This is a genomic window from Acinetobacter sp. XH1741, assembly GCF_041021895.1.
Taxonomy (GTDB): Bacteria; Pseudomonadota; Gammaproteobacteria; order Pseudomonadales; family Moraxellaceae; genus Acinetobacter.
Map to the genome: position 1 here is coordinate 2,132,083 of NZ_CP157428.1, position 115,343 is coordinate 2,247,425.

The following is a 115,343-nucleotide window of genomic DNA, read 5'->3' on the forward strand; positions in this document are numbered from 1 at the left end:
AATTGGTTTACCAGGTAGTGATGTTGATTATCAGAAATTAACATACGACACTCAAGCATTCTTACCAATTGGTAAATCGGGCTTTGTACTGCGTGGTTATGGTAAGCTTGGTTATGGTAATGATTTACCATTCTATAAAAACTTCTATGCAGGTGGTTATGGTTCTGTTCGAGGGTATGACAATAGTACTTTGGGACCTAAATATGCCAGCGTAAACTTGCAAGAAAGTAAACAGAATGATCCTTCACCTGAAAATGTGGGTGGTAATGCTCTGGTCCAATTTGGTACTGAGTTGGCATTACCTATGCCTTTTAAAGGTGATTGGGCTCGTCAGGTACGTCCTGTATTGTTTGCTGAAGGTGGTCAGGTCTTTGATACCAAGTGTAATATTGATAACACTGTTTATGGTAAGAAGGGCATGATTATTAATGGCCAATCAATCTCAGATGTTAAGAAATATTGTGAAGATAACTATGGCTTCGACTTAGGAAACTTACGTTACAGTGTAGGTGTAGGTGTAACCTGGATTACTATGATTGGACCATTGTCACTTAGCTATGCATTCCCGTTAAATGATAAACCGGGTGATGAAACTAAAGAAATCCAGTTTGAAATCGGTCGTACTTTCTAAGTACGGCCTTATTGAATAATGAATAAAGGAAAGAGATTTACATGAAAAAATTAAATACATTAATGTTAGGGTTAAGCTTAACGGTGGCTTCTGTAGCAGCTAATGCTGCTGGTTATGGTGTGATTGATTTAGCTAAAGTTGTTGAAAACAGTACTTATTTGAAGCAACAAAATGCGAGCTTAAATCAGTCAGTGAAACCGACAACTGCTAAACTTGAGCAATTGGGTAAAGAGTTAGAAGGTCTTCAACGTCAAGCACAAACTCAAGGCCAAAAAATGAAGGAAGATGAGATTAAAAAGCTTCAATCTCAATATCAATCAAAATTAAATGAATTTAATTCAACGCAGCAAGGCCTACAGTCACGAGTTCAAACAAGCTTGCAAAGTATGAATACGACTTTTGAGAGTAGAGTTAAGCAATCTGCTGAGCAGTTACGAAAAGAAAATAATCTTGACTTTATTTTGAATAAAAATTCAACTGTTGCCTATGACGCTAAATATGATTTAACTGATAAAATGATACAAAAGGTTAATTCAATGAAATAAATTAATGAAAGTGCAACAATATCGTTTAGATGAATTAGCTCGCCTAGTACAAGGCGAGCTAATTGGTGAAGGTAATCTTCAATTTTCAAATTTAGCAAGTTTAGAAAATGCTAATTCAAACCATATTACTTTCGTAAATGGTGAGAAATACCTGGAACAAGCCAAAGCTAGTCAAGCTGGTGCTTTTATTGTTACCGCTGTCTTAAAAGAACATCTTCCTGAAAAAGATAATTTCGTTATTGTTGATAACCCTTATCTAGCATTTGCAATCCTTACTCATGTTTTCGATAAAAAGGTTACTTCAACAGGTATAGAAAGTACTGCCCAAATTCATCCTTCTGCTATAGTTTCTGAAACTGCATATATTGGACACTATGTTGTTATTGGTCAGAACTGCGTAGTGGGTGATCATACGGTTATTCAATCGCATACAAAGCTTGATGATTACGTAGAAGTTGGAAAAAACTGTTTTATTGACTCTCATGTCACTATTACTGGTGGTTCTAAATTGCAAGATCGTGTGCGTGTTCATTCTAGCACTGTAATTGGCGGTGAAGGTTTTGGCTTTGCTCCATATCAAGGTAAATGGCACCGTATTGCTCAATTAGGTTCAGTTTTAATCGGAAATGATGTCCGAATTGGATCGAATTGTAGTATTGATAGAGGTGCACTTGATAATACAGTTCTGGAAGATGGAGTAATTATTGATAACCTTGTGCAAATTGCACATAACGTTCATATTGGTTCAAATACTGCTATTGCAGCTAAGTGTGGTATTGCTGGAAGTACAAAAATTGGCAAAAACTGTGTTCTAGGTGGCGCCTGTGGCGTATCAGGACACCTTTCAATTACCGATAATGTTACTTTAACTGCAATGTCAATGGTCACAAAAAATATTTCTGTACCGGGGACATATTCTTCTGGAATTGGATTATTTGAAAATAGTCATTGGAAAAAGACAGTTGTACGCTTGCGACAATTAGCAGATGTGCCATTGACCCAAATCACCAAACGACTTGATCATATACAAGCTCAAATAGAGTCTCTTGAATCAACTTTTAATTTGCGTAAATAGAATATTATGACCGAGTCAACTACACCTAAATTTGCCATCCCTGAATTACCAATGCAGATTCAAACGATTCGTCAATATTTGCCGCATCGTTATCCATTCTTATTGGTTGATCGTGTGACTGAAGTTACTGACAATAGTATTGTTGGTTATAAAAATGTCTCTATCAATGAAGAGTTCCTGCAAGGACACTTCCCAGAATATCCAATTATGCCTGGAGTTCTAATTGTGGAAGCACTAGCTCAAGTTTCAGGCGTTCTTGGTTTTATTATGAACAATGAAACACCAAAACCAGGATCTTTGTTCCTGTTTGCTGGTGCAGAAAGGGTTAGATTTAAAAAACAAGTAGTTGCAGGTGATCAACTTGTATTAAAATCCGAGTTGGTAATGCAAAAGCGCGGTATTTACAAATATAATTGTACAGCTAGCGTTGATGGCATTGTAGCAGCAACCGCTGAGATTATGATTTCACACCAAAAAACAGAGCAGGCATGAGCAATCACGATTTAATCCATTCTACCGCCATTATTGATCCATCTGCAGTGATTGCTGCGGATGTTCAAATAGGACCTTACTGTGTCATTGGTCCTCAAGTGACTATAGGTGCTGGTACTAAATTACATTCTCATGTGGTAGTAGGTGGTTTTACCAGAATTGGCCAAAATAATGAGATCTTTCAATTTGCAAGTGTTGGTGAGATATGCCAAGACTTGAAATACAAAGGTGAAGAAACTTGGCTTGAGATTGGTAACAATAATTTAATTCGCGAACATTGCAGCTTACATAGAGGTACAGTGCAAGATAATGCATTAACTAAAATAGGTAGTCATAACCTATTGATGGTCAATACGCATATTGCACATGACTGTATTGTAGGTGATCACAATATCTTTGCTAATAATGTGGGTGTCGCTGGACATGTACATATTGGTGATCATGTGATTGTAGGTGGAAATTCTGGAATCCATCAATTCTGTAAGATTGATTCTTACAGTATGATTGGTGGAGCATCACTGATTCTTAAAGATGTTCCAGCTTATGTTATGGCTTCGGGCAATCCTGCACATGCTTTTGGTATAAATATTGAAGGTATGCGAAGAAAAGGTTGGTCTAAAAATACGATTCAAGGCCTAAGAGAAGCCTATAAATTGATTTTTAAATCTGGTTTAACCTCTGTTCAAGCTGTTGAGCAAATTAAAAGTGAAATTTTACCATCTGTTCCAGAAGCTCAATTATTAATTGACTCTCTTGAGCAATCAGATCGTGGAATTGTACGATAATTAATAAAATATAAAAAAGACACTGTTTTGGCAGTGTCTTTTTTTATGCTTAATTTATTTTTTAAAGAATTTAGCTTCTTCTGATTTAGGATATTGAGTAAGTAATTTACTCTTATATTGGTTCGCTGAAACGGTATTCTTGTCTACATCTTTTGCAATACTGTAGAGTTGGTACAAAGCTCGTGGTGCCTTACTTGAGTTTGAGTATTGATTGGCAACAATATTATAATTTTTCTTCGCCTCGTTATAGTTTACTGGGTCTGTAGCCAAATGAAACTCTGCTAGCCAAAAATAAGCATTACCTGTGTAAATACTATTAGGATGGTTCTTAATAAAGTTTTGCATTGGCGCAATTGCTTTTTTCGCACCACCTTGTTTGTAGGCATCTAAAGCTACTGTGTAAGCAGCTTTTTCTAACTCAAGAGGATTTGACTGGTTTTGTGCCGCGGCGACTGGCTGAGCATTAGTTGCTGGCGTGGCAGGCTGCTGTGTAGAGGTTGGAGTTGTTGGAGATGCTTTATTGCTATCTGTTGGTTGAGCTGCAGCAGATGGGCTAGGAGTGTTGGTATTATCTGTACTTGTATTTGATGTGTCTTCTTGTGATGCACTGTCAGGATCAACTTTTTGATGTAATAACTCTAAACGCTGATCTAAATCTGTATAACGATTTGCTAAATCTTTCTTTAGTTGTTCAATATCGTTAGATTGTTCTTCTAGCTGACCTCTTAGGGTGCGGACATCATTTTCTAATTGTTGATTTTTTTGCATCAATTCCCAGTTTAAATTTGTAGGAACAGAAACATTATTTGAAGAAGAATTAGATGCACTGCCATCATTTTGACTTAAACCACGAGACTCAATAGGAATATTTGCGTACAGAGAAGTGGTGCTCATTAAGGCAATAAATAATAAAGAATGCTTCTTCATTTGCATGTGTATAAATCCATAATTTTATATAAAAACCACCTTGATACAGGAATATAAAAAACAATTCTCTAAATATCTAAGGTTTTTCATTGATCAATGCAATTAAAGCAGCTAACAATTTAAATGCAAGGATAGTTTACAATCTTCAAGCATATTTTATGCAAAATGAGAAAAGAGCATAAGCTCATAAAATTACATTTTTAAAGTTTTAAACGTTTTTTGCTGATGAATTAATCAATCGAAACAAAAACTTGCTGAAAACAGCAGAGAAGGGTTGCAACTCTTTTAAAAATCTCTATACTTTGTTTTGCAATGGTAGCCCCGCTGGTGGCTTCGCAATTGTACTCTGTGAACCCCGCCAGGACCGGAAGGTAGCAACGGTAGCAGATCTATGATGTGCCGAAGTTTTGCTAGTGGGGTTGCCACCATTCTTTTTAATCCATTCTTCTTTGGATTGCTTTCATAATTACATCTAAATCGAATCCTCTATATTGTAAAAATCGGATCTGTTTTGCTTTAAGCTTTGGATCTTTTTCTACATCCTCACCAAATTTCTTGACTTTAAGTTGATAAGCTTGTTCTGCCCAATCAATTTCATGAAGTTCTTCTGCAATTAAATCACTTTCAAGTTGTTTAGTTTTTAAAGCTTGTTTAATACGTTTGGGCCCTTTACCTTTACGAATCTGGCTTGCGAGCATTTGTTCAGCAACACGTTGGTCACTTTGGTAATTTTGTTCAGATAACTCTTCAACTAGCTGGTTAACTTCTTGTAAATTTTGTGCATAACGAGCTAATTTCTCGATGAGTTCTGCTTTAGAGTAATCTCGTCGGGTGAGTAAAGCAAAAGCATATGAGCGTAAACGCTGGCCCGTGAGAGGTGGAAGTTGTTGAGATTGCTCATTATTTTTTTTGAACATATAAATTTCCTTGTAAAAAACGCCCCGAAGGGCGTTTTATGACTTATGTGTAATTAAGATTCTAATAAAAGATCTGGTTCTTCTTCATCTTCAATTTGAACTGCACCATTAGTGCCGGTTGTTAGCAGTTGTTCACGGATAACTTTTTCAATCTCTCCTGCCATTTGAGGATTTTCTTCAAAGTGGCGGATAACATTATTTTTACCTTGACCAATTTTATTGCCTTGATACGAATACCAAGCACCTGCTTTTTGCACGATATCTTGTTGTACAGCCAAATCTACAAGTTCACCTAGCTGGTTTGTACCTTTACCATATAGGATTTGGAAAATAGCTTCTTTGAAAGGAGGAGCCATTTTGTTTTTCACTACTTTAACTCGAGTTTCAGAACCAACAATCTCGTCGCCTTCTTTTACTTGGCCAATACGACGAATATCTAAACGTACCGAAGCGTAGAACTTCAATGCATTACCACCAGTCGTAGTTTCAGGGCTACCAAACATAACACCAATCTTCATACGGATCTGGTTAATGAAGATAACCATACAGTTTGAGCGTTTAGCGTTACCTGTAATTTTACGTAGGGCCTGACTCATAAGACGTGCTTGTAGACCCATGTGAGAGTCGCCCATTTCGCCTTCAATTTCTGCCTTAGGTGTAAGTGCAGCTACAGAGTCGACAACGATTAAGTCAATTGCACCAGAGCGAACTAGCATGTCCGCAATTTCGAGTGCTTGTTCTCCATTGTCAGGCTGCGATACAAGTAAGTTATCAATGTCTACACCAAGCTTACGTGCATATTGAGGGTCTAATGCGTGCTCAGCATCGATAAATGCACAAGTACCACCAGCTTTTTGACATTGCGCAATTGCTTGTAATGTCATTGTAGTTTTACCAGAAGATTCAGGGCCATAAATCTCAACAATACGACCTTTTGGTAAACCACCAATCCCCAATGCGATATCTAAAGTTAAAGAACCTGTAGATACGGCTTCAACTGCTTGAACAGTGTTATCGCCGAGACGCATAACCGTATTTTTGCCAAATTGTTTTTCAATTTGACTCAAAGCGGCTTGTAATGCTTTGCTTTTATTCTCATCCATCTCAAAAACCTCAATACTCTATGTTCATCACGTTTAACCCAAGTGGATGCATTGAATCTCAACTTGTTTCACAGGGCTAATAGTGACAGATTTTTTCTTTAGCTTCTATATCTTGTATACGTGAGTGCGACACAACTCGACGTTTTTTATTCATCATCATAAGACCAATGGTCTTCATAATGTTGATCGTTATCCTGTTTAAACCGATTGATTTGTCGCCGATCTTTCTTGCTTGGTCTATGGTCAGGTCGAGCTAGATTATGCAATTTTCGTTGGGATGCAATCAACTCCCGTCTTGCAATACTTACTTCGGTTTCTTCATAAAGTTGTTGGGCAACAGGAGCAGGTCCTCGGGTGTTGGAAAGAGCTTTGACAACAACCGTTTTTTTGTTGAAACCTTGTTGAATAATGAGTTCCATTCCAACACGAATTTCTTTAGAAACTTTTACACGTTCATTATTGTGATGTACTTTTCCCCCTTCGATTGCAGCTTTAGCAATAGAACGGGTTTTAAAAAAACGTGCTGCCCATAGCCATTTGTCAACGCGCATGGTTTCTACAGCATCGTCTTCACGCAATTTTGACATCATTATCCTTTCTATCAATTTGGTTCAAAAGAGACAGTAGCTCGGTAAGCTGATCTAGGGCTTCATACTCTAGTTCTTGTGGCTGTCTTATACCCATTAGAGTTGAGGGCTGTAAGATAGTAAACAAGTGTCTTATACCAAATTTTTCTGCAGTTCTTAAAACGGGAAGTGTGTCATCTAAAAAAATGGTCTCATCTGGAACAAAGTGGTGTAATTGTTGTAACGTTTGCCAAAATTGAATGTCTTCTTTTGCATGACCAATTTGTTCGCTAGAGACAATCACATCAAAAAAATCTTTAATAGGAATGTTATCGAGCTTTAATTGTAAACTTGCACAATCGGCGTTGGTGACTAACCAGCATTGATAATCTTGTTTTTTTAGAGCAGTGAGAAGTTCGATACAACCTGATCGTGCTTTAATTTTATGTTGGAACTCCTGCTGAAGCTTTAAAACGTCTACTCCAGTAGTTTTTGTCCAATGCTTTGATGAGTACCAGGCAAGGGTATGTTTGTAGCTGTGATAAAACTGATTTAATATTTTTTTGCTTTCGATCAAAGATAGTTGATGGGTTTGAGAATGTCGTTCAGGTAAACACTCATTCCAGATAAAATCATCAAAAGCCAAATCTAGCAGAGTTCCATCCATGTCAAATAGTACAGTTTTACTCATATGTTGGAAGCTCCAGTTTTATGATACATGGAAAAGTAGCCTAGGATTATAAGCATTAAACTCTATAAAAATGATCAATATCTTGTTATCTCATTATTTAATTTTCTAAAAATATTTCAATTTAATAATTTATAGTAATTAGTGTATTAAAAAATTCTAACTTGTTAGTTGATTTTATAGGCCGTGCATTAGGTTTGGCTTAGTAAAGCTAGACCGGAAGTTCTTGCCCTAAAGCAGTTTTTGTTTATGATAAATATATTTGTGATGCTTCTAAAGTGCTCACTATTGACTTGGGGGCAGAAGCGAAGAGAACTATGCCATAGCATGAGTTATGAGTCTGTTTTTACTTTTTTTAATAAACTATTTTATGATAAAACTACCAAATTATTGTTATTTGAATCAAGTTTTTTGAAAACGGTTATAGAGTGGGAGAGATGGAACGTAACTTAAAATGTTTTTTAAAATAAATACTTATATATACTGAAGGCTAAATTTTTTATGGGATTTTTGCTTTTATAGTGTTTATATGGAATTATCATTATTTAAATATTATTAAAAGTTGGAATAAGTGTGGGATTGTATACAATTAGATACGGGTATCGTAACAACAGTTTTTTTATAGCTTCAAACGCAGCTGGGCAATTTATTGTAATTGATGCATTAGGGGCGGAATTTCAGATTGGGCATCAAATTTCTTATGAGAATTCTAGAATAATTAATGAAACTTTAAATGATGAAACGGATGCAATCGTTCATTTGGAGAGTAGTGAAAAAGAAGCATATGAATATTTACGGGCTATGAAATAAAAAAACTCGTTATTTTGATTTACATAGAATACGTAATGGCAAACATTTTATAAATTGAACCTTACCTGTTTAAAGTTATATTAAAAATTGTCCGAATAACAATTTAGAGCAGGCAATGAAAATTGGATTTATTGGAGGAGCCAACGATGGCATAGTAATTAATGCTGCCAATGGGCTTGATACTTACAAACTAGAATGGCATTACAAGGCAGAAAAGCACTGTGAAGAGCAGCCATCTTTAGGTCTGAATGGTCCTGAATATGATTATTACAATTTATTGATTTTGAGAAAAAATAAAGAAGCTAAGCTTTTCTATGTCTTAACCACTATGGATAAAGAAGCTATTGCAGATAAAATTAATGAATATTGGGAGCATTCCACTTCTGTAGGTTATGACTTCGATGAATAAGTCTTATTTTTAATTGATAGGAATGCTTGAAATATATCAATATTTTCTATAATCCTAACTTAAATTTCGGATTATAAATTTCATAAAGAACATGTTTTTGTAGGGCATGTCCATCGGGAAGCTTGGGGTGATTGAAGTTTTTAACTTTTTGCATTCCAAGTCTTTTCATCACAGCTTGAGATGGCTTATTCACCGTTGCTGTAAATGAAACCACTTTATCTTTATTTAGAGTATTAAAGGCATAGTCCAATGCTGCTTTTGCTCCTTCAGTGGCATAACCTTGTTTCCAAAATTTTGTAGCAATCCTCCAGCCAATTTCAATGCAGGGAGAAAAATCAAATTGTTCGGGTTGATTATGTAGTCCAATAAAACCGATAAACTCATGAGTTTCTTTTAATTCTACAGCCCAAAATCCCCAGCCATTTTCATTAATGAGAGATGAAATTCTTTGAATTAAATTTGTACTTTCAGTCGCAGATAAAATATTTGGAAAAAAATGCATAACCTCTTTATCTAAGCCCATTTTGATAAAAGGATCAGCATCGAGTTCTTTCCATTGTCTTAAGATTAAACGTTCAGTTTCGATCATAGTAAAAGCTCTTTAACTAGAAATCTTTAATTTAACCACATGCTCTACAGTGGCTTTTGTATAATTTTCTGTAAGATAATCTTAGAATTAATGCTTATCACTCCTTTAATTTTATTGAGTGTATTAATAACAAAATGAGAAAAAGAATTTAGATCTTTAGTGGCCACATGCAGTACATAGTTACATTCGCCTGTAATGATATAGGCATTAATCACCTCATCAAAATTCTTGATTTGGCTTAAGAAAAAGTTGTGGTCATTTTCGGTGAGTTGGGCAAGTTTTATTTCAACTATTGCCTCAATTTTTATGCCTAATTTTTCATAATTAACTTTCGCTTGATATTTTTCAATGATTCCATTGGTCTCTAAAATTTTGACGCGTCTATGACAAGCCGATGCTGAAAGATTAACAAGATCAGCAAGTTCTTGATTACTTAAGCGGGCGTTATCTTGTAAATACTTTAAAATTTTTAAATCAATTGCATCTACATTCATTTTCGAATTTCATCCAGTTTTTTGGGTTTTAATTAAAATTATATACGAAAATAGGAGTTTTTAATCAAATATTATCGAATAAATAGAAAGAATTGGCGTGATAAAATTCAAAAACCAAGGAAATGTTTAAAATAGGTGAAATAACAAATGATTACTCAGGAACAATGTCTCTATTGGGATCAGGAAGATGAACTTAAAAAATTTAAAGACGAATTTGCATTGCCAGAAGATGTCATTTATTTAGACGGTAACTCTTTAGGTGCTAGACCAAAGAAATCTTTGTCTGTTGCTCAGCATATTATTTCTCAAGAGTGGGGAGAAGATTTGATCAATAGCTGGAATAAGGCTGATTGGTGGGGTTTACCAATAAGACTGGGTGACAAAGTAGCCAAACTGATCGGTGCCGATCAAGGTGAAGTTGTTATTTCAGATTCAACTACGCTGAACTTATTTAAAGTTTTATCGGCTGCAGTAAAAATTCAAGCTGACAAATTTCCTGAACGTAAAATCATTGTTGCGGAAAAAGATGCTTTTCCAACAGACATTTATATTATTGAAGGTTTTATTGATTTAATTCAAGAAGGCTATCAAGTTGAATTAATTGATGGTGTAGAAGACTTAGCTCGGGTTTTAGAGAAAGATGTTGCTGTAGTCGTTCTTTCTCACGTGAATTACCGTACTGGGTATTTCTACGATATGGCATCTATTAATGAGCAGATTCACTCTAAAGATGCTTTGGTCATTTGGGATTTATGCCACTCTGTTGGTGCTGTACCAATGGATTTGAATCAAAGTGGTAGTGATTTCGCGATTGGTTGTACCTATAAATATTTAAACGGGGGACCTGGCTCACCAGCATTGTTATGGGTGAATAAAAAGCATCGTGATCAGTTCTGGCAGCCTTTATCAGGATGGTGGAGTCACAAAAAACCGTTTGATATGGCACAGCATTATGAGCCAGCGAATAGTATTCGCCGCTATTTATGTGGGACTCAGCCTATTATTTCTATGAGTCTTATTGAATGTGGTGTCGATATTTTCTTACATGCTGATATGAAAAAAATTCGTGAGAAATCTCTGAAATTAACTGATTTATTTATTCAACTCGTACAGCAAGAATGCTCTCAATTTGGTTTTGAGTTGATTACACCATTAGATCATAAACATCGTGGTAGTCATGTTAGTTATCGCCATGAGTTTGGCTATGAAATTATTCAGGCACTCATTGCACGTGGAGTCATTGGTGACTATCGGGAACCTGCCGTCTTAAGATTTGGAATTACTCCGTTATATCTGGGTTTTGAAGACATTTGGAACGCAGTGCAGCATTTAAAAGAAACCATGCTGAATAATGAGTGGGCCAATAAACGCTATTTGGTTCGGGGTGAAGTGACCTGATCTTTAGGATCAAAATAAAAAATGGCTAGGAGGGCCTATGAGTAGTTTTGATGAAATACAAAATAGAGAAGCTGGACTGCATAAAAAGTTATCTGCAAAACAGATGGGGATGATTGCTATTGGCGGAGCTATCGGAACTGGATTGTTTATGGGGAGCAAATTTGCGATTAGTTTTGCGGGACCTGCGGTCATAGTCAGTTATGCCATTGGTGGTTTAATCGCATTTGCGCTTATGGCTTGTTTAGCTGAAATGACAGTTCAGCATCCGACCTCAGGTTCATTTGGTGCATATGCAGAACATTATATGAGTCCATTGGCTGGCTTTTTGGTCCGTTACTGTTATTGGGCGTGTATCGTGTTGGCTGTGGGCACCGAGATTACCGCTGTAGCTGACTATATGAAGCTTTGGTTTCCACATGTAGGCTCTTGGGTCTGGATTGGATTTTTTTCATTAACTTTGCTTATTGTAAATGCTTATAGTGTCAAAGCTTTTGGATTAGTGGAATATTGGTTTTCTACTATAAAAGTCTTTGCCATTATCGTATTTATTCTTTTATCTATTGGTATCTTGACCCAAAGTAAAGGGGGTGCAAATCAAGTTGTTACTCATTTGGTAGGGCATGGAGGCTTTTTCCCAAATGGTTTTAGTGGGGTGTGGATTGGGGTCATTATTTCAATATTCAGTTACTTGAGTATAGAAATGATTGCTGTTGCGGCTGGTGAAGCTAAAGACCCTGAACAAGCAGTTAAAAAAGCATTCAAAAGTACCGCACTCAGGCTGATTTTGTTTTATTTATTATCATTATTTCTCATCGTCGCTTTAGTGCCATGGACTGTCTTAATTGGAGCTGATGCAACAAGCCCTTTTGTTATGGTGATGAAGATAGTAGGCATTCCATATGCGGACAGTATTTTAAACTTTATCGTGATTGTTGCTGCCTTATCTGCGATGAATAGCATGCTTTATATTTCAACTCGTATGTTGTTTAGCTTGTCGCGGGCGGGTGATGCACCAAAAATTTTCGGTCGAATTAGTCGTAATGGTGTGCCAGTAAATGCATTGTTATTATCTGCAGTTGGAATTGGTATTGCGAGCATTGTTTACACGATTAATCCCACTTCTGCGTTTCCAATCATGATTGCACTATCAATGTTTGGTGCGTTGTTCACTTGGGGGAGTATCTTTGTAACACATATGTTTTTTAGAAAGCATATGGCTCAACAAAAGATACAGCTAAAATTCAAAGTTCCGGCTAGTCGATTCATTTCACTATTCGGTTTTATTGCAATTTTGAGTATTACTGTAACAACTTGGTTTACGAGTGAGTTTAAGTCTACCTTGCAATTTGGCGTACCTTTAGTACTTGTTTTGATATTTTGCTTTTACTTAAAACGTTCAACTTTAAAAGTAAATCTCAACTCTAGTGAAGAGACATTGAAGTAATCGCTATATGAGACAATATGACAATGCTACAACGGTAGCAAATGAAGGTGAAATATTAGCAAGCTTTCAATATAGAAGCTTGCTGAGCTATCAAACCTACCATCATATAAAAGATATACCATATAGTTTGCAGCTCCGATCAACAATTGACTTTTATCCTTTAGAGCACGCCAATAAAACCGTGATTTTTATACATGGTGGATATTGGCAGTGGTGTGATAAATCGGACTTTGCCTTTATAGCGCCGTATATACTGGCAAAAGGCGCACAATGTGTACTTGTAGAATATGACTTGGCTCCTCAAAGTCATATTTCAGAAATAGTGGCTCAAACGCAAAAAGCTCTCGATTTTATTGCACAACAGAATTGGATAACGGATGAAGTTTTATTAGTGGGCCATTCAGCAGGTGCGCATCTTGGAGCATTATGTTTAAGCCATCCTTTATTATCTGAAGCAGTTTTATTAAGTGGTATTTATGATTTAGCACCTATACAAGAAACTCATCTAAATCATGCATTAAATTTGTCACAGTCAGATGTTATGAAATATAGCCCTATTTATAGGCAAGAAACTGTTGATACTCCTTGTACTATTTTGTGTGGAAGTCTTGAATTAGATGAGTTGAAATGGCAAAGTGAAACTTATTTTAAATATAGGCGTAGTCAAGGGCAGGGATTGGCCTCATTTGATATTTTGCCTGAGATTAATCATTACTCTATTCTAGATTACTATTTTAAATCTATATTTAAGTAGGGTGAGAAATCATGATTGTTATAAGAGGATGGGTCGAGCTAAGGTTGAGCAATATCATGTATAGCAAAATAGTACTCATAACAGAAGGTTTTAAACAATAGATTGAATAATATGTTTTTTATTTAAATATAATTTGTTAAATTAACAATATCTGAGTGTGAATGTAAGTTACATCACATTTATTTGGTTTTTTATTACGTTTTAATAATTGGAGTTGACCGCAGTCAATATCTCAACTAGATTAAAAAGATAGTGTTTTCTCTCTAATCGACAAACTGTTTAGCTGTTGCTTAGATGAGTTTTATAGTCCGTAGCTTCCCAAGAGACGGACTTTTTTATTTTTATATCCAATTATTAACTGAGTTTTGCATATTAAATCGGCATTTAATGACTCACATATGCTTAATTTAACTGAAAAAATTAAAGAGGTATTGTAAATATATCTTTAAAGGTATATATTTAGTACTGCATATACTGCGTCTGTAAAGTTGTTTATTTTTAATACCCTCATGTTTTTTTAACTATGAGGGTATTTTTTATTAAAAAATAAAGTCTTAAGTTAGTTATAAATTCGAAAGAATTAAAATTTTTAAAAAGAAAAAATAATAGTAAATTTAATATACAAAAGTATGGACTTCTAAATTTCTGTATATCACTGAAAAAACTAAAAGTATTGTTACTTGAAGTGGTTTTTTAATGTTTTATGACTATTTACGTACTAGTTTTCTTACTAGTTACTAGATTAACTCATAACTAAGATAAGCTGGAATCGCTAAATCTTATATGAAGAAAGTAAACTTTTTGATATGAGTAGTTAAGAGATTTTAGGATTACTGAGCGGTAAAATAAGTTGTCTATAAGAAAAATTTAAAATTAATTTCATCATTAATATATTTATACATTTATTGTACGAATAAAGGATAGTTAAAAAAAATGTAAATTTCTTTTGATTGATAGATTTATAAAATTTTTCAATAATTTGTAGAGGTCGGTTTTTTTATATAATTTTATGGATATTTTAAAGTTTTTAAAAAGTTTTAATACAATTGGCACTTATCTAGCAATCATGCTTATATTCTTAATCGTCATGGTTTTATATTTCTATGTGATTGAACCACAATAAAAAATTGTATTAAAAAAGGTCCCGAAGGACCTTGGTTAGATTTTGGCATGTGTACCATACTTATCAATCATGATTGAACTGGCTTCATTTAAACCACGTACAGTAACTTTTACACCATTCTTTTGAAATTTTTCTATTGCTGAATCCAGCATGGCCACTGAAGTGACATCCCAAATATGTGAGTGTGTGAGATCAATAATAACTTCTTTTAAATCTTCCTTAAAATTAAAACCTTGCATAAATTTTTCAGAAGAACTAAAAAACATTTGTCCTTTTAAATCATACAAACGCGCATTTCCTTCCAATGAAGAGATGATATGAATATCATTTTCTAGCTTGTTCGCTAGAAAGAGTGCGGAAAGTAATACACCCGTCAAGACACCTAATGCCAGATTATGAGTCGCTACGACGACGATAACAGTTGCTAGCATAACAATATTGCTGCTTCTGGGATTAGTTTTAAAGCGGGTAAGTGAACTCCACTCAAAAGTGCTGATGGATACCATAATCATGACAGCAACAAGCGCTGCCATAGGAATAACCTTTAACCAATCACTTAAAAACACAACTAAAATGAGTAAGAATATACCTGCGCAAAAGGTAGATAAACGTGTCCGGCCACCTGATTTAACATTAATCATTGATTGTCCAATCATGGCACATCCAGCCATTCCGCCCATAAAACCTGAGGCAATATTGGCAAAACCTTGGCCTTTACATTCCTGAAATTTATTGCTTGGAGTATCCGTCATTTCATCAACTATGGTTGCTGTCATCATCGACTCAAGTAAGCCAACTGCAGCAAGAGCCAATGAATAAGGAAGAATAATAAAAAGGGTATCTAAATTAAGAGGGATATCAGGAATTAAAAATATAGGTAAAGTATTTGGTAGAGCTCCCATATCACCTACTGTTCGAACGTTAAAACCTAAAAAAATAGTAAATAATGTGACGGCAACAATACAAATGAGGGGAGATGGGAAAATTTTTCCAAGCTTGGGTATGTAGGGAAATAGATAAATAATAGCTAACCCAACTGCTACCAAGATATATACATGCCAAGTTACATTAATCAACTCTGGTAGCTGGGCCATAAAAATGAGTATGGCGAGAGCATTCACGAAGCCAATTACCACAGATTTAGAAACAAAACGCATGAGTTTAGCAAGTTTAAGGTAACCCGCCAGAATTTGTATAACCCCTGTCAAAATTGTGGCTGCAAATAGATATTGAAGACCATGTTCCTTTACAAGTGTTGTCATGACTAAAGCCATAGCACCTGTTGCTGCCGAGATCATGGCAGGGCGACCACCGACAAAAGAAATAATGACTGCTATACAAAAAGATGCATATAAACCAATTTGGGGATCTACACCGGCAATAATTGAAAAAGCAATAGCTTCTGGTATTAATGCAAGACCAACAACAAGACCAGAAAGAATATCTGCACGGATATTAGAGAACCATTGTTCTTGGACATTCGTTAACATGGAAATAGCCTATGATTATAAATTTTAAAAAGGCTAGTGATGTGGTATACCAACACACAAGCGACTACACCACATCACTAGACAGTGATGAGTTATTTACGATTAAGAAGGGTAAATAAACTTAAGGTGGCGTAAGTGTCATGAATATAAAGAAGTGGGGCTTTAAAAGAGCAGTAAGAATAGCATAAGTTTTAAGAGGGAGTCATTTAGGCTTGGCAAATCTCTAGTATAAAGTGCTTAACCATTATTTTTTCATATCTGCTTTAGGCATATCCATAAACTCATTTGATGGCATATCCAAGAAAAAATCACGGGCTTCACTATGTTTGCAGTTTAACCAATCATTTCTAAGATCATCAGGTATCACAATAATTGAACGTTTTTCATCATTTGGTTTATGAAATTGTTTCATAAAAGGATGATTGTCGGCATTGATTGTTAATAGTGACATTGTCTTAACTTTCTGCTCATCAATTACGCTTTCTTCGTAGATTGCCGCAAGCGTAAAAGGTTTACCATCTTGACGGAATATGCCATACCAATGTGCTTTTCCATTGATATATTTAGGCTCATAAATAGCTTCAACTGGTATAAGCCCAAATTGATCATTTGACCATGCATGCTTAAAAGAACGTTTTTGTGCAACTGTTTCAGTTCTTGCATTATAGGTTGCATATTTAAAAGAGATTTCTTTTGCATAGGGAGGCAACATTCCAAATATAACTTTTCGCCATTCTTGTTCATTTTGATGAGATAAAATAAGTGGACAGTTATCACTGGGGTAGACGTCAGATTTATAATCGAAAGTTGGTTCAAATAGGTTTAATTGATGAGCATGCTCTCTTTTAAGAGGCTTAAAATTTGCACACATGATAGACCCTTACTTATAACGTTAACCTGAAACTATAGGGTGAATGTTTTAGCTTTTTATTTTGTATGGTTTTATCGTTTGAATTGTCTGTTTGAGTATTAATCTTTACTGATCATTTACTTTATAAAAATTTGTTTTTTGATATAAAAACTAGAGATGATATCAGTTAGTTATTAGATCTTTTGGAGCAAACAATTGTTTGAATAGCTACTTTTATGCAACAGAGCCTTTCAGTAATTTGGATTCTAATAAAACGGTTATTCATCATAATACAAAAATATCGAGAACGTATATAAACCAATAGTTCTTGCGGTTTACATCAGTCTTTAAAAATTTATAAGGTGGAATTATGAATAAACATTTATTAGCAAAAATCACTTTGTTAGGTGTTGCACAACTATTTACTCTTAACACTGCATTTGCGGATGTTCCTCTTACGCCGGCCCAATTTGCGAAAGCGAAAACAGAAAATTTTGATAAAAAAGTTATTCTGTCTAACTTAAATAAACCACACGCTTTGTTATGGGGACCAGATAATCAGATTTGGTTAACTGAACGCGCAACTGGTAAAATTTTAAGAGTAAATCCTGAATCTGTTAGTGTAAAAACAGTTTTTCAGGTTCCTGAAATTGTAAATGATGCTGATGGACAAAATGGTTTGTTAGGTTTTGCTTTTCATCCTGACTTTAAACATAACCCTTATATCTATATTTCAGGTACTTTTAAAAATCCAAAATCTACAGATAAAGAACTACCTAACCAAACAATTATTCGTCGGTATACCTATAACAAAACGACAGATACATTTGAAAAACCTGTCGATTTGATTGCAGGTTTACCTTCATCGAAAGATCATCAGTCCGGTCGCCTTGTTATTGGGCCAGACCAAAAAATTTACTATACGATTGGTGACCAAGGTCGTAACCAGTTGGCTTATTTATTTTTACCAAATCAGGCGCAGCACACCCCAACTCAACAAGAGCTGAATAGCAAAGATTATCATACATATATGGGCAAGGTATTACGCTTAAATCTTGATGGAAGTATTCCTAAAGACAACCCAAGCTTTAACGGTGTGGTTAGTCATATTTACACATTAGGACACCGTAATCCACAAGGTCTGGCCTTTGCTCCTAATGGAAAGCTTTTGCAGTCTGAGCAAGGTCCAAATTCTGATGATGAAATTAATCTCATTTTAAAAGGTGGGAACTATGGTTGGCCAAATGTAGCCGGATATAAAGATGAGAGTGGCTATGCCTATGCCAATTATTCGGCTGCAACCAACAAATCACAAATTAAAGATTTAGGCCAAAATGGTGTAAAAGTAGCGGCTGGTGTACCTGTTACTAAAGAGTCTGAATGGACAGGCAAAAACTTTGTACCACCTTTAAAAACGCTATATACCGTGCAAGATACATATAACTATAACGATCCAACGTGTGGTGATATGACTTATGTTTGTTGGCCAACAGTTGCACCATCATCGGCATATGTATACACGGGTGGTAAAAAAGCGATTCAAGGATGGGAAAATACATTATTGGTACCATCTTTAAAACGCGGTGTTATTTTCCGTATTAAGCTAGATCCAACGTATAGTACAACCTTAGATGATGCGATCCCAATGTTTAAAAGCAATAATCGCTACCGTGACGTCATTGCAAGTCCAGAGGGTAATGTCTTATATGTATTGACTGATACGTCTGGGAATGTACAAAAAGATGACGGCACTGTAACTAACACTTTAGAAAATCTGGGTTCTTTAATTAAATTTACCTATAAAGCCAAGTAATTTATTTGAAAAACCCAGCTATATGAGCTGGGTTTTTATTCAATTTAAGATTTACTCATTAACGACTAATACAGGAATATGGATTTCTCCTAACAGCGCTTGAGTCACACTTCCCAAGAAGAACTTTTTAAAGCCTTTTCGCCCATGAGAACCAATCACTAATAAATCAGCTTTTAGTTCAGTTGCTGCTTTGATGATTTCTGTATGAATTGTTTGACCTTCAACAATTTTTGTTTCGACAGAAATTCCGTGTTGGCTAAATTGTTCTTTGGCTTGGTCTAAAATGCCCTGAATCGAAGCTCTCGCTTTATTAAAGTAATCTTGTGCAATTTCTGTACTATCAATAATTTCAACCGATATAAAAGGATCAATAGTGAGCGCATAAACTAAAGTGACTTTACTATTAAAAGCTTTAGCAAGGCTTGCAGCATGATTAACAGCAATAAGTGAAGTAGGAGAACCATCGACTGGAACTAAAATATGGTGGTAACTCATATATTGCTCCTTATTGTCTTTTGACAATATTTATAGGTAAAAAGCTAAGTTTGTTATCGTTATGATTATATTATCGCCAATTTTAATAATTTATATTGTGCTTTTAGTGTGAAAAATTGAACAGCTATTTGAGTTAAATATTCTGATTAACTCATAGAATAATGACTTTCGAAATAGGCTTGGCCTTGTTTAAGAATAGACATCACCTGATTTGCATCAATAGCTGGTTCAAACAAAAAGCCTTGTCCTACATTATATCCAAATTGGAGTAGTAACTCTTCTTGTTCTGGCGTTTCAATACCTTCTGCGATAAGTCCTAGCGATAAATTTGGAGCAAGTAAACCAATGGCCTGAACAATTGCATAAATTGATGGGTCATGTTGCATTTTTTGTATAAAGCTACAATCGACTTTTAAGCAATCAATAGGATAATCACGTATATGCGTTAAAGAAGAGAATCCTGTTCCAAAATCATCTAAAGCAATCCGTACACCATGTTGCTTGAGTTTAGTCAGTGCACGTATAACATATTCGGAACCACGGTCTCCAAGCATATGCTCAGTGACTTCTATTTCAATTAAATGTGTAGGAATTTCAAGTTGATTGATCTTTTTTAATAGACGTTCAGCATAGTTATCTCTTAAAAACTCAACAGGCGCAGCATTTAAAGAAACAGGAAGTGGGTTAAAGCCTAACTTTATCCACTTAGCAATATCATGCAACACTTGCTGCTGCATAATTTCACCAATTTTACTTGCTAAATCATAATCTTTAAAAGCCTCAGCAATTTGAGAGGGTAATCCTCTTTGGGCTGAAGTTGTGTGCCAACGAAGTAATGCTTCGAAGCCCACTACTGCATGAGTTTTTAAATCAACTTTAGGCTGATAGTAGGGTTGAATGGTGTGGTGGCGAATAAGTTGACGAGCAATATTAAGTTGAGAGGCAATTGCTTCCGTTAACTGCATCATACTTGGGTTATACATACGTATACCGCCACGTCCTCGAGCTTTTAAGTCATGTAGAGCCATATCCGCACAGCTTAATAAGCTGGATTGATCAACTGCATCTTGAGGGTAAATGGCAGACCCAATGCTCATGCCGCCATTTAACACATTTCCTGCATATGTAATCGGCTGATTGAGCTGTTGAAGTAATACTTCTGCAAGACCTTGAACATCACTTTCATTTTTTAAATGGCTAACAATAACTGCAAATTCATCGCCACCTAGTCTAGCAACAGAGCATCGTTCATGGTCTACGCACTGATTAAAACGTTTAGACAGGATTTTTAATAAGTGGTCACCAGCGCTATGGCCTATGGTGTCATTAATATGCTTAAAATGATCTAAATCAATTAAAAGTAAGCCAACACTTGTTTGAGTTTCTCTGGAGTAGGCTAGGGTACGTTTTAGTTGAAGCTTAAATGAGCGTCTATTAAATAATCCGGTAAGTTCATCTCTTTCACTAATATCTCTTAGTCGGTTTTCAGTGAGATATTGTTGAGTGACATTTCGAGAAACACACAATATTTGAATAATTTCGCCGTTTGTGTGTTGAATTGGGGTCAGCATATTATCCCAATATTCAGGATCTTGGTTTGGTAAACAACTCATGCCAGCGAATCGGGCTACTTTGCCTTGTAAGGCTTTTTTTAAGGCAATTCTTCCACGTTTACGTATATGAGCTGGTAAAAGATCTAACCATCTCATGCCGAAATTTTTTTCATTTACAGGGACACCTAAAGCAAGACATCCGGATTTATTCATATGTGATACTGTGCCATCTGTATTTAATACCTTAATACAGTCGACACTAATATCGAGCATTTGATTCTGTATATCGATATCTTTGCGTAAACTTTGTTGTTCTTGAATATCTTGGTCAATATCTAAAAAGCTAATGAACCATTCATTTTCTTGGGAAGATTCATGATATTTCGATAGTTGAATAGAAAGTTTGCACCATCGATAGTATAGGCCTTTATGTAAAAGACGGCATTTAATTTCAACTCTTGATTGAATACGTATTGCATCTAACCATTTATTTTTGACTTCTTCTAAATCAGCAGGGTGCACGAAATCTAACCATTGTTGAAACAATGGAGGGGATGTATCGCGCCAGTATTTTGTACACTCCATATTGCAATATAAAATTAAGCCTTTTTCGTCACTGACCCACGTCGGTAGAGGAATCTGCTCAACAATAAAGTGCTTTTGGGTAGTGTTCGACATTGAAGTCATAACATGCCTAAAAATTGCTGAAGAGTTAAACTATTTATAATCTGTATTGTAATAGTTGTGTAGTAAGTGCAAAAGCTATAAAAATTTAATATTTGATTATTTTTTAGACTCAAATAAAGGAATTACGAAAATAAAATTTCTATTACTCATCTATGCATATGTTATTTATTAACTTTTAATTTAATGAAGATTAAAAAAAATAGAGTTTTAACTTAAAAAAATTATGCTTATTTTTGTAAAAAACTTGTTAAAACAGTTGTTTATAATTTGAAAATAGAAGGATTAAGCGCAAATAAAATATTTTAACAGGTCAAAAATAAATTGTTTTAAATATTTTTCTTAGAAAAATTTATATAAAGAATCAATTTAAATTATTAAGTGTTAATACAATAACTACTATTAACTTTACAAAAGTAATATAAAATAAGGGCTTAGGTTGTCGTAAAATTATTTTCGTCAAAAAGGATATATATTTCCTTTTTGTGCATTTTATAGCCTACATTTTCCCCAAGATGTAGGTTTTTTTTATGGCAAAATTTTATTATTTTAATTTTAAGTAATTTATTGAATTATAAATAAAAAAAGCCGTGAAGGCTTTTTATGTGGTTTCCGGTTTTTTTAACTGCTGCTGAATATAGAGATTCATATAGTATTGCTCTATATAATCATCTGCATAATTATTAGCTAAGGTTTTTGTAGCGACCTGTTCATGTTTAGAATAGCGATGAGTTTCTAAATCTTTTTCAAGTACCCACCATTGGCGGTTAATACGACGTACCTGAAACTTATCACTTTTATATTTTCTTTTAGCCATTTTTTCCTAAAATTACAATGTAGACATGAAAAGAAAGTTTCTACTGGAGTTGGGAGGACAAGTCAACAAGCTTAGTGTTCAATTGACTACTTTCTGAGGACTATATTTTTACTTATGCGTAGTAAATAAAAAAGCTCTCATAGAGAGCTTGAGATTTAAACATATTTGAAAAAAGATACGATAGTTACCGAGATAGATTTTTTAAAAGCATTTTTAAGCTTTCCATCATTTTTTCTAGTTGTAGAGGAGTGATCCCCTCAAATGATTGCTCAAGTACGACACTTGTTAAGTCGTTAATTTTAGCAATCATTTCTGTACCACGCTCAGTAAGATATACACGTGTAATCCGGCCATCGCTTTGACAAGAGTATGTTTCTACTAGGCCTTCATCTTTTAAACGGTAAACAATCTTAGTTGTAGTCGACATCTTTGAAATAATCATGTCGGATAATTCAGATACACTAGCATGGGGTTTACTGCTTAGCGCAAGCATAATGCGTCGACGAGAATTATCTAAGCCATATTTTTTAAGAGCATTATCAATATTTTGAACATATTGAGCATGGACTTGGGTAATCCAATAATAAGGAAAATCTTCAAGAGTGAAAGATTCTGTTGTTGGTAAAAAACGCGCATACTTCTTTGTCATTGACTTTTCCCCATACCTTGGTGGATCGCATTTTATGAAACTCATTTTAATAGTTGAAAAATATAGTTTCACTAAGCAAGTTATATCAGGACTTTAAGTCATGAGCAAAATTTATATCGTTTGATTTAATAAGAACAAACTATAAATTTTACTATTCTGATAAAACTTATTTCTTACCGTTTATTTGAACTTGGCTGCTCGCTTGTTCGTAAAATGAACGATACCTCTTTGCATGAGAATCCTAGAAAAAAAAACATGTTTTGAATGTGACATTTCTATAAAAATTTTTTGTCTACAAAGTCATAACTATAAAAAATAAATCCATTTTATGTGAAAATATTTATTTTAATCAATATTTTACGCTATTTTTGAAAAGTGGAAATTTACCATACATTTAACATGATTGATGAACTATTTATCAAATTAAATGAATTAACTTTCTTAAGGTATTGATTTTTATATATTAATATATGTTATAATAAGTGAGTTATTTTCAAATTATATTTGAAAAACCTAAATATAGTTTAAGTGAATGTATTACCAAACCAACTTTTACTTTGCAATTAGCTTAGAACAAGTTATAGCGCGTGCGATTCAAATTAATAAATAATCTAAGAAATAAAAAAGGGAGAATATTAATTCTCCCTTTTATAAGCTATGTATTCGGTAATAACTTTTCTTCTTGGTTCTTCTTAATGATGGCATAACTTACACCAGTTACTATGCTGCCTGCAGCAATAGCTGCAAGATACAACCATGCATGATTGATTGCATTCGGAATCAGAAGTACGAATACACCGCCGTGTGGTGTAACAAGTTCACAGTGAAATAAAGCCACCAATGCACCAGTAACTGCACCACCTAAAATACAAGTTGGAATAACACGCATAGGATCTTTTGCTGCAAATGGAATTGCACCTTCTGAGATAAAGCATAAACCGAGCACAAAAGCTGCTTTACCTGCATCTTTCTCACCTGTGCTAAATTTATTTCTAGCAAGGAAGGTCGCAATCGCCATACCAATAGCAGGGACCATACCACCCGCCATGGTGGCTGCCATTGGCATGTAAGTATTGGTTGTAAGTAAACCGACTGTAAAAGCATAAGCGGCTTTATTAATTGGACCACCTAAATCAATACACATCATACTTGCTAAAATAATTCCCATTAATACGGCGTTTGTAGTGCCCATGTTGTTGAGGAAATCTTTCATTAACTCAAAGATATGTGCTACTGGTTGTCCAACTATGTAGAACATAATGAGACCAACAGATAATGTTCCGAGTAATGGAATAATCAAAATAGGTTTAAGTGCCTCTAAGCTGGTTGGTAATTTAACTTTTTTGGCAATAAATAACGCGATATAACCAGCAAGAAAGCCAGAAACAATGCCTCCTAAAAATCCTGCCTGTAGTTGTGCTGCCAATAACCCACCAATTAAACCAGGTGCAAGGCCAGGGCGATCTGCAATGGAATATGCAATGTAACCTGATAGCATTGGTACCATTAGTGTAAATGCTGCTGCACCAATCTGTTTTAATATGGCTGGCAAGCTACCAGCTTGTTCGGCTGCATTCAGACCAAAACATAAAGAAAGAGCAATTAACAAACCACCGGCAACAACCATAGGCAGCATATAAGAAACACCGGTTAATAAGTGTTTATACACACCAACTTTTTCAGTTTTATCTTTATTTTCCGTAGTAGCTTGCTGTTTACCTTGTTCTAAAACTTGAGCATTCGCAATTGCCTCTGCAAATGCCTTGTCGGTTTGTTTTAAGGCAAAGCCAGTACTGCATCGATAAACACGTTTGCCTACAAAACGGTCTGTGTTCACTTCAATGTCAGTAGCTAAAATAACAATATCGGCATCAGCAATGGCTTGAGCTGATAAAATATTTTTTGCACCCACAGAACCTTGAGTTTCTACATCAATTTGATAGCCAAGTTTTTCTGCACCTTGCTGTAACGCTTCAGCTGCCATAAAAGTATGAGCAACCCCAGTTGGACAAGCAGTAATTGCAACAAAGTGAGTCGCTGTATTAGATGTTTGTTTAGGTTTTTGATCCCATTCATTTGCAGGTTTCGAATGTTCAAGCGCTGTTAAAAGTGCATGATCTGCATCATGTTTAATATCTTCAATAGATACTAAAGATAAAGCGCTTTGCCCAAAAATATTTAGGTTTTTAGGCTGTTGTCCAATAATAACAACATGATCAAAGTTATCACTTGATTCAAATTCATCGAGTGAAATAACGCTATTTTTATATCCACGCTGTGTTGCGACTAAAGCAAGTTTACGAGCTAAAATCAAAGCATTGATTTGCTGTTGCGGACTATTAGTGACAAATAATAAATGTTTAGCGGTTTGCATCAGATTCACTCAATGAATTGATAGTAGTTTGTGCTTTTAATTGGTCTAGAACCTCGGGAGTAGGGATTCGAAAACCAATTTGCGTTACAGCATGGCTTGCAATTGCTGTTGCAGTTTTTAAAGTTTCTTCAGGAGAAAGTTGGCTTATAAGTCCGTGGATCATGCCTGCTAAGAGGGAGTCACCAGCACCGACTGTACTTTTTACAATAACTTTTGGTGCCTGAGCATGTAAGGGGTGAGCATCATGCAGCCAATTTACGCCATCTTCACCCATTGAAATCACTACATGCTCAATGTCGGCTAAGCTGTCAAAAAGTTTTCTTTGTTCGGCATAGCTTGTTGCAGAACACTGATAACTTTCTACTAGCTCATCAGTATTAGGTTTAATCATCCAAGGTTGACTTGCAATTGCAGCAACCAATGCTTTACCACTTGTATCTAGTGCAACTTTTTTATTTTGCTTTTTTATAATTTGAATAAGCTGTTGTAGCTCATCAATACTAAAACCCTGAGGTAGGCTACCAGCTATTGCAACCACCTCAACTTGTGGTAAAAGAGCTTCGATCTTATTAAAAAGACTTTGTTTGTCTACTTCAGAAACAAAGAAACCCTTACCGTTTAAATCGGTCATCCGCCCAGAGTGCTCAGCAATCTTTATATTTTGGCGTGTTTCGCCATCAATATAAATGAACTCGGGTTGAAATTGAGCTTGGGTAAAGTGTGTATCGAAAATTTGTCGATTATGCTCACCTAAAAAACCAGTTACGATTACATCATGTCCTAGGTCTTTTAATACCTGAGCAACATTAAGACCTTTCCCCGCTGCATGAATTTCTACCCATTCTTGCCGATTTACTTCACCTACCTGTAACTCATTTAGTTGTATCGTTACATCAATTGCAGGGTTTAAAGTAACTGTTAAAATTTTAGCCATCACTATTCCCAATTTATAAGTCTTGTTCAGATAGTTGACGTACAGCAGGAGCGCTATCACACGCTAAAGCTTGTTGCGCAAGTTTTTGAGCATGGCTGTAGTTTAGTGTACGAATTTGAGCTTTTACCAATGGAATGCTATTTGGTGACATGCTGAGCTCATCTACGCCTAATCCCATGAGAATAGGTACGGCTTTTGGATCTGCTGCAAGCTCACCACAGATTCCTACCCATTTACCGTGTTTGTGTGCAGCCTTCACAGTTTGATCAATCAAATTGAGGATACTTGGGTGCAATCCGTCTGCTTCAGCTGAGAGGATTGGGTGACCTCGGTCAATTGCTAAAGTATATTGGGTCAGATCATTTGTACCGATACTGAAAAAGTCGACTTCTTGTGCAAGAATTGGTGCAAGTAAAGCAGCAGAAGGAACTTCAATCATAATGCCGACTTGTAAATTGTCACATGGATGTTGAGCTTTTACTTCATCAAGAATTGCTTTTGCAGCACGCCATTCTTCAACACGTCCAATCATAGGAAACATGATTCGTAATGGACGATTATCAGATGCTTTTAATAAAGCAGTTAATTGCTGTTTTAAAAGCTCAGGACGTCTTAAGGTTAAACGAATTCCCCTTAATCCTAAGAATGGGTTTTCTTCTTCAGCAATTGGTAGATAAGGCAAAGGTTTATCACCACCTACGTCTAATGTGCGTACCACAAGTGGACGGCCTGCAAGTGCATCTAGTACCACTCGGTAGTCAGCTTCTTGAACAGTCTCATTTGGTGCACTGCTATGAGACATAAATACAAGTTCAGTTCGTAATAACCCAATCGCTTCTGCACCATATTCTACTGCTTGTGCTGTTGCTTGAACTTTACCTAAATTTGCAGCAATTTCGATCTGATGTTGATCTAACGTAATGGCAGGCTCTTGGCTATGACGTTCAGCTTCTTCACGAATTTGACGTTGTTGTTCACACTCTTGCTTTGCTTGTTCGATTTGCGCCGTATCTGGATTTAAAACAAAAGTCCCCGTGTCACCATTAATGAGTAGGGTGCTTTTATGATCAATTTCCAAGACTTGTTCACCAGCACCAACAATAGCTGGAATTCCTAAAGCACGTGCCACAATCGCACTATGTGCACTTGCCCCGCCTATAGCAGTCAAAATGCCCGCAACACGGTCTTTGTTGAGACGAGCGACATCGCTTGGCCCAACATCATGCATGATTAAAATATAAGGCTCTTTAGGCTCTTCAATAACTACTTCACCACATAGTTGTGTTAAGACTCGGTCACCAATATCACGTAAGTCTGTTGCACGTTCAGCGAGTAAGCGGTCTGGTAGAGCTTCTTGTGCTTTAGCAGCAGCTTCAATATGCTCATGCCAAGCGGCTGGTGCTGATAAATTCTGATTAATTTTTAGATATACACCGTTAATCAAATCAGGGTCATCGAGCATCTCTAAGTGGGCTTGAAAGATTTGTTTAATTTCAGAAGCTTCAGCTTTAGCAATAACTTGGTGAATATTGTTTTTTACAGCATGTAATGCAATATCTAAATTTTCTTTCTCAGCTTTTACACTTAAACCCATACGTTCATATTGATAAACCTTGGGTTTAATGACATGTACTGGCCCAAAAGCTAAACCGCTAGATGCAGCGATTCCTGTATTGTTACCAAATGCTGTAGCATGAGACATTATAGTTTGTGCAGGGGGTTGCTCAGGTACTTCGCTAGTTACTGGTATTGCCTCAACTTCCTCACCCAAGCCTTGCTGTACTGCAAAAACCACTTTATCTAGGCCATTCACTGCATCAGTTTCTGGCTCTGCAATAAAACGTAGAGTTTGGCCACGTTTACAGCCTAAAGCTAAAAGGCGAGTCAAACTTTTCGCAGAAACAAAACTACCATCATCGACAGCAACCTGAATGTCGCCTTGAAAGGTTTTGGTGAGATTGACTAAATGTGTAGCTGGTCGAGCATGTAAGCCGTGTGCATTTGCTAATACAACTGAGCGTTGAGGCCAGTCTGGAATAACATCAGCACCAATAATTTTTGCAATTTCATTTGGAGTTTGAGTCTTGTCTAGCTCGGCAACTTGCTCTGGATTGAACAAAATATCAATTAAACGATTAAATCTTTCATTATCGAGCTGGTCATTTGCTGCAATACAAACCAGAGTATTCAGCTTTTTACCATTTAGCTCTAAAGTCTTTGAGGGCTTAGTAATACTAATAGCAGGTTGCTGAACAAAGTGATGACTTGAAATAGACCAAATTTGATCCTGTAATTGAATGGCTTGTTCTGGATCAAGTGAGCTTAAGAAACCACATTTTACAAAACTATGTTTTTTGAGCGTTTGAGAAGCTGCCCAAAATAAGTCTTCGATATCTTGCGCATCGATTTCGGTTTGAATGAGATTTTCATGAAGGGCTAAAGATAATGGCTGAGCTTGTAGTAATTCTATAATTTGTTCGGGCTTTGAAGCATTTTTGACTTGTTCACTCACATCATGCATTAATGCACGAGTAAGAATTTGCAATACTTGTAAATGTTCATCAGATTTTGCTGCAATCACGACAGCTAAATAGATTTTATTTTCTCCATCCCAAATTACGCCTTCCGGGAAATGAGCTAAGCGAATACCCGTTTTTAAAATATATTCACGTGATTGAGGAGTACCGTGGGGAATAGCAATACCTTGGCCTAAATAAGTCGCACTTTGTTGCTCACGATTGACAAGTCCTGTTATATATTCAGGTGTAACTAACCCATCTTTTTCTAATATATCGACTAGACACTTTAATGCATGTGTTTTATCAACAGCATGTTGATTCATATGAATATGTTGAGGCTCTAGTGCTAGCATAATTATCCTTGAACAATTTCTTTGGCTTAGCTAAAACAGAAAAAAAGAAGCTGTTTGCATTAAACAAGTATATATACCTATTTTTTGACAACAGCTTCAGATGAATTACCTTATCAGAACTTTAAATGTATATCGACGCATTTAAGTAAAAAGCTGCTCGTTTTTAATACAAAAAAACCTCTAAGCAGGATTACTGACTTAGAGGTGAAAATAAAAGCAGTGATTAATAATTAATTTCTTGTTCTAAAATAGACCAAAGTTTTTGATGTGATTTTTTAAATAACAGCATATGGCCAATTGATTTATATCCTAAATTTTTTGGATTAAGTTCAATCATTTTTTTATCTGCATTGGGATATAAACTTAATAATTCATTTACGTTGCGTTTGGTTGCAATCTCATCATCATCGGCCCAAATAGCAGTAATTGAACACTTAATATCTGAATGAAAGTCATGAAAAATAGTCTTGCCTATAGCATTTTTCACATAACCGGGACGGCTGCAAAACTCTCGCCATTGTTGAGCAACTTTTTTAGGTAAGTTTTCTCCCATACCTATGAATTGAGTTGCACCATAACCTTTAATAGCACTAGAAATAGGAAAGATAAAATTGAACATAACTGGTGCTAAAAACTTGGTTTTTCCTTTCAGACCCTTAACATGTCCTGTTGAACCTGCAACGGTTACTACTTTTGCGACTTTATTATAGTTAGGCACGACTCCTAACAATTGTCCACCAGCGCTGTGCCCAATAAGAATAACTTGATCTGCTTTGGTTTTTATTAATAAAGAATCGATTGCACAGGGAATATCAAGTGTTCCCCAATCTGTAATACTTGCATTACTTTGTTTTAATGCACCATGTAATGACTCACCAATACCACGGAAATCAAAACTCAACACATCATGGCCTTGTTGACTTAACCATGTTGCAAAAGAGTGATAAAAGTTTTTGGTAATACCTGTTGCTGGGCAAATAACAACTGGGTATTGAGCTTTTTTTGATACAGCAGGATAAAATTGTGCTGCAAGTTGATAGCCATCTTTACAGGTAATCCAAAAAGATTCAAAAGTCTTATCCATAGATTTTAAGCTAACTGTCTAATCATTTGTCTTAATGTACATGAGTTCCGAAAAGAAACTTGATTAAAATATGACTTTAAAGTCAAGAATTATGATATATAGCTCATCAAATTTTAATAAAACAAATAAAGGGAAATTATGGATTTATCAAAAGCTGTACAACTTGCAATTGTTTTTAGTGGCGTCTTTTTATGATTAGGAGTGTTGACAGGAGTGTGGAAATATTGGCAGATACGCCGTTCAGAATTAAGTCGTGCACATTATTATGTCGATATTGCCCATCGAAGCAGCTTGCTGTATGCCGCGGCAACAATCATTCTAGCTGTACTCAGCTATTTCACAGTTTTAAGTGAAGATATTGCTTTATGGTGTGTATTGGCAAACATCTTGTTTTTTAGTCTTTCAATATTTGTCTATATCATTCATGGGTATTTACAGGACACAACAAATCAGTTTAAACAGCCGCATAGGTTAGGGCGCTTCAGTCTGCCAGCATGGTTAGTATCTTTTATGATGATTGCTTTAATTATTACCGAGTTGTTAGCAACAGCTATTTTAGTGATGGGGACTATTTTATTATTTTTAGGGTAATAAAAAATGGATGATTACTCATCCATTTTTTGAATTCTATTATTTCTGTCGACTCATTCGTTTTTTAGCTAATTTTCGCATTTTGTGATCGACAAAGGCCCATACACAAAACACAAAAGAAACAACCGTAGCATATACAAAGTACTCGGGTTTCAGATTCCCTTTAATCATACCTTGAAACAGTAAAGTGAGCATAAGAGCAAGCGTAGTTACTCCATACACAACTGAATCTTTACTGTTCAGAGTGTTAATGAAGACTTGTTTGTTGAAATGTAATGATAACATCTCCATCCCTCCTTGTGGTTGCGCTAAAACCGAATGTTTTAGTCAAGAATAAGTTTAATGTTGTACTGGTATTTTTAGTTTAATTCAATAGTCAATAGAAAGTTTTTTGAACAGTTTTATAAAAACTTCTATATTTATAAATAGTTAAGGTATTAAAAAAGTAAATATTAAATATTTTCGTATAAAATACTTATTTTTTTAGAAAAGAGAAATTTTTAAGTGAAAAGTGTAATAATTTCTCTTTTCTTCTCATTTACTTTAGTTGCTTTGTTTTTTTAAAAAGGCATCAATGGCATGTTGAGCAATTTCAGCATCTTCAAAAGATTGTACGCCTGAAACACCAATCGCACCTAAAATATGATCTTCATAAATAATAGCTTTGCCACCTTCTAGCATTCCTTTGGCATTTGGCATGCTTAAAAAACCAAGACGACCATTTTGAAGAAGTTCTTCGTAGAATTTTGAAGGACGACCGCTCATTGATGAGCATTTAGCTTTTTCCAGACACAGATGTGTAGTGAGAGGAGAAGCGCCATCTAGACGTTTCATAAGTAATAAAGAGCTTGTTTCATCAACAATCGCTATACTAACTTTAAAGTTGTGTTCAATTGCATATTTTTGAGCTTCTTCCATTAAAAACTCTGCATCTGCTAATGTTAGATAATATTTACTTTTCATTTATGCTCTTCTTTCCTGAGTAAGCTAAAAATTATTTTAGTGTAATATTACAGTAAAAATTAATTATATCTATAGTTGAATTGTCACTAAATACTGGTGTTTGAAATAAAATGCTGGTTGGGTAAACGCAGCATTTTATTTGATATATAAAATCATGTTTGGGTAAAACTCGATTTCAAAAAAACACCAGATTAAATGTTTTTATGTTTAACTTTGTCGATAAGGGTAGTAACCACAAGAACAACTAAAGATGGGATCAACCATGCCAAGTTTTGTTCATTTAATGGTAAATGTTGAAGGAAGTTAGGAAGGTTGTCTCCAAAACCTGCAACTTTCAGCCCATCAATAATACCGAAAATTAAAGCAACGCTCGTTACTGAACCGACAATAAAAGATGGTTTATGCCAAAATTTCCAGAAGAAACTAAGCATAATCACCACAATTGCAGGTGGGTAAATCGCACTTAAAACTGGTACTGATACAGCAATTAGTTTAGTTAATCCAAGATTAGAAATAATGAAAGAAAAACCAACTAAAATGAAAACTAAAAGCTTATATGGCAACTTGGTGAGCTGAGCAAAATATTCACCACATGCACAAGTTAAACCAATTGCAGTAACCATACAGGCCAATGAAATAAGAGCAGTTAAGAATAGTGAACCCATATTTCCAAAAGCATGTTGAACATATGCATGTAAGATTACAGCACCGTTCGCGGCATTTGGCGCGACTTCATGGCTACCTAAACCTAATTTAAATAAGCTTAAATAAACCAAAGTAAGACCTACACCTGAAATAAGGCTGGCAATAATTGCATACTTAGTTACTAGCTTATTATCAGTAACACCACGTGAATAAATCGCTTGAATAATTACGATACCAAATACTAAGGCACCTAAAGTGTCCATCGTAAGATAGCCATTTACGAAACCTTCTGAAACAGGAGAGTTGACGTAATGGTTAATTGGTGCAGGAACATATCCCGCAGGAATCATAACTGCTGCAATACCTAAAATTGCTAAAGCAATAATTTTTAGAGGTGCAAGAACATGTCCAACAGTATCTAAAAGCTTGTTTGGATACAAAGAAACGATAGTTACAAATGCAAAATAAATAGCACTGTAAATTAGAAGGCTACTGCTTGATGTTCCAAAATAAGAAGAAAAGCCAATTTCATATGAAACAGTTGCAGTACGCGGTGTAGCAAATAAAGGACCAACTGATAAATAACACACTACAGTTAGAATTAGACTTGCTACTCGGCCTAAAGGCGAACTAATGATTTCAATGGAACCCTTCATACGAGAGAGTGCCATAATCGTAATTACGGGTAAGCCAACTGCAGTAATCAAAAAGCCTATGGCAGCTAGCCATACATGATCACCGGCTTGTTGAGCGACAATGGGAGGAAAGATAATATTGCCGGCCCCAATAAAAAGAGCGAAGGTCATAAAACCTAAGGCAATAATATCCCCAGTACGAAGTTGTTGCATAAATTAAATTTAACGAAAAAGAAAGAATTTTAGAGTAAAAGAGAGCATGATCAAGCGCTATTTTACGTGAAAAAGAGTTTTTTCAGGTTTTATAAATCATTCATAGATGTGAAAAATATCAACTGGTTAAGTTATGTGGTTGAAAAACCATTGAAAGAAATAAAGAAAACATTTTTTATGTCTGACTTTTCTTAAGAATTATGTAAAAATAAAAAATATCAATTTCTATTATGAATGTTGAATATTTGGGCATTTAAAGCTTCCAGCCTATCCTATATCCATTCTAAAATATTCTAAATTAACTTACATTTTTGTAGGCAGTGTAAAAGCGGTGCCTACGAGGATAAAATTGAATGAGAGCTTCTACTGTTACAATTAAAACTGAACAAGATTTAGAAAAGTTACGAGTTTCTGGGCGTTTGGCTGCACAAGTTTTAGAAATGATAGGGAAGTATATTAAGCCCGGTGTAACGACTGAATATTTAGATAATATTTGTAATGACTACATCGTAAATACTTTAAAAGTGATCCCTGCAAATGTGGGTTATCATGGATTCACAAAAACAATATGTACCTCGGTAAATGAGGTGGTTTGTCATGGTATTCCTTCGCCGAATAAAATTTTAAAAGATGGTGACATTATTAATATTGATGTCGCGATTATTAAAGATGGTTATTTTGGTGATACAAGCCGAATGTACTATGTAGGTAACGTAAACCCGCATGCAAAAAAATTAGTTGAAACAACTTATGAAGCAATGGTAGCTGGTATTCATACTGTTAAACCTGGAGCAACTTTGGGTGATATTGGATATGCTATTCAATCCGTTGCTCATCGAGAAGGTTATAGTATCGTCCGTGAGTATTGTGGGCATGGCATTGGTAAGGTATACCATGAGCAACCTAATATTTTGCACTACGGGCAACGCGGCCAAGGATTGGTTTTGAAAAAAGGTATGGTCTTTACGATTGAACCTATGGTGAACGCTGGTAAACCACAAGTGAAAGAGTTAAACGATGGGTGGACAGTAATTACCCAAGATCTTTCTTTATCTGCACAGTGGGAACATATGGTTGCTGTTACAGATACAGGTTTTGAACTGTTAACATCATGGCCAGAAGGTGTAGGAAGTTACTCAAAAATTTAATGGTTATAAAATAAAAAAGTTCGATAATTTATCGAACTTTTTTTATAGCTTTTAACTTATGGATGGTCTGATAGATGTTCTACAAGATAATCAATAAATACACGTACTGCCGGTAGTAAGCCTCTACGAGATGGATAAACAGCATGGAATACACCATGATCTGCTTTCCACTCGGGCAAAATTTGTATGAGTTGCCCTGATTTTACAAAATCTTCTGCTGCTGTGTCAGGTAGTAAAGCAATACCACAATTCTGGCTTGCAAGCTGAGCAAGCATATAAAGATTTGTTCCCATTACGATAGGGCTGACCTTCACTTTTTTCAGCTGATTGTCTGGACCATGTAATGTAAATTGTTGATCTAGATGCTCTTCAGATAAGCTTAAAATTCGATGTTCGCTTAATTGTTCAGGTGTCTTGATATTGCCAAATTCATTTAAGTAGGCCTGACTCGCAAAGAGACTTTGTTCTATAAGTGAAAATTGTCTTAAGACAAGGCTTGGATCATCATCTAGTTTTGATCTTACGCGTAGTGCAACATCAATGCCTTCATTAATTACATCAACGCGGCGGTTACTCACAATAAGTTGTAAACGAATTTCAGGATATTTTTTTAAAAATGCGGGTAAAATTTTAGGCAATTGATTTTGTGCAATATCTACCGGCACACTTACTTTTACCACGCCTCTAGGTTGAATGCTTAAGTGATCTACCAAATCGTGGGCTGCTTGTGCTGCATTCATCATTACTTGGGCATGTCTATAGATATCCATCCCAATATCAGTTACCGCGAAATGACGAGAACTGCGTTGAATTAAACGAACCCCCAAATTTTCTTCTAAATTATAAACACGACGACTTAATTTTGATTTTGGTATATCCGTAACACGTTCGGCAGCACTAAAACCACCATGCTCAACAACAAGGGCGAAACAATAAAAATCATCGAGATCTGTGAGCATTAAAATATCCTATTTATGCAACACTCAAGATTTTACATTAATACTTTTGCAACGATAAAGTTAGATTTTAATTTTTTGTAAAAAGCTCATCTATATGCTCAAGAAAAGAGTGTTTTAGAAGGAAGTTTGATTTTGAAATTTTATTGTAATTACATTGGTGTGATTTTGTAATTAATTTTCTAAAAATATTAAGCAAATATAGCGCTTATGTTTTAATTTTCATAAAATATATTTTTCTCGATTTTTTAAAAAAGTATGTCTTACCAGCTAGTTGAATTAGAGAATGCGGCAGCAAATATTCTTTGCCCAATTTGTAAGCTTGCAGTTGTCGATTGGACACAAGAACAATATGTTCAACCGTGTGAACATACATTATTTATTGCAATGGATTTAGGGTTTGAGTTTGTGGCTGACCGTTTTGAAGAAAGTATGACTCAAAATGTGGATGAACTACATGAAAATCCAGATATGAATATTTTTGAAGCCATCACGACAACAGCCTATAAAAATTTAACTATATTAAAAGCAGATTTGGGTGTTGATGGTTTATTTCGTTATATCGGTATAAGTGATTGTTAATTTCATAAGTATAAAAAAGCCAATCTTTCGATTGGCTTTTTTATTATTAAGCTTCAGGAGCTGCACTGTATTGTTCGACTAATGGTTTTAATTCGCCATTTTGGAACATTTCAAGCATGATATCACTACCACCGATAAGCTCGCCGTTTACCCATAATTGTGGGAAAGTAGGCCAGTTAGCAATTTTTGGTAAAGTTGCACGAATATCAGGGTTTTCTAAGATGTTCACATATGCAAATGGACGACCAATTTGACTGAGCGCCTCTACTGCACGTGCAGAGAAACCACATTGTGGAAACTGTGGAGTGCCTTTCATGTAAAGTAAAACGGGATGCTTCGCAATTTGATCGCGAATTAACGCTTCAGTATCACGTGCTTGTTCAGTCATAAGTAGATCCTCAACTAATCTTGCAGCATTATAGGGGGTGTTTACATCGCTTTGCAAACAGCCTTGCTCTCTAAAGTTGCATAGAATATTCAATATTTTATTGTATAAACCGAAGTGATCGTAAAAAGCTGACGAAATTTTAGATAAATGAGTGATGAGACTTTTCATCAGGGCAAGTTTTTGTTTATATAAACTCTTCTTAAAACCTCATACAGACAGAGTTCGTGATGACTGATATTACCCTAGCTCCAGTACAACCTGATCAACCTACACACTTAATGGCTACTTACGGTCGCCAAGCGATCAGTTTTGTCCGAGGCCGAGGGGCATATCTTTATACACAAGACGGTACAGAATATTTAGATGCGTTAACTGGTATCGCTGTATGCGGTTTGGGACATGCCCATCCTGCCATTGCAGAGGCTATTGCAGAGCAAGCCGCTACTCTTGTGCATACAAGTAATTTATTTGAAATTCCTTGGCAAACTGCGGCAGCTCAAAAGCTTGCTGAAGTTTCGGGTATGGAAGAAATTTTCTTTTCGAACAGTGGTGCTGAGTCAAACGAAGGGGCTATTAAAATCGCCCGTAAATTTGGTACACAACAAGGTATACGCTTGCCGAAAATTATTGTTGCCGAGCAATCATTTCATGGTCGTACATTGGCGACGCTTTCTGCAACTGGCAACAAAAAAGTACAAGACGGCTTTGCACCTTTGGTAGAAGGTTTCATTCGCGTACCATTTGGCGATATTGAAGCGATTCAAGAGGCAGCCCTACAACATCCGGATATTGTTGCTATTTTGATTGAACCTATTCAAGGTGAAGGTGGTATTAATACGGCACCACAAGGCTTTAGCTATTTAGAAGAAGTTCGCCATATCTGTAATCAGCACAACTGGTTGATGATGCTAGATGAAATTCAGACTGGTAATGGGCGTACAGGTAAATATTTTGCATATCAGCATACCAATATTATTCCAGATGTTTTAACCACTGCAAAAGGTTTGGGTAATGGTTTCCCAGTGGGTGCTGTAATGACTCAAGGTAAAGCTGTGGGATTGTTAGGCCCTGGCAGTCATGGCTCTACTTATGGTGGTACTGTGTTAGGTTCACGTGTGGTTTATACGGTAATCGATACGATCCAAAAGGAAAATGCAGTAGAAAATGCGGCAGTCGTTGGTAACTATATCGTTGAACAATTACGTGCCAAATTGGCTAGCAAAAGCGTACAAGTACGTGGTTTTGGTATGATGATTGGTATTCAATTGCCGAAAGAATGTGCTGAACTTGTCGCGATTGCTCGTGATGAATATAAACTTATTATTAATGTTACCGCAGGAACAGTAGTTCGTTTATTGCCACCTATCAACATGACGCAAGCTCAAGCTGATATTTTGTTAGAGCGTTTAGTTGCCTTAATTACTAATTATCTTTAAGTTTAAAAACTATAAAAAATGGGCGCTTACCGCCCATTTTTATTTGTCTATTTAACCTGAAATATATTGCTTTAATTGTTCGATTAAAACTTTTTGGTCTTCCATAGCCGCTTTAACCAAGTCACCAATTGAAATAAAACCTACCAGTTTTTCATTATCTAATACTGGTAAATGACGTAAATGACGATCGGTCATGAGCTGTAAGCATTCTTCAACTGTATTATTTAGACCTACTGTAATCACTTTTGCTGTCATAATTTCGGCAACTGTTGTGCTATAAGACGAGCGTTCCATAAGAGTGACTTTACGGGTGTAATCGCGTTCAGATAATATTCCGACAACCTTTTCACCATCTGCGACAACTAAAGCACCAATTCCTTTATCAGCCATAATGGTAATTGCTTCAAGGACAGTTGCTTCGGGTGAAATTGTAAAAATAGCTTGTTGTGATTTGTTCTTGATTACTTGTGCAACGATAGTCATTTCTTCTGTCCTGTTGTTTTATCATTTTGATTTAAATTAGCTCGATTTTTGGAAATTGCAAAGACTTGATAGTCATTCAAATACAAGTTTTATGCTCAAGCGTTCAAAAAGCATTCTATATTGATAGCTTAAAAATAAATTTAAGCTACTTGCCATTGAGGATGATTAAAAAAGAAATGATGCATTTGTTGTGTAGATAACTTTAACTTACGATGAGATGAGTTAAATAAAGCAGGGGTAACTTTTAAACGCGTTAACGTAGGCAGTAAAGATTCATGGAAGTCTTTTGGGGTAATTTTTCTTGGCTTATAATTGGGCCAGTGAGTTTTTGCATATCGATGTGCCTGAACACCATTTAGCCAAAACGGGAAAATAAAATCTTCCTGATCTGATTTAATAGCCCAGCCTTCATCAAATAGTCCCCAAAGAACCCCACAGTACATCATGGTTCTTAAAATATAAATCTTGATCATCAAGTCTTTAGAAACCGGTTGTAGATTGCTTAACTTATTCATTTTCAATTTAAAGGTTTTTAACTTGTCTTGCTTATTATAAGAAAACCACATGACATTTCAGTTTAAACAGGTGTCAAATCGTAAACAAATATTGATGACTAGAAATGTCTATAAAGATCAATGCTAAATAGCAAGTACTATCGGAGAGAGACAAAGCGACTAAAGCTTTGGTGGAGCGCAAGAAAAATAACAGATGAATGTATCTTTATCGAATTTTTTACAGGCATAAAAAAACGTCACCTGAGCCACGACTAAAGAGGCGAAGTAAGGCTTTTAATAAATTGATAACTTTTGTTTTAATAGACGTAAAAAAAAACGCCACCTAAGTGACGTTTCTTTATGCTTGCATCGTGGCTAACTTCTGCCAATATTGTGCTTTCATGGAATCACGCTCAACACGGAAACCTTGATAGTATAATTCTGCTAAGAATAGTGCAGCTTTGCCGTGGCCAGCACGAGCAACTTCTTCTAACTGTGCAACCGCATCTTGGAAATTCATTTGAGAGTGAATTGTGTTAACTGCAGTTGCGTATACATGTTCTAAATCATGATGAGAGATACGTTGAATCATATAAAACTCCTTATTGTAATTATGATTACTTTTTCTAAAGGCCACTGCCTTTAAACTAATTTAACTTAGAATTGTTAAACTAATATTACAAATTGATTGATTTGTCAACCATTCATGGACATTAATTAGTTCACTATTAGGATACATGATTAAACATTATTCACAAATAATTTTGAGTAAAATCAATATGAGAATAAAAGACAAGGAGAATAACTATGACAAATACTATCGATGGCTTTGTTTTTGATACTCCTCCTAGAGAGGAACAAATCATAGAGCTTGCTCATTACCATCGTAAATTATTAGATGAAGCAATTTTCCATCAAGAAATACATTTAGGTGATTATTGTTTGGCACAAAGGAAACGCGTTTTTGATTATGCTGGTCGATTGGAACCTAATCAAAAAGCTCGGTTCTATCAGATTTATGATGGTGAGCTTAGAAAAATTGCAGATGAAGATGAATTGCACCCAGCAGATGCAGAAGAGGGTTTGAGCATTTTTGCTATGTTTTTGGTTTTAGTGATTATTGCTGCAATTCTCTATTTCTCTGTAATTCGATCTCTAATAAGCTAGGGCTTGCAATCCAGTAAGGATAAAGAATACTGGCCTTACTGGATTTTGACCTTGTGCTGAAGTGCATTGAACCCTACACTACATCAATTAGAGGTAGGTCATGCTCACATTCAAACAAAATTTTCTTAAATTAAAGTCTGAGTTAAAGGCAGACCAATGTTTTAATCTGGTAGTGATTATTATCATTGGCTGTATTTTTATGCTGTCTTATTTAGCATTACTTCGTCCTGTCAACTCAGAACAGTACCAAAGAATTGTACAACTTTCTCGACAGGCCACTTATCCAAGAACCCAAGATATGGCTGAGTTGATTATGGCTCAATCCGAAATTCATCGAGCAGAGTATTTAAAGTTAATGCATGCTTATCAGTTTGAACATGATCATATCAAGGAATATCCTGCGTTAGCGCAAGAAGATACTCAATAAGTTTTGCTTTGTTTCAAAAAGGTTTTGCACGCTATTGAAGCAGGCAAAAACTTGAATTTATGCTAAACTTTCTGTTTTTTAACACGCTGCTTTTCAAGGAATCGGCATGCAACAACAATCGAATATGCAAAATAAATTCTTGATAGATGCTGAGATCGGGGATGACGATGTCACATTGCCTAATTTACCTGCTATCGATGTTCCTATCGTTGAATCACCTGTTAAGCAAGAAGTAAAAGTTGAAGAAGTAGTTGAAATTGCATCTTCTAAAGAGCCAGAGCAACCAAAAACGGGTTTCTTTGGGCGAATGAAAGATGGTTTAACTAAAACTCGTCGTAATTTCACTGATGGTATGGTCAATATCCTAATTGGTGGAAAAGAAATTGATGATGAGTTACTTGAAGAAGTTGAAGAGCAATTATTAGTTGCTGATATTGGTGTTGAAGCCACCAAAACGATTATTACCAATTTAACTGAGCGTACAGCCCGTGGTGATTTGATTTATTCACATTCACTTTATAAAGCTCTACAAGAAGAATTGGTTGCTTTACTTGCTCCACGTGTGAAGCCATTACATATTGATCCTAATAAATCACCATATGTGATTTTAATGGTAGGGGTGAATGGTGTTGGTAAAACAACGACCATTGGTAAACTGGCTAAGCGTCTACAAGGTGAAGGTAAAAAAGTAATGCTAGCAGCGGGCGATACATTCCGTGCAGCTGCTACTGAACAGTTACAGATCTGGGGTGAGCGCAATGACATTTCAGTTGTTGCTCAAGGCCACGGAGCTGATAGTGCTTCGGTTATTTTTGATGCTTTTGAAAGTGCACGTGCTAAAGGTATTGATGTATTGATTGCAGATACAGCAGGTCGTTTGCATAACAAAAGCAATTTGATGGAAGAGCTTAAGAAAGTTAAGCGTGTGATGCAAAAAATTGATGCAACAGCACCTCATGAAATTATGTTGGTGGTCGATGCAGGTACTGGGCAAAATGCAATTAACCAAGTACAAGAATTTGACCAAGCTGTAGGTCTAACAGGTATTACTATTACTAAGTTAGATGGTACAGCGAAAGGTGGCGTACTCTTTAATATTGCTAGTCGTACTCATGTACCGATCCGTTTCATTGGGGTAGGTGAAAAAATTGATGATTTGAGACCATTCTCAGCGAAATCATTTGTTGCAGCATTATTTGAGACTGACAAATAATTGCATGTGGATTGCTTAAAAAGCCTTACTTCATCGTGAGGCTTTTTTATATCAATATCTTTTTTTATTGTTGCGAAAATAAAACGAACTGTCATATTTTTAATGCTGATTATAAGAAATGAGTTTCATAGACTATATTCATTCCCAAACAACGGCCAATGGTCAATCAAATAGATAGGAAATAACAAAATGTCTACTTTCTTAGATAAAATTAAAAACCGTCGTACTATTTATGCAATTGGTAAAAATGTTGCATTAGATCGCACTAAAATTGAAGAAACAATTCGTGAAGCGGTTAAACATAGTCCATCGTCATTCAACTCACAATCTTCACGTGTAGTTACTCTTTATGGTGAATCACATGCTAAATTCTGGAATTTAGTTCGTGAAGCATTACGTAAAATTGTTCCTGCAGATTCTTTTGCTGGTACAAATGCTAAGATTGATAGCTTTGTAGCAGGTGTTGGTACTGTACTGTTTTATGAAGATCAAGCAGTTATTAAAAGCTTACAAGAGCAATTTGAATTGTATGCAGATAACTTCCCAGTTTGGTCTGAACATTCAACAGCAATTGCTCAGTTCGCGACCTGGACAGCACTTTCAGAGTTGGGTTTAGGGGCTTCTTTGCAGCACTATAACCCAATTGTTGATGCCGATGCTGCACAAGCATTTGATATACCAGCAAATTGGAAATTACGTGCTCAGTTGGTATTTGGTTCTGTTGAAGCACCAGCTGGTGAAAAAGCATTTATTAGCGATGAAGATCGTTTCAAAACATTCAACTAATGATAGTTGATAAAAAGAGCACCTCAAAAGGTGCTCTTTTTTTATGTTCTTGAAATGAGTTAAGGTTTAGTTATTGAAAATAGATATTTATTAGAATTCAATAATATATTTTTAATGCTTTAAGTCTGAATTAGCCGACAATAAGTTTGTCATAAAATCGTCATAATCATATTGCATATTGCTCATGATTTTAGAAACTATTAAATATTATAGAGACGTGAACAGATGACTTTAAGATTAGGTGTTGCTGCAATTGGTTTATTACTAAGCGGTTCAGTATTTTCAGCAGTTACAATTATAGCACCAGAAGAGATTGTAATCCTTGCGGTGAATGGTCAAGAAGTCAACTCTGGATTATTCCGTTTTTCTAAAAATAATTACAAAGTTGATGCAGGCGAAACGAACCTAAGTGTGCGTTACCAAGAATATTTTGAACACTTAAATGGCGAGCACGATATTGTTAAGTCAGGTGTGGTTACTATTCAAACCCCAACGTTAAAAGATGGGCAAACTTATAAGCTTGCTATGGTTGGTGTACCAAAAGAGTATGAGCAAGCTAAGAAATATGCTGAGCAGCCAACAGTCGCTTTATATAACTCAAATAACGAGCTAATTGTACAACAGACGGGTGCAAATAATGAAGCAAGACCTTGGTTTGCAACGGGTTTGTTGGGTAAAGTAGCGGACTTTACGACAAAACCATCTAAACAACAGCCTGAGGCAGTTTATGCTACTGCAAAACCAACTACAGCCCAAGTTGCGGCACCTGTTGTAGCAACGGTACCTGCGGCAGGCGTTACCCAAACTAATGATCAGCGCTTAGTTGAACTTTGGCAGAAATCTTCTAAAGCTGAGCGCCAAAAGTTTATGGCTTGGTTAGCTGAAAAATCAAATTAATCAATTGCTATTCAAAATAAAGCCGATTTAATATCGGTTTTATTTTTAGTAATTTATAAATAGCCTAAGCATAATTATGATGAATTTAACTTTCCGTTTAGCTGAATTAAGTGATATTTCATCACTTGTAGATTTGATTAATCAATCTTATAGAGAACAACAAGGTAGAAGCTCGACAACAGAAGCGGGATTTGTAAAAGGGCAACGTATTAGTCAAGAGCAATTGAAACAGCAATTACAAATGTCTAATTCAATATTATTAGTTGCAGAAATGGATTCATCAAAACTTGTCGCATGTATAGGTCTTACGTTTCAAAAAAATACTGTGGAGATAGGAACATTTTGTACAGATCCACATATTCAGAATATGAAAGTAGGCCGCCATGTTTTGGAGTATGCTGAACAGTTTGGTTTGCAAAAAGTCCCAGAATTGGACAGTGCGATCATGTATGTTTTAGATGTACGTTCAGAACTAATTGCTTATTATGAAAGACGTGGATATATAAAAACAGGCAATCAAGAGCCATATCCATATGAAGCAGATGTTGGAGTCCCACTTGTACCTATTAAACTGATTGAAATGAAGAAGGACCTCAAATGAGGTCCTTTGGGTTTAGGTTAGAAACCAGATGTAATAGCCTAAAAGCATGAGAGGCCAAGCTATACATGGGCTAAATAACCATTTCCATAACCAGAAGTGGGGTACAAAACCAACACCATAAATAAAGCCTCCGGAAATCCCCATCATAACCAACATAAGTTGGCTATGATTGTAGTGTCCGTTTGCATCTAACATTAGTGAAGGATGGACCAGTAAAATTGCAGCAAGCGGCAATGCCAACAGAAATGAAATGGCCATTGCAAATGCTTGAGCTTTTCGTTGATTTGATGCTGTCATTGCGTTTGCCATGATTTATTCCTCATCTAAATTTTGATGATGCTCGATATAAAGTGCGCTTAATACACCTGCAAAACATGCCATCAAAATTCCAAGAATCCATGCGAAATACCACATTTACTTCTCCTTATTAGTACAAACTATGCGAGTTTGACTCGATATGTTTATTGGTAATCACGCCCCACATTTTGTAATACGACCAAGTTGTGTAAATCAAAATGATTGGAACAAAAATACATGCAGCAACTGTCATAACGCCTAAAGTACGATGACTTGATACAGCATCCCACATGGTCAAACTAGAGTTTGGGCTAACACTAGAAGGTAATAAAAATGGGAATAGAGCAAAGCCTGCAGTTAAAATTGCGCCTACAATCATTAAGCTTGTACCAGTAAAACTTAAACCTGCTTTTGCTTTTGATGCTGTAAAGAACGCAAGAATTGCACCTAAAATTGCGAGAACTGGAGCAACCTTGGTAATTGGGTAGCTGGTGTAGTTGTTCATCCAACCAGGGTTATTATTTGTGACCACTTCTTTAGCCAATGGATTAAGAGCAGCGTTTGGATTAATTGCTGCAGCGTAGCTATAACCTGGTATTTGGCCGAAGTACAACCATGCTCCAATCACAAGGAAACATAACAAAAATACTGCTGCCATAATTTGGGTAGCTTTAGCAGAGCGCTGTTTTAAGGCACCATCTGTACGTAGCATGAGCCAAGCACCGCCATGGGCACAGAGCATAGAAAGACTGACAATACCGCAAACTAAGGCAAATGGGTTAAGAAGAGCAAAGAAGCTACCAGCGTATTCAGAGCGTAATGTGCTATCTAAACTAAAAGGGATACCTAAGAATAGATTACCGAATGCCACACCAAAAACCAGAGCTGGTACAGCACCACCAATACAAAGTCCCCAGTCCCATGAGTTACGCCACTTCGTATTTTCTAGTTTAGAACGATAGTCGAAACCTACAGGGCGTAAGAATAGGGCAAATAGCACAAGTAATAATGCCCAATACATTCCTGAGAATGCAACTGCGTAAACCATTGGCCATGCCGCAAATAATGCACCACCTGCGGTAATAAACCAGACTTGATTACCATCCCAGTGCGGTGCAATGGTATTGATGGCCGCACGGCGTTCGTTATCAGTTTTACCAACAAATGGCATAAGTGCCATTGAGCCCATGTCGAAACCATCGGTTAAGGCAAACCCGATGAGTAAGACACCAACTAACACCCACCATATGATTTTATGAGTTCGTACTCAATCATGATAAGGCCTCCCCATTAACAGATGCTTTCGCTTCTTGCTTTTCAAAATGATATTTACCAGTGTGAAGTGAGCTTGGTCCTAAGCGAGCGAATTTAATCATTAAATACATTTCAATAATTAAAAGTACGGTGTAGAACGCTGCTAACGCGAGGATTGAACCCCATACATCGCCAGTACTTAAACTCGAAGTCGATAAGTGAGTTGGTAAAATTTCACCAATAGACCAAGGTTGACGGCCACCTTCAGCAACAAACCAGCCTGTTTGAGCTGCAATCCACGGAAGTGGGAGCGCAAACAATGCATATTTAAGTAGCCAAGGTTTATTTTCAGCATTTCTTTTTGCTACAGCCCAAGTCGCTAAAACGAAAAGAAGTAGCATTAGGAAACCAGAGGCAACCATTGCGCGGAATGAGAAAAATAGAGCAGTCACGTTCGGAATGGTGTCTTTGACAGCCGCTTGAATATTTTGCTCGCTTGCATCTACGACATTTGGTGCGTATTTCTTAAGAAGTAGGCCATAACCTAAATCTTTTTGGTTTTTCTCAAATGAAGCTAATAACTCTGGTGAACGATCTCCGGCACGTAGTTTTTCAAGTTCAGCATAAGCCAGCATACCGTTACGGATACGGACTTCATGCTGTTGCATTAAGTCTTTTAGACCAGTAACTTCTTTGGTTGTTGAGCGAGTTGCAATTAGACCTAATGCATAAGGAATTTTAACTGCATAGTCTGTTCGCATTTCTTCATGGTTTGGTACACCAAATAAAGTAAATGGAGCTGGAGCAGGATGAGTATCCCATTCGGCTTCAATTGCAGCGAGTTTAGTTTTTTGTACATCACCTAGTTCATAACCAGACTCATCACCAAGCAAAATCACTGAAAGTGTGGAAGCAAGACCGAAAATAGCAGCAATTGCAAATGAACGGCGGGCAAAGGGTAGATCACGTTTTTTAAGCAAGTAGTAGCTTGAAATCGCGAGTACGAAAATTGCACCTGTTACATATCCGGCAGAAACAGTATGTACAAATTTTACTTGTGCAACAGGGTTAAAAATAAGAGCACCAAAGTCCACAAGCTCCATACGCATTGTTTCAAAGTTAAATGCCGCACCGACTGGGTTTTGCATCCAACCATTCGCAACTAAAATCCAGAGTGCTGACATGTTAGAGCCAAGAGCTACCAACCAGGTTACACCTAAATGCTGAACTTTGCTTAAACGATCCCACCCAAAAAAGAATAGACCAATAAATGTTGATTCAAGGAAGAATGCCATTAGGCCTTCAATTGCTAATGGTGCACCGAAAATATCACCTACATAATGTGAGTAATAAGCCCAGTTAGTCCCAAATTGGAACTCCATAGTTAAGCCTGTAGTTACACCTAAGGCAAAGTTAATACCAAACAATTTTCCCCAAAACTTAGTCATATCCTTGTAAATTTCTTTACCGGATATCACGTAAGTTGTTTCCATAATAGCCAGAATAAACGCAAGGCCTAGGGTTAAAGGTACGAAAAGAAAGTGATACATGGCGGTCATGGCAAATTGGAACCGCGAAAGATCAACCACGCTTTCAGAAATCATCAACGTGTCTCCTTAATGTGGGAAGCGTTATCGCCAGCGATATGCTCGGCGACTTGATTGTCAAAATTTTTGGGGATAGTGGGAGCATCAAACCAAATATGTTTGATGGTTAAGAGAAGCACGACTTTGATTATTAGAATAATCGTAATTTCTCTAATTAATTTGGCATTAATATCTGGAGTTTTAAGGCTCATAAAATAAACCTCGATACATATTAATTTTATTATTAATCAAAATATATTAAAAATAAACAATAAATATATTTTAAATAAAAACTTAATTATTTTTATTATGAAAAACAATGTCTTGTATTTTTAAATAATTCTAAATAAAATAACCAACTAAAATGGTTTGAATTTATTATTAAATCCAACTAAAACACTTGTATATAATAATTATATAATCATACTAAAATGATTGGTTATTTTTTATTCTTACTATTTTGGTGGGTTTTAAAATAAAAAACCGAATGTTAGTAAAAAAGGAGCGTGATGGAGCTTAAGGATGAATATCCTTGAGAGGAATAATTATTTTAGGTGAATAAAATAGAATTTAAAAATTAATCTGGAGCAAATAAGTCGTTAGCCATTGAAATCTTTTTTGCAAGATAATGGCTTTTTTGAACTCTCACTAATATGACTTGTGAATATAGTTCTAGCTCGCCATATTCAGGTTCAACCTGAACATAGTGCAATTGGCCGAACTCATCACGTACACGTGCTTGAGCTGAAAAACCAGGTCTGGCGCTACCACTTGAAATTGTTGCGAGGCGTCCTAACAGGTTGTAATTGGTATGCGTAAGCTTTGGTTTAATCACTTGATCAAGGCAATGGATCATAAACACTGTAAAAAAGATTGCGATAACCAGTGCAGGAATAATTAAGTAAAAAGGGATGATGAAGTAATGTTGGATAGCAAAGAAAGAAAGCTGTAAGAAGTAACCAGCAAAACTGAAATTGATAAGTAAAAAAACAAAGATTAGAGCTTTAGAAAATTTAACATTAAATAGAGGAGAGTTGGTAAGCCAATCTGGTGCAATTTTTTTTAAAAGTTGGCTTGGCCGTAACCCAATATACATACCAATGGTTTCTACCACGCTGAGTAATATCAAAGCCACAACACTTAAATGAAAAGGCATAAGATAATAATTAAAAAAGAAATCAGCCATGGTAGAAACTCTAATGTTGATGATTTCAGTCTACGATATAAATACCGCCATCTGAATGCACTTTAATCTCAACTTTATTTAAAAAATCACCTAAACAAGGACCAGAAATACATTCGCCAGTTTCCACGTTAAATAAAGCGCCGTGGGTAGAACATTGGATATATTCTTGGTCTTGATCTAGAAATTGATTTTCTAGATATTCAAGTTCAGTTTGCAAATGAGGGCATAAATTCTGATAGGCATAGAATGAGCCATCACGCTGTGTAATGAAAATAGTAGTTCCTTGTAAAGTGTCAAAAGCTCTAGCTTCACGCTCAGGAACTTCTTCCGTCATACAGATCCTTTCCATTTCAAGCACATTCCTTCTGAAAATTTTCGAGAAGTTTAGCATAGTCATTAATGGCTAAACGAGGACCAAATTGAGACACAACTTCACTCGAAATTAAGATAGCTAACTGGGCAGCAGCAGTTAAATCTTCATGATGGTTTAGTGCATAGAGAAAGGCACCTGCAAATGCATCACCTGCGCCATTTGTATCTACAGCTTCTACATGACGACCCGCCACATGAAAATGTTGAGTTGCATTTGCAACTAATGCACCTTTGGCACTTTGCGTAATCACAACAGTATGATTTTTAAAACGTAACTGCGTGAGTGCATCTTCAACAGTAGTGGTATTGGTGTACATTAAGGCTTCTTGTTCATTACAGAATAGTAGATCTACACCATCATCCATAAGTTCTTCTAAGCCTTCACGGGCATATTGAACCATTGCAGGATCTGACAAAGATAAAGCGATTTTAACACCGTGAGCTTTTGCAATTTCACGAGCTTGTTTTACTGCTTTACGAGCTGTTTCACTGGTAGAGAGGTAACCTTCAATATAAAGCCATTTTGCTGTTTTTAACGGCTCAAAATCGATTTGATCTTGAGAAAGTTCAGCCGTAATACCTAAATAGGTATGCATGGTACGCTCAGAGTCTGGGCTAATAAGTACCATACATGTACCTGTTACACCTTCACTGATTGATTTGGGTGTGGTTTGAATGCCTGCATCATTTAGACCTTGTAGGTAAATTTCACCTAATTGATCGTGACCAACACGGCAACCATAGAAAGCGCTACCACCTAATGCACTAAAGGCTACAGTTGTGTTTGCAGCAGAGCCGCCACTTGCTTGGCCTTTGTAATCTTGAGTTTGCTTTAAATTTTCATATAAAGCAGATTGTGTATCACCGTCAGACAACTGCATTGTGCCTTTTTGTAAGCCTTGCTGACTAAGAAAATCATCAGACACTTTAAATTCTTGGTCGATTAATGCATTACCAATTGCAAAAAGATCTACAGTTGCCATATGTGTTGTCACAGAATAAAAAATCAGATCGATAAGTTTACACCATTGCTCACATTTGCTGTAGTTTGTTGAATAAAATTCAGGTAATTCAGCGGTTAGCAGAGTTTTATTGTTTGCCTAAGCAATTGAAATATTCTTTTTAATAAATATTATCAATTAATAATGATTATTGATAATATTTACAAACGTAGACCATTTCATTGAAACTTCGCCTGAAATTATTCATAGCGAACTTACATGAAACGTTCTATTTTATTTATTTCATCATTTGGGGTTATAACAGGCCATGTATATGCCGCAGCGGCAGACTCACAGGCTGTAACCAATCTTCCAACAATTGCAGTAAAAGCTGAGAAGGAAAACAGTTTAAAACAAGAAGTAGGGCAAGCATCGAGTGCAACTAAAGGCCTCATGCAATTAAAAGATGTTCCTCAAATTGTAAATGTCGTACCGAAACAAATTCTAAGAGAGCAAACAGTGACCTCTATGCAAGGTGCCTTGCAAAATGTTGCTGGTTTGAGTTTTAGCGTGGGTGATGGACAGCGTGATCAGGTCATGATTCGTGGGTTCTCTGCAATCACAGATAATTATGTAGATGGTATTCGTGATGATGCATTGTATTTTCGAGATATGTCGAATGTTGAACGAGTTGAGGTGTTAAAAGGGCCTGCTTCTGTACTTTATGGTCGTGGTTCGGCGGGTGGGTTAGTTAATAAAATTAATAAAAAGCCAATGGATGAATCTTTGCGTGAAGTGAGCCTAATTGGTAGCACTTCAGGGCAACGCCGTGCAGAAGTCGATGTGAATGAAAAAGTAGCAGAGAATGTCAAGGTTCGTTTAACTGGTGCAGTTGAAGACTCAGATGGTTATCGTGATCAGGCTTTTTTAAAACGTCAGGCGGTGGCTCCATCAGTACAGTGGGATATTAGTGATAAAACTAAACTTTTACTTCAGGCTGACTATTTGCATGATGACCGTTTAGCTGATCAAGGATTCCCGACAGATCCACTTACAGGTAAACCAGTTAAAACAAACCCTAAAACTTTTTATGGTGCGTTAAATGGTAAAGAAGTTGGGGACGTTGATACTGAAATCTCGAGTCAAACCATAAGTTTGGATCATGAGTTTAGTGATCAACTCAAATATCATGGGGCAGTTCGTCATTATAATTATTCATTAGATCGTCAATATAGTGTTGATACACATCCTGCTGATAAATCACAAATTACTTTGACTCAAAATAAGCGTTTACGTAATGAAGATGGAGTATATGTTCAACAAGAGTTAAGCGCTTTATTTAATACAGGTTTTTTAAAGCACAATACGTTAATTGGTGCTGAATATAGTAAGCAGAATAAAGATGAAATACTATGGCAAGGTGCGAAAACAACCACCGATTTGTATAACCCTAAATTAGAATATTGGGCACCTATTAATACAGGTACAACGGCTGCACGTAATAACAATAGCAATACTTTTGAAAACTATGGCGTGTATTTTCAAGACTTAATGACAGTTACAGACCAGCTTAAAGTTTTAGTTGGTTTACGTTATGACAATCTATCTCAAGATCGTGATGATAAAACAAGTGCAAATCTAGATTTAAACCGTACTGATAATACTTATTCTCCACGAATTGGGGTGGTCTATCAGCCAGTAAGTAATCTTTCGCTCTATACATCTTATAATCGCTCGTTTCAACCTCTGGCTGATGCATTTGTTTTTTATAAAAACAGTGATGATTTAAAGCCGACAAAAACTGAAAATTATGAGGTTGGTGCGAAGTGGGATGTAAATGATCAATTGAATGTAACTTTGGCTTTATTTCAGATGAGCCAAACCAATATTCAAAACCAAGATCCATCTAATCCAAATCAAGCATTGTTGGCAGGTGAGCAAAAAACAAAAGGTGTTGAACTTTCATTAACAGGTCAATTGACTGATCAATTGTCCATACTAGCTGGCTATTCTTATATGGATGGTAAGATTGAAAAGTCGACTATCGGGTTTACAGGTAATCACTCTGCGCTTACGCCAAATAACACTGCTAACTTATGGTTAAAATACCAAATTAATGATCATTGGTATGCGGCTGTAGGTGGTCGTGGTGAATCATCACGATTTAGTGCGCCAGATAACAAAAATATTTTACCGGGTTATGCTGTTGTAAATGCCGCGTTAGGCTATCAGAGTGAACGTTATGATGTGAACTTAAACCTAAATAACCTGTTTGATCATGACTATTTTGTTTCAGGTCATAGCGGAGCAAATGATTCAAACATGATGGGTGATCCGCTAAATGCTCAAGTTGCACTTCGCTATCGTTTTTAATTAAAAAAATGTCAAAAAAGCTCATCATTTGGATGAGCTTTTTTATTTGTCGTGTAGGATATAGATAGTATTAAAAGGTTTTGTTCTGTTAGGATACAACGATTAGAGCTATGTGCTTGATATCAAAGCCATGCTTATGAAAACTAATACTCAACAAAAACATAGTATTTTACTTGGCTTTTGTTCGCCAATCTCAAGCCGACTCAGGCTATAATGAGACTTATTCACTTATCCGATATGTTAGGAGATCACATGACTGTAGATGTCACTGAAACCATTTCTCAAACTGTTCACCCTGCGTTTCAGTTGCTACGTCAGCACCATGTTGAAGCATTAGATATTTTAGTGTCTGAATATAAGCATAAGGTCACAGGTGCGGTGCATTATCACTTGGCAACTGATTATGATGAAAATGTATTTCTTGTTGCGTTCAGAACACAACCTATGGACTCTAAAGGAACAGCACATATTTTAGAGCATACCGCTTTATGTGGTTCTGAAAAGTTTCCTGTTCGTGATCCGTTCTTTCTAATGATTCGCCGTTCATTAAATACATTTATGAACGCGTTTACAGCAGCAGATTGGACAGCATATCCATTTGCAACTCAAAACAAAAAAGATTTCCAAAACTTATTGTCTGTTTATCTTGATGCTGCTTTTTCAGCAAATCTAAATCCTCTTGATTTTGCTCAAGAAGGTATTCGCATTGAACTTGAAAATGATCAGCCTGTATATAAAGGTGTAGTGTTCAATGAAATGAAAGGTGCGATGAGTGCACCGTCTGATCAGCTTTATCATCAGTTGGCACACCATTTATTTCCTGAAACGACCTATCATTACAACTCAGGCGGTGATCCAAAGGACATTCCTGATTTAACGTATGAACAGTTAGTAGAATTTTATAAAACTCATTACCACCCAAGTAATGCAGTATTTATGACCTTCGGTAACCAAACGGCATATGAGTTACAAGAGCAATTTGAAAAACTAGCTCTACATAAGTTTGCTGCGGGTACAACTTTATATTCAAAACCAGAAAAACGTTTAACAGCACCTGTTGAAGTGACGGAAAACTATGCTGTTGATGGCGATGATTTAAAAGATAAAACTTACCATGTATTGTCTTGGTTGTTACCGCAAGCGAGTGATATCAAACTACGTCTCGGTATGCGTTTGGTAGAAGGTGTTTTACTTGAAAACTCAGCGTCACCGCTTCGTCATTATTTAGAAACTTGTGGTTATGCTCAGTCAACTGGACCTTTAATGGGCGTAGATGACAGTAACTTTGAAATGACATTCTATTGTGGCGTTCAAGGTTCAAACCCTGAGCATGCAGAAAGTTTTAAAGATGGTGTCTTAAATATTCTGCGTGAAGTGGCTGCAAAACCAATTGACTCGGCGTTAGTTGATGCAATTTTGCATCAAATCGAGTTGCATCAACGTGAAATTAATGGTGATGGTACGCCGTATGGTTTAAGTTTGATTTTAAATGGTTTGAGTGGTGCTATCCACCATAATGACCCAATTCAGATCTGGGATGTTGATAGTGCAATTGCTCAGGTTAAAGAAGAACTACAAGACCCAATGTGGTTATCTAATCTTATTCAAACGCATTTGTTAGATAATCCACACCGTGTACAAATGACTTTAGTACCTGATGCAACCAAGTCGCTAAAAGAACAAGAAGCTGAAAAAGCACGTTTAGCTGCGATTGGTGAAAAGTTAACTGAAGAAGATAAAGCAGAGATCGTTGCTAAAACCAAAGCTTTACAAGAGCGTCAAGATACACCAGATAATCTTGAGCTGTTACCAAAAGTAGGTCTAGAAGACGTACCGGCTGACTTGCATATTGTACAAGGTCAATTGCGTGAAATTATCTGTAATCGAATGGACACGCCGTTGAACTTGTATCATGCCGGAACGAATGGCATTTACTATCAACAAGTGCTTATTCAGATTCCTGATGATGTTGTTACCTCACCATATTTCAATTTACTCTCTATTTTAATGGGTGAAGTTGGTGCAGGTGAGTACGACTATCTTGAACTACAAAACTTACAAACAGCTGTAAGTGGTGGTTTAGGAATGGGCGCTTCATTACGCAGTAAAGTTGATGATAAAGATAAAATTAGTGCTTGGTTAACTTTAACGACAAAATCTTTAACTCAGAAGTTCGATGCAATTCATTTATTAAAATTAGCATTTGAACAGCTTAGATTTGATGAGAAAGAGCGAATTATTGAGTTGTTGCAACAACGTAAGACACGCTGGCAGTCTCGTTTATCGGGTGCTGGTCATAGCTATGCGATGCAGATTGCTTCTCGTAATATGAGTGCTTTAGCTCAACGTGACTATCAAAACACTGGTTTAGGTGCATTGAACTGGTTAGGCGAGCTTGTTACTAAAATTACGCAAGACGATGCTGCTTATGATGGGCTAATTACTGAGTTGAAGCGTATTCATACCAAATTATTGCAAGCGCCTAAACAATTTTTACTTGTATGTGAAGAGCATCAGTCTGAGCGTTTGGTTGAAGAAATCCAAAATGTTTGGGATAAGCTAAATGTTGATACAGCAGCAACTGAGTTAACTCAAGTTGAGCAAGAAAACGATAATGAACATGAAGCATGGTTAATTCAATCCAATGTTCAGTTCTGTGCATCTGCATATCAAGCTGTGGACGTATCTCATCCAGATGCAGCGCCTTTAATGGTGTTAGCAGCCTATTTACGTAATGGTTTCTTGCATAGTGCTATTCGTGAAAAAGGCGGTGCTTATGGTGGTGGTGCTAGCTATGATGGAAATGCTTGTTCATTCCGTTTCTTTAGTTATCGTGACCCACGTTTAGCTGAGACATTTAAAGACTTTGAAGCGAGCGTGCAATGGTTGTTAAATACACAGCAACAACCTCATCAACTAGAAGAAGCAATTCTTGGCTTGGTGGCAAGTATGGATAAACCGGGTTCACCAGCAGGCGAGGCAATTACAGCTTGCTATGCATTGTTACATGCTAGAACACCAACTTTCCGCCGTATTTTACGTGAAAGACTATTACATGTGACTTTAGAAGATTTACAGCGTGTTGCGCGTCAATATTTAATTGAACAAATACCTGTGAAAGCTGTCGTTGCACCTTTTGCAAAACGTGACGAATTGCAACAACTGGGCTTTACGATTAAACAAGTTAATTAAAATAAAAATTGGAGATGAACATGGCGTTCAAACAATTTGAACGCACATCATTACAGCTAAGTATGGGAACCCTGCTTAGCTGTTTGTGTGCATCGGTGGCCTATGCTGACACCTTAGCCCCTGTAAAACCTGCTACCGCAGATGCGTGTGTTGCCCTCGCTTCAAATGCTGACCGCCTAGCTTGTTATGACTCTGTGTTTAAACCAGCGGCTTTACCCGTTGTTCAAGCTGCAGCAGTGCCAGAGCCTGTTAAAAAAATTGATAAACCTGCTGTTCAACCTGAAACGTTTAAAGAGAAGGTTGTAGATACGGTTAGTAATATTAAAGTAATAGGAAAGGCGCCAAAAATTGAACCTACTACTTCTTTACTAGACCAACGTTGGGAGTTATCTGAAAAAAGTAAACTCGGAGTTTGGAACATTCGTGCTTATCAGCCTGTCTATTTGCTTCCCGTATTTTGGACCAGCGATAAAAATGAATTGCCTACTAGTCCAAACCCGAACAATGTAGAACACACACCTCAAAATTTAAAATCAACAGAAAGTAAATTCCAGATTTCTTTAAAAACTAAAGCTTGGGAAAATATTTTTGGCAATAATGGCGACTTGTGGTTAGGTTATACGCAATCATCACGTTGGCAGACTTTTAATGCTGAAGAATCTCGGCCTTTCCGTGAAACGAATTATGAGCCTGAAGCAAGCTTGATGTTTAGAACAAACTACGAGCTGCTCGGTTTAGATGGTCGTTTACTTGGAGTGACTTTAAATCACCAATCAAATGGTCGTTCAGATCCGTTATCTCGTAGCTGGAACCGTGTCATCTTTAATGTGGGGTTAGAGCGTGGCAACTTTGCCGTAATGCTTCGTCCTTGGATTCGTATTAACGAAGCAAGTAAAGATGATAATAATCCTGATATTGAAGATTACGTAGGGCGCGGTGATTTGACTGCTTTTTATAAGTGGAAAGATAATGATTTCTCGTTAATGTTACGTCACTCTTTAAAAGGTGGTGATGACTCTCATGGTGCAGTTCAGTTTGACTGGGCATTCCCAATTAGCGGTAAGTTACGTGGCCATTTTCAGTTATTTAATGGATATGGTGAAAGCTTAATTGACTATAACCACCGTGCAACTTATGCAGGTTTGGGGGTTTCACTCATGAACTGGTACTAAGTTCGAACTAATAAAAAAGCCGCTGTAAAAGCGGCTTTTTTATTATCCAATTTGAATGTTGGCTTGCGGGTGTTTGAGACGGCTTTTTTTCGGTGTCGCAATTAAATACGCTAGCGTTAAAGGGCCGAGTCTTCCAGCAAACATGAGTAGACTTAAAATAAATAGGCTACCATTGTGTAACTCTGGCGTAATACCACGAGAAAGACCAACAGTGCAGGCGGCAGAAACTACCTCAAATAGTAAGTTCATAAAATCGGCTTTTGGTTCTAAAAGCAAAAGAATAAAGAACCCCATAAATATAAGTATGCTGGTAATCGCGGTAACAGCGAGAGCTTTATAAGTGGTTTCGTGAGAAACAGAATGATTGAAGACTCTAATTTCATCCGTACGTTTTAAAAAAGAAAGTACGCTTAAAACCAATATAGCAAAAGTCCCGACTTTGATACCACCCGCAGTACTTAAGGAGCCTCCACCAATGAACATGAGCAACATCATAAGTAAAGAGCTGCTATTGGTCATTGCACCCGTATCAATGGTATTAAATCCTGAAGAGCGTGGAACAGTGGCTTGGAACCAAGCATGTAAAGCTTGATCCCCTATATTTAGCAGTCCTAGCGTATGAGGATTTTGTGCTTCTAAAGCCCAAATCAAGATAAACGCCACTACATTAATAATGGCAATAGTCGTAAGGATGAGTTTGCTATTTGGACTTAGTTTCTTCCATTTTTTATTTTGCTTGATATCCATAAGTACTAAAAAGCCAAGTCCACCCAAAATATAGAGCACACTTACCGTCAGACAGATTGCATAGTTGTTTTGAAAGCCCATTAAACTATTATTAAATAAAGAAAAACCGGCATTGTTAAATGAGGAGATACTATAGAAAATTGCATAATATAGACCACGGGCAAAACCAAAAGAGGGTGTAAAGGCACACGTGAGAATGATTGTCCCAATCAACTCAAAAAGAAGTGTATAGGTCACAACGCCTTTAGCAACAAAAGTCACTTTTGAGAGACTGGTTTGACCAAGACTGTCTTGAGCCATCATTTGCTGCTTAAGCCCGAGTTTGGGAGACAAACTTAATGCTGCCAAAATGGCAAAAGTCATGAAGCCTAAACCACCAGATTGGATCAGTAATAAAATAATGACTTGGCCAAAAAGTGTAAAAGACTGATGAATATTTAAAACAGATAAGCCTGTGATGGTAACTGCTGAGGTTGCAGTAAATAGTGCATCCATCCAACTGACATGGCCAGTGTTTGCAATAGGAAGTTTAAGCAATAATGTACCAAAGACAATAAAGCCCAAAAAACCGAGTGCTAATAAAGACGGAGGGCTGAGATTAAGTGTTTTATGTGGTTTAGGCTTCAGAGACATATTCTTTGGTTCGTTTTCTTATAAGAAACAATTTGAGAGTTTTTTTAGTTGCTGTAAATGACCTTCTAAAATAAGAATATCATGCGTTTGTAAGGTAAATGTCTCTTCAGTTTCAAATAAAATCTGTTGCTGTCGTTTTACAAGTAGGGTCTTCACTTGCGGGGCTTGCTGCATAATTCCATACAAATTAATGCCATTTAATTTCTCTGGAATATCGATTTTCACAATATAGTGATCATCATCTAAAGACATGTAACGGCTTACCATTGGGTAATTGAGAGCTTGTGCAACACGTACACCCATGTCTTCTTCAGGGTGAATAATTTTATTGATGTTGAGGTGAGACAAGATTGTGTTGTGGGCTTTGGTTTTTGCTTTTACCCAAATTTTGTCGATACCCAGATTTTTTAAATTAAGCACACATAAAATACTGGCTTCAATATCTTCACCAATTGCAACAACAACCGCATCACAATTTTGAATGTTTAATTCATCCAATACATGTTCATCTGTGGCATCGGCAATGACAGCATGAGTTAAAACATCGGCAAGGTTCTCAACATTTTTTTTGACTGTATCAATGCCAATTACATCATGATTTAATTTTGTGAGCTCTTGAGCAACAGTTGCCCCAAAACTTCCTAAGCCAATGACCGCGAACTGTGCCATAAATAACCTTTTATACTTAATTAGGGCTTTATTTTTAATGATATTTTCTTTGAGATAAAGAGAAGCAATGTAAATATAATAATTATTCAGCTTAAATGATAAAAAAGCCGACAAAATTGTCAGCTTTTTTATCAAAATCAAAGATTATTTCAAGAAACGCTTATAGCCCACATTGTCAGTAATTTCTGCATATGGATAGCTAATTTGTTCAAGAGTTTCAATTAAACCATCCGGATTTTGTTTAGCATCTGTTGCTTGTAAGCCAACCAATACACGACCTTCAGCAGCACCGTGGTTACGGTAATGGAACAGGGTAATGTTGTGCGTTGGGCCTAAACGAGTTAAGAAGGTGAGTAGCGCGCCTGGACGTTCAGGGAATTCAACACGGAATAATCTTTCATCATCTAGATTGGCATGACCACCAACCAAGTAACGAATATGTAATTTAGCAACTTCATCATCAGATAAATCATCGACAACATAATTTTGCTGTTTCAGTTGTTCTAAAATTTCATGACGCTCGGCATCACCACCTTTTAAGCTAATACCTACAAACACTTGTGCTTCTTCTGTGTTGTTGGCACGGTAGTTAAACTCAGTAATATTACGACCTTGCAGGGCACGGCAGAAACCTAAGAAAGCACCTTTTTCTTCAGAAAGAGTTACCGCATAAATTGCTTCACGTTGCTCACCCAGTTCCGTACGTTCTGCGATATAACGTAAGCGATCAAAGTTCATATTGGCGCCGCAAACAATTGACACCATGTTTTTGCCGCTAATTTTATGCTCAGCAACATATTTTTTAATGCCGGCAAGTGCCATTGCACCTGATGGCTCAACAATGCTACGGTTTTCATCAAAAGTATCTTTAATTGCAGCACAAATCTCATCTGTATTTACAGTAACAATATCAGAATCGACAATTGGGCCTGAATTATCAGATTTACGTAAACGAACAATATCAAATGGTAGTTCACCAATTTGAGCGACTGCTGTGCCGTCTGCAAATAAACCTACATGAGGTAAAATAACACGCTCATTGGCTTCTAAAGCTGCTTTTAAGCAAGCAGACTCTTCATATTCAACACCAATGATTTTTACATGCGGAGCAACTTCACCTAAGTAAGCGGCTACACCTGCAATTAAGCCCCCACCACCAACAGCAACGAAAACATATTCTACATCGCGCCATTGGCGTAAAATTTCATTCGCAATGGTGCCTTGGCCTGCAATAACAAGTTCATCATCATAAGGTGGAACAAAAACTAATCCCTCTACTTCGGCACGTTGCTGAGCATATTTATTCGCGATATCAAAGCTATCACCATGTAATACAACTTGCCCACCTAGGCGTTTAACAGCTTGAACCTTAATATCCGGAGTCGTGCTTGGCATCACAATAATTGCAGGAATTCCTAAGCGTTGACCAGACAAAGCTACGCCTTGTGCATGGTTACCTGCAGATGCACAGATCACACCACGTTCAAGTTGTTCTTTAGGTAGTTGGCTAATGCGGTTATAAGCACCGCGTAATTTAAAAGAAAAAACAGGTTGTAAATCTTCACGCTTAAAACGAATTGTATTATTTAATTTTTGACTAATTCGTGGAGCTGCTTCGAGAGGTGTTTCAATTGCAACATCATAAACCGTTGCTTGTAAAATTTGTCGTACCACACGAGACAGCATGTTCATCTTCCCTATAACAGTTTAAAATAGGAAATTATTGTAGCAAACCCTTGTGCATTTGCGCCGTTTATTGGCGTATAAATGTCAAAAAATAGTTGAGTGATGTAATGAGCCTATATGCAACCCAAGATGAAAAGAAACAAGCTGCTGCAAAAGCTGCTTTAAAACACTTACCCAAAGGTGGCATTTTAGGGGTAGGAACTGGAAGTACGGTAAATTTTCTAATTGATTTATTACCTGAATTACAACTAGAAGCAGCAGTAGCGAGTTCTCAGGCAACAGCAGATCGTCTTAAAAAACTAGGCATTGAAGTTGTAGACATGAACCATGTAGGTAGTCTTGACGCTTATGTAGATGGTGCAGATGAAATTGATCGTCACATGCATATGATTAAAGGTGGCGGTGCAGCTTTAACTCGTGAAAAAATTGTAGCGTCAATTGCTAGAAAATTTGTATGTATCGTTGATGATTCGAAGTGGGTTGATCAGCTTGGGCGTGATTTTCCATTACCAGTCGAAGTTATTCCAATGGCTCGCTCTGCTGTAGCTCGTAAATTGGTCAGCTTAGGCGGCGATCCGGTTTATCGTGAAGGGGTAGTGACAGATAACGGAAATGTTATTTTAGATGTATTTAATTTGAATATCCTAAATGCAATTGATGTGGAAAAAACCATCAATAATATTCCGGGTGTTGTAACTAACGGTATTTTTGCATTAAACCCTGCAAGCATTGCAATTGTTGCGACTAATAATGGTATTGAAGAGCGTACAGCACAGTAATGTCTGTGGAAATGCCAGAAATTAAAATTGTTCGTCACGTAAGGGCAAGAAAATTGCGCTTACGTGTTGAGCCTGCGTCTATACGCCTGACTGTGCCGTTATTTTGCAGCAAGAAGCAAATTCAGCAGTTTTTAGCGCAGTCTGAACAATGGTTAATCGAGACGTGGGGTAAGCAACACCAAGCTCAATCTAGCTCGTTTGAAATTCCTTCAGAAATTTATTTTTTTAACCAAGAACAACCATTTCAAATCGTTGTGCAAAAGCAACATCGTATTTTTCAGTTTGATTGGGAAAATCACCGTTTATTGATTAAAGACCAACAACCTTACCAAGCTTTACAAAATGCAGTTATTGCTTATGCCAAGCAAGAGTTACCACTTCTTTTGTCAGAACTGAGTCAAAAAACACGACTGAGTTATGCAGAGTGCGCAATTCGACGCCCTAAAACACGTTGGGGTAGCTGTAGTAGTCAGCATAATATTATGTTGCATGCAGGATTAGTGCTTATGCCTATCCAAATTACGCGATATGTATGTATTCATGAGTTAGCACACACTAAACACTTCGATCATAGTCCTGCCTTTTGGGCCGAAGTTGCTAAGTTCGATCCTAACTATATGCAGCATCGCAGACAACTAAAGGGTAATCCGTTGCCTGCGTGGTGGTATGTCACAGCTTAACTAAAGCTACATTCTAATTGAGTTGTTTGTAAGACATCGGGTGCTTTACGGCTATCGAGACCGGCTTGGGCACTCACAATTTTATTTGCCTTAATATGTAACTGTATAAAGTTATATTGCTGCGTTGAATTGTTCGGCTCAGATGAACTTGAGTTAAGCAAGTAACTATAACTTGCAGCGTCAGTTTGCAATAAGTTATCAGTACTATCTGCACTTAAAGCAGAGCGATAAATTTGAGAACCTTGAATTAATTCAATTTGACCATTGGCACGGAAATTAAGTTGGCAGCCTGATGAACTGTTTTCATAGTGACCGACTAAATAATCTGTGGCTGGGAGTTTAGGGTCAGAAATATTAACGCTGGTTAAGCCTTGTTTACATGGATAAGCCGAACCATTACAAGTCGCCGTAATTCCACTAAAACCGACAGCACGTCGATAATCGCCAGCACCATCTACACGGAAAAAATCAGTCGTATTGCCAGAAGGCACAACGCCAGAATAGAGTTTCTTTTGTAAAAGAGCATATCCTGTTTGATCTAAACTAGATTGGCTTTGTGAATCTGCTAATTGCAATGTGGCAACTTTTAAATTAGTCGCAAAATAATCGCGAGTCACTTTTTGATTGGCTGCCATATCCAACAGGGTGTTTTTTGAAGGGTCAATATTATCGGGTGATGGAATAAAAATAGGTGTCATGGTCGTATTGTCACCAATCAGCTTTTTACCGTCTAAATATCCATCTTTTAAATCAGTCGCAAGGCTATTTGTGAGTTCTTGATATGCATTGGTACTACCATGAATTGTATTCCAATACTGTAAATAGCCAAAGCTAAGATAACTATCAACATAGGTACTCGGTTGCTTGGTGGAATATTGTAATAAATTTAAAACTGTAAGAGGGCTGGCAGGACTCAAACTTGGGATGGCAGCATCTTTAAAAGCGCTAATAAGAGCCGTATAAACATCTTGAGATGCTAAATCAACATGTGATTGTTCAATACGAGTCGGATCTATAGTTTCTTGAGGAAGTTGTCCTGATCTGATGACAGCACGTTGGTAAATTGCTTCAGAACTTGGGCTAATGAACTGGGTTTTATTGCTGATAGAGCTTGGTGTAATAAAAGCATGATAAGTACCAGCAATGTTCTGGTATGTAGAGCTAATTGGATCAAATACTTGAGATGAGCTTTGCGTTATGACTTCAACGCGATAAAGACGATTCAATTTAGTACTTGGAAGTTTAATATTGTAACTCGTTAAGCTGGCAACTTGAGTATCTATCAAAATACTATTGTCAGTGTTGTCATATACCTTGAGTTGAACATTGCGCAGTTCGACAGGGGTTTTCAATGTAAAATCGGTCATGACTTCAGGAGTGGGCGTAGTCGGTGCTGGAGTACTAGATGAGCCTCCACTACTACTGCCACCTCCACATCCAACAAGGACAGTACTTAAAATTAAAGTACTCAGGCCGAGGTACGTGCACAACTTTATTTTTCTTGATTGATTAAGCATCCTAGCTCTCCAAAAATGAATCTGGTCGTTATTTACTGATATTTGTTTGGTTCTGACAAACCAGCAAGCGCTATGTAATTAACGCTAAAAATAAAAAAATTAAAATTACCAAGCATGAAATGGTTTTGTAAGCTTGGACATCCTGTCATACTACCGCAAGTATAGATTCAAAATTTGAGGTAATGCACGTGATTTCTGTCGGAATTGTTGGTGGAACTGGTTATACAGGCGTTGAACTATTACGTATTTTATTACGACATCCAAAAGCGCAGGTTCGAGTTCTGACTTCACGTACAGAAGCAGGTAAACCAGTTGCTGATATGTTCCCAAATTTACGTGGGCATACTGATCTTCAATTTTCAGATTTAAATATTGATGCACTAAAAGAATGTGATGTTGTATTTTTTGCGACTCCACACGGTGTTGCTATGCAGCATGCTAAGGATTTGATCGCGGCAGGTACCAAAGTTATTGATTTAGCGGCGGACTTTCGTTTACAGAATCTTGAACAGTTTGAAAAATGGTATGGCATGGAACATGCGTGCCCAGATGTATTAAAAGATTCTGTATATGGTTTAACTGAATTAAACCGCGAAAAAATTAAACAGGCTCAAGTCATTGGTAACCCGGGTTGTTATCCAACTACGGTTCAATTAGGTTTGGCTCCGCTTTTAAAATCAGCACAAGCCCTTATTGAAACAAAAAATATTATTATTGATGCAAAATCAGGTGTGTCGGGTGCAGGTCGTAAAGCAAGCTTAGGCATGATTTACAGTGAAAATGCAGATAACTTTAAGGCTTATGGCGTTGCAGGTCATCGTCATCATCCGGAAATTGTAGAAGCATTAGAAAATATTTCAGGGCAAAAAGATGGTTTCGACGGCCTTTTATTTGTTCCGCATCTCGTTCCGATGATTCGCGGTATGTTAAGTACGATTTATGTAGACTTAACAGAAGCGGGTAAACAAACTGATTTACAAGCATTGTATGAAAACTTCTATGCAAATGAAAAATTTGTAGATGTTATGCCTCCAAATAGTTCACCAGAAACACGTAGTGTACGCGGGGCAAATGAATTGCGTATTGCTTTATATAAACCACAACCAAATAAACTGATTATTTTGGCAGCTCAAGATAACCTTGTGAAAGGTGCATCTGGTCAAGCTGTACAAAATATGAACCTTATGTTTGGCTTGAACGAAGACGAAGGCTTACAAGGGATTGGTTTATTACCATAAAAAACTCTTTTTTGCTTCACACACATTTAAATTTCGATTTAAATGTGTGTCTTGACTCTGATCTTAAACACTGAGATGACGATGCAAAACTCGGAACAGACGACTTCAGCAGAAAGTTCGTTGCAAAAGAAAAAATTTTTAAACACCAACAGACCTTTGTTTATTGGTGCAGCTATTTTAATGAGTGGTTGTTTTGCGCTCGGCTATACAATTGGACACCGTCAAGGTTTAACTGTTGTTGGTTATGATGCAGATGCAGAGCAATTGGTTGAGGTAGTGCAAAAACAAAAAACAGCGTTAGATGCAGTTAACAAAAGCCTGAATGCTGCTGTACAAGAGCGTGATGTTGCCGTTACCAATGCAAATGACTTGTTTACAGCACTTAATCAAGCCAATGCTGATAAGACGCAACAAGAAGGTATGAGCAATATCTATCGCGATATTTTAAGACAGCGTGGTGGTTTAAGCTTAACAATCCAGAATTTGGCAATTAAGCCGTTGCCAGAAAATGCTTATGAATATCAGCTTGATCTGGTTCAAGTCAGTCCAAGTAAGCGCCGTGCTTCAGGTTCAATCGAGATAAGACTGATTAAAGATACAGAAGTCTTGGTTGTGCCTCTTGAAGATAAAAACTTTAACTTCACCGATTTTGAGCGTTTGACTGGCCGCTGGACGATGCCTAAAGGTTTTACACCTCAATTTATTGAAGTGCGTTTAACAGGTGGTTCTGATACACCAGTGATTAAACGTTTTAGTTGGCAGCGTGGTAAACCTGTCGAAACACCTTCTGCTTTTGTTGCAGAAATTCCTCAAGCTGAAGCAAATTCACAATAGTAACATCATATGCGAACAAATAAGCGTCAAACAAATTTAAAAGATATTAAGGCTTCTTTTCAGCAGTCTGGCTATGTCGATTGGCACTTCAATCCACGCTTAAGTGATTCGCAAAACGAAGATCATGACGGAGAGGTTGTTGTTCAAACAGCGCCTCCCGAACTCAAGCGGCCCCCATTATATGCAGTTGTATTATTGAACGACGATTACACGCCAATGGACTTTGTAATTGAAATTTTACAACAATACTTTGCAATGAATCTTGACCAAGCAACTCAAGTAATGCTAACAGTACACTATGAAGGTAAAGGTACTGCCGGAGTATATCCAAGAGACATCGCGGAAACCAAGGCAAACCTTGTTAATAATTACGCTCGGTCGCAAGGTCATCCATTACTTTGCCAGATTGAGCCTAAAGCATAAGGGGGTCACATGCTCAGTCGTCAATTAGAAGTATCATTACGTTTGGCTGTTAGCATGGCTCGTCAAAAGAGACATGAGTTTCTTACAGTTGAACACTTACTATTAGCCTTACTCGATAACGATTCGGCCGTGAATGCATTAAAGGCATGCGGGGCTGATATTGTTTCTTTACGTAAAGAATTAGAAGAATATGTAGAACAGCATACTCCTAAGCTTGGCGAAAATAGCGAGCAAGCTCCACATCCAACAGAAAGTTTCGACCGTATTTTGCAACGTGCGATTTTCCACGTGCAATCAAGTGGTGGTGATCGTACTGTTGAAGGTGCGGATGTTTTGGTCGCAATGTACTCAGAGCGTGATTCTTTCGCTGTTTACTTACTTAAACGTCATCAAATCAACCGATTGACTTTGACTCAATATTTGTCTCATGGGACACGTAAGGAAGAAGTTCAGGTTGAAGAAGAAGTTGAAGACATTGAAGGTGAAAGCAGCTCAGGCAATGCTGGGCCATTAGAACTTTATACGCTCAATTTAAATGTTGAAGCGCAAAAAGGAAAAACTGACCCACTTATTGGTCGTGAGAAAGAAATTGAGCGTACAGCACAAATTCTTTGCCGCCGTCGTAAAAACAACCCATTACTAGTGGGTGACCCAGGTGTAGGTAAAACTTCAATTGCAGAAGGCCTTGCATGGCTTATTGTGAATGGTAAAGCACCAAAACCACTGAGCAATGCAGAAATTTACAGTCTAGACATCGGCGCATTGGTAGCTGGAACTAAATATCGTGGTGACTTTGAAAAGCGTTTAAAACAGTTGTTAAATGCTTTGAAGAAAAATCCAAATGCGATTTTATTCATTGATGAAATTCACATGATCATTGGTGCAGGTTCAAGTATGGGCAGCACAATGGATGCATCGAATCTCATTAAACCAGCTTTGGCAAATGGTACTTTACGTTGCATTGGTTCAACGACTTTCCAAGAATATCGTCAGGTATTTGAAAAAGATCATGCGTTATCTCGTCGTTTCCAAAAAATTGACGTTAATGAACCGAGTATTTCTGAAACGATTGATATTTTACGTGGCTTGAAAACTAAGTTTGAAGATTTCCACCACGTACAATATGACGATAAAGCTTTGGTTTCTGCGGTTGAACTTTCTGCAAAATTTATTAATGACCGTTTCTTGCCAGATAAAGCAATTGACGTGATTGATGAAGCAGGTGCACAGCGCCGTTTAAAAGCAGAGAGTGAAGATAGTTTAATTACTGTAGAAAACATTGAGGACATCGTTTCTAAAATTGCGCGTATTCCGCCTAAGACTGTGTCTAAGGATGATAAATCAGTGCTTGAAAATCTCGAGCGTGATCTAAAACGTGTTGTATTTGGTCAAGATGAAGCAATCACTGCATTGGCTTCGGCGATCAAGTTGTCACGTGCTGGTTTGAAATCACCAGATAAGCCTGTTGGTAGCTTTGTATTTGCTGGCCCAACCGGTGTGGGTAAAACCGAAGTTACTAAGCAATTAGCCAAATTGTTAGGTGTCGAGCTGGTTCGTTTCGATATGTCTGAGTATATGGAACGTCATGCAGTTTCTCGCTTAATTGGTGCTCCTCCAGGTTATGTTGGTTATGACCAAGGTGGTTTACTCACAGACGCGATCCATAAAAATCCACATTGTGTTTTATTGCTGGATGAAATTGAGAAAGCACATCCTGATGTGTTTAACCTTTTATTGCAAATCATGGATCACGGTGCGTTAACGGACAATAATGGTCGTAAGTCAGACTTCAGAAATGTCATTATTGTATTAACTACGAACATTGGTGCAGAAAGTATTTCTCGTGCAAGCATTGGATTTACAGAGCAAGACCATAGCTCAGATAACCAAGAAGCCATGAAACGTGCATTCTCTCCAGAGTTCCGCAACCGCCTAGATAGCGTTATTCAGTTCAAGGCATTACCAACTACAGTAATTGAATCTGTTGTTGATAAATTCTTAACAGAGTTGCAAGCTCAACTAGATGATAAACAAGTAGTACTTGATGTTGATCAAAGTGCACGTGATTGGTTAGCAACGAATGGTTATGACCGTTTAATGGGCGCACGTCCAATGCAACGTCTCATTCAAGAACACTTGAAGAAACCATTGGCTGAAATGATTCTGTTTGGTGAACTTGCAGATCATGGTGGTAATGTAGCGGTATCAGTGAAACAAGAAGATGGTAAAGCGGTTGGTTTAAAACTTGAAGTTTTTGAAGATCACCATACGGCAGAACCAGCTTAATCTATGTTAGTTGATAGTCTTTCTATAACCCGAATACTCAGCGTGTTCGGGTTATTTATTATTACTGCAATCGCTGAAATTTTGGGCTGCTACTTTCCTTATCTTATTTTAAAAGAAGGGAAGTCGGCATGGCTATGGTTACCTACAGTGCTGAGTTTAGCGGTGTTTGTGTGGTTGCTCACCTTACATCCTGCGGCTTCTGGGCGAATTTATGCCGCCTATGGTGGTATTTATATTTTTACTGCACTTATGTGGTTGCGTTTTGTCGACCAGGTTGCTTTAACTCGCTGGGATCTTTTAGGTGGTTTAATTGTACTTTGTGGAGCTAGTTTGATTATTTTGCAGCCTCAGGGGCTAATTCGTTAACCATAAAAATGGATAGTGAAATTTTAACTGTAAAATAAGATATTTTTCGCAAAAAATACTTGTCAAACTCATCAACAATGCGTATTTTAGAGTTAAGGAACATTTTTTAATATTTGAGATAAAGATGTTAAATCAATCTGTGAATTCTAACGCTTACTTTTATTTCTGGCAATTTAGTTAGTTGCCTGAGCGTATTCGGGCACGAAAGTTGCCCATCACAGTTAATACCTGATCGGCAACCCCGATCAGGTTTTTTTATGCTTTATCTTTTTCAAATCGAGGAAATCAAAATGAACAACATGACTTATTCATACTTTAGCAACTTTTATTGGTTTTACTTTTGCCTACCTTTGCCAACGAATAGATCCAAAACGCTCAAATAAATGATCGGACTGATTCGGTTTCAGTCCAAAGGAAAAGACCAATGAATGCTTTAAATACTTTACTAACTCAAAGTAATACAAAAGAAACACCAGTTAGTTTGCCTGTCCAGTTAAAAGCTAAATATCCGCTTGTGCAGACCTTCGCACGTCAAATTGCAGAACATCGCCAAATTATTCAAAATATTCTTGCTGGTAAAGATCAGCGTTTAATGGTTATTACAGGACCATGTTCAATTCATGACCCAGTTGCGGTTCTTGAATACGCAGAAAAATTGCAAAAATTACAAGAAAAAGTAAAAGATCAAATATTCATTGTTATGCGTACTTATATTGAAAAACCTCGTACAACCGTGGGTTGGAAGGGTTTTATGTATGACCCAAATCTAGATGGTTCATCTAATTTACAGCTAGGTTTAGAAAAATCACGTGAGCTTTATTTACAAATTATTGAAAAAGGCTTGCCGATTGCCAGTGAAATTTTAAGTCCAATGGCAACTGGTTATTTTGATGATTTATTGGCTTGGGGTGCAATTGGTGCCCGTACTAGCGAATCTCAAATTCACCGCGAAATCTCAAGTCATATGCCATACAGTATTGGTTTCAAGAATGGTACAGATGGTTCAATTCAAATTGCACTAGATGCTATTCAGTCAGCACAAAATGAACATCAATTTTTAGGTATGAATCAGCAAGGTTTGCCTTCAGTTATTCAAAGTGCTGGGAATCCATTACCACATTTGATTTTACGTGGGGCAAATCATGGTCCTAACTATGATTTAGCTTCAATTCAGGCAATACGGGAAAAATACAAACAAAATCTTCCTGCATTAGTCATTGATTGTAGTCATGGCAATAGTGGTAAAGACCCTTTACGTCAGCCAGAGGTTTTACAGCAAATCGTTGCTGAGCGTTTAAAAACTCAGGTGAAGGGTGTGATGATTGAAAGCCATTTGGTTGATGGAAACCAAAAGATTTCATGTGAAATGACTTATGGTCAGTCAGTAACTGATGGTTGTTTGGGCTGGGATAAAACTGAACAACTTTTGCTAAATGTTGCTGAACAATTAAAAGAAAATGAGTTAGCTCATTCTGCTTAATGAATTGTAGATTTAAAAAAGGATCTGTTTTAGCAGATCCTTTTTTTATTTTAAGAAGCTTGTTTAAGTTCAGACAAGAACGTCGTGATTTCATGACCGAATTTTTTAGGTTCGGTTAATAATGGTGTATGGCCTGAATGTTCAAAATAAATTGCTTTTGAATGTTCAACGCTATGTGCAATAAGTGTTTGACCAGTTTCCGGATAAAGTGTCGAATTACGGCCAATAAAGAAAGTAGTCGGGCACTGTAATTGTTGAAGAGCATCACGATAATCTTCATTGTGAAAAAGATAATTTTCGACATACCAAAATAAGTAGTCTAAACGTTGAATTGGTAAGAGATATTTCTGTAAAAAAGGTTGTTTTAAAGCTGTTTTAAAAACAAAAGGGCTAAATGGATTGCTGCTTTGTAATTCAATAAAATCTACCCATAAACGCACGAGCTCCTGACGATCGGGAAGCGATAGTTCATAAAGATATTTAGCATTTTTGTGTTTTGATAATAATTGATAAATATCATTGAGCAGTTGTTTGAATTGATCATGTAAAGGGCCGAATAAGCCATATTGCCATGTCGAATCTACTGATATTTTAGGTGTCTGATCTATGTGTAAATATGCTTTTAACTGCTGAGCCAGATGAGCATGCTTCATACCATGCATTGCAGTGGTAGCACCCATTGAATAGCCCATTAAAATAAAGTTATCAAGCTTTAGTTGCTCAATTAAATGCGCAACATCTAGCCAGTGGCTTGATATTGCATCTTGCTCGGGAATTGCACAGTTTTTTGATCCGCCAAATCCACGCCAGTCAGGGATAATAAACTCATATTCTTTACGATTTGCATAGATAAAGGGTAGCCATTGCCAACTCTGCATGCCTAAGCCAGATAATACTAATACCGGTTCACCACGACCAACACGGCGTACAAATAAATTTTCCTGATCGGGCATGGTGTAATAAGGCATGGTTATTCTCCAGATACGTTATCTTGAGTAAAAATTTTTAATTGAGGGATGACCTGCTCTAACCATTTGATCCACTCAGTTTCCATGGTAATACCGAGTTCTAATATCATTTTATGGATATATAACACTCGGTTATCTAAACCATTGCTGTCTTTAAAATCTTTATCATAGATACTTTGGTAAAGCTTGAGCTTTTCTTGGTGTAAACCAAGATGTCGTAACAGTTCGGGTAATATTTGATTATTGCCCAATTGTGCCTCAGCACGCAATCTTACCATTAAGTCATCTCTAAGCTGCGCGGGTTCACTTTGCTGTGTCATCCATGAAGCAAGCTCTATACGCCCAAGTTGTTCGACCTGATAAGTTTTCTTTCGGCCACTATCCATCTCATTTTCTAAAGTGGAAACCCAGCCTTTTTTAAGCATGTTATTGAGTTCACGATAAATTTGCTGGTGTGTGGCGTTCCAGAAAAAGCCCATCGAACGGTCAAAGCGGCGAGCGAGTTCAAAGCCTGTACTTGGTCGTTCTAATAAACTGGTCAGTAAAACATGAGGAAGTGACATGGCAATCCATTTGTAAGCAAAAGTAAAGTGTGACTCATTAGATTATGCAACATGTTGCATAAAAGTCAAAATTTGATTATAAATTTGTGCAACAAGTTGCATTAAGCAAGCAGATCAGCAAGCCAAGGAGTTGTTATGTCGTTATATCCACATTTATTAAAACCATTAGATTTAGGTTTTACGACATTAAAAAATCGCGTATTGATGGGGTCTATGCACGTTGGGTTAGAAGAAGCACCAGGTGGCTATGAGCGAATGGCAGCTTTTTATGCGGAACGTGCTAAAGGTGATGTGGGTTTAATTGTAACTGGTGGTGTTTCTCCGAATGATGATGGTGTTGTATTTAGCCATGGTACGAAGTTGGATACAGTTGAAGAAGCTGAAAAACATAAAGTGATTACCCAAGCTGTTCATGAAGCCGGGGGTAAAATTGCGATGCAGATTTTACATACTGGGCGTTATTCTTATCAGGCAAATAACGTTGCTCCTTCAGCAATTCAAGCACCAATTAACCCCATTAAGCCAAAAGCTTTAAGTTCTGCCGAAGTGCAGCAGACCATTGATGACTTTGCAAACTGCGCCAAACTTGCTCAGTATGCAGGTTATGATGGCGTCGAAATTATGGGGTCTGAAGGTTATTTAATTAATGAGTTCATTGCCGCACGTACGAATCATCGTGATGATGAATGGGGTGGTAGTTATGAAAACCGTATTCGTTTTCCGATCGAAATTGTAAAACGTACACGGGCATTAGTAGGTGAAAACTTTATCATTATTTATCGTCTATCGATGCTTGATTTAGTTGAAGGTGGTTCAAGTATTGAAGAAGTGATTCAGCTTGCAAAAGAAATTGAAAAAGCAGGTGCAACTATTATTAATACAGGGATTGGCTGGCATGAAGCTCGTATCCCAACAATTGCGACCAAAGTTCCTCGTGCTGCGTTTACGTGGGTTACTGAAAAACTTAAAGGTGAAGTGTCAGTTCCACTAATTACTTCAAATCGTATTAATACACCTGAAATGGCGGAACATGTGTTGGCATCTGGTCATGCTGATATGGTGTCTATGGCCCGCCCAATGCTAGCGGATGCTGAATTTGTCTTAAAGGCAAGTGAAGGCCGTAGTGATGAAATTAATACATGTATTGGCTGTAACCAAGCTTGTTTAGATCACATTTTCTCAATGAAAATTGCAACATGTCTAGTGAACCCTCGCGCATGTTACGAAACTGAACTTATTTTTAAAGAAGCGCAAAATCAGAAAAAGATTGCTGTTATTGGAGCAGGTCCAGCAGGTTTAAGTTTTGCTGTGTATGCAGCAGATCGTGGTCATCAAGTTAAAATTTTTGAAGCTAGCACGCAAATTGGTGGTCAATTTAATATCGCTAAAACTGTACCGGGTAAAGAAGAATTCTACGAAACATTGCGCTATTTCAATCGTCAAATTGAATTACGTCCGAACATTGAGCTTGTATTAAATCATAAAGCAACTTATGAAGAGTTGAGTCGTTCAGACTTTGATGAAATTGTAGTTGCTACAGGTGTAACGCCTCGTCAATTGCAGTTTGAAGGGATTGATCATCCAAAAGTATTGAGCTATTTACAGGTTCTTAAAGAGCGTGTGCCAGTCGGTCAACGTGTTGCCATCATTGGTGCGGGAGGTATTGGTTTTGATACAGCTGAATACCTGACTCATGAAGGCGAAAGCGGCAGTTTAAATCCAGAAAAGTTTTATGAAGAGTGGGGTATTGATACTCACTATGAGCATGTCGGTGGATTAAAACAGCCTAAAGTAGAGGCTTCTGAACGAGAAATCTATTTATTACAACGCAAAGCTTCTTCGGTCGGTGCTGGTTTAGGTAAGACCACCGGTTGGATTCATCGTACAGGGCTGAAGAATAGAAACGTGAAAATGTTGGCTGGTGCGCAATATGACAAAGTCGATGATCAAGGTCTTCATATTACCGTTGATGGAAAACCAACAGTACTTGAAGTAGATAATGTGGTGATTTGTGCAGGACAAGAGTCCTTTACAGCAATGTATGACCAATTAAAAGCAGATGGTAAAAATGTTCATTTGATTGGTGGTGCTAAAGAAGCAGGTGAGTTGGATGCTAAGCGCGCTATTCGTCAGGGTGCTGAATTAGCTGCGGTTCTTTAATAAGTAGAGTGAGCATTGTCTTAAGTAAGAGAATGCTCATTACTAAAACCAATTTGAAGGAAATGAAAAATGACACTTGAAACAACTAAACAGTCACTAGAAAAATGGCACCACATGATTCAGTCAAATGACTTATCTAACTTAAATGATTTGTTGGCTGATGACGTCGTTTTTCGATCGCCAGTTGCTTATAAACCCTATGAAGGAAAACAAGTTGTTTTCTTTATTCTTACGAATGTGATTCAGGTATTTCAGAATTTTACCTATCACAGAGAATTTTATACGGAAGATGGTGAAAATGTGGTGCTTGAGTTCAGTGCCAATGTAAGTGGTAAATCATTAAAAGGGATTGATATGATTCGTTTTAATGAGGACGGTAAAATTATTGATTTTGAAGTCATGATTCGTCCAATGAGTGGTTTAGCTGCATTGGCTGAGCAAATGGGTGCAAGAATTACTCAGTTCAAACCTCAATAGTTTTTTGTTAAATAGCCTAAGTTTTTTTGAGGTATATTAAATGTGGTTAAAACTTTCAACATTGGTTTTATTACCTGTTTTATTTATACAAGGTAATAAGGTTCGGAAGAACACACTACGATTAGCAGAAGCTAGTGGCGAGCGAGAAGGTTTTGCTGGGGAGGGTAAACCTCTATCTCTATTAATTTTAGGAGATTCGGCTGCGGCAGGTGTCGGTGTAGATACACAAAAAGATGCTTTGTCGGGTGCGATTATTCAAGAATTACAAAATGAGTTTTCCCTAAAATGGAAGCTTCATGCTAAAACGGGTGACACGACTCAACAGGTCTTTCAGGCTGTACAACATTTAGAACAGCATAGATATGATGTTATAGTGACTTCAATGGGAGTAAATGATGTCACAAAGCTAACATCGGCTAAATCATGGATCAAGCAGCAGAAACAATTGTTTGAACATATACAGAATCGTTTCCAGCCAAAGTTGATTATTGTCTCTGGTGTGCCTCCAATGCAGCATTTTCCAGCTTTACCCAATCCCTTGGGGTGGTTGTTTGGGCAATATGCAAAGCAAATGAATGAGCAATTACAACAATGGTTAGCACCACAAAGTCAGTTTGAGTTTCTTCAATACGATATTGAGACTTTTAGAGCCATGAATTTGCCAATGGCAAAGGATGGTTTTCATCCAAGTAAGGAAGTTTACGCAGTTTGGGGACAGCAGGTTGCAGCCATAGTGCGGCAATCAATTAACTCATCGTCTTAGGTAGGCATTGGATATGGGCATATCTGTTTTTAATAAAATTAAAGATCTGGGTTCAGAACTTATCGATTTAGCGTTAGGGGCTGAACATCCAAAAATTTATTATGATCCACAAGGAAAAATAAAAGATATTTTGGATAAACTTCCGCAACTCAAACAAAAATATCGCCCTACGCCTTGGTTAACGAATAATCATGTTCATTTACTTTATTTTGATCTTATTAGAAAACAGACAATAAAGCTGGAATATGATCGAATTGATCAACTGACTATGCGTGACGGTGGTGTAACCGCAATTGCTTGGTATGGCTATCATTTACCTGCTGATACACCAACGATTGTAATCATGCATACGATTACAGGTACACCTGAAAGTATGCGTGAGTTAGTACGAGATTTACATCAATATACGGGCTGGCGAATTGCGCTTTGTCTTCGCCGTGGACATGCGGGTTTACCAATGCCTGTGCCGCAAATTTCTCTTTTTGGATCTACCAGTGATTTAAAAGAACAGCTTAACTATATACAAAGTTTATTCCCTAAATCTGATTTATATGCAGTAGGTTCTTCAGCAGGTACAGGTTTACTTGTTCGTTATTTAGGTGAGCAAGGTGAGGATACGCCTTTTAAAGCTGCCTTTGCGATGTGCCCAGGCTACAATACAGAAATCGGCTTTAAAAATGTTCATCCTTTTTACAGTAAAATGATGACGAAAAAGCTCTTCAAGTATTTTATTTATCCTTATCAAAATACATGGAGCAAGACCGCATCTTTAGAAAAAGTTTTATCGACCACCAATTTAGAAGAATTTGAAAAAGAATACTTTGAAATGGCGGGTTATCACGATTATGAAACTTACTGTAAGTCTATTAATCCAATTTATGTATTTGAGAATATAAAAATTCCATTGATGATTCTTAATGCAGAAGACGATCCCGTGTGTTCTATTAAGAACTTGGAACCTTATAAAGAACCTATTCAACAAATGAGTAATATTGCTGTGGTGACGACTAAAAAAGGAAGTCATTGTGCATTTTATGAGGGATGGCGTAGCACGTCATGGGCAGCACGCCTCATGTGTGACTATTTTTTAATTGAACGTAATAAATAGATAGATAGACACTTTAAATAAAGCCCAAAGTTTGGGCTTTATTTTTTATCTTTTAAGACAAAAGAAGTGGACTATCATTTATCCCAAGTTTTATTTTGGTGGCGGCAACTAAGGCTTTTTCATCTGTGTGATTGGGATGGAAATCAAAACGATAATATTCAAGAAACTTAGGAATCAAAATTTTATATTGTTTGCTGGCAAAACTAAAAAAATTGCGCCAAGACTTGAAATTAGTCAGCTGTTTATCGCGTTTCATCAGAATAACTTGGTAAATCGTTGAAAAGGCTGTAATGAGAATTAAACTAAAGGTAAATACTGAAATGCGTGGAATATAAGCACTTAATCCATTGCCATATAAATATTGATATAAGTCGAATGCAACAGCTTTATGCTCAGTTTCTTCTAAACTATGCCATAGCCATAAATTGCGTATAGTTGTATCGGTCATAAGTTCATTTACTGATTGCATCATGTTGACCACCAGAACGGCTGTATAGTGCTCCAGTCCAACAGTTACTAGTAAATTCCATTTTTTACTAAAGACTTTTTCAATACCTTTTAGGATGATTCCTGTGACTTTCTCTAGTGATTCTGGGTTTAAACCATATTGCTGGGCGCTGACATGAAAGGCATGGTGTTCTTTAGAATGCATTGCTTCTTGGCCAATAAATGCACCTATCTCTCTATCTAAAACTTTATTCTCTTTAGATTTAGGACGTAACGCACGGACAGATCTTACAAAATAGGATTCTCCTTCAGGAAATAAAGTAGAAAGACCTGTGAAATAGTGGGTGAATGAAGGCTCATCATTGCACCAGTAGCGTGGAATACCATTAAAATTGTAGTCCATACGGCGGACAGGAAAAGAGGCTGCTACGCGGTTTAAAGCTGTTTTCATTTTCTTGCTCCAATTTTCTTTTACTTGAGTTCCAAAAAGGAACTTGTAGATAGAAATTATAAGTAGACAAGAGCAGAGTCAATAATTTTTGAATGGTTTAAAAGAGATTGTCCTAAAATGATAGGCGGGAGAACTTTAAAGACAAAAATGAGAAAATTAAATTTAATTAAACAAAGAATATTTAAAAAAATGCCCAAATTAAAAAATTAATTTGGGCACTACTAAACGAAAGCTTAGTTTTTAAGTGCTGGTGTCGCAGCAGCAATAGCAGCAGCAACAGCGTCATCTTCTGTATTTGCAGGTTCAGTTGCTTTAGCAGGTTTTGACTGAGCTTTTTCCGGTTTAGGTTCAGCCTTTTTTTCTGGTTTTGGTTCAGCTTTAGGCTCAGATTTTTTTTCTGGCTTAGGCTCTACTTTAGGTGTCTCAGATGTAGTTTGTTCAGCAACTTGTGTCTGTGAAGATTCACTAGAGTGTGCAGGACGAGTTTCACGGCGAATTTCAGTTGTAGTATTGGCTGTTTCTTCACGCTGAACTTCAACTTGTTGTTTCGCTTGCTCTTGAGCTTCTTGGTGAGTATCTACACTTTCTAAAGACTCAAATTTTGCAGGCTTCGCTGGTTGAGGTTCTGAAACAGCAGTTTCAACCTTGTCTTGCTCTTCTTCTTTCGGTGTCTCTTTTTTAACGCATGCGGTTAACAATAGTCCAGCTGCAATTGCAGCACAGATTAAAAGTTTTTTATTTGCCATTGCCCAAAACAACATTTAATTGAGGAGTTGGCATTATAACAGTAAATAGCAATGAAAAAATCATGTCAGATTGAGCTAATTTTTTGTTAAAAATGCTGATAGAATAACCAGTTGTTTATTGTTCTTTGAATTGATGCGGTTTGACTTTGCTTTATAGGGGCAGAGTACAGTAAAATTGCCAAACATTGTAGGCCGATTTCGGCTTGATTGTACGAGAAACTTAATGACCCATTTTATTTTTGTCACTGGTGGTGTGGTTTCATCGCTAGGTAAAGGTATTTCTGCTGCTTCTGTTGCTGCACTTTTGGAAGCTCGTGGCTTAAAAGTCACAATGGTTAAAATGGATCCTTATATTAATGTCGATCCAGGGACAATGAGCCCATTCCAGCATGGTGAAGTTTTTGTTACCGAAGATGGTGCAGAAACCGATCTAGATCTGGGTTATTACGAACGTTTCTTACGTCGCGCGAAAATGACCAAACTCAATAACTTTACGAGTGGTCGCGTATATCAAGACGTTTTAAATAAAGAACGTCGTGGTGATTACTTAGGTGGTACAGTTCAGGTTATTCCTCATATTACCGACAATATTAAAGAACGTGTTCTTCGCGCAGGTGAAGGCTACGATGTTGCTATCGTAGAGATTGGTGGTACTGTAGGTGATATTGAATCTCTACCGTTCATGGAATCAGTACGTCAATTAATGGTTGAGCTTGGTCATAAACGTACCATGCTTATGCATTTAACTTTGTTGCCATATATTAAGTCAGCAGCAGAGTTAAAAACTAAACCAACTCAGCACTCTGTAAAAGAGTTACTTTCAATCGGTATTCAGCCAGATATCCTGATCTGTCGTACTGAATATGATGTAGATGTTGATACTAAACGTAAAATTGCATTGTTCACTAACGTAGAAGCACGTGCTGTAGTGGTATGTAAAGATGCGAAAACCATTTATCAAATTCCACGTACATTCTATGAACAAAACGTTGATGACTTAATCTGTGAACGTTTTGGATTTAATGATCTTCCTGAAGCAAATCTAGAAGATTGGGACAATGTAGTCGAAGCATTATTGAACCCTGAGTACACTTTACGTGTAGCAATGGTGGGTAAATATGTTGAATTACCAGACGCTTATAAGTCTGTAAATGAAGCATTGTTGCATGCAGGTATTCAAAATCGCGTAAAAGTACAAATTGATTACGTCAATGCTGAAGAGCTTGAAAGTCAAGACGTATCTATTTTAAGTACAGCTGATGCAATCTTGGTTCCAGGTGGTTTTGGTGAGCGTGGTACTGAAGGCAAAATGAAAGCTATTCAATACGCACGTGAAAATCGTATTCCTTTCTTAGGTATCTGTTTAGGTATGCAATTGGCAGTGATCGAATATGCTCGCCATGTTGCAGGTATGCCAGAAGCTTCTTCTACAGAATTTAATCGCTCTACAAAATATCCATTGATCGGTTTAATTACTGAATGGTTAGATGAGCGCGGTGAATTGCAACAACGTAGTGTTGAGTCTGACTTAGGTGGAACAATGCGTTTAGGTGCTCAAAAATCAGAATTGGTTGAAGGTACAAAAACACGTGAAGTTTACGGGAAAGCTGAAATTACCGAGCGTCATCGTCACCGTTATGAAATGAATAACCGTTTCATTGAGGCGATTGAGAAAGCTGGTATGAAAATTTCAGGTTACTCTTCAGCACAACATTTAGTTGAAACTGTAGAAATTCCTGAACATCCTTGGTTTATTGCTGTACAATTCCACCCGGAATTTACAAGTTCACCACGTGATGGACATCCATTATTTGCTAGTTTTATTGAAGCTGCGAAAACACAGCATCAAAAAAGTAAGTAATGCGATTTTAAATAAACTGGGAAAGTTTAAATGTCACAATTAAAACCACAAGAAGTTGTACGTTTAGGCGATATACAAATGGCAAATCATTTGCCATTTGTATTATTTGGCGGAATGAACGTACTTGAGTCAAAAGATTTAGCTTTTGAAATTGCTGAAACTTATATTGATATTTGTAAACGTCTAGATATTCCTTATGTGTTTAAGGCGAGCTTTGATAAAGCAAACCGTTCTAGTTTGCATTCATTTCGTGGTCCTGGACTTGAAAAAGGTATTGAATGGTTAGGTGACATTAAAAAACATTTTAATGTGCCAATTATTACCGACGTTCACGAACCATATCAGGCAGCAGCAGTTGCTGAGGTTGCTGATATTATTCAGCTTCCTGCTTTCTTAAGTCGTCAAACTGATCTTGTTGAAGCAATGGCGAAAACACAAGCTATCATCAACATTAAAAAAGCACAGTTTTTGGCTCCTCATGAAATGCGTCATATCTTGCATAAATGCTTAGAAGCTGGAAATGACAAACTTATTCTTTGTGAGCGTGGCTCGGCATTTGGTTACAACAATTTAGTTGTAGATATGCTTGGCTTTGACATCATGAAAGAAATGAATGTGCCAGTTTTCTTTGACGTGACACATGCATTACAAACTCCTGGTGGTCGTGCTGACTCGGCAGGTGGCCGTCGTGCTCAAATTACCACTTTAGCACGCGCTGGAATGGCAACGGGTTTGGCTGGATTATTTTTAGAAGCTCATCCAGACCCAGAACATGCAAAATGTGATGGACCTTGTGCATTGCGTATGTCGCAGCTTGAGCCATTCTTGGCACAAATAAAAGAATTGGATACTTTAGTTAAAGGATTCAAAAAGTTAGACACCCATTGAGTTGTTTTATAACCCTTACGCTGCTTTAACCGCAGCTCATATTCATTCAAAGAGGAATTGTTCATGAGCCAAATCGTTGACATTCGTGCACGTGAAATTTTGGACTCTCGTGGTAACCCAACCATCGAAGCAGACGTAATTTTAGAATCTGGGGTTGTTGGACGTGCATGTGCACCATCTGGTGCTTCAACTGGTTCTCGTGAAGCTTTAGAACTACGTGACGGTGATAAATCACGTTACTTAGGGAAAGGTGTTCGTACAGCAGTTAACAACGTTAATACGTTGATTCGTGATGCTTTGTTGGGTAAATCAGTTTTTGAGCAAAAAGACATTGATAACACAATGATCGCGCTTGATGGCACTGAAAATAAAGAGAAATTAGGTGCGAATGCAACTTTGGCTGTTTCATTAGCTGCTGCACGTGCTGCTGCTGAAGAAAAGAAACTTCCTCTTTTCCAATACATCGCAGATCTTCGCGGTCAAACAATTTTGACAATGCCTGTACCGATGATGAATATCTTAAACGGTGGCGAGCATGCTGATAACACTGTTGATATTCAAGAGTTCATGATCGAGCCTGTAGGTTTTACTTCATTTGCTGAAGCTTTACGTGCGGGTGCTGAAGTATTCCATTCTTTAAAATCAGTTTTAAAGAAACAAGGTTTGAATACTGCTGTGGGTGACGAAGGTGGTTTTGCACCTAACTTACGTTCTAACGAAGAAGCAATCCAAATCATTTTACAAGCGATTGAATTGACTGGTTATAAAGCTGGTTCAGACATGATGCTTGCATTAGACTGCGCATCTTCAGAATTCTATAAAAACGGTCAATACGTTTTAGAAGGCGAAGGTAATCGTGCATTTACAAGCCATCAGTTTGCTGACTACTTAGCTGGTCTTGTAAATCAATATCCAATTATCTCAATCGAAGATGGTCTTGATGAGTCTGATTGGGAAGGTTGGAGCTACTTAACTTCAATCCTTGGCGATAAAATCCAGTTAGTTGGTGATGACTTATTCGTAACTAACCCTAAGATTTTACAACGTGGTATTGATGAAAAAGTTGGTAACTCAATTTTAATCAAGTACAACCAGATCGGTACATTGACTGAAACTTTAGATGCAATTTACCTTGCTAAAGCAAATGGTTACACGACTGTTATTTCTCACCGTTCTGGTGAAACAGAAGATTCAACTATTGCTGATTTAGCAGTTGGTACAGCAGCAGGTCAAATCAAGACTGGTTCACTTTGTCGTTCTGACCGTGTTTCTAAATATAACCAATTGCTTCGTATCGAAGAAATGACTAAAGCGGCTTACCGTGGTAAAGCTGAGTTCAAAGGTTTAAAATAATCTTTTGAATAAGTCTTTGCTTATTTAAATATTGATAATACATTGATATTTAAAATCTAAGTGCTATTTCTTTTTTTGGAAATAGCACTTTTTATTTATCCTAAGCGTCTAGTTTTTAAAGACTCAGCCCAACTGTGGTGATGGCAACGGGAACACTCTTGATCAAGTTTATTTAGAATCTTAGTTTCGCCACATTTCATGCATGAATAAAAAGTATTAATTTTAAGCGTTTTTGCTTTGCGATAAGCTTCTGGAAATAAAGGTAGACCCCATTTCACATCTTCATCTTCGTAATAAATTAGGCTTAGAAAGCCATCAGATTCAAGCAAAGCTGTTCTAACTTGTCCTAAATGCTCGATGTTTTGTTGACGCATTTCCGAGAAAAACTCATCATGAGAATATGTTTGCTTCTGGAAGTCTTTATAAACGAGAAGGCCGTCTTTAACTACGCAGAGTGCTCTTCCTTCTAATAAATTTTCAATTTTTTTATGTTTTACCATACCCCAAGTAATAAGACGATATAAAAAAAGAATGACAACGAAAGCTACAAATGCATGAGCAATAGGTAAATCTTTGGTAAACATCGGGTCGCCAGCAGCAGACCCTAAACATAAAATAATAGCCAGTTCGAATAGAGAGAGTTGCCGAATACCGCGCTTACCAGATAGCCTTAAAAAACTAATGATAATAATGAACATCACAGTACATCGGATTAAAATTTCTAAAACAAAGGTCCACGTTGTATCACCTATGAAAATATTAGAAAGATCCATTTTTTTCTCACTTATTTAAAATATGTATCCGAAATACATTTAAAATTCTTATCAGAATAGAAATGAAAAAAATATACTTTTTAAGTGGTTATTGGTTAAAAATACGAGAGATATGTGATGTTGTATGACTTAAAAACAAAGATTTTATAGAAATTAATAAGTCTCATTCATTTGATTGTGTGAATGATAAATTTTATTTGAATAAAAAAATTTAAGTCCTAAAACAGAAGAGGCCTATAGTACGATTTTAAAACCTAGATTATTGTAGTCACTTAATAATTATTATTTTGGTTTTACATATGATCTATGTAGCACTTGCGGTTATAGGGGTTCTATCCGGGCTGATTAGCGGAGTAGTGGGAACTGGGTCATCTATTATTTTGTTGCCTATTCTTTCATATATTTTTGGGGCGAAGCTTGCAGTACCTATTATGGCGATTGCCGCAATTATGGGGAATATTTCACGTGTAGTGATGTGGCGTAAAGAACTTAATATTAAAGCTTTTCTTTTATTTCTCTGTACACGACAAAAATAGATAACTCATTGAAATAATGTCATAATAATTGTTTTCTAACGACGAATACTATGACACATCTCAATGAGTTATATCTTATCTTAAACAAATCTCTAAAATGGAACAAGTCACATTTAAAGTGCTTTGCGCTCATCATGCTTGTGATTATTTTAAAGCAAACATGTAATCTTTCTTCTGCATCTAAAGCCTTGCCCATCAAGTGCTTACCACAATCATTTTATCGACGTATGCAGCGCTTCTTTGCAGGTCAGTATTTTGATTATCGTCAAATTTCTCAGTTGATTTTCAATATGTTTTCATTCGACCAAGTGCAACTGACTTTAGATAGAACCAATTGGAAATGGGGAAAACGAAATATTAATATCCTGATGCTCGCAATCGTTTATCGTGGAATAGCGATACCTATCCTTTGGACATTGCTTAATAAACGTGGAAATTCAGATACGAAAGAGCGCATTGCTTTGATTCAACGCTTTATAGCCATTTTTGGTAAAGACCGTATTGTGAATGTGTTCGCAGACAGAGAGTTTATCGGTGAGCAGTGGTTTACATGGTTAATTGAACAAGACATCAACTTCTGCATTCGTGTTAAAAAAACTTCATTGTCACCAATCATTTAGGAAAGAATCATAAAATTAGTGATTTATTTCGCCATCTTAAAGTTGGTCAAATTGAATGTCGTAAACGACGGATTTTGGTTGGTCGGGTGAAACTATATATAAGTGCACTACAGTTAGAAAATGGAGAGCTTTTACTCGTCGTTTCTCCTCAGTTTAATGCCAATGCTATTCAGGATTATGCATTACGCTGGGAAATTGAAACCTTATTCAGTTGTCTCAAAGGACGCGGGTTTAATCTTGAAAATACGCGCTTGACAGACCCTAGACGAGTGAAAAAATTGATTGCGGTGTTAGCTATAAGCTTCTGTTGGTGTTACTTAACGGGTGAATGGCAACATGATCAAAAAAAAGCGATAAAAATAAAGAAGCATGGACGACTCTCAATGAGTTTATTTCGCTATGGTTTAGACTATGTTCAAATGGCGATTCAGCGTTTAATTGGTTTTGGGAAAAAAGAAGAGTTTAAGGAAATTTTGGCAATTTTAAGAAGGCAGAATCCTGATAGGATAAGGGTTCTGTGAAATTTGTCGTGTACAGAGCTTTTATTTATAAGTTTGGGTATACCAGCAACGATACTGGGAGCTAATACGCTATGGATTATGTCACCAACATTGTCCAACTTATGTATAGGTTTATTTTTCTTTTGCTTAATACCGATTCGACATTATGCTAAACGTCATAGTTTTAAATTCAGTTCATGGCAAATGGTGGTTGCAGGTGGGGTGCTTGGTTATATTACTGGGGTTGTTTTCTCTACTGGTCCATTATTACTCCCGGTTTTTAATGGTTTCGGTTTAACTAAGGGAGCTCTTTTAGCTACAGAGGCAGCTGCTTCATTTGGTATTTACGTAACGAAAAGCTTAACTTTTGGGGCACTAGGGGTTTTACAACAGAATATTTTAATTGCAGGAATTGCGGTTGGTTTTTCTCTAATTATTGGTAACTATATTGGTAAAACATTTGTAATAAAGATGTCGGAGAAAACGTTTAATTTACTGTTAGATTGTATGTTGGTAGTTGCGGGTTTCTCTATGATATTTGCAGTTTTTACTCATTCTTAAGATAAACTTTTATACGCATAGATTGATTTATAAGCAGTTGTGTTTATAAACATTATTTTCCTTTCCAATTGAGTTTAATTTTGACAAAATGAAACATGTCACAATGGTCAATTTAAAGTAATATGACCATTCATAGTTTTGCAGGAATTTTGCAGGAATTTTGCATGCCGCTTGTAAATTGTCATACAATACAAAAACTTAATAAAAGTTTTTAATTAAAGCTCTTAATGCTATGTTAGAAGTATTTCGATCCACTTCAAGCAAACTCATATTGCTACTGGTTATTGTTTTGGTAGCTATATTGCAATATCAGTTTTGGTTAGGTGAGGGTGGTTATTTGCCTCATCAAGCGCTTATGCAGCAGATTCAACAACAAGCCGAAGTAAATGATGAGCTGAAAGAGCGAAACCGTATTTTGGCAGCTGAAGTTTTTGACCTGAAAAATGGTACAGAAGCGATAGAAGAACACGCTCGTCTTGATCTTGGTTTAGTTAAGCCTCATGAAACATTTGTTCAAATGAGTACAATTAGTACTAACTATAAGCCTATTTATATTGACCCTAACGCTAAAGTAGATTTGGAAACGAATGAGACACCACCATCACCAGACATCCCAGACTAAATTATGGGCAGTTGTGCCTGCTGCTGGTTCGGGAAGTCGGTTTTCCAAAACTGAATTAAAGCAATATCAATATATTCAAGATGCTACTGTTCTAGAACATACGATTAGTCGTTTAAGTGAACTTCCACTAAGTGGCTATGTGTTAGCAATTGGTGCACAAGATACCTTTGCTTCGACTTTATCTTTTCAAGATAAACATAAAGCTCATTTTTGTCATGGTGGTGCTGAACGTGTGCATTCGGTATTAAACGCTTTAAATTATCTTTTACAGATTGCGGATGAAAATGATTGGGTGTTAGTACATGACGCTGCAAGACCTTGTGTGACTTTTGAATGCCTTGATGCTCTCGTTAAAAGTGCAATTGAAACAAACCAAAGTGCTATTTTGGCAATTCCTGTACGAGATACGCTAAAACAAGTCAATAAAGAACAGCAAATTGACAAAACTGTAAGTCGAGAGTTTTTATGGCAGGCTCAAACCCCTCAAATTGCTAAAATAGGAATACTTAAAAAGGCGATAGAAGTTGCTCTAAAAAATAATTTAACTATTACTGATGAGGCGAGTGCACTTGAATCTATAGGAGAAGGTGTGCAGGTGGTTATGGGGCGTTCTGATAATATAAAAATTACTTATCCCGATGATTTAGAACTGGCTCGTTTAATTTTGCAATCACAGTCTTAAGATTTTCTATACAGAGTAGGAATGTTTTATTTTTTCTAAATAGCCTAAGCAAAATATTTCATTACTACATATCTATTCAAAATAATTAGTATTTTTTAACAACTTGAGCTTATAAAATTGATGAAGTGATTTAATTAGATAATGTTCGATAGTCGAACAAAAAAATCCTAAATCGAACAAAACTATATATTGCTTACTAGATCAAAATAAGAAAATTATCAAAAATGATTAAAAGGGAAATCTAAGAGAAACACTCGGGATTGAGTGAAATATTTATCCATTCTTCTCGCCTCAGTGTGCCTAACTCTCTTGGTTATCTCTTCTTCAATGAGCACAATGGAGTTGTCTAATGATTGACAAAAGTAAGTCCTCACTAAGCGAGGTTCTATCGCAGATTAAAGATGGTGCAACCATTCTGATTGGTGGTTTTGGTACCGCAGGACAACCCGCTGAACTCATTGATGGACTGATTGAACTCGGTGTTAAAGATTTAACTATTGTCAGCAACAATGCAGGTAATGGCGATTATGGTCTGGCTAAACTACTTAAAGCCGGTTCAGTTAAAAAAGTGATCTGCTCTTTCCCCCGTCAGTCTGACTCTTACGTATTTGATGAATTGTACCGTGCCGGAAAGGTCGAGCTTGAAGTCGTGCCTCAAGGTAATCTTGCTTGTCGTATTCAGGCAGCAGGTATGGGATTAGGTGCTGTATTTACCCCAACAGGCTTTGGAACACTTCTAGCTGAAGGCAAAGAAACTCGCCAGATTGATGGTAAAGACTACGTACTTGAATATCCAATCAAGGCTGACTTTGCCTTGATTAAAGCCTACAAGGGCGACCGCTGGGGCAATCTGGTTTATCGTAAATCTGCACGTAACTTTGGTCCGATTATGGCGATGGCTGCGGATGTCACGATTGCTCAGGTTTCAGAAGTAGTTGAACTCGGTGGATTAGACCCAGAGCACATCATCACCCCAGGTATCTTTGTACAGCACGTTGTACAAGTAGCGCCAGCACAGTAAGCAATAAGGAGAAATAACATGAGCTACCAGAAACTCAGCCGTGACCAGATTGCAAAACGTGTGGCACAAGATATTCCAGATGGTGCCTATGTAAATTTAGGTATTGGCCTACCAACCAAGATTGCAAGCTATTTACCGAATGACAAAGATATTTTTCTTCATTCTGAAAATGGCCTGTTGGCTTTCGGCCCACCGCCAGCGGCAGGTGAAGAAGACCCTGAACTGATTAATGCAGGTAAAGAGTTTGTGACCATGCTCAAAGGCGGCAGCTTTTTCCACCATGGTGATTCATTTGCGATGATGCGTGGTGGTCACCTCGACATTGCCGTGCTTGGCGCATTTCAGGTTGCAGCAAATGGCGACTTGGCGAACTGGCACACAGGTGCACCGGATGCGATTCCTGCTGTTGGTGGTGCGATGGATTTGGCTGTAGGTGCCAAGAAAGTATTTATCACTACCGATCATGTGACCAAACAAGGTGAACCGAAGATTGTGGCTGAGCTCACTTATCCGGTTACAGGTAAACATTGTGTGGATCGTATTTACACCGATCTTTGTGTGATTGACGTGACCAAAGAAGGTTTAAAGGTTATTGAGAAAGTTGAAGGTCTTAGCTTTGATGAGTTACAGGCTTTAACGGGTGCAACTTTGATTGATGCGACTCAAGGGTAAGGAAGTAGGGAAATGACATTAAAAAACGCTTATATCATCGATGCCATCCGTACCCCATTCGGCCGTTATGCCGGTGGCCTTGCTCCTGTCCGTGCCGATGATCTTGGTGCTGTGCCGATTAAAGCACTTATGCAGCGTAACCCGAATGTAGATTGGGAACAGGTCGATGATGTGATCTATGGCTGTGCCAACCAAGCCGGTGAAGACAACCGCAATGTCGGTCGTATGTCAGCACTGCTTGCAGGTTTACCGTATCAGGTGCCGGCAACCACCATTAACCGTTTGTGCGGTTCTTCACTCGATGCGATTGCTATAGCTGCACGTGCTATTAAAGCCGGTGAAGCGAACTTGGTGATTGCTGGTGGTGTGGAAAGCATGAGCCGTGCACCTTATGTGATGGGTAAATCAGACAGTGCTTTTGGTCGTAGTCAGAAGATTGAAGACACCACTATGGGCTGGCGCCTCATTAACCCTAAACTTAAAGAATTGTATGGTGTAGACACCATGCCCCAGACTGCCGAAAACGTCGCTGAACAGTTTAACGTCAATCGTGCAGATCAGGACCAGTTTGCCTTGGCGAGCCAACAACGCACCGCAAGCGCGCAAGCCAAAGGCTTTTTTTCTAAAGAAATCGTGGCAGTTGAAATCCCTCAGCGTAAGGGTGATGCTGTTGTGATCGATACTGATGAACATCCACGTGCATCAACCACCCTTGAAGGTTTAAGCAAACTGAAACCAGTTGTAAAAGCAGAGGGAACAGTCACTGCGGGGAATGCTTCAGGTATTAACGATGGTGCAGCAGCTCTACTGATTGCTTCTGATGAAGCCGTGCAAAGCTACAACTTAAAACCACGTGCCAAGATCATTGCTTCAACAGCTGTGGGTGTAGAACCGCACATTATGGGTTTTGCTCCGGCACCAGCGATTAAAAAATTACTTAAACAAGCCAACCTGACTTTAGATCAGATGGATGTAATTGAGCTGAACGAGGCTTTTGCTGCACAGGCTTTGGCCGTGACTCGTGATTTAGGGTTGCAAGACGATAGCAACAAGGTAAATCCAAATGGTGGTGCGATTGCTTTAGGTCATCCACTTGGTGCATCAGGTGCACGCCTAGTCACCACAGCCTTAAACCAGCTTGAACAAACAGGTGGCCGTTATGCCTTATGTTCGATGTGTATTGGTGTAGGCCAAGGCATCGCACTGATTATTGAGAGAGTCTAATTATGAGCCAGTTATATGCCAGCTTGTTTTATCAAAAAGACGTCACTGACATCTTTAGTGACTCATCTTTAATCACATACATGATTCAGGTTGAAGTTGCGTTAGCGCAAGCTCAGGCACAAGTTGGCGTGATTCCTCAAAATGCGGCTAATACCATTGCCCAAGTAGCTGAACAGGCACTGGAAAAGTTTGATTTTCCAGCTTTGGCTATAGCAACTGGATTAGCTGGAAATATTGCAATTCCGTTTGTAAAGCAACTTACGGCAATTGTGAAAGATGTCGATGAAGATGCTTCACGCTATGTGCATTGGGGCGCAACAAGTCAGGATATTTTAGATACAGCATGTATTTTGCAATGCCGTGATGCGTTGAGCATTGTGGAAGCACAACTGCAAGATTGCTACACCACTGCATTACAGCAAGCCAAGCAATATCGTCATCAAGTCATGATTGGGCGTACATGGTTACAGCAAGCTTTGCCAATTACTTTAGGACATAAGCTTGCTCGTTGGGCATCTGCATTTAAACGTGATTTAGATCGTATTGAAGAGATGAAGCCTCGTGTACTTACGGCTCAATTAGGTGGTGCAGTGGGCTCATTAGCTTCTTTGCAAGATCAGGGTTCTGTTGTAGTCAGTGCATTTGCTAAACAGCTTAATCTGACTGTACCAACAAGCACATGGCATGGTGAGCGTGACCGTATTGTGGAAATCGCAAGTGTGCTTGGCATGATTGTTGGGAATACGGGCAAGATGGCACGTGATTGGTCACTCATGATGCAAACAGAAATTGCAGAATTGTTTGAACCAACTGCGAAGGGTCGCGGTGGTTCATCAACCATGCCACATAAGCGTAATCCAGTGGCAGCTGCTTCAGTACTTGCAGCAGCAAATCGTGTGCCTGCACTGATGTCTAGCATCTATCAAAGCATGGTACAGGAACATGAACGTAGCTTAGGTGCATGGCATGCAGAATGGTTAGCCGTTCCTGAAATTTTTCAGCATTGTGCTGGAGCATTAAGTCGTACTAGTGAAGTTTTACAAGGTTTTGAAGTTAATGCTGAGCATATGCAACAGAATCTTGAATGCACGAACGGGTTGATTATGGCTGAGGCTGTCATGATGGCACTTGCTCCAAAAATTGGTCGTTTAAATGCACATCATATTGTTGAAGCTGCATGTAAAACAGCAGTAGCACAAAACCAACATTTATGTGAAGTCGTTAGTCAACTAGACGAAGTAAAAGCGCAGTTTAGCCAAGCAGAAATACAAAATATTTTTAAACCAGAAAACTATTTAGGCAATATTCAGCAACAGATTGATGCAGTTTTGCAAGAAGCACAAGGAGAGTCAAAGTGAAACAGACTATTAGCAATCGCCAAGGAAAACAGCTCACTGTTTATACCGAAGATTTAAAAGACGCTCCTGTGCTTGTTTTTTCTAATTCATTAGGAACAGATCATGGTATGTGGCAGCCACAGGTAAATGAATTAAAAAGTCATTTTAATGTCATTACATATGACACACGTGGTCATGGTGAAAGTGAGGTAATCAGCGATACTACATTGCAAAACTTAGCTGAAGATGTAGTTGATATTTTAGATGCCTTACACATTGAAAAAGCTCATTTTTGTGGAATTTCAATGGGCGGAATTACAGGGCTTTGGTTAGGTATTCATCATCCAGATCGCTTTAATAGCATTACGGTTGCAAACTCGGCAGCCAAAATTGGACAAACTGAAGCTTGGCTAAGCCGTGCGGAGTCTGTAGAACAGAATGGTTTAGCTGAATTGGTTAAAACCACGCATACCCGTTGGTTCAGTGAAAAATTCGACTATCAACATAATGTAGTTGCACAAACAACTATTCAAAGTCTGGCAAATACACCTGCACAAGGTTATGCCAATGCCTGTCGTGCTTTAGCACATGCCGATTTAAGAGATGAAATTGCACAAATCCAAATTCCGGTACTGCTGATTGCAGGAACGGCAGATCCAGTGACAACAGTAGCAGATGCTGAGTTTATGCAGAATGCTATTAAGAACAGTCAAATTGCTAAATTGGAAGCATCTCATCTTTCTAATATCGAGCAACCGCAAAGATTTACTCAGGAATTGACTAGGTTTATTCAGTAAATCTAATAGCTTAGTAGTTTAAAAGGAATTGGCCTTAAGGAGGCAAACATGGCGTCTCAGGATTACGCTGCACCAAATAAAAGTATCGATGCACAAGCGCTGATTAATGATGCTCCGCTTAGTAAGTACCAATGGATGATCGCAATCATCTGTTTCTTAATTATTTTTACTGATGGTATCGATACTGCTGCAATGGGTTTTATTGCTCCGGCATTGGCTCAAGATTGGGGAATTAATCGTTCTCAGTTAGGGCCAGTGATGAGCGCAGCACTTGGTGGAATGATTATTGGAGCTTTGGTTTCTGGCCCAACGGCTGATCGCTTTGGGCGAAAAGTTGTTTTGGCTGTGGCAATGCTTGTGTTTGGTGGTTTTACCTTAGCCTCTGCTTATGCAACTAACTTAGATAGTCTGGTCGTTTTACGGTTTTTGACCGGTATTGGACTTGGTGCAGCGATGCCGAATGCTACCACATTATTTTCTGAGTACTGTCCAACACGTATTCGTTCATTACTCGTGACATGTATGTTTTGTGGTTACAACTTAGGTATGGCAACAGGCGGTTTTATTAGTAGCTGGCTCATCCCGACCTACGGTTGGCACAGCCTATTTTTACTGGGTGGCTGGTCACCTTTAATTTTAATGATTTTAGTGATTTTTGTTTTGCCTGAGTCTTACCGCTTTTTAATTGTAAAGGGGAAGAACCCAGAGAAAGTACGCAAAATTTTAAATCATATCGCACCTGCTCAGATCGAAAATGCGACTGCATTTCACGTGCCTGAAGAGAAAACCGAAACAGCCCAAAAGAAAAATGTCTTCGGAATTATGTTTTCTAGACCATATGCCAAAGGAACGGTTTTACTTTGGTTGACCTACTTTATGGGCTTAGTGGTTGTTTATTTGCTTACAAGCTGGTTGCCAACGCTTATGCGTGAAACAGGTGCCTCAATGGAGCGTGCTGCATTTATTGGTGGATTGTTCCAGTTTGGTGGTGTGGTAAGTGCATTGTTTATTGGTTGGGCGATGGACAAATTCAACCCGAACCGAGTCATTGCTATTTTCTACTTTGCAGCAGGTCTATTTGCGATTGCTGTTGGGCAAAGCTTAGGAAACTCAACATTACTTGCAGTATTGGTGCTTTGTGCAGGTATCGCCATTAACGGTGCACAGTCTTCAATGCCAGCATTAAGTGCTCGTTTCTATCCAACACAGTGCCGTGCAACGGGTGTGTCTTGGATGACAGGTATTGGACGTTTTGGTGCAGTGTTTGGTGCTTGGATTGGGGCTGTACTACTCGGCAATGATTGGTCTTTTACAGCTATTCTGAGTTTATTACTAATTCCAGCGACTGCCGCGGCTGTTGCTGTATTTGTTAAATCACTTGTTGCGCATACCGATGCAACTTAATAGAGGTCTATCACAATGAATGATGAACAACGCTACAAACAAGGCATTGAAGTGCGGACTGAAGTTTTAGGTGAAAAGCATGTTGGTCGGTCTTTGCAAAACCTAAATGACTTTAACGAAGATTTCCAAAATTTTATTAGTCGTTATGCATGGGGTGAGGTGTGGTCTCGTCCAGGTCTACCACGCCATACACGTAGTTTAGTCACTATCGCAATTTTATTGGCGCTTGGCCGTGAAGATGAACTACGCATGCATTTACGTGCCTGTTTCAACAATGGCGTAACCAAAGAAGATTTAAAAGAGTTGATCTTACACAGTTCACTCTATGCAGGTTTACCTGCTGCAAACGCTGCAATGCATATGGCTGAAGAAGTCTTTAAAGAGTTGGGAATAGAAGTTAACCCAATTGCAGCGAAAGAACAGGATTAAGGAGATAAAGATGTCACAACATAGCTGGGGTGCTTACGCCCAACGTAATACAGATGATCATCCAGCAGCGTATACGCCGGGTTATAAAACAAGTGTATTACGTTCGCCAAAAAATGCATTGATCTCTATTAACGAGACCTTAACTGAAGTTACTGCGCCGCATTTTTCTTCAAATCTATTTGGTCCAAAAGATAATGACTTGATTTTGAACTATGCCAAAGATGGCTTGCCAATAGGTGAGCGTGTCATTGTTCATGGTTATGTTCGTGATCAATTTGGACGTCCTGTAAAAAATGCACTTTTAGAAGTATGGCAAGCCAATGCTTCTGGTCGCTACCGCCATCCAAACGATAAGTTTATTGGTGCAATGGACCCTAACTTTGGTGGTTGTGGGCGTACCTTAACTGACGAAAACGGTTTTTATATTTTCCGTACCATTAAACCGGGCCCGTACCCATGGCGTAACCGTATTAATGAATGGCGTCCAGCTCATATCCATTTCTCTTTAATTGCTGATGGTTGGGCTCAACGTCTAATTTCACAGTTTTATTTTGAAGGCGATACGCTCATTGACACTTGCCCGATCTTAAAAACAATTCCTTCTGAAGATCAACGTCGTGCATTGATTGCACTAGAAGATAAAAACAACTTTATCGAAGCCGATAGCCGTTGTTACCGTTTCGACATCACTTTACGTGGCCGTCGAGCGACTTACTTCGAAAATGAATTGACTTAATCGGGAGCACGAGCATGAACAACTGGAATTTTCAGGAATTAAAAGAAACTCCATCTCAAACAGGTGGTCCTTACGTTCACATTGGTTTATTGCCACAGCAGGCTAATATTGAAGTATTTGAAAATAACTTTAATAACCAGTTGGTACAAGACCAGACTAAAGGTGAGCGCATTCGTCTTGAAGGTCAAGTATTTGACGGATTAGGTTTGCCGTTGCGTGATGTACTCATTGAGATTTGGCAAGCCGATGCAAATGGTATTTACCCAAGTCAGGCAGATACACGTGAGCAAAAAGCTGACCCAGCATTTCAAGGTTGGGGTCGCACAGGGGCAGACTTTGAAACAGGTGTTTGGAGCTTCAATACCATTAAACCGGGTGCAACAGCAGGCCGTAAAGGTTCAACTCAGGCACCGCATATTGCATTAGTCATTTTTGCACGTGGTATTAACTTAGGCCTTCATACACGTGTGTATTTTGACGATGAAGCTGAGGCAAATGCTAACGATCCAATTCTAAATAGCATTGAATGGGCACCACGTCGCCAAACCCTTATTGCAAAACGTTCTGAAGAAAATGGTGAAGTTGTTTATCGCTTTGATATTCGTATTCAAGGCGATGACGAAACAGTATTTTTTGATATTTAAGAAACACCTAAGGCTACACATGATTGTCCATGGATGCGTGTAGCCTTTTTAAAGGATGGTATGAAAGAGATGAAAATGAAAACATTATTAAGCTTAAGTTTGCTTACACTCCCATTTTTTACTGCACAGGTGAATGCTGAACCTGTTGCTTTAGCTACTCAAACACAACCTGCGACTACAGCCGTTAAAACAATTGTTCCAATTACAGCGAAAACCAAAGAACAAGCTTTGGCACAAGCTCAAGTGATTGCAAATACAGCAGATGCTGATTTGGCTGAATTTCGTATCGATTTACTGAGTTTTGCGAGTGATACCAAACAAGTTATTGCATTGGGGCATGAATTAAAAAAGATTTTAGGTAATAAACCAATGATTGCCACAATTCGTACTAAAAACGAAGGTGGGCAGCTTGAAATTAGTGATGCTGATTATGGTAAGACCTATCAGGCTTATTTAAAAAGTCCGTTCATGGATTGGTTAGATGTTGAAATGTTCCGTGATCAAAAAGTTGTTTCAGAGATTGTTCAAAAAGCACATCAAAAGAAAGTGTTAGTGGTTATGTCTAATCATGACTTCCAAAAAACACCAAGCCAAGACGAAATTGAAAAGCGCTTGTTAAAACAAGATCAAATGGGCGCAGATATTCTCAAAATTGCTGTAATGCCGAAATCTAAACAAGATGTTTTCACTTTAATGAACGCAACTTTAAAAGTAAGTCAGCAAACCACTAAGCCATTATTGACGATGTCGATGGGGCAGCTAGGTACGATTTCTCGTGTTGCGACTGCCAATATGGGTGGAAGTTATAGCTTTGGCATGATTGGTGAGGCTTCTGCACCAGGTCAAATTGATGTGACTAAGCTCAAACAGATTTTAAAAACCGTTCAACCAACAAACCCATAAATCATAAGGATATGATGAGATGAATACATTACGTTTAACTACTCTTGCATTAGGTTTGATGGTTTCAGGCGTAGCCGCGGCGCAAACTTATGTTGTTGACCGTTATCAAGATGATAGTAATAAAGGTTCGTTACGCTGGGCAATTGAGCAAGCTAACGCTAATCCGAGCGAAGCAAGTGACATCTTAATTCAAGCGGTAGGCAAAGCACCTTATACGATTAAATTAAATAGTACACTTCCTGAAATTAAAGCACCTGTAAAAATCATTGGAACCCAGTGGGATAAAACCGGTGAATATATTACGCTCGATGGTTCAAATTATATTAAAGGTGAAGGTGAAAAAGCGTGTCCTGGTGCAAATCCTGGACAGTACGGGACCAATGTTCGTACCATGACCTTGCCGGGCCTAGTGCTGCGTGATGTAAATAATGTCACTTTAAAAGGGCTAGATATTCATCGTTTCTGTATTGGTGTATTGGTTAACCGTTCAAGCAATAACTTAATTCAGCATAATCGTATTAGTAATAATTACGGTGGTGCGGGTGTCATGATCACGGGTGACGATGGTCAAGGTAACCCAACTGCGACAACCACCAATAACAATAAAGTGTTGGACAATATCCTCTTAGACAATGGTGATGGTTTAGAACTGACACGTGGTGCTGCATTTAACTTAATTGCAAATAACCATTTCATCTCAACTAAGGCAAACCCAGAACCCTCACAAGGTATTGAAATTTTGTGGGGCAATGACAATGCCGTAGTGGGTAACAAGTTTGAAAATTACTCGGATGGCTTACAGATTAACTGGGGTAAGCGTAATTATATTGCCTACAACGAAATGACCAGTAACTCGATTGGCCTTAACATAACTGGCGATGGCAATATTCTCGATAGCAATAGAGTTCATGGTAACCGTATAGGTGTTGCTATTCGTTCAGAAAAAGATGCCAATGCAAAAACGACATTGACTAAAAACCTGATTTGGGACAATGGTAAAGATATTAAACGCTGTGAGGCAGGTGGTTCATGTGTTCCGAATCAACGTTTAGGGGCCATTGTCTTTGGTGTTCCGGCACTTGAGCATGAAGGCTTTGTTGGCTCTCGCGGTGGCGGTGTAGTGATTGAACCGTCTAAGCTACAAAAAACATGTACTCAACCAAATGAACAAGGTTGTAATCCTCAACCTAATCAGGATATTAAAGCACCTAAGTTAACAGCAAATAAAGGTTCAGTTAATATAGAAGTTAATGGTTTGCCAAACCAACGGTACCAAGTTGAGTTTTTTGGAAATCAAAATGCAGCATCAAAAGAAGCAGAACAATATTTAGGAACAATAACAGTTGCCACAGATGCACAAGGCAACGCAAAAGCCACTTGGAAGCCGACGGTTAAAGTTGCCTCGATTACAGCAAATGTAACTGATCACCTTGGTGCAACTTCTGAGCTTGGCTTTACGCAAGTTAAATAACAACTAATAAAGCGCCTCAAGCAGAGGCGCATTTTAGAAAAGATAAAAAGGACTTGAAATGCCAAACGTAATGAAACTGAGTGTGTTAATGATCGCTGTGTTGGGCAGCCAATTTACGCTTGCTAATGAACCATGGTCACAAGATCGCCAATGGTTGCTAGGTGATTGGAATGGTGAGCGTCAGCAGCTAGAGCAACAGGGCTATAAATTTACAGCTTCTATCATGAGTCAGGCAGCTACCAATTTAGATGGTGGTTACAACGACAGTAATACCTTTGAAAATGCAGCACAGCTTTCTTTGGGTGCAAACTTTGATTTAGAAAAAATTGCTGGATGGAAAGATACGACAGCCAGCTTAGTCGTGACTAAACGTGACGGTAATGCGCTCACTTTAGACCGTATTAAAGACCCACGTTCAAGCCAATTAGGTAATGCTCAAGAGATTTATGGGCGCGGTAAAATCTGGCGCCTATCTCAAGCGTGGATAAAAAAAGGCTTTGCTGATAATACAGTACAGGTCAAATTTGGCCGTATGGGTATGTCAGAAGACTTTAATAGTTCTCAATGTGAATTTCAGAACTTATTACTTTGCGGTGGACAGTTAGGAAAATCAATTGGTTCAATTTGGTATAACTCACCCGTTGGTGTTTGGGCGACAAACGTTAAATATCAATTTGCACCTGAGTGGACTTTCGGAATAGGTGTGTATGAGGTCAATCCAGACAATATTAAAACTGAATCAAATAGTGATGGTTTTAATCTGGATATGAACAACGTGAAGGGTGCAACTATACCGGTTGAACTTGCATGGAAACCAAAACTTGCTGCTTTTAACGGCTTACCTGGTGAATATAAAGTCGGTGCGCTGTACTCAACTGCAGAAGCAAATGATATTAAAACTGCCGGTAAAGTTCATGACGGAAAACAAAGTTTCTGGATTAATGCACAGCAACAACTTAGCCATGCCAGCCAAGATCCGAAACGTGGTTTATATGTAAGTTTTAACGGTGTAGTAAACGATAAAGCGACGACTTTTGTTCAAAGTACGCAACAACTGGCATTTTGGTATAAGGGGCCATTTGACAGCCGTCCAAATGACTCGATTGGTTTTGGTATTGCCAACTACGTGGTTAATGATCGTGCTAAAGATAAGCAAATCGCAACTAACGAAAGTCGTGGATATTATAGCTATGACCCGATTGCATCTAACTATATTCCAATTCAAGACGACGAGCTAAATGTCGAGTTGAACTATACCTACCAATGGTCTCCAGCCGTCATGTTGCGTCCAAATATTCAATATATCCATCAACCTGCTGGTGTGAAGGAAGTAGATGATGCTTGGGTGGCAGGCCTGAGTGTGAAAGTCAATTTTTAACAATAATGATGGCTGGTTAGACATGGTTTAACTGGCCCAATGTCTGAACTGTTTGCGTTCAGTATATGTGGAGTAGGATCTATGTCTGAGTCAGATTCTAAGTTTCATATCTTATTCAAAATATGGTGTTTTTTATTAGGTCTGGTTTTACTCGCTACCGGTGTATTTTACATCGTAGGCGGTGGAAAGCTGGTGTCTTTAGGTGGGTCTTGGTATTTCCTTATATCGGGACTGCTAATTACCATTTCCGCAATTAGCATTTTTCGTAAAAAAGTGCTTGGTGTCTGGATTTTTGCAGCTGTCTTTGTTGGTACGGTAATTTGGTCACTTGTTGATGCAGGATGGGATTTTTGGCCATTATTCTCGCGATTAATGTTTCCTGCCGGTCTTTTTGCTGCGTTGCTATTTACCTTACCTTCAATTCGACGTTACCAATTTCAAAACGGTTCAGCAACTCCAGCGTATGCTGTTGGTGGTCTCGTCGTTGTTGGTATGTTGATTGCGCTTTACCAAATGTTCCAACCGCATCCGACGGTAGCAAGTTCAGGTGAAAAGCTACCTTTAGTACCAGTTGACCCTGCAAAAAAACAGGTGAATTGGGAAAATTATGGAAATGATGCGGGTGGTAGTCGCTTTGTTGCTCTCGATCAAATTAACCGAGATAACGTTCATAAGCTAAAAGAAGCTTGGCGTTTTAGAACGGGTGATTTTACAACAGGCAGTGGTAATGGTGCCGAAGACCAAATGACACCATTACAAGTTGGAAATAAAGTTTTCTTATGTACGCCACATAACAATATTTTTGCGATAGATGCCGATTCTGGTAAACAGCTCTGGAAAGCTGAAGTGAACTCTAAAGCTGATGCTTGGGAACGTTGCCGTGGTGTTGCATACTTTGATTCAACTAAGGCACTTGCACAACCAACATTGGCTGGTGCAACGCCGGTAACTACTGTTGCAAGCAACACAGCATGCCCACGCCGTGTATATACCAATACTCCAGATGCTCGTTTAATTGCAGTCAATGCTGATACTGGTGAACGCTGTGCCGACTTTGGTGTGAATGGAACAGTTAACCTGCTCGAAGGCTTAGGTGATGGGACAAAAGCTCCACGTTTCGAAGTCACTTCTGCACCAACGATTGCGGGTACAACCATTGTGGTGGGTAGTCGTATTGCAGACAACGTAGCAGCAGATATGCCGGGTGGCGTAATTCGTGGTTATGACGTGATTACAGGTAAACTGCGCTGGGCATTTGACCCACGTAACCCAGACCCTAATCATGTTCTTAAACCGGGTGAAACATATAAGCGCAGTTCAGCAAACTCGTGGGCTGCAATGTCATATGATCCACAAATGAATACAGTGTTCTTACCTATGGGTAGCTCATCTGTGGACATTTGGGGCGGTAACCGTAATCCTTTAGATCATAAGTACAACACTTCTGTTTTAGCACTCGATGCAACAACAGGTAAAGAGAAGTGGGTGTATCAAACTGTTCATAATGACTTATGGGACTTTGACTTGCCAATGCAACCAAGTCTAGTCGACTTTCCATTAAAAGATGGTACGACTAAACCAGCTGTTGTGATTGGAACCAAATCTGGACAATTCTTTGTTCTTGACCGCGTAACGGGTAAGCCACTTACTAAAGTGATTGAACAACCAGTGAAAGCGGCAAATATTCCGGGTGAGCAATATAGTTTAACTCAACCTCGTTCTATTGAAATGCCTCAGATCGGTAATCAGACTTTAACCGAGTCAGATATGTGGGGTGCAACACCGTTTGATCAACTCATGTGCCGTATTAACTTTAAGTCAATGCGTTATGAAGGTTTATTTACTGCACCGGGTACTGATGTTTCATTAAGCTTCCCAGGCTCTTTGGGTGGCATGAACTGGGGTAGTATTGCTTTTGATCCAACTCATCGCTACATGTTCGTAAACGATATGCGTCTTGGGTTATGGGTGCAACTCATGGAACAAACTCCTGAAGATATTAAAATTCAGGCGAATGGTGGAGAAAAGGTAAATACAGGTATGGGTGCTGTACCAATGAAAGGTACGCCATATAAAGTGAATAAAAACCGCTTTATGTCTGCCTTAAGTATTCCATGTCAAAAACCGCCATTTGGTACCATGACTGCGATTGATTTAAAAACACGTCAAGTCGCATGGCAAGTACCATTGGGTACGGTTGAAGATACAGGACCTATGGGTATCAAGATGGGCTTAAAAGCACCGATTGGTATGCCAACCATTGGTGGCCCAATGGCAACACAAGGCGGTTTGGTCTTCTTTGCTGCAACTCAAGATTACTACTTGCGTGCTTTTGATTCATCTACAGGTAAAGAACTGTGGAAGTCACGTATGCCTGTGGGTAGCCAAGGCACTCCGATCAGCTATGTTTCACCTACAACAGGTAAACAATATATAGTTGTTTCAGCTGGTGGTGCACGTCAGTCTCCTGATCATGGTGATTATGTAATCGCATATAGCTTGGATAAGTAATTAAAGAGGGTAAAAGGAAGAATTTCCTTTTACCCTTGTTTTTTTAATATCTTTTTTCTATTAAAGTATTTGTGTAAATTCTATATTTTTAGAGGGATAGCTTTACCAAATAGTAAAAAAGTGTTTGAAGTTATTGCTAAACTTAAAATATTTCTATAATTAATTCATCCCAAACGCTAGATATAGCCGAATGATTAAGCATTTTCTTTTAATGTTTTACCTATAAATAAAATCTTTATGTTTATTAAGTTTTGTTTAACTTAAGGTTGTGAATTTTAATTAAAAATAAACATTATTCGGTTTTTATCCCGAAAAATCAGGTTTTTTTTGTTGGAAAAACGAGCGTAAATATATACTTATATTATATTTATATAATTTATTGCATTACGCTAGAATGGTCAGCGCAGGTTATTACTACCTAGTAATAATTTGTATTTCAGGAATTTAAGCTTTAATTGGCTTAAGGCTCATCGCAAGATGGGCCTTTTTTTATATCATTGAAATCGTAATATTGGTTTTTTTATAAAAATAGCCTAAGCATTAATAAATAAAACTATGAAAAATGAGTCTTTAATGACAATCCGGTGATGATTTGATAGATTAAAGCCACTTGATAATAATAGGTGATGTAATGAGATTTTTAGTTCTTGCAACTTTATCTGGTTTAGCTTTGATGGGTTGTGCTTCTGTTCAGCAGGCACCGAATACACAAGAAACAATTCGTTATGCTTCTAGTCCATGCTTTGGCGCATGTCCAATCTATTCTGTAGAAGTAATACCGACAGGTTTAATTCGTTTTGAAGGTAAACAATATACTAAGGCTGTAGGCGTTAAAGAAATTCAAGGTAATGTAAAAGACTATCAAAAGCTTGTAAGTGAACTCAAAACTTACCGTCCTGAAACAGGTACACAAGCAAAAACTGGTGGATGTCAGCAAACTGCAACGGACATGTCTAGCTATTACATTACTTGGATTAAACCAAATGGCACAGAAACAAAGTTAAGCCATTATAAAGGGTGTATGTCTCCAGCGAACAATAAACTAAATAAAATTATGGATAGCTTGCCAGATCAATTAGGCATTAAAGATCTAATTTAATGATAAAAGCCCCAAACTTTTGGGGCTTTTTCTTGTTAAGAAAATTTATATACTTAGGAGTTTTATCTTAAGTATTTCTAAAAGAATAAGCGTATAATACATATTATAAAAACATATATTGTTTGGGTAAACACATGTCAAATATTGTCTATGCCTTTTTAGGTGGTTTGCTACTAGGCATTGCAACAGTCGGTTATTTATATATAAACGGTCGTATTGTAGGAATTAGTGGATTGATCGCTCAAATCATTAAACCTACTAAAGATACATTTAAAGGTTCTGCATTCTGGTTCATTGCCGGATTAATTATTACGCCTTTTATTTATAACTTTTTTTACCAGCCTGAAATTGAAATTAAAGCGAACACTTACGCTCTTATTCTGGCGGGTATACTGGTAGGTTTCGGTACTCGATTAGGATCGGGCTGTACAAGTGGTCATGGTATTTGTGGAATGAGTAGGCTATCAAAACGCTCTATGGTGGCGACAGCAATTTTTATGTTTGTTGGCATGTTAACGGTTTATATCATCCGTCATGTATTGGGGTAATCCTATGAAAAACATTTTTGCTTTTATATTTGGTGGTTTGTTTTCATTAGGCTTAATGATTTCGGGCATGTCTAATCCTGAAAAGGTATTAGGGTTTTTAGATATCTTTGGGCAGTGGGATATTAGCTTAATGTTTGTAATGTTAGGTGCTATTGCTGTGGCATTTATTCCATTTCAAAAGGCTATAAAAAAACCTAAAACAATTTTTAATGAACAAATTCAATTACCAACAAATACACAGATTGACCAAAGGTTAATTGTCGGTGCTTTTATTTTTGGGATAGGCTGGGGAATAGCAGGTATATGTCCAGCGTCTGCTTTAACGCTTATCGGACTGGGACATTTTGATGCGCTTTATTTTATTGTCGCCATGTTATTAGGAATGTTGATTTACCGAATCTTAAATAAAGGAAATTAAACCTATGCAACAACCTCTAGTAAAAGATTTTTTTGATGAAAATACTAATACTTTTAGCTATGTTGTTGCGGATTTAGCGACTCGTCAATGCGCTATTATTGATAGCGTGCTTGACTATGACGCAGCTTCAGCAACTACAAAAACAACCAATGCTGATCGTATTGTCAATTATGTCTTGGCTCAAAACTTTAAAGTGCAGTGGATTTTAGAAACCCATGTACACGCTGACCATATGACCGCCGCTCAATATTTAAAATCGAAATTGGGCGGTACGGTTGCAATCAGTAAGAAAATTTCAATTGTGCAGGAAACATTTTCCGCTATCTATAATTTTGATTTTAAGAAATTTAATGAAAATCAGCCTTTTGACTATTTGTTTGAAGATTATGGACATTTCAAAATAGGGGATATAGAAGCCTATAACATTCCGACACCAGGCCATACGCCGGCTTGTCTCAGCTATGTAATTGGTGATGCTGTTTTTGTAGGTGATACTTTATTTATGCCAGATTATGGTTCAGCTCGGTGCGACTTTCCAAAAGGAAGTGCCGCTCTGCTTTATGATTCGGTACAACAGCTTTATACACTGCCTGACAATTTGCGTATGTTTTTATGTCATGACTATAAGCCTGAAGGTCGTGATGAATATATCTGTCAAACAGACATAAAAACTCAAAAGCAAAGTAATATTCATTTAAATCAGCAAGTTTCTAAAGAGTCATTTATAAAAATGCGTCAAGAAAGAGATGCAACTTTGGCAATGCCAAAATTAATTCTGCCTTCAATTCAAATTAATATGAACGGTGGAAATTTTCCGGAACCTGAAGCGAATGGCATCCGGTATTTGAAAATTCCTTTCAACTATTTCTAGAAATAGCCTAAGCATTCATTTCGAGACACTTTATCTTGCAAAATAGCCTAAGCAAATAATAAAATTAACCTTGTGGAATAGCCTAAGTAAGATTTAAAGAATTTGTCTTAAATCCCGCGAAGTCTCTTGCAATAAAGGCAAAATGTGTTGAATTAAATATTCTTCAGTTGTTTTCATAGTAGGTGAAACAATATTTAAAGCCGCAACGACTTTAAAATCTTGTCCGTAAATCGGTACGGCGAGCGCATGAACACCTAACTCATGTTCTTCACGTGAATAGCACCAATCTTGTTCTCGAATTTCTTTTAGCAATTCTAAAAATTTATCGTTTTCAACATGCGTATATTTGGTTAAACGTTGGAGAGGATATTTTTGGAGCCAGTCGAGTTGTTCTTGTTGGCTTAAATGTGCCAATAAAATTTTACCCGCCGAGGTCGCATGAGCAGGTAAGCGGTTACCTAAGTGTAAGCCGTATGGATTTACACGGTCAGTTTGTTGGTGCGCGGCACTACGGGCAATCGTAATGGCTTCATAACCGTCAAGTACCATGACTGAATAGATAAGGGAGGTCTGGTTCGTTAGAAGATTTAATAAAGGCTGTGATACTTTTGGAAGCTGAGCTGCACCTAAATAGGCTCCTGAAAACTTCAAAACTTTGGGAGTTAAATAATAATAATGACCATCTGATTCAAGATAACCTAAATATTCTAAAGTTAATAAATGGCGTCTTGCTGCTGCTCGGGTGAGTCCTGTTTTTTCAGCAGCCATAGAAATGTTTAAACGATGTTGATTACTGCTAAAGCTATCTAAAATTGACATGCCTTTACCAATACCAGCAATGTAATCTTCATGACGAATCGTTTTTTTATTGTCCTGATTCTGGATTATCCGTTCATCTTTACTCATTACTGGTCCTTGTACGATAGAAGCTTGGTTATCAATTTGCTTTACTGAAAAAGTTTAATAATTTCATGTCGCAGAAATTGATGCCTTAAATTATCCCTTAAATCTTCATGCCAAAACATCCCCATTTTAATATTGGTCATCTCAAAAGGCAGAGAATGTAAGCGAATTTCAGAACTATAAGATAAATGCTGCAAAATCATACGAGGCATGGTCAGTATTGCGTTTGCTTGGGCACCTAGTACTTGTAATGCTGTTGAGTAGTTTTGACAGCGCATAAATACATTTCTTGAAATTTTTTGGTGTTGATTTAAATAAATATCTTCAAGCAAAGCACCTGTACGGCGTGATGAAACGCCAATGTGTCGTCCATTAATATAACTCGATAAATCGACTTCTTTAAGTTGACTGCAAATGATGAACTCATCTGTTACTAAATGGTCAAAGGTAATTTTGGGAGACAAGTATTGTTCTAGGTCAATTACGAAATCGAGCTGCTGTGTCGCCAAGTCTGCCGTAATGTGTTTTCGATCTAGCTTCATACTGACAAATTGCAAATCTAGATTAAGATTTTGAAAGTGTTGGGCAAGTCTTGGAAGAATAATAGGCTCAATTTCATCATGCACGGCGATTTTTAAATTTTTTAAACTTGTTGGATCAAAAACATGTTTTTGCTGGCTAATATTTTGAATGGTTAAAAGGGTTTGCTTAACAGTCGGATAAATTTGCTCTGCAAAAGGTGTTGCAGACATTTTGTTGCCTACACGTATAAAAACGTCATCTTCAAGTTGCTGGCGTAATCTTTGTAAAGCGTGACTTGCTGCGGATTGGGTAATGTTAAGGCTATTTGCAGCATTTGAAATACTTTTTTGCTCATAAATTGCGATAAAGAGCGGATATAAATTGATATCAATTCGGTGAAAAAAGCTTAGGTCTAGGCCGTGCAGGTTATGAATATTATTCATGAGGTGTTATTTAATAAAATCATTTCATTCATATTAAGTTTCAAGTTATGTTGATGTAAAGACAAGATAATGATGTTAAGGAAAAATAATGTTTGAACTCTCAAAGAAAGCTCAAGATTTTGCCGAGCGAACCAGAAAATTTATTTTAGAAGAAATAGAACCTGTCGAAGCAAAATTTTGGGAAGAAGTTCATGAGTTAAATCCGGATGGAAACTGGAAAAAATGGCAGTGGCCTGAACTTTTAGAAACTCTGAAAACTAAAGCAAAGCAAGCTGGTCTTTGGAATATGTTTTTACCCGATGATAAGCTAGGTGCAGGGTTAACAGTTCAAGAATATGCGCATATTGCCGAATTAACTGGTCGTAGTTTATTGGCACCTACGGTTTTTAACTGTAATGCACCAGATACAGGAAACATGGAGTTGTTATGGCGCTATGGTAGTGAGCAGCAAAAACAGCAATGGTTACAGCCTTTATTGGACGGAAAAATTCGCTCTGTTTTTTGTATGACTGAACCGGATGTTGCTTCAAGCGATGCAACCAATATGCAAGCGACTGCGCTCATCGATGGTAATGAAATTGTTTTAAATGGCAAAAAATGGTGGTCATCTGGCTTAGGTGACCCAAATGCCAAAGTCATTATTTTTATGGCACATACACCAGATGAAACTAAAGACCGACATCATCAACACTCCATGGTACTAGTGCCAATTGATACGGCGGGTGTTGAAATTCAGCGTATGTTACCTGTGTTTGGTGACTACGATGCACCGCATGGACACGGTGAAGTTCATTTTAATAATGTTCGAGTGCCACTTGATAACTTTATTGGCGGTGCAGGACAAGGTTTTGAAATTGCCCAAGGTCGTTTAGGACCAGGACGTATTCACCATTGTATGCGTTGTATTGGGGCTGCTGAAAAAGCTCTAGAACTTATGATTGATAGAGGCATGTCTAGAACGGCGTTTGGCAAAGAAATTTTAAAACTCGGTGGTAACTTGGAAAGAGTAGCGGATGCTCGTGTCGCCATAGACCAAGCCAGACTTTTAACCTTGTATGCTGCTTATAAAATGGATACTTTAGGAAATATGGCCGCTTTAACAGAAATATCTGCAATTAAAGTGGTCGCTCCGAGTGTTTTAGAAAAAGTAGTCGACATGGCAATTCAGCTACATGGCGGTGCGGGCGTTTCAAGAGATACACCATTAACTGGTTTCTTTGCTCAAGCACGTAGCTTGCGTTTAGCTGATGGACCAGATGAAGTACATAAAGGCATGATTGCCAAATTAGAATTAGCCAAACGTGGTTATGGTCGTTATAAAAAAGTATAAGTTTAGAGGAAGTGAATATGTCGGTAATTGATATAGGCGGTGAAGTACGTCAAGGTGAAGAACTTGATATTGGGGCTGTTGAAAACTGGTTAAAAAAACAAGGCGTTGAGTTAGTCGGCCCAGCAATCGTTACTCAATATACAGGTGGGGCGTCGAATTGGACTTACCGTTTAAAGTATGAAAATACCGATTTAATCTTAAGACGTCCTCCAAAAGGAACGAAAGCGAAGTCGGCCCACGATATGGCCCGTGAATATATGGTGCAGAAAAATCTTGCACCTTATTATCCAGTACTTCCTAAAATGGTAGCGCTTTGTCAGGATGAATCGGTCATTGGCTGTGATTTCTATGTCATGGAGCGCATTGAAGGCATTATTCCTCGCGCAAAATTACCACCTGAACTTGGTTTTAATGAAGATGATGTACACCAGCTTTGTGTAAATGTCATTGATAAATTGATTGAGCTACATCAAGTTCCTTATGAAAATACGCCTTTAGCTGAACTAGGCAAAGGTGCAGGGTATTGTCGTAGACAAGTTGAAGGTTGGGATAAGCGTTATGAAAAAGTTCGCACACTCAATGTTCCTTCATTTAAATATGTACGAAAATGGCTAAACGATAATATTCCCCAAGACTCCACCACTTGCATTATTCATAACGATTGGCGATTTGATAATGTGATTTTAGACGCTGAGCACCCAACTAAAGTGATTGGTGTGCTGGACTGGGAAATGGCGACTTTGGGCGATCCATTAATGGACTTGGGAAGTGCCTTAGCCTATTGGGTTGAGCCTACGGACAATATGATTTTTAGATCGACACGCCGTCAGCCTACCCATTTAAAGGGAATGTTTTCTCGAAAAGAAGTGGTTGACTATTATTTGCAAAAAACAGGATTAAAACCTGAAAACTGGGCTTTTTATGAAGTCTTTGGTGTATTCCGTTTAGCAGTGATTGCTCAGCAAATCTATTACCGTTATTACCATAAACAAACCCGAAATCCTGCTTTTAAAGATTTCTGGATTGTGATTCATGCGCTGCATATCCGAGCTTTAAAACTTATTGGGCAACAAAAATTGCAAGAGTCCGAATTTGCTCAGCAATACATACAGAAAATACAGGGTATTTTAAGAAAATGACCACAATTTATCTGGTAAGACATGGACAGGCATCATTTGGTAAAAGTAACTATGATGAGCTGTCTGAAAATGGTGAGGCTCAAGCAACTTTATTAGGCCGTTATTTTAAGCAAATATTGAAAGAACAGCCTTATGTTGTGGCTGGAACCATGCAACGTCATGAACAAACTGCAAAACTCGCACTATCAGAATGCTTTCCTGAGACAGTAATTCATCATAATAATTTATGGAATGAGTTTAACCATCAGCAGGTATTTGCCCGTTATGAACCGCGTTTTGAACAACCTGAGTTGTTAAGAGCTGACGTAGCAAAAGAACAAAACCCGCGTGCCTACCTTGCCAAAATATTTGAAGGTGCGATTGGACGATGGACAGATGGCGATTTTCATCATGAATATGATGAGTCTTGGCCACACTTTAAAGAAAGAGTCGAAACAGCATTGCAGCAGCTCTGCGATGATTTGGCCAAAACCAAACCTCGTTATGCAATCGTTTTTACTTCTGGCGGTGTGATTTCTGTAGCAATTGGCAAATTGCTTGAACTTAACCCCAATCGAACTTTTGCATTAAATTGGGCAATTGCGAACACAAGCCTCACCACTTTGCGTTTAGTTGGAAATGAACCTCAGGTTTTAAGTTTAAATGAACATCATTTTATAAAAGCTGAGCGTCCCGATTTACTGACATGGATTTAAAAAAGGATAAAAACATGGCAAAGACAATTTTGATTACAGGTGCAAGCTCTGGTCTTGGTGCGGGTATGGCTCATGAGTTTGCAGCCAAAGGCTATAACTTGGCAATTTGTGCACGCCGTTTAGACCGATTAGAGACTTTAAAAACTGAACTTGAAACTGAGTATGGCATTAAGGTGCTTGCAAAAAGCCTGGATGTCACGAATTACGATCAGGTCTTTGAAGTATTTCGCGCCTTTAAACAAGAATTTGGCTACTTAGACCGAATTATTGTAAATGCGGGAGTCGGAAATGGTCGCCGCATTGGTAAAGGTAATTTTGAAATTAATAAGGCAACCGCTGAAACAAACTTTATTTCTGCTTTAGCACAGTGTGAGGCAGCGATTGAAATTTTTAGAGAACAAAATGCTGGCCATTTAGTTGTCATGTCATCCATGAGTGCGATGCGTGGATTGCCAAAACACTTATCAACTTATGCGGCAAGTAAAGCTGCGGTGGCTCACTTGGCTGAAGGTATTCGTGCTGAATTATTGGATACACCAATTAAAGTCTCTACAATTTTCCCGGGTTACATTCGTACTGAAATGAACGAAGGAGCTAAACATTTACCATTTGAAGTAGATGCAAAAACAGGCTGTAAGGCTTTGGTCAAAGCTATAGAAAAACAACCTGTAAAAGCTTATGTACCGCAGTGGCCATGGTTACCAATGAGTATTGCCATGAAAGTTTTGCCTTTAAGATTAGTTAATAAATTAGGATAAAGAATTATCCCCTAAATTTTAGGGGGTATTTTTTAAAATTTTTTAGTGTAATTGACAAATAAGCGGTCTTCACCAAAGTCATTGCCGTGTTTTACGTTGTAATCAATACGAATATATTGCAGGGCAAAGCCTTTTAAGTAGGGTTGCTGAAACGCATAGTTTAAAATCACGTTCGACTCGGTTTCATGGTTTTTCTCACCATTAGCTGCTTTAAAGTCATTACCGTAAACATATTTCACCATCGCATTTAAGCCCGGCACATAATCTTTAAAGTCGTAGCCATACATCACATGGTAAGACTTTTCATGTTTTTTAAAGAATCCAGTCGCATTCCAGTTAATAAAGTATGTTTCCGGTAAGAAACCATCAGGTAGTGGATAAGCCGACTCACCGATAATTTGTTGGTAACCCAAACCGAAAGTGTGGTTTTTTGCTTTGACGGTTTCAAGTAAGCCAATATTTTGAGCATCAATATTAAAGGTATGCCCATCATTTTTTGCATTAAAGTATTTAAACTTAGAAGTGAGGGCAAAAGTTGGCTGTTTCCATGTATGTTCAAGACCCACATAATGCTTGTTATAAAGATCTTCTAAATTACCAAAGTAATATTCACCCTTGAATGACGGCGTAAATTGGTAACGTAAGTCAATATAGTTAAGGCCATCAGATTCTTTGGTGATTCCATTTGATGTAAAGGAAAACTTTTTAAAGTCTTCTTCATTTCGTGGCGAGACTTTTTCAACTCGTCCAATTTCTGCATAAAGCTGATCGGAAATTTGTGACTTAAGATTGGTTCCCCAGTAAGAGGTGAGTAACTGACGACTAGCATCGACAGCCGTTACAGGTAAATCTAACCAAAGTTCACCTACACTTAAAAGTGTTTTGTCATAGCCCAGTTTTAAAGTCGCGCCGTATTTTAGATAGTCAGATGCTTGCGACTGAGTTTCTTTATTAAAAGGCAAAACTGTGTCGGCGACATGTTTGTCTGAACTTAAGCGTACGGCGTACTGAACTGAAGCATCGGCACCAATGGTAATGGGTTTGTCTGCTATGACTAATGGGGTGTCATGCATTTTCGACTTATAAAATAAAGATGCTGCCTGAGACCAACTGCCAGTATCTTTTATGGCATCGTTGTCAAAGTCACGGTTGATATAGGCATTTTTTAAAGTGAACTTCCATTCATCTTCAGTTTGCTGATTCGGGTTCGCAGCCCATGTGTTGCCACCCATAAATAATAAAGTCGCAATAGCTAAAGTATGTGGGTTAAAGCGGTGTAATAATTCCATAATCCATTTCCAAAATAGATGCGCCAATCCTAGGCATTACGTATTGTAAAATATTTGTATGGTGCTCCCTGAATGATTTAAAGGAAGCACTGTTTAACTGGCTAACGTCAATTAATGCAATTTTTCAAGTTGCATACTTTCACTAAAGAATTTGCAGCCTTTGAAAAGCAGAATTAAAGCCAGCACACAAGACAGGCCACCCACAATAGATAAAGACGACCCCACCATTAATGGGTTACCAAAAATTTTATCTGTAATCATGGCGACCAATGTTGTACCAATACCGAGTCCAATTAAGTTACTGACCAAAAGGAACAGGGCGGAAAGGCGTGCTCTAAATTGGTTTGGTGCAAGCATTTGTAGGGCAGTTGCCGAAATGACGAGAGGAAAAGATGCAAAGAACATGGCTGGAATGAGTAAACTTATTGAAAGCCACAGTTGATCGGTTTGGGTAAAAAAGGCAATTGGAACAATCAGACCAACAATGCCAATCACACCTGTAATCATTGGCGCATCTTGACGTCCTTTTTTAATAAACCAGTCATTTAACCAACCTGCACAAAACACGCCTAATGTATTTGCAACCAACATTATCGTGCCAAGCATATAACCTGTTTCAGTCGGCGCAAGTTGAAATTTGCGAATATAAAATGCAGGTGTCCAGCTAGTTAGGCTATACAGTGCCATTGCATAAAAGGTAAAACCTAAATAATGACATGCAAAGGTTTTCGAATGTTTTTTTATAAACTGTAGGCACTGCGTGAATTTAACTTGGTCAACTTGTCCATTTTGGTTAAGTTTTTGACCTTTACGGGCAGGGTCTTTGACTGTCAAAATAAATAGCAGACCAATAATGATGCCGGGCAAACCGACCACAAAAAAGGCAATTTGCCATGCTTTAAGTGCACCTAATAGTGGAACTTCAATGAGTGTCACACCTTTAAGTAAGTTAATGACATATCCACCGACTAAAAAGGCAATACCTCCACCTAAGAAAGCGCCAACCGAATAGATGCCTACAGCGCGACCTAATTTATCTTTACTGAACATATCGCTAAACATTGAATATGCAGCAGGAGACAAGGCTGCTTCACCGACACCAACAGCCATACGACTTAAAAAAAGTTGAATAAAGTTTTTACTCAAACCGCAAGTCGCAGTTGCGAGACTCCAGATAATAATCCCGATTGAAATCAGTTTTGGGCGTGAGAAGCGGTCAGCAATATAGGCGAGTGGTAGCCCCATCACAGCATAGAAAAGTGAGAAGGCAAGTCCATGTAACAGACTAAATTGTGTGTCTGAAAGATGAAGATCCGCTTTGATGGGTTCAATCATCAGTGCCAGTATTTGGCGGTCAATAAATGAAAATATATATGCCAACATACACAGTACGACCACGTACCATGCATAGGCGTTGCTTTTCTTTTGTGTCCTTTCAACAGCAAGATCAATTTGGTTCATACACTTAATCCTTATGTATAAAACTCTTTTAGAGAAGTTGAATCTCGGCTTTTTACTATTCGTGCAAGATAATTTGGTTTCCCCCCAATGCTGTGAATAATAAATAGCCTTTTGATTAGAGAATGGCCTTATATACAATCCATATATAAAGACAAAAGTAATTGAAGAAGAGGCTTTGATTTGCAATATGATGGAAATATTATTTTCTTTTTATATGTAAAATTCCATTACTTAATGAGTATGTTTGAATACCTAATAGGTATTTAAAACAACTAAAAAATTTGGAAGATAGAGTAACTTTATAAAATGAATAAATATTTTTTTATTTTAAGTTTTTGATAAATATTATTAATTTTATAGTAACTAGAAAGTGTTCAAACATTCTAGTTACTTTTTAAAATTTAGATGAAGTTAGCTTGAAGGCATAAGATCAAATAATTTCTTTAATTGGTGATTTAAATTATGAAGCTCGTCTTCAGAAAAGGCATTTAGAATACCCGCTAAGGTCACAATACTAATCTGGTTAATTTGTTCTACCAGCTCAACACCTTTGGCAGTTAATTTTACCATCGAAATCCGTTCATCTGTGGTAGAGGAGTAGACTTCCACAATCTCATCTTCTACTAAGCGATATACCGCCTTTGTTGCGGTGGTTAGCTTTAAGGTAGAAAGATTGGCAATATCGGTAATACTCGCTTCGCCTAAAGCATTGGTACTTAAAATAATTTTACGGCGCGTATTATCAATACCTAGCTTTTTTATTGATTTTTCAATGAGTTGTGAATATTTTCCATTCACTTGGGAAACCCAAAAAAAAGGGAAATTTTGAATACTCGACGGTTCTTTATTAGGAAGAAATTGTTCTAAATGATCAAGCATAGCTAAGCAATAACTTAGTGAAAAGGAAGAATTCTATTATAAACAAATTTTTGCATATTTCCTTGCGTACGATTTAGAAAAAATACTTGACAATTCCATTAAATTTTCTGATATTTTAAATAACGAATAAAAATACATGGAAAAGTGAATGAATATTGTTAGTCAAAGCGTGCACAAAGGAAGTGGCAAGCTCAAGGTAATGGTCAAGGACACAATTGATATTCAAGGTCTAAAAACCATTGCTGGCAGTCGAGCTTTAATAGACGTTGAACCTGCTCAAGACGATGCTGAGGTGGTCAAAAATATCTTAAAAGCTGATTGTGAAATTATTGCCAAAACAAATTTGCACGAATTGGCTTTTGGTATTACAGGCATTAACCACGCTTTTGGTACACCAGTTAATCCTAAATATCCTGATCTTATTCCAGGTGGATCTTCGAGTGGTTCAGCCGCGGCAGTTGGTGCGAAACAGGCTGATTTTACTTTAGGAACGGACACTGGTGGTTCTATTCGTATGCCCGCTGCGTGCTGCGGAGTTTTTGGTTTAAAACCGACTTTTGGTCGTGTCAGCAGAAAAGGTGTATATCCGCCATCAAGCTCTTTAGATTGCGTTGGTCCTTTTGCAAATTCAGTCGAGATGATTGAAAAAGCCATGCAAATTATTGATCCAACTTTCAAACCTACAGAAATTACTAGCGCACCAAAACTTGCTGTGTTGGATGTAAAAGCAGATGAGGTGGTTTGGAATTGCATTAATAAAGCACTTCAAAAAGCCAATTTACAGAACACTTTAGAAAAAGTTGAACATTTTGAAGCTGCTTTTGATGCTGGCATGCAGATTATTAATTATGAAAACTGGCAAGCTTTTGGTGAGTTAACTCAAACCGGTTTGATCGGCTCTGATGTAAATGGACGTTTATTAAAAGCTGCACACACCACTTTAGAGCAAGTCAAACAAGCAGAAGTTGTGAAAGAGCAGCTCACCCAAGAACTCGATGCACTATTAGAAAAATATGACGCATTGATTTTACCCACACTTCCACAGATTCCACCTAAAGTTTCTGAAGCTGAAAACACGGTCGCTTTTTTGAATCTTACCAGTTTAGTTCGACCATTTAATTTATCAGGACATCCAGCCATTTCAGTGCCACTTGAAACCAGTGAAGGTTTACCTGTGGGCTTACAGATCGTATCTAAGCATCAAAAAGATGAGCAGTTATGTGCAATAGCTAAATTTTGTGTTGATGCAATGCAATAAATTACAAGGAGTTAGATAATGAATAAGTTGTCTAAAATGGAGTTTGCTTCTCAAGACAAAGCAATTGACTTAGATGCTTTGTGTCAAGAAATTCGTGAGCGTGCCTGTAGTGGTGAATTCGATAATCAGGCGTATGTGAGCCAAGACGTTATCGAAAAGCTTAAGCAAATCGGTGTTTACCGTGCATTGGTTCCAAAACGTTTTGGCGGTGATGAATGTTCACCACGACAGTTTTGTGAATTGATTGAAACTTTATCTAAAGCTGATGGTTCAGTGGGTTGGGTGGCAAGTTTCGGTATGAGCCCTGCGTATTTAGGAAGTTTGCCAGAAGAAACGCTTAAAGAGTTGTATCAAAACGGACCAGATGTGGTGTTTGCCGGAGGCATTTTTCCACCGCAACCTGCTGAAATTACCGATGAAGGTGTCGTGGTTCGTGGACGTTGGAAATTCTCCAGCGGCTGTATGGGAGCAGACATTGTTGGTGTAGGGATTTCACCGCTTAAAAACAACGAAATGCAGGGCTTACCACGCATGGCAGTGATGCCTGCAAACAAAGCAAAGATTGAAATGACTTGGGACACTGTTGGCCTAAAAGGCACGGGAAGCCATGACTTAGTCGTCGAAGATGTATTGGTTGAAAAGAAATGGACCTTTGTACGTGGCGAACCTTCAAAACTAAGCGAACCATTTTTTAAATATCCGTCACTGTCTTTAGCGACTCAAGTATTAACGGTGGTGGGTATTGGTGTTGCAGCTGCCGCATTAGAAGAATTTGAAAAATTAGCACCGGGTAAAGCATCTATTACGGGTGGATCAGAAATTGCAAACCGCCCAGTGACTCAATATGAGTTTGCTCAAGCTGATGCAGAGTTTCAGGCTGCAAAATCTTGGTTTTATCAAACTATGGATATTGTCTGGAATGAAATTATTGCAGGACGTGAAGCAACTGCTGAACAAATTAGCGATATGCGTCTGGCATGTACCCATGCAGCTCGAGTATGCGCCAAAGTCACCCGAAAAATGCAAATGCTCGCGGGTATGACAGCAATCTATACCAACAATCCATTTAGCCGTTTTGTAAATGACACCAACGTGGTGACCCAGCATGCCTTTATGGGCGATGCGACCTTACAAAATGCAGGCTCAATCAGTTTCGGGTTAAAGCCAACCCCAGGTTATTTATAAGTTTTAATTTTTAAAAAAGGATATTGAGATGGAAGCTAAAAAATCATTACGCGTTTTGTTCTGCATGGGTATTAACCAAAACTTTTTTGATGCAGAACCTGCTGAAGCAAAAGCAGTTTGGGCAGCATTTGGTGAAATGTGGAATGGCATTCATGACTTACCGGGCGTGCATGTTTTTGGAAATCTTGATGATGATCAAAGCATGGTTGGCCCAAGTGCGGGCTGGCCTTGGACGACG

General features: G+C 37.6%; 112 protein-coding genes, 1 other RNA gene and 4 pseudogenes (2 of these 117 only partly in view). 70 read left to right on the top strand and 47 right to left on the bottom strand.

The genetic code is table 11. The features are described from left to right. The 5 genes in view from bamA to lpxA are tightly spaced (at most 41 nt apart) and all read left to right on the top strand, a layout consistent with a single transcriptional unit that may run on beyond the window. A protein-coding gene (bamA, locus tag ABLB96_RS10110) for an outer membrane protein assembly factor BamA (protein ID WP_369029317.1) crosses the window boundary here: on the top strand, positions 1 to 631 show its 3' end. Its footprint begins 1,895 nt before the window's first position; the window shows 631 of its 2,526 coding nt (coding positions 1,896–2,526); its start codon lies beyond the left edge, outside the window; its stop codon occupies positions 629 to 631. 41 nt (positions 632 to 672) lie between these two features. Beyond that, on the top strand, positions 673 to 1,176 hold the full coding sequence (locus tag ABLB96_RS10115) for an OmpH family outer membrane protein (RefSeq protein ID WP_348897436.1): 504 nt from the start codon (positions 673 to 675) through the stop codon (positions 1,174 to 1,176). 4 nt (positions 1,177 to 1,180) lie between these two features. Beyond that, entirely contained in the window at positions 1,181 to 2,251 is a 1,071-nt protein-coding gene (gene lpxD / locus ABLB96_RS10120) for a UDP-3-O-(3-hydroxymyristoyl)glucosamine N-acyltransferase (protein WP_348897438.1), read from the top strand. 6 nt (positions 2,252 to 2,257) lie between these two features. Then, positions 2,258 to 2,743 (top strand): 3-hydroxyacyl-ACP dehydratase FabZ, encoded by a 486-nt coding sequence (fabZ, locus tag ABLB96_RS10125; RefSeq protein WP_000140523.1) that lies wholly within the window; start codon positions 2,258 to 2,260, stop codon positions 2,741 to 2,743. Next, on the top strand, positions 2,740 to 3,528 hold the full coding sequence (gene lpxA, locus ABLB96_RS10130; protein WP_309455082.1) for an acyl-ACP--UDP-N-acetylglucosamine O-acyltransferase: 789 nt from the start codon (positions 2,740 to 2,742) through the stop codon (positions 3,526 to 3,528). The genes fabZ and lpxA overlap by 4 nt, the downstream gene beginning before the upstream one ends. A gap of 54 nt (positions 3,529 to 3,582) precedes the next feature. Here the strand turns inward: lpxA and ABLB96_RS10135 are convergent, their stop codons facing one another. Beyond that, positions 3,583 to 4,461: a YbgF trimerization domain-containing protein gene (locus tag ABLB96_RS10135; RefSeq protein WP_348897439.1), complete on the bottom strand. Its 879-nt coding sequence runs from the start codon at positions 4,459 to 4,461 to the stop codon at positions 3,583 to 3,585. 316 nt (positions 4,462 to 4,777) lie between these two features. Here ABLB96_RS10135 and ffs point away from each other — a divergent pair. Continuing rightward, an RNA gene (gene ffs / locus ABLB96_RS10140) (signal recognition particle sRNA small type) lies at positions 4,778 to 4,874 on the top strand. Between the two features lie 15 nt (positions 4,875 to 4,889). On the opposite strand, the gene ABLB96_RS10145 is transcribed toward ffs, so the two are convergent. The 4 genes from ABLB96_RS10145 to ABLB96_RS10160 form a co-directional block, all read right to left on the bottom strand. After that, positions 4,890 to 5,372, bottom strand: coding sequence for a regulatory protein RecX (locus ABLB96_RS10145; protein ID WP_348897440.1), 483 nt, complete (start codon positions 5,370 to 5,372; stop codon positions 4,890 to 4,892). A gap of 53 nt (positions 5,373 to 5,425) precedes the next feature. Continuing rightward, positions 5,426 to 6,475 carry a recombinase RecA gene (recA, locus tag ABLB96_RS10150; protein WP_348897442.1) on the bottom strand — a complete coding sequence of 350 codons (1,050 nt, stop codon included), beginning with the start codon at positions 6,473 to 6,475 and terminating at the stop codon, positions 5,426 to 5,428. A 146-nt stretch (positions 6,476 to 6,621) separates the two neighbouring features. After that, complete coding sequence (locus tag ABLB96_RS10155; RefSeq protein WP_348897444.1) at positions 6,622 to 7,062, bottom strand: S4 domain-containing protein; 441 nt, start codon at positions 7,060 to 7,062, stop codon at positions 6,622 to 6,624. Next, on the bottom strand, positions 7,046 to 7,732 hold the full coding sequence (locus ABLB96_RS10160; protein ID WP_348897446.1) for an HAD-IA family hydrolase: 687 nt from the start codon (positions 7,730 to 7,732) through the stop codon (positions 7,046 to 7,048). Before ABLB96_RS10160 ends, ABLB96_RS10155 begins: the two co-directional genes overlap by 17 nt. Positions 7,733 to 8,302: 570 nt before the next feature. Here ABLB96_RS10160 and ABLB96_RS10165 point away from each other — a divergent pair. After that, positions 8,303 to 8,539, top strand: a complete 237-nt coding sequence (locus ABLB96_RS10165) for a hypothetical protein (protein WP_348897448.1) — start codon at positions 8,303 to 8,305, stop codon at positions 8,537 to 8,539. A 115-nt stretch (positions 8,540 to 8,654) separates the two neighbouring features. Continuing rightward, positions 8,655 to 8,948 carry a hypothetical protein gene (locus tag ABLB96_RS10170; RefSeq protein ID WP_348897449.1) on the top strand — a complete coding sequence of 98 codons (294 nt, stop codon included), beginning with the start codon at positions 8,655 to 8,657 and terminating at the stop codon, positions 8,946 to 8,948. Positions 8,949 to 8,994: 46 nt separating this feature from the next. Here the strand turns inward: ABLB96_RS10170 and ABLB96_RS10175 are convergent, their stop codons facing one another. Then, positions 8,995 to 9,537, bottom strand: a complete 543-nt coding sequence (locus ABLB96_RS10175) for a GNAT family N-acetyltransferase (RefSeq protein ID WP_348897450.1) — start codon at positions 9,535 to 9,537, stop codon at positions 8,995 to 8,997. Positions 9,538 to 9,581: 44 nt separating this feature from the next. Continuing rightward, positions 9,582 to 10,031 (bottom strand): Lrp/AsnC family transcriptional regulator GigD, encoded by a 450-nt coding sequence (gene gigD, locus ABLB96_RS10180; protein WP_002049635.1) that lies wholly within the window; start codon positions 10,029 to 10,031, stop codon positions 9,582 to 9,584. Between the two features lie 147 nt (positions 10,032 to 10,178). Between gigD and kynU the strand changes: the two genes are divergently transcribed. The 4 genes from kynU to ABLB96_RS10200 all read left to right on the top strand — a co-directional run bounded on the left by kynU (position 10,179) and on the right by ABLB96_RS10200 (position 14,750). Beyond that, the gene (kynU, locus tag ABLB96_RS10185; RefSeq protein WP_348897452.1) at positions 10,179 to 11,429 is read left to right on the top strand and encodes a kynureninase; all 1,251 of its coding nucleotides are present in this window, start codon (positions 10,179 to 10,181) and stop codon (positions 11,427 to 11,429) included. 37 nt (positions 11,430 to 11,466) lie between these two features. Next, the gene (locus tag ABLB96_RS10190) at positions 11,467 to 12,873 is read left to right on the top strand and encodes an amino acid permease (RefSeq protein WP_348897454.1); all 1,407 of its coding nucleotides are present in this window, start codon (positions 11,467 to 11,469) and stop codon (positions 12,871 to 12,873) included. Between the two features lie 7 nt (positions 12,874 to 12,880). After that, positions 12,881 to 13,627 carry an alpha/beta hydrolase gene (locus ABLB96_RS10195; protein WP_348897456.1) on the top strand — a complete coding sequence of 249 codons (747 nt, stop codon included), beginning with the start codon at positions 12,881 to 12,883 and terminating at the stop codon, positions 13,625 to 13,627. A 1,009-nt stretch (positions 13,628 to 14,636) separates the two neighbouring features. Continuing rightward, positions 14,637 to 14,750, top strand: coding sequence for a hypothetical protein (locus ABLB96_RS10200; RefSeq protein ID WP_348898531.1), 114 nt, complete (start codon positions 14,637 to 14,639; stop codon positions 14,748 to 14,750). Positions 14,751 to 14,785: 35 nt separating this feature from the next. Here ABLB96_RS10200 and ABLB96_RS10205 read toward each other — a convergent pair whose 3' ends face one another. Then, positions 14,786 to 16,240, bottom strand: coding sequence for a SulP family inorganic anion transporter (locus ABLB96_RS10205; RefSeq protein WP_348898532.1), 1,455 nt, complete (start codon positions 16,238 to 16,240; stop codon positions 14,786 to 14,788). Positions 16,241 to 16,484: 244 nt separating this feature from the next. Next, positions 16,485 to 17,111, bottom strand: coding sequence for an SOS response-associated peptidase family protein (locus ABLB96_RS10210; RefSeq protein ID WP_348898533.1), 627 nt, complete (start codon positions 17,109 to 17,111; stop codon positions 16,485 to 16,487). A gap of 349 nt (positions 17,112 to 17,460) precedes the next feature. Between ABLB96_RS10210 and ABLB96_RS10215 the strand changes: the two genes are divergently transcribed. Further along, positions 17,461 to 18,903 carry a glucose/sorbosone family PQQ-dependent dehydrogenase gene (locus tag ABLB96_RS10215; protein WP_348898534.1) on the top strand — a complete coding sequence of 481 codons (1,443 nt, stop codon included), beginning with the start codon at positions 17,461 to 17,463 and terminating at the stop codon, positions 18,901 to 18,903. A 51-nt stretch (positions 18,904 to 18,954) separates the two neighbouring features. Here the strand turns inward: ABLB96_RS10215 and ABLB96_RS10220 are convergent, their stop codons facing one another. The 8 genes from ABLB96_RS10220 to ABLB96_RS10255 form a co-directional block, all read right to left on the bottom strand. After that, a complete protein-coding gene (locus ABLB96_RS10220) occupies positions 18,955 to 19,398 on the bottom strand; it encodes a universal stress protein (protein WP_348898535.1) in 444 nt (147 codons plus the stop codon). 146 nt (positions 19,399 to 19,544) lie between these two features. After that, positions 19,545 to 21,638, bottom strand: a complete 2,094-nt coding sequence (locus ABLB96_RS10225) for an EAL domain-containing protein (RefSeq protein ID WP_348898536.1) — start codon at positions 21,636 to 21,638, stop codon at positions 19,545 to 19,547. Positions 21,639 to 22,236: 598 nt separating this feature from the next. Continuing rightward, a complete protein-coding gene (locus ABLB96_RS10230; RefSeq protein ID WP_348898557.1) occupies positions 22,237 to 22,452 on the bottom strand; it encodes a hypothetical protein in 216 nt (71 codons plus the stop codon). Positions 22,453 to 22,636: 184 nt separating this feature from the next. Continuing rightward, on the bottom strand, positions 22,637 to 23,101 hold the full coding sequence (locus ABLB96_RS10235) for a MarR family winged helix-turn-helix transcriptional regulator (protein ID WP_348898556.1): 465 nt from the start codon (positions 23,099 to 23,101) through the stop codon (positions 22,637 to 22,639). A gap of 655 nt (positions 23,102 to 23,756) precedes the next feature. Further along, positions 23,757 to 25,475, bottom strand: coding sequence for a fructose-specific PTS transporter subunit EIIC (locus ABLB96_RS10240; protein WP_348898526.1), 1,719 nt, complete (start codon positions 25,473 to 25,475; stop codon positions 23,757 to 23,759). Beyond that, positions 25,462 to 26,409, bottom strand: coding sequence for a 1-phosphofructokinase (gene pfkB / locus ABLB96_RS10245; protein ID WP_348898527.1), 948 nt, complete (start codon positions 26,407 to 26,409; stop codon positions 25,462 to 25,464). Before pfkB ends, ABLB96_RS10240 begins: the two co-directional genes overlap by 14 nt. A gap of 13 nt (positions 26,410 to 26,422) precedes the next feature. Beyond that, a complete protein-coding gene (gene ptsP, locus ABLB96_RS10250) occupies positions 26,423 to 29,281 on the bottom strand; it encodes a phosphoenolpyruvate--protein phosphotransferase (protein WP_348898528.1) in 2,859 nt (952 codons plus the stop codon). A gap of 223 nt (positions 29,282 to 29,504) precedes the next feature. Continuing rightward, the gene (locus ABLB96_RS10255; protein ID WP_348898529.1) at positions 29,505 to 30,365 is read right to left on the bottom strand and encodes an alpha/beta fold hydrolase; all 861 of its coding nucleotides are present in this window, start codon (positions 30,363 to 30,365) and stop codon (positions 29,505 to 29,507) included. Between the two features lie 138 nt (positions 30,366 to 30,503). Here ABLB96_RS10255 and ABLB96_RS10260 point away from each other — a divergent pair. Further along, positions 30,504 to 30,956 (top strand): annotated as a pseudogene (locus tag ABLB96_RS10260) (hypothetical protein). 39 nt (positions 30,957 to 30,995) lie between these two features. Here ABLB96_RS10260 and ABLB96_RS10265 read toward each other — a convergent pair. The 3 genes from ABLB96_RS10265 to brnQ form a co-directional block, all read right to left on the bottom strand. Next, positions 30,996 to 31,241, bottom strand: a complete 246-nt coding sequence (locus ABLB96_RS10265; RefSeq protein WP_348898530.1) for a hypothetical protein — start codon at positions 31,239 to 31,241, stop codon at positions 30,996 to 30,998. A 258-nt stretch (positions 31,242 to 31,499) separates the two neighbouring features. Continuing rightward, a complete protein-coding gene (locus ABLB96_RS10270) occupies positions 31,500 to 31,919 on the bottom strand; it encodes a heme-binding protein (protein ID WP_348898418.1) in 420 nt (139 codons plus the stop codon). Positions 31,920 to 32,110: 191 nt separating this feature from the next. After that, positions 32,111 to 33,412, bottom strand: a complete 1,302-nt coding sequence (brnQ, locus tag ABLB96_RS10275) for a branched-chain amino acid transport system II carrier protein (RefSeq protein ID WP_348898419.1) — start codon at positions 33,410 to 33,412, stop codon at positions 32,111 to 32,113. A 353-nt stretch (positions 33,413 to 33,765) separates the two neighbouring features. On the opposite strand from brnQ, the gene map reads away from it, so the two are divergent. Continuing rightward, positions 33,766 to 34,560, top strand: coding sequence for a type I methionyl aminopeptidase (gene map, locus ABLB96_RS10280; RefSeq protein ID WP_348898420.1), 795 nt, complete (start codon positions 33,766 to 33,768; stop codon positions 34,558 to 34,560). Between the two features lie 56 nt (positions 34,561 to 34,616). Here the strand turns inward: map and ABLB96_RS10285 are convergent, their stop codons facing one another. Further along, positions 34,617 to 35,519 carry a LysR family transcriptional regulator gene (locus tag ABLB96_RS10285; protein WP_348898421.1) on the bottom strand — a complete coding sequence of 301 codons (903 nt, stop codon included), beginning with the start codon at positions 35,517 to 35,519 and terminating at the stop codon, positions 34,617 to 34,619. Positions 35,520 to 35,774: 255 nt separating this feature from the next. Here ABLB96_RS10285 and ABLB96_RS10290 point away from each other — a divergent pair, with 255 nt between their 5' ends. Then, positions 35,775 to 36,098: a hypothetical protein gene (locus ABLB96_RS10290; protein ID WP_348898422.1), complete on the top strand. Its 324-nt coding sequence runs from the start codon at positions 35,775 to 35,777 to the stop codon at positions 36,096 to 36,098. 46 nt (positions 36,099 to 36,144) lie between these two features. Here ABLB96_RS10290 and grxD read toward each other — a convergent pair whose 3' ends face one another. After that, positions 36,145 to 36,486: a Grx4 family monothiol glutaredoxin gene (gene grxD, locus ABLB96_RS10295; RefSeq protein ID WP_002120913.1), complete on the bottom strand. Its 342-nt coding sequence runs from the start codon at positions 36,484 to 36,486 to the stop codon at positions 36,145 to 36,147. A 227-nt stretch (positions 36,487 to 36,713) separates the two neighbouring features. On the opposite strand from grxD, the gene ABLB96_RS10300 reads away from it, so the two are divergent. Then, positions 36,714 to 37,922, top strand: coding sequence for an aspartate aminotransferase family protein (locus ABLB96_RS10300; protein WP_348898423.1), 1,209 nt, complete (start codon positions 36,714 to 36,716; stop codon positions 37,920 to 37,922). Between the two features lie 51 nt (positions 37,923 to 37,973). On the opposite strand, the gene ABLB96_RS10305 is transcribed toward ABLB96_RS10300, so the two are convergent. The 3 genes from ABLB96_RS10305 to ABLB96_RS10315 form a co-directional block, all read right to left on the bottom strand. Beyond that, positions 37,974 to 38,405: a CBS domain-containing protein gene (locus tag ABLB96_RS10305; RefSeq protein WP_348898424.1), complete on the bottom strand. Its 432-nt coding sequence runs from the start codon at positions 38,403 to 38,405 to the stop codon at positions 37,974 to 37,976. Between the two features lie 140 nt (positions 38,406 to 38,545). Further along, positions 38,546 to 38,920: a DUF2750 domain-containing protein gene (locus ABLB96_RS10310; RefSeq protein WP_348898431.1), complete on the bottom strand. Its 375-nt coding sequence runs from the start codon at positions 38,918 to 38,920 to the stop codon at positions 38,546 to 38,548. Between the two features lie 337 nt (positions 38,921 to 39,257). Next, entirely contained in the window at positions 39,258 to 39,491 is a 234-nt protein-coding gene (locus tag ABLB96_RS10315; RefSeq protein WP_002050673.1) for a hypothetical protein, read from the bottom strand. 215 nt (positions 39,492 to 39,706) lie between these two features. Between ABLB96_RS10315 and ABLB96_RS10320 the strand changes: the two genes are divergently transcribed. The 6 genes from ABLB96_RS10320 to ABLB96_RS10345 all read left to right on the top strand — a co-directional run bounded on the left by ABLB96_RS10320 (position 39,707) and on the right by ABLB96_RS10345 (position 43,990). Beyond that, positions 39,707 to 40,066, top strand: coding sequence for a hypothetical protein (locus ABLB96_RS10320; protein ID WP_348898425.1), 360 nt, complete (start codon positions 39,707 to 39,709; stop codon positions 40,064 to 40,066). A gap of 100 nt (positions 40,067 to 40,166) precedes the next feature. Beyond that, on the top strand, positions 40,167 to 40,493 hold the full coding sequence (locus ABLB96_RS10325; RefSeq protein WP_309455115.1) for a hypothetical protein: 327 nt from the start codon (positions 40,167 to 40,169) through the stop codon (positions 40,491 to 40,493). A gap of 106 nt (positions 40,494 to 40,599) precedes the next feature. Further along, entirely contained in the window at positions 40,600 to 41,706 is a 1,107-nt protein-coding gene (gene ftsY, locus ABLB96_RS10330) for a signal recognition particle-docking protein FtsY (protein ID WP_348898426.1), read from the top strand. Positions 41,707 to 41,895: 189 nt separating this feature from the next. Next, positions 41,896 to 42,492: a nitroreductase family protein gene (locus ABLB96_RS10335; RefSeq protein WP_348898427.1), complete on the top strand. Its 597-nt coding sequence runs from the start codon at positions 41,896 to 41,898 to the stop codon at positions 42,490 to 42,492. Between the two features lie 225 nt (positions 42,493 to 42,717). Beyond that, the gene (locus ABLB96_RS10340; protein WP_348898428.1) at positions 42,718 to 43,389 is read left to right on the top strand and encodes a DUF2057 domain-containing protein; all 672 of its coding nucleotides are present in this window, start codon (positions 42,718 to 42,720) and stop codon (positions 43,387 to 43,389) included. Positions 43,390 to 43,465: 76 nt separating this feature from the next. Beyond that, positions 43,466 to 43,990 (top strand): GNAT family N-acetyltransferase, encoded by a 525-nt coding sequence (locus ABLB96_RS10345; RefSeq protein ID WP_348898429.1) that lies wholly within the window; start codon positions 43,466 to 43,468, stop codon positions 43,988 to 43,990. Between the two features lie 12 nt (positions 43,991 to 44,002). Here the strand turns inward: ABLB96_RS10345 and ABLB96_RS10350 are convergent, their stop codons facing one another. The 8 genes and pseudogenes from ABLB96_RS10350 to ABLB96_RS10385 all read right to left on the bottom strand — a co-directional run bounded on the left by ABLB96_RS10350 (position 44,003) and on the right by ABLB96_RS10385 (position 49,668). Continuing rightward, positions 44,003 to 44,302: a cyd operon YbgE family protein gene (locus ABLB96_RS10350; RefSeq protein WP_348898432.1), complete on the bottom strand. Its 300-nt coding sequence runs from the start codon at positions 44,300 to 44,302 to the stop codon at positions 44,003 to 44,005. Continuing rightward, positions 44,303 to 44,404, bottom strand: a complete 102-nt coding sequence (gene cydX / locus ABLB96_RS10355; RefSeq protein WP_000270276.1) for a cytochrome bd-I oxidase subunit CydX — start codon at positions 44,402 to 44,404, stop codon at positions 44,303 to 44,305. A 13-nt stretch (positions 44,405 to 44,417) separates the two neighbouring features. Further along, positions 44,418 to 45,562: pseudogene (gene cydB, locus ABLB96_RS10360) on the bottom strand (cytochrome d ubiquinol oxidase subunit II). Then, positions 45,559 to 47,145: a cytochrome ubiquinol oxidase subunit I gene (locus ABLB96_RS10365; RefSeq protein ID WP_348898430.1), complete on the bottom strand. Its 1,587-nt coding sequence runs from the start codon at positions 47,143 to 47,145 to the stop codon at positions 45,559 to 45,561. Before ABLB96_RS10365 ends, cydB begins: the two are co-directional and overlap by 4 nt. Further along, positions 47,145 to 47,339, bottom strand: coding sequence for a cytochrome oxidase putative small subunit CydP (gene cydP / locus ABLB96_RS10370; protein WP_348898433.1), 195 nt, complete (start codon positions 47,337 to 47,339; stop codon positions 47,145 to 47,147). The genes ABLB96_RS10365 and cydP overlap by 1 nt, the downstream gene beginning before the upstream one ends. 365 nt (positions 47,340 to 47,704) lie before the next feature. Next, positions 47,705 to 48,313, bottom strand: coding sequence for an OB-fold-containig protein (locus tag ABLB96_RS10375; protein ID WP_348898235.1), 609 nt, complete (start codon positions 48,311 to 48,313; stop codon positions 47,705 to 47,707). Between the two features lie 25 nt (positions 48,314 to 48,338). Next, positions 48,339 to 48,647 (bottom strand): Rieske (2Fe-2S) protein, encoded by a 309-nt coding sequence (locus ABLB96_RS10380; RefSeq protein ID WP_004701295.1) that lies wholly within the window; start codon positions 48,645 to 48,647, stop codon positions 48,339 to 48,341. 16 nt (positions 48,648 to 48,663) lie between these two features. After that, on the bottom strand, positions 48,664 to 49,668 hold the full coding sequence (locus ABLB96_RS10385; protein ID WP_348898236.1) for an adenosine kinase: 1,005 nt from the start codon (positions 49,666 to 49,668) through the stop codon (positions 48,664 to 48,666). Between the two features lie 237 nt (positions 49,669 to 49,905). Between ABLB96_RS10385 and ABLB96_RS10390 the strand changes: the two genes are divergently transcribed. From ABLB96_RS10390 to ABLB96_RS10400, 3 genes are all read left to right on the top strand, one after another. Then, on the top strand, positions 49,906 to 51,999 hold the full coding sequence (locus ABLB96_RS10390) for a TonB-dependent siderophore receptor (protein WP_348898237.1): 2,094 nt from the start codon (positions 49,906 to 49,908) through the stop codon (positions 51,997 to 51,999). Positions 52,000 to 52,251: 252 nt separating this feature from the next. Next, positions 52,252 to 55,191 (top strand): insulinase family protein, encoded by a 2,940-nt coding sequence (locus tag ABLB96_RS10395; RefSeq protein WP_348898238.1) that lies wholly within the window; start codon positions 52,252 to 52,254, stop codon positions 55,189 to 55,191. 20 nt (positions 55,192 to 55,211) lie between these two features. Further along, entirely contained in the window at positions 55,212 to 56,363 is a 1,152-nt protein-coding gene (locus tag ABLB96_RS10400; RefSeq protein WP_348898239.1) for a phospholipase A, read from the top strand. Between the two features lie 42 nt (positions 56,364 to 56,405). Here the strand turns inward: ABLB96_RS10400 and ABLB96_RS10405 are convergent, their stop codons facing one another. The 3 genes from ABLB96_RS10405 to ilvA all read right to left on the bottom strand — a co-directional run bounded on the left by ABLB96_RS10405 (position 56,406) and on the right by ilvA (position 60,104). Continuing rightward, positions 56,406 to 57,743, bottom strand: a complete 1,338-nt coding sequence (locus ABLB96_RS10405; RefSeq protein ID WP_348898240.1) for a TrkH family potassium uptake protein — start codon at positions 57,741 to 57,743, stop codon at positions 56,406 to 56,408. 18 nt (positions 57,744 to 57,761) lie between these two features. Next, entirely contained in the window at positions 57,762 to 58,412 is a 651-nt protein-coding gene (locus tag ABLB96_RS10410; RefSeq protein WP_348898241.1) for a TrkA family potassium uptake protein, read from the bottom strand. 144 nt (positions 58,413 to 58,556) lie between these two features. Next, positions 58,557 to 60,104, bottom strand: a complete 1,548-nt coding sequence (gene ilvA, locus ABLB96_RS10415) for a threonine ammonia-lyase, biosynthetic (RefSeq protein ID WP_348898242.1) — start codon at positions 60,102 to 60,104, stop codon at positions 58,557 to 58,559. A 101-nt stretch (positions 60,105 to 60,205) separates the two neighbouring features. Here ilvA and rpiA point away from each other — a divergent pair, with 101 nt between their 5' ends. Next, positions 60,206 to 60,877 carry a ribose-5-phosphate isomerase RpiA gene (rpiA, locus tag ABLB96_RS10420; protein WP_348898243.1) on the top strand — a complete coding sequence of 224 codons (672 nt, stop codon included), beginning with the start codon at positions 60,206 to 60,208 and terminating at the stop codon, positions 60,875 to 60,877. After that, a complete protein-coding gene (locus ABLB96_RS10425; protein WP_348898244.1) occupies positions 60,877 to 61,557 on the top strand; it encodes a SprT family zinc-dependent metalloprotease in 681 nt (226 codons plus the stop codon). Before rpiA ends, ABLB96_RS10425 begins: the two co-directional genes overlap by 1 nt. On the opposite strand, the gene ABLB96_RS10430 is transcribed toward ABLB96_RS10425, so the two are convergent. Beyond that, positions 61,554 to 63,074, bottom strand: coding sequence for a hypothetical protein (locus ABLB96_RS10430; RefSeq protein WP_348898245.1), 1,521 nt, complete (start codon positions 63,072 to 63,074; stop codon positions 61,554 to 61,556). The two genes, ABLB96_RS10425 and ABLB96_RS10430, sit on opposite strands and share 4 nt — an antisense overlap. A gap of 182 nt (positions 63,075 to 63,256) precedes the next feature. On the opposite strand from ABLB96_RS10430, the gene argC reads away from it, so the two are divergent. From argC to ABLB96_RS10460, 6 genes are all read left to right on the top strand, one after another. Beyond that, positions 63,257 to 64,312, top strand: coding sequence for an N-acetyl-gamma-glutamyl-phosphate reductase (argC, locus tag ABLB96_RS10435; RefSeq protein WP_348898246.1), 1,056 nt, complete (start codon positions 63,257 to 63,259; stop codon positions 64,310 to 64,312). A gap of 75 nt (positions 64,313 to 64,387) precedes the next feature. Continuing rightward, on the top strand, positions 64,388 to 65,146 hold the full coding sequence (locus tag ABLB96_RS10440; protein ID WP_348898262.1) for a DUF6776 family protein: 759 nt from the start codon (positions 64,388 to 64,390) through the stop codon (positions 65,144 to 65,146). A gap of 9 nt (positions 65,147 to 65,155) precedes the next feature. Beyond that, entirely contained in the window at positions 65,156 to 65,569 is a 414-nt protein-coding gene (gene clpS, locus ABLB96_RS10445; RefSeq protein WP_001260033.1) for an ATP-dependent Clp protease adapter ClpS, read from the top strand. 9 nt (positions 65,570 to 65,578) lie between these two features. Then, positions 65,579 to 67,855, top strand: a complete 2,277-nt coding sequence (gene clpA, locus ABLB96_RS10450) for an ATP-dependent Clp protease ATP-binding subunit ClpA (RefSeq protein ID WP_348898247.1) — start codon at positions 65,579 to 65,581, stop codon at positions 67,853 to 67,855. Positions 67,856 to 67,858: 3 nt separating this feature from the next. Further along, positions 67,859 to 68,221 carry a YnfA family protein gene (locus ABLB96_RS10455; RefSeq protein WP_348898248.1) on the top strand — a complete coding sequence of 121 codons (363 nt, stop codon included), beginning with the start codon at positions 67,859 to 67,861 and terminating at the stop codon, positions 68,219 to 68,221. A 424-nt stretch (positions 68,222 to 68,645) separates the two neighbouring features. Then, positions 68,646 to 69,701: a 3-deoxy-7-phosphoheptulonate synthase gene (locus tag ABLB96_RS10460; RefSeq protein ID WP_348898249.1), complete on the top strand. Its 1,056-nt coding sequence runs from the start codon at positions 68,646 to 68,648 to the stop codon at positions 69,699 to 69,701. Positions 69,702 to 69,751: 50 nt separating this feature from the next. Here ABLB96_RS10460 and ABLB96_RS10465 read toward each other — a convergent pair whose 3' ends face one another. Both ABLB96_RS10465 and ABLB96_RS10470 read right to left on the bottom strand, forming a co-directional pair. Then, positions 69,752 to 70,669: an alpha/beta hydrolase gene (locus tag ABLB96_RS10465; protein WP_348898250.1), complete on the bottom strand. Its 918-nt coding sequence runs from the start codon at positions 70,667 to 70,669 to the stop codon at positions 69,752 to 69,754. A gap of 2 nt (positions 70,670 to 70,671) precedes the next feature. After that, positions 70,672 to 71,232, bottom strand: a complete 561-nt coding sequence (locus ABLB96_RS10470; protein WP_348898251.1) for a PadR family transcriptional regulator — start codon at positions 71,230 to 71,232, stop codon at positions 70,672 to 70,674. Between the two features lie 135 nt (positions 71,233 to 71,367). Between ABLB96_RS10470 and ABLB96_RS10475 the strand changes: the two genes are divergently transcribed. From ABLB96_RS10475 to ABLB96_RS10490, 4 genes are all read left to right on the top strand, one after another. Beyond that, complete coding sequence (locus tag ABLB96_RS10475; RefSeq protein WP_348898252.1) at positions 71,368 to 73,392, top strand: NADPH-dependent 2,4-dienoyl-CoA reductase; 2,025 nt, start codon at positions 71,368 to 71,370, stop codon at positions 73,390 to 73,392. Between the two features lie 69 nt (positions 73,393 to 73,461). Further along, positions 73,462 to 73,869 (top strand): nuclear transport factor 2 family protein, encoded by a 408-nt coding sequence (locus ABLB96_RS10480; RefSeq protein ID WP_348898253.1) that lies wholly within the window; start codon positions 73,462 to 73,464, stop codon positions 73,867 to 73,869. Between the two features lie 40 nt (positions 73,870 to 73,909). Continuing rightward, positions 73,910 to 74,632 (top strand): SGNH/GDSL hydrolase family protein, encoded by a 723-nt coding sequence (locus tag ABLB96_RS10485; RefSeq protein ID WP_348898254.1) that lies wholly within the window; start codon positions 73,910 to 73,912, stop codon positions 74,630 to 74,632. A gap of 13 nt (positions 74,633 to 74,645) precedes the next feature. Beyond that, positions 74,646 to 75,740: an alpha/beta fold hydrolase gene (locus ABLB96_RS10490; RefSeq protein ID WP_348898255.1), complete on the top strand. Its 1,095-nt coding sequence runs from the start codon at positions 74,646 to 74,648 to the stop codon at positions 75,738 to 75,740. 52 nt (positions 75,741 to 75,792) lie between these two features. Here ABLB96_RS10490 and ABLB96_RS10495 read toward each other — a convergent pair whose 3' ends face one another. Together ABLB96_RS10495 and ABLB96_RS10500 are read right to left on the bottom strand one after the other, a co-directional pair. Further along, positions 75,793 to 76,638, bottom strand: coding sequence for a metal-dependent hydrolase (locus ABLB96_RS10495; RefSeq protein ID WP_348898256.1), 846 nt, complete (start codon positions 76,636 to 76,638; stop codon positions 75,793 to 75,795). A gap of 233 nt (positions 76,639 to 76,871) precedes the next feature. Beyond that, positions 76,872 to 77,384, bottom strand: a complete 513-nt coding sequence (locus ABLB96_RS10500) for an internalin (protein WP_348898257.1) — start codon at positions 77,382 to 77,384, stop codon at positions 76,872 to 76,874. A 223-nt stretch (positions 77,385 to 77,607) separates the two neighbouring features. Here ABLB96_RS10500 and ABLB96_RS10505 point away from each other — a divergent pair, with 223 nt between their 5' ends. The 3 genes from ABLB96_RS10505 (at position 77,608) to eno (ending at position 81,486) form a co-directional block, all read left to right on the top strand. After that, positions 77,608 to 79,245 (top strand): CTP synthase, encoded by a 1,638-nt coding sequence (locus ABLB96_RS10505; RefSeq protein WP_348898258.1) that lies wholly within the window; start codon positions 77,608 to 77,610, stop codon positions 79,243 to 79,245. A gap of 30 nt (positions 79,246 to 79,275) precedes the next feature. Next, on the top strand, positions 79,276 to 80,133 hold the full coding sequence (kdsA, locus tag ABLB96_RS10510) for a 3-deoxy-8-phosphooctulonate synthase (RefSeq protein ID WP_348898259.1): 858 nt from the start codon (positions 79,276 to 79,278) through the stop codon (positions 80,131 to 80,133). A gap of 63 nt (positions 80,134 to 80,196) precedes the next feature. Next, positions 80,197 to 81,486 (top strand): phosphopyruvate hydratase, encoded by a 1,290-nt coding sequence (eno, locus tag ABLB96_RS10515; RefSeq protein WP_348898260.1) that lies wholly within the window; start codon positions 80,197 to 80,199, stop codon positions 81,484 to 81,486. Positions 81,487 to 81,581: 95 nt separating this feature from the next. On the opposite strand, the gene ABLB96_RS10520 is transcribed toward eno, so the two are convergent. After that, a complete protein-coding gene (locus ABLB96_RS10520) occupies positions 81,582 to 82,259 on the bottom strand; it encodes a YetF domain-containing protein (RefSeq protein WP_348898261.1) in 678 nt (225 codons plus the stop codon). Between the two features lie 299 nt (positions 82,260 to 82,558). Here ABLB96_RS10520 and ABLB96_RS10525 point away from each other — a divergent pair. From ABLB96_RS10525 to ABLB96_RS10630, 22 genes and pseudogenes are all read left to right on the top strand, one after another. Then, positions 82,559 to 82,774: pseudogene (locus ABLB96_RS10525) on the top strand (TSUP family transporter); the annotation flags it as partial. 71 nt (positions 82,775 to 82,845) lie between these two features. Next, positions 82,846 to 83,936 (top strand): IS4-like element ISAba1 family transposase gene (locus tag ABLB96_RS10530; RefSeq protein ID WP_085947913.1). Its coding sequence is split into 2 segments (ribosomal slippage): positions 82,846 to 83,386 and positions 83,386 to 83,936, totalling 1,092 coding nucleotides; the frame shifts between segments, so codons are not numbered across the junction. Positions 83,937 to 83,954: 18 nt separating this feature from the next. Then, a pseudogene (locus tag ABLB96_RS10535) lies at positions 83,955 to 84,476 on the top strand (TSUP family transporter); the annotation flags it as partial. 232 nt (positions 84,477 to 84,708) lie between these two features. Then, entirely contained in the window at positions 84,709 to 85,098 is a 390-nt protein-coding gene (ftsB, locus tag ABLB96_RS10540) for a cell division protein FtsB (protein WP_309455148.1), read from the top strand. Further along, a complete protein-coding gene (gene ispD / locus ABLB96_RS10545; RefSeq protein ID WP_348896578.1) occupies positions 85,064 to 85,780 on the top strand; it encodes a 2-C-methyl-D-erythritol 4-phosphate cytidylyltransferase in 717 nt (238 codons plus the stop codon). Before ftsB ends, ispD begins: the two co-directional genes overlap by 35 nt. A gap of 349 nt (positions 85,781 to 86,129) precedes the next feature. Continuing rightward, positions 86,130 to 86,801 (top strand): 3-oxoacid CoA-transferase subunit A, encoded by a 672-nt coding sequence (locus tag ABLB96_RS10550; RefSeq protein WP_032053885.1) that lies wholly within the window; start codon positions 86,130 to 86,132, stop codon positions 86,799 to 86,801. 18 nt (positions 86,802 to 86,819) lie between these two features. Further along, positions 86,820 to 87,473, top strand: a complete 654-nt coding sequence (locus tag ABLB96_RS10555; protein ID WP_348896579.1) for a 3-oxoacid CoA-transferase subunit B — start codon at positions 86,820 to 86,822, stop codon at positions 87,471 to 87,473. A 12-nt stretch (positions 87,474 to 87,485) separates the two neighbouring features. Then, entirely contained in the window at positions 87,486 to 88,697 is a 1,212-nt protein-coding gene (gene pcaF / locus ABLB96_RS10560; RefSeq protein WP_348896580.1) for a 3-oxoadipyl-CoA thiolase, read from the top strand. 2 nt (positions 88,698 to 88,699) lie between these two features. Then, positions 88,700 to 90,055: a 3-carboxy-cis,cis-muconate cycloisomerase gene (gene pcaB / locus ABLB96_RS10565; protein WP_348896581.1), complete on the top strand. Its 1,356-nt coding sequence runs from the start codon at positions 88,700 to 88,702 to the stop codon at positions 90,053 to 90,055. Further along, positions 90,052 to 90,831, top strand: coding sequence for a 3-oxoadipate enol-lactonase (gene pcaD / locus ABLB96_RS10570; RefSeq protein WP_348896582.1), 780 nt, complete (start codon positions 90,052 to 90,054; stop codon positions 90,829 to 90,831). The genes pcaB and pcaD overlap by 4 nt, the downstream gene beginning before the upstream one ends. Positions 90,832 to 90,879: 48 nt before the next feature. Beyond that, on the top strand, positions 90,880 to 92,235 hold the full coding sequence (locus ABLB96_RS10575) for an MFS transporter (RefSeq protein WP_348896583.1): 1,356 nt from the start codon (positions 90,880 to 90,882) through the stop codon (positions 92,233 to 92,235). 15 nt (positions 92,236 to 92,250) lie between these two features. Next, complete coding sequence (pcaC, locus tag ABLB96_RS10580) at positions 92,251 to 92,664, top strand: 4-carboxymuconolactone decarboxylase (protein WP_348896584.1); 414 nt, start codon at positions 92,251 to 92,253, stop codon at positions 92,662 to 92,664. Between the two features lie 10 nt (positions 92,665 to 92,674). Continuing rightward, positions 92,675 to 93,400, top strand: a complete 726-nt coding sequence (gene pcaH, locus ABLB96_RS10585) for a protocatechuate 3,4-dioxygenase subunit beta (protein ID WP_348896585.1) — start codon at positions 92,675 to 92,677, stop codon at positions 93,398 to 93,400. 14 nt (positions 93,401 to 93,414) lie between these two features. Continuing rightward, a complete protein-coding gene (gene pcaG / locus ABLB96_RS10590; protein ID WP_348896586.1) occupies positions 93,415 to 94,044 on the top strand; it encodes a protocatechuate 3,4-dioxygenase subunit alpha in 630 nt (209 codons plus the stop codon). A 75-nt stretch (positions 94,045 to 94,119) separates the two neighbouring features. Then, positions 94,120 to 94,947, top strand: a complete 828-nt coding sequence (gene aroD / locus ABLB96_RS10595; protein ID WP_348896587.1) for a type I 3-dehydroquinate dehydratase — start codon at positions 94,120 to 94,122, stop codon at positions 94,945 to 94,947. A gap of 19 nt (positions 94,948 to 94,966) precedes the next feature. Then, on the top strand, positions 94,967 to 96,418 hold the full coding sequence (locus tag ABLB96_RS10600; RefSeq protein WP_348896588.1) for a NosD domain-containing protein: 1,452 nt from the start codon (positions 94,967 to 94,969) through the stop codon (positions 96,416 to 96,418). Positions 96,419 to 96,476: 58 nt separating this feature from the next. Continuing rightward, positions 96,477 to 97,796, top strand: coding sequence for a carbohydrate porin (locus tag ABLB96_RS10605; RefSeq protein WP_348896589.1), 1,320 nt, complete (start codon positions 96,477 to 96,479; stop codon positions 97,794 to 97,796). 81 nt (positions 97,797 to 97,877) lie between these two features. Then, positions 97,878 to 100,307 (top strand): glucose/quinate/shikimate family membrane-bound PQQ-dependent dehydrogenase, encoded by a 2,430-nt coding sequence (locus tag ABLB96_RS10610; RefSeq protein WP_348896590.1) that lies wholly within the window; start codon positions 97,878 to 97,880, stop codon positions 100,305 to 100,307. Positions 100,308 to 100,938: 631 nt separating this feature from the next. Further along, positions 100,939 to 101,406: a DUF6438 domain-containing protein gene (locus ABLB96_RS10615; RefSeq protein WP_348896591.1), complete on the top strand. Its 468-nt coding sequence runs from the start codon at positions 100,939 to 100,941 to the stop codon at positions 101,404 to 101,406. Positions 101,407 to 101,540: 134 nt separating this feature from the next. Further along, entirely contained in the window at positions 101,541 to 101,954 is a 414-nt protein-coding gene (locus ABLB96_RS10620; protein WP_348896592.1) for a YeeE/YedE thiosulfate transporter family protein, read from the top strand. Positions 101,955 to 101,958: 4 nt separating this feature from the next. Continuing rightward, positions 101,959 to 102,372 carry a DUF6691 family protein gene (locus tag ABLB96_RS10625; protein WP_348896593.1) on the top strand — a complete coding sequence of 138 codons (414 nt, stop codon included), beginning with the start codon at positions 101,959 to 101,961 and terminating at the stop codon, positions 102,370 to 102,372. Positions 102,373 to 102,376: 4 nt separating this feature from the next. Beyond that, entirely contained in the window at positions 102,377 to 103,243 is an 867-nt protein-coding gene (locus ABLB96_RS10630) for an MBL fold metallo-hydrolase (RefSeq protein ID WP_348896594.1), read from the top strand. Positions 103,244 to 103,336: 93 nt separating this feature from the next. Here ABLB96_RS10630 and pcaU read toward each other — a convergent pair whose 3' ends face one another. Together pcaU and ABLB96_RS10640 are read right to left on the bottom strand one after the other, a co-directional pair. Then, positions 103,337 to 104,149 (bottom strand): IclR family transcriptional regulator PcaU, encoded by an 813-nt coding sequence (pcaU, locus tag ABLB96_RS10635; protein ID WP_348896595.1) that lies wholly within the window; start codon positions 104,147 to 104,149, stop codon positions 103,337 to 103,339. Between the two features lie 41 nt (positions 104,150 to 104,190). Beyond that, complete coding sequence (locus ABLB96_RS10640; RefSeq protein ID WP_348896597.1) at positions 104,191 to 105,111, bottom strand: LysR family transcriptional regulator; 921 nt, start codon at positions 105,109 to 105,111, stop codon at positions 104,191 to 104,193. A gap of 88 nt (positions 105,112 to 105,199) precedes the next feature. Between ABLB96_RS10640 and ABLB96_RS10645 the strand changes: the two genes are divergently transcribed. Genes ABLB96_RS10645 through ABLB96_RS10660 form a run of 4 tightly spaced genes read left to right on the top strand, consistent with a single transcriptional unit; the run spans position 105,200 to position 109,033 of the window. After that, entirely contained in the window at positions 105,200 to 106,441 is a 1,242-nt protein-coding gene (locus ABLB96_RS10645; protein WP_348896598.1) for an acyl-CoA dehydrogenase family protein, read from the top strand. A 17-nt stretch (positions 106,442 to 106,458) separates the two neighbouring features. After that, complete coding sequence (locus tag ABLB96_RS10650) at positions 106,459 to 107,580, top strand: phosphotransferase family protein (protein WP_348896599.1); 1,122 nt, start codon at positions 106,459 to 106,461, stop codon at positions 107,578 to 107,580. Next, positions 107,577 to 108,275 carry a histidine phosphatase family protein gene (locus tag ABLB96_RS10655; protein ID WP_348896600.1) on the top strand — a complete coding sequence of 233 codons (699 nt, stop codon included), beginning with the start codon at positions 107,577 to 107,579 and terminating at the stop codon, positions 108,273 to 108,275. The genes ABLB96_RS10650 and ABLB96_RS10655 overlap by 4 nt, the downstream gene beginning before the upstream one ends. Before the next feature lie 14 nt (positions 108,276 to 108,289). Beyond that, on the top strand, positions 108,290 to 109,033 hold the full coding sequence (locus ABLB96_RS10660) for an SDR family oxidoreductase (RefSeq protein WP_348896601.1): 744 nt from the start codon (positions 108,290 to 108,292) through the stop codon (positions 109,031 to 109,033). A gap of 32 nt (positions 109,034 to 109,065) precedes the next feature. Here the strand turns inward: ABLB96_RS10660 and ABLB96_RS10665 are convergent, their stop codons facing one another. The 3 genes from ABLB96_RS10665 to ABLB96_RS10675 all read right to left on the bottom strand — a co-directional run bounded on the left by ABLB96_RS10665 (position 109,066) and on the right by ABLB96_RS10675 (position 112,662). Then, positions 109,066 to 110,322, bottom strand: a complete 1,257-nt coding sequence (locus tag ABLB96_RS10665; protein ID WP_348896602.1) for an OprD family outer membrane porin — start codon at positions 110,320 to 110,322, stop codon at positions 109,066 to 109,068. Between the two features lie 111 nt (positions 110,323 to 110,433). Further along, a complete protein-coding gene (locus tag ABLB96_RS10670; RefSeq protein WP_348896603.1) occupies positions 110,434 to 111,783 on the bottom strand; it encodes an MFS transporter in 1,350 nt (449 codons plus the stop codon). Positions 111,784 to 112,194: 411 nt separating this feature from the next. Further along, positions 112,195 to 112,662 (bottom strand): MarR family winged helix-turn-helix transcriptional regulator, encoded by a 468-nt coding sequence (locus ABLB96_RS10675; protein ID WP_348896604.1) that lies wholly within the window; start codon positions 112,660 to 112,662, stop codon positions 112,195 to 112,197. Positions 112,663 to 112,810: 148 nt separating this feature from the next. Between ABLB96_RS10675 and ABLB96_RS10680 the strand changes: the two genes are divergently transcribed. The 3 genes in view from ABLB96_RS10680 to ABLB96_RS10690 are tightly spaced (at most 36 nt apart) and all read left to right on the top strand, a layout consistent with a single transcriptional unit that may run on beyond the window. Next, positions 112,811 to 113,920 carry an amidase gene (locus ABLB96_RS10680; RefSeq protein ID WP_348896605.1) on the top strand — a complete coding sequence of 370 codons (1,110 nt, stop codon included), beginning with the start codon at positions 112,811 to 112,813 and terminating at the stop codon, positions 113,918 to 113,920. Positions 113,921 to 113,956: 36 nt separating this feature from the next. Further along, the gene (locus ABLB96_RS10685) at positions 113,957 to 115,105 is read left to right on the top strand and encodes an acyl-CoA dehydrogenase family protein (RefSeq protein ID WP_348896667.1); all 1,149 of its coding nucleotides are present in this window, start codon (positions 113,957 to 113,959) and stop codon (positions 115,103 to 115,105) included. Positions 115,106 to 115,133: 28 nt separating this feature from the next. Next, positions 115,134 to 115,343 carry the 5' portion of a hypothetical protein gene (locus ABLB96_RS10690; RefSeq protein WP_000387554.1) on the top strand. Its footprint extends 150 nt past the window's final position, so 210 of the gene's 360 nt are visible here — the first part of the coding sequence; it begins with the start codon at positions 115,134 to 115,136; the stop codon falls past the right edge of the window.

Bases quoted from the DNA above. Each gene is read 5' to 3' on its own strand.
- ABLB96_RS10115 (WP_348897436.1), top strand. From the start codon at position 673: ATGAAAAAATTAAATACATTAATGTTAGGGTTAAGCTTAACGGTGGCT.
- lpxD (WP_348897438.1), top strand. From the start codon at position 1,181: ATGAAAGTGCAACAATATCGTTTAGATGAATTAGCTCGCCTAGTACAA.
- fabZ (WP_000140523.1), top strand. From the start codon at position 2,258: ATGACCGAGTCAACTACACCTAAATTTGCCATCCCTGAATTACCAATG.
- lpxA (WP_309455082.1), top strand. From the start codon at position 2,740: ATGAGCAATCACGATTTAATCCATTCTACCGCCATTATTGATCCATCT.
- ABLB96_RS10135 (WP_348897439.1), bottom strand. From the start codon at position 4,461: ATGCAAATGAAGAAGCATTCTTTATTATTTATTGCCTTAATGAGCACC.
- ABLB96_RS10145 (WP_348897440.1), bottom strand. From the start codon at position 5,372: ATGTTCAAAAAAAATAATGAGCAATCTCAACAACTTCCACCTCTCACG.
- recA (WP_348897442.1), bottom strand. From the start codon at position 6,475: ATGGATGAGAATAAAAGCAAAGCATTACAAGCCGCTTTGAGTCAAATT.
- ABLB96_RS10155 (WP_348897444.1), bottom strand. From the start codon at position 7,062: ATGTCAAAATTGCGTGAAGACGATGCTGTAGAAACCATGCGCGTTGAC.
- ABLB96_RS10160 (WP_348897446.1), bottom strand. From the start codon at position 7,732: ATGAGTAAAACTGTACTATTTGACATGGATGGAACTCTGCTAGATTTG.
- ABLB96_RS10170 (WP_348897449.1), top strand. From the start codon at position 8,655: ATGAAAATTGGATTTATTGGAGGAGCCAACGATGGCATAGTAATTAAT.
- ABLB96_RS10175 (WP_348897450.1), bottom strand. From the start codon at position 9,537: ATGATCGAAACTGAACGTTTAATCTTAAGACAATGGAAAGAACTCGAT.
- gigD (WP_002049635.1), bottom strand. From the start codon at position 10,031: ATGAATGTAGATGCAATTGATTTAAAAATTTTAAAGTATTTACAAGAT.
- kynU (WP_348897452.1), top strand. From the start codon at position 10,179: ATGATTACTCAGGAACAATGTCTCTATTGGGATCAGGAAGATGAACTT.
- ABLB96_RS10190 (WP_348897454.1), top strand. From the start codon at position 11,467: ATGAGTAGTTTTGATGAAATACAAAATAGAGAAGCTGGACTGCATAAA.
- ABLB96_RS10195 (WP_348897456.1), top strand. From the start codon at position 12,881: ATGAGACAATATGACAATGCTACAACGGTAGCAAATGAAGGTGAAATA.
- ABLB96_RS10200 (WP_348898531.1), top strand. From the start codon at position 14,637: ATGGATATTTTAAAGTTTTTAAAAAGTTTTAATACAATTGGCACTTAT.
- ABLB96_RS10205 (WP_348898532.1), bottom strand. From the start codon at position 16,240: ATGTTAACGAATGTCCAAGAACAATGGTTCTCTAATATCCGTGCAGAT.
- ABLB96_RS10210 (WP_348898533.1), bottom strand. From the start codon at position 17,111: ATGTGTGCAAATTTTAAGCCTCTTAAAAGAGAGCATGCTCATCAATTA.
- ABLB96_RS10215 (WP_348898534.1), top strand. From the start codon at position 17,461: ATGAATAAACATTTATTAGCAAAAATCACTTTGTTAGGTGTTGCACAA.
- ABLB96_RS10220 (WP_348898535.1), bottom strand. From the start codon at position 19,398: ATGAGTTACCACCATATTTTAGTTCCAGTCGATGGTTCTCCTACTTCA.
- ABLB96_RS10225 (WP_348898536.1), bottom strand. From the start codon at position 21,638: ATGACTTCAATGTCGAACACTACCCAAAAGCACTTTATTGTTGAGCAG.
- ABLB96_RS10230 (WP_348898557.1), bottom strand. From the start codon at position 22,452: ATGGCTAAAAGAAAATATAAAAGTGATAAGTTTCAGGTACGTCGTATT.
- ABLB96_RS10235 (WP_348898556.1), bottom strand. From the start codon at position 23,101: ATGACAAAGAAGTATGCGCGTTTTTTACCAACAACAGAATCTTTCACT.
- ABLB96_RS10240 (WP_348898526.1), bottom strand. From the start codon at position 25,475: ATGCAAACCGCTAAACATTTATTATTTGTCACTAATAGTCCGCAACAG.
- pfkB (WP_348898527.1), bottom strand. From the start codon at position 26,409: ATGGCTAAAATTTTAACAGTTACTTTAAACCCTGCAATTGATGTAACG.
- ptsP (WP_348898528.1), bottom strand. From the start codon at position 29,281: ATGCTAGCACTAGAGCCTCAACATATTCATATGAATCAACATGCTGTT.
- ABLB96_RS10255 (WP_348898529.1), bottom strand. From the start codon at position 30,365: ATGGATAAGACTTTTGAATCTTTTTGGATTACCTGTAAAGATGGCTAT.
- ABLB96_RS10265 (WP_348898530.1), bottom strand. From the start codon at position 31,241: ATGTTATCATTACATTTCAACAAACAAGTCTTCATTAACACTCTGAAC.
- ABLB96_RS10270 (WP_348898418.1), bottom strand. From the start codon at position 31,919: ATGAAAAGTAAATATTATCTAACATTAGCAGATGCAGAGTTTTTAATG.
- brnQ (WP_348898419.1), bottom strand. From the start codon at position 33,412: ATGCAACAACTTCGTACTGGGGATATTATTGCCTTAGGTTTTATGACC.
- map (WP_348898420.1), top strand. From the start codon at position 33,766: ATGAGAGCTTCTACTGTTACAATTAAAACTGAACAAGATTTAGAAAAG.
- ABLB96_RS10285 (WP_348898421.1), bottom strand. From the start codon at position 35,519: ATGCTCACAGATCTCGATGATTTTTATTGTTTCGCCCTTGTTGTTGAG.
- ABLB96_RS10290 (WP_348898422.1), top strand. From the start codon at position 35,775: ATGTCTTACCAGCTAGTTGAATTAGAGAATGCGGCAGCAAATATTCTT.
- grxD (WP_002120913.1), bottom strand. From the start codon at position 36,486: ATGACTGAACAAGCACGTGATACTGAAGCGTTAATTCGCGATCAAATT.
- ABLB96_RS10300 (WP_348898423.1), top strand. From the start codon at position 36,714: ATGACTGATATTACCCTAGCTCCAGTACAACCTGATCAACCTACACAC.
- ABLB96_RS10305 (WP_348898424.1), bottom strand. From the start codon at position 38,405: ATGACTATCGTTGCACAAGTAATCAAGAACAAATCACAACAAGCTATT.
- ABLB96_RS10310 (WP_348898431.1), bottom strand. From the start codon at position 38,920: ATGAATAAGTTAAGCAATCTACAACCGGTTTCTAAAGACTTGATGATC.
- ABLB96_RS10315 (WP_002050673.1), bottom strand. From the start codon at position 39,491: ATGATTCAACGTATCTCTCATCATGATTTAGAACATGTATACGCAACT.
- ABLB96_RS10320 (WP_348898425.1), top strand. From the start codon at position 39,707: ATGACAAATACTATCGATGGCTTTGTTTTTGATACTCCTCCTAGAGAG.
- ABLB96_RS10325 (WP_309455115.1), top strand. From the start codon at position 40,167: ATGCTCACATTCAAACAAAATTTTCTTAAATTAAAGTCTGAGTTAAAG.
- ftsY (WP_348898426.1), top strand. From the start codon at position 40,600: ATGCAACAACAATCGAATATGCAAAATAAATTCTTGATAGATGCTGAG.
- ABLB96_RS10335 (WP_348898427.1), top strand. From the start codon at position 41,896: ATGTCTACTTTCTTAGATAAAATTAAAAACCGTCGTACTATTTATGCA.
- ABLB96_RS10340 (WP_348898428.1), top strand. From the start codon at position 42,718: ATGACTTTAAGATTAGGTGTTGCTGCAATTGGTTTATTACTAAGCGGT.
- ABLB96_RS10345 (WP_348898429.1), top strand. From the start codon at position 43,466: ATGATGAATTTAACTTTCCGTTTAGCTGAATTAAGTGATATTTCATCA.
- cydX (WP_000270276.1), bottom strand. From the start codon at position 44,404: ATGTGGTATTTCGCATGGATTCTTGGAATTTTGATGGCATGTTTTGCA.
- ABLB96_RS10365 (WP_348898430.1), bottom strand. From the start codon at position 47,145: ATGATTTCTGAAAGCGTGGTTGATCTTTCGCGGTTCCAATTTGCCATG.
- cydP (WP_348898433.1), bottom strand. From the start codon at position 47,339: ATGAGCCTTAAAACTCCAGATATTAATGCCAAATTAATTAGAGAAATT.
- ABLB96_RS10375 (WP_348898235.1), bottom strand. From the start codon at position 48,313: ATGGCTGATTTCTTTTTTAATTATTATCTTATGCCTTTTCATTTAAGT.
- ABLB96_RS10380 (WP_004701295.1), bottom strand. From the start codon at position 48,647: ATGACGGAAGAAGTTCCTGAGCGTGAAGCTAGAGCTTTTGACACTTTA.
- ABLB96_RS10385 (WP_348898236.1), bottom strand. From the start codon at position 49,668: ATGGCAACTGTAGATCTTTTTGCAATTGGTAATGCATTAATCGACCAA.
- ABLB96_RS10390 (WP_348898237.1), top strand. From the start codon at position 49,906: ATGAAACGTTCTATTTTATTTATTTCATCATTTGGGGTTATAACAGGC.
- ABLB96_RS10395 (WP_348898238.1), top strand. From the start codon at position 52,252: ATGACTGTAGATGTCACTGAAACCATTTCTCAAACTGTTCACCCTGCG.
- ABLB96_RS10400 (WP_348898239.1), top strand. From the start codon at position 55,212: ATGGCGTTCAAACAATTTGAACGCACATCATTACAGCTAAGTATGGGA.
- ABLB96_RS10405 (WP_348898240.1), bottom strand. From the start codon at position 57,743: ATGTCTCTGAAGCCTAAACCACATAAAACACTTAATCTCAGCCCTCCG.
- ABLB96_RS10410 (WP_348898241.1), bottom strand. From the start codon at position 58,412: ATGGCACAGTTCGCGGTCATTGGCTTAGGAAGTTTTGGGGCAACTGTT.
- ilvA (WP_348898242.1), bottom strand. From the start codon at position 60,104: ATGAACATGCTGTCTCGTGTGGTACGACAAATTTTACAAGCAACGGTT.
- rpiA (WP_348898243.1), top strand. From the start codon at position 60,206: ATGAGCCTATATGCAACCCAAGATGAAAAGAAACAAGCTGCTGCAAAA.
- ABLB96_RS10425 (WP_348898244.1), top strand. From the start codon at position 60,877: ATGTCTGTGGAAATGCCAGAAATTAAAATTGTTCGTCACGTAAGGGCA.
- ABLB96_RS10430 (WP_348898245.1), bottom strand. From the start codon at position 63,074: ATGCTTAATCAATCAAGAAAAATAAAGTTGTGCACGTACCTCGGCCTG.
- argC (WP_348898246.1), top strand. From the start codon at position 63,257: ATGCACGTGATTTCTGTCGGAATTGTTGGTGGAACTGGTTATACAGGC.
- ABLB96_RS10440 (WP_348898262.1), top strand. From the start codon at position 64,388: ATGACGATGCAAAACTCGGAACAGACGACTTCAGCAGAAAGTTCGTTG.
- clpS (WP_001260033.1), top strand. From the start codon at position 65,156: ATGCGAACAAATAAGCGTCAAACAAATTTAAAAGATATTAAGGCTTCT.
- clpA (WP_348898247.1), top strand. From the start codon at position 65,579: ATGCTCAGTCGTCAATTAGAAGTATCATTACGTTTGGCTGTTAGCATG.
- ABLB96_RS10455 (WP_348898248.1), top strand. From the start codon at position 67,859: ATGTTAGTTGATAGTCTTTCTATAACCCGAATACTCAGCGTGTTCGGG.
- ABLB96_RS10460 (WP_348898249.1), top strand. From the start codon at position 68,646: ATGAATGCTTTAAATACTTTACTAACTCAAAGTAATACAAAAGAAACA.
- ABLB96_RS10465 (WP_348898250.1), bottom strand. From the start codon at position 70,669: ATGCCTTATTACACCATGCCCGATCAGGAAAATTTATTTGTACGCCGT.
- ABLB96_RS10470 (WP_348898251.1), bottom strand. From the start codon at position 71,232: ATGTCACTTCCTCATGTTTTACTGACCAGTTTATTAGAACGACCAAGT.
- ABLB96_RS10475 (WP_348898252.1), top strand. From the start codon at position 71,368: ATGTCGTTATATCCACATTTATTAAAACCATTAGATTTAGGTTTTACG.
- ABLB96_RS10480 (WP_348898253.1), top strand. From the start codon at position 73,462: ATGACACTTGAAACAACTAAACAGTCACTAGAAAAATGGCACCACATG.
- ABLB96_RS10485 (WP_348898254.1), top strand. From the start codon at position 73,910: ATGTGGTTAAAACTTTCAACATTGGTTTTATTACCTGTTTTATTTATA.
- ABLB96_RS10490 (WP_348898255.1), top strand. From the start codon at position 74,646: ATGGGCATATCTGTTTTTAATAAAATTAAAGATCTGGGTTCAGAACTT.
- ABLB96_RS10495 (WP_348898256.1), bottom strand. From the start codon at position 76,638: ATGAAAACAGCTTTAAACCGCGTAGCAGCCTCTTTTCCTGTCCGCCGT.
- ABLB96_RS10500 (WP_348898257.1), bottom strand. From the start codon at position 77,384: ATGGCAAATAAAAAACTTTTAATCTGTGCTGCAATTGCAGCTGGACTA.
- ABLB96_RS10505 (WP_348898258.1), top strand. From the start codon at position 77,608: ATGACCCATTTTATTTTTGTCACTGGTGGTGTGGTTTCATCGCTAGGT.
- kdsA (WP_348898259.1), top strand. From the start codon at position 79,276: ATGTCACAATTAAAACCACAAGAAGTTGTACGTTTAGGCGATATACAA.
- eno (WP_348898260.1), top strand. From the start codon at position 80,197: ATGAGCCAAATCGTTGACATTCGTGCACGTGAAATTTTGGACTCTCGT.
- ABLB96_RS10520 (WP_348898261.1), bottom strand. From the start codon at position 82,259: ATGGATCTTTCTAATATTTTCATAGGTGATACAACGTGGACCTTTGTT.
- ftsB (WP_309455148.1), top strand. From the start codon at position 84,709: ATGTTAGAAGTATTTCGATCCACTTCAAGCAAACTCATATTGCTACTG.
- ispD (WP_348896578.1), top strand. From the start codon at position 85,064: ATGAGACACCACCATCACCAGACATCCCAGACTAAATTATGGGCAGTT.
- ABLB96_RS10550 (WP_032053885.1), top strand. From the start codon at position 86,130: ATGATTGACAAAAGTAAGTCCTCACTAAGCGAGGTTCTATCGCAGATT.
- ABLB96_RS10555 (WP_348896579.1), top strand. From the start codon at position 86,820: ATGAGCTACCAGAAACTCAGCCGTGACCAGATTGCAAAACGTGTGGCA.
- pcaF (WP_348896580.1), top strand. From the start codon at position 87,486: ATGACATTAAAAAACGCTTATATCATCGATGCCATCCGTACCCCATTC.
- pcaB (WP_348896581.1), top strand. From the start codon at position 88,700: ATGAGCCAGTTATATGCCAGCTTGTTTTATCAAAAAGACGTCACTGAC.
- ABLB96_RS10575 (WP_348896583.1), top strand. From the start codon at position 90,880: ATGGCGTCTCAGGATTACGCTGCACCAAATAAAAGTATCGATGCACAA.
- pcaC (WP_348896584.1), top strand. From the start codon at position 92,251: ATGAATGATGAACAACGCTACAAACAAGGCATTGAAGTGCGGACTGAA.
- pcaH (WP_348896585.1), top strand. From the start codon at position 92,675: ATGTCACAACATAGCTGGGGTGCTTACGCCCAACGTAATACAGATGAT.
- pcaG (WP_348896586.1), top strand. From the start codon at position 93,415: ATGAACAACTGGAATTTTCAGGAATTAAAAGAAACTCCATCTCAAACA.
- aroD (WP_348896587.1), top strand. From the start codon at position 94,120: ATGAAAACATTATTAAGCTTAAGTTTGCTTACACTCCCATTTTTTACT.
- ABLB96_RS10600 (WP_348896588.1), top strand. From the start codon at position 94,967: ATGAATACATTACGTTTAACTACTCTTGCATTAGGTTTGATGGTTTCA.
- ABLB96_RS10605 (WP_348896589.1), top strand. From the start codon at position 96,477: ATGCCAAACGTAATGAAACTGAGTGTGTTAATGATCGCTGTGTTGGGC.
- ABLB96_RS10610 (WP_348896590.1), top strand. From the start codon at position 97,878: ATGTCTGAGTCAGATTCTAAGTTTCATATCTTATTCAAAATATGGTGT.
- ABLB96_RS10615 (WP_348896591.1), top strand. From the start codon at position 100,939: ATGAGATTTTTAGTTCTTGCAACTTTATCTGGTTTAGCTTTGATGGGT.
- ABLB96_RS10620 (WP_348896592.1), top strand. From the start codon at position 101,541: ATGTCAAATATTGTCTATGCCTTTTTAGGTGGTTTGCTACTAGGCATT.
- ABLB96_RS10625 (WP_348896593.1), top strand. From the start codon at position 101,959: ATGAAAAACATTTTTGCTTTTATATTTGGTGGTTTGTTTTCATTAGGC.
- ABLB96_RS10630 (WP_348896594.1), top strand. From the start codon at position 102,377: ATGCAACAACCTCTAGTAAAAGATTTTTTTGATGAAAATACTAATACT.
- pcaU (WP_348896595.1), bottom strand. From the start codon at position 104,149: ATGAGTAAAGATGAACGGATAATCCAGAATCAGGACAATAAAAAAACG.
- ABLB96_RS10640 (WP_348896597.1), bottom strand. From the start codon at position 105,111: ATGAATAATATTCATAACCTGCACGGCCTAGACCTAAGCTTTTTTCAC.
- ABLB96_RS10645 (WP_348896598.1), top strand. From the start codon at position 105,200: ATGTTTGAACTCTCAAAGAAAGCTCAAGATTTTGCCGAGCGAACCAGA.
- ABLB96_RS10650 (WP_348896599.1), top strand. From the start codon at position 106,459: ATGTCGGTAATTGATATAGGCGGTGAAGTACGTCAAGGTGAAGAACTT.
- ABLB96_RS10655 (WP_348896600.1), top strand. From the start codon at position 107,577: ATGACCACAATTTATCTGGTAAGACATGGACAGGCATCATTTGGTAAA.
- ABLB96_RS10660 (WP_348896601.1), top strand. From the start codon at position 108,290: ATGGCAAAGACAATTTTGATTACAGGTGCAAGCTCTGGTCTTGGTGCG.
- ABLB96_RS10665 (WP_348896602.1), bottom strand. From the start codon at position 110,322: ATGGAATTATTACACCGCTTTAACCCACATACTTTAGCTATTGCGACT.
- ABLB96_RS10670 (WP_348896603.1), bottom strand. From the start codon at position 111,783: ATGAACCAAATTGATCTTGCTGTTGAAAGGACACAAAAGAAAAGCAAC.
- ABLB96_RS10675 (WP_348896604.1), bottom strand. From the start codon at position 112,662: ATGCTTGATCATTTAGAACAATTTCTTCCTAATAAAGAACCGTCGAGT.
- ABLB96_RS10680 (WP_348896605.1), top strand. From the start codon at position 112,811: ATGAATATTGTTAGTCAAAGCGTGCACAAAGGAAGTGGCAAGCTCAAG.
- ABLB96_RS10685 (WP_348896667.1), top strand. From the start codon at position 113,957: ATGGAGTTTGCTTCTCAAGACAAAGCAATTGACTTAGATGCTTTGTGT.